At 62.4% G+C, this 112,563-nt stretch carries 108 protein-coding genes (2 of these 108 running past the window's edge); 65 read left to right on the forward strand and 43 right to left on the reverse strand.

All coding sequences use genetic code 11. From position 1 onward, the window contains the following. Positions 1-318: the beginning of an SGNH/GDSL hydrolase family protein gene (locus ACJO3T_RS17680; RefSeq protein ID WP_406979329.1), read on the reverse strand. Its footprint begins 435 nt before the window's first position; only the first 318 of its 753 coding nucleotides appear in the window; the start codon lies at positions 316-318; its stop codon lies beyond the left edge, outside the window. 103 nt (positions 319-421) lie between these two features. Continuing rightward, complete coding sequence (locus ACJO3T_RS17685; RefSeq protein WP_406965007.1) at positions 422-1,057, reverse strand: glutathione S-transferase family protein; 636 nt, start codon at positions 1,055-1,057, stop codon at positions 422-424. Between the two features lie 132 nt (positions 1,058-1,189). Between ACJO3T_RS17685 and ACJO3T_RS17690 the strand changes: the two genes are divergently transcribed. Continuing rightward, positions 1,190-2,143 carry a helix-turn-helix transcriptional regulator gene (locus ACJO3T_RS17690; protein ID WP_406979330.1) on the forward strand — a complete coding sequence of 318 codons (954 nt, stop codon included), beginning with the start codon at positions 1,190-1,192 and terminating at the stop codon, positions 2,141-2,143. A 62-nt stretch (positions 2,144-2,205) separates the two neighbouring features. On the opposite strand, the gene ACJO3T_RS17695 is transcribed toward ACJO3T_RS17690, so the two are convergent. After that, the gene (locus ACJO3T_RS17695) at positions 2,206-2,904 is read right to left on the reverse strand and encodes an FMN-dependent NADH-azoreductase (RefSeq protein WP_406965009.1); all 699 of its coding nucleotides are present in this window, start codon (positions 2,902-2,904) and stop codon (positions 2,206-2,208) included. A gap of 119 nt (positions 2,905-3,023) precedes the next feature. Between ACJO3T_RS17695 and ACJO3T_RS17700 the strand changes: the two genes are divergently transcribed. After that, on the forward strand, positions 3,024-3,929 hold the full coding sequence (locus tag ACJO3T_RS17700) for a LysR substrate-binding domain-containing protein (protein ID WP_406979332.1): 906 nt from the start codon (positions 3,024-3,026) through the stop codon (positions 3,927-3,929). Positions 3,930-3,949: 20 nt separating this feature from the next. Here ACJO3T_RS17700 and soxR read toward each other — a convergent pair whose 3' ends face one another. Further along, positions 3,950-4,402 carry a redox-sensitive transcriptional activator SoxR gene (gene soxR, locus ACJO3T_RS17705; RefSeq protein WP_406979333.1) on the reverse strand — a complete coding sequence of 151 codons (453 nt, stop codon included), beginning with the start codon at positions 4,400-4,402 and terminating at the stop codon, positions 3,950-3,952. Between the two features lie 170 nt (positions 4,403-4,572). On the opposite strand from soxR, the gene ACJO3T_RS17710 reads away from it, so the two are divergent. Further along, a complete protein-coding gene (locus tag ACJO3T_RS17710; RefSeq protein ID WP_406979334.1) occupies positions 4,573-5,208 on the forward strand; it encodes an MBL fold metallo-hydrolase in 636 nt (211 codons plus the stop codon). A gap of 38 nt (positions 5,209-5,246) precedes the next feature. Here ACJO3T_RS17710 and ACJO3T_RS17715 read toward each other — a convergent pair whose 3' ends face one another. Then, entirely contained in the window at positions 5,247-5,918 is a 672-nt protein-coding gene (locus tag ACJO3T_RS17715) for a class I SAM-dependent methyltransferase (RefSeq protein ID WP_406979335.1), read from the reverse strand. 147 nt (positions 5,919-6,065) lie between these two features. Between ACJO3T_RS17715 and ACJO3T_RS17720 the strand changes: the two genes are divergently transcribed. The 8 genes from ACJO3T_RS17720 to ACJO3T_RS17755 all read left to right on the forward strand — a co-directional run bounded on the left by ACJO3T_RS17720 (position 6,066) and on the right by ACJO3T_RS17755 (position 13,620). Then, on the forward strand, positions 6,066-7,955 hold the full coding sequence (locus ACJO3T_RS17720; protein ID WP_406979337.1) for a monovalent cation:proton antiporter-2 (CPA2) family protein: 1,890 nt from the start codon (positions 6,066-6,068) through the stop codon (positions 7,953-7,955). A gap of 3 nt (positions 7,956-7,958) precedes the next feature. Next, the gene (locus tag ACJO3T_RS17725) at positions 7,959-8,393 is read left to right on the forward strand and encodes a thiol-disulfide oxidoreductase DCC family protein (RefSeq protein WP_406965016.1); all 435 of its coding nucleotides are present in this window, start codon (positions 7,959-7,961) and stop codon (positions 8,391-8,393) included. Continuing rightward, positions 8,386-8,793 (forward strand): DoxX-like family protein, encoded by a 408-nt coding sequence (locus tag ACJO3T_RS17730; protein ID WP_406979338.1) that lies wholly within the window; start codon positions 8,386-8,388, stop codon positions 8,791-8,793. The genes ACJO3T_RS17725 and ACJO3T_RS17730 overlap by 8 nt, the downstream gene beginning before the upstream one ends. A gap of 78 nt (positions 8,794-8,871) precedes the next feature. Then, positions 8,872-9,675, forward strand: a complete 804-nt coding sequence (locus ACJO3T_RS17735; RefSeq protein ID WP_406979339.1) for an enoyl-CoA hydratase-related protein — start codon at positions 8,872-8,874, stop codon at positions 9,673-9,675. A 111-nt stretch (positions 9,676-9,786) separates the two neighbouring features. After that, the gene (locus tag ACJO3T_RS17740) at positions 9,787-10,602 is read left to right on the forward strand and encodes a hypothetical protein (RefSeq protein ID WP_406979340.1); all 816 of its coding nucleotides are present in this window, start codon (positions 9,787-9,789) and stop codon (positions 10,600-10,602) included. Between the two features lie 167 nt (positions 10,603-10,769). Continuing rightward, on the forward strand, positions 10,770-11,213 hold the full coding sequence (locus ACJO3T_RS17745; protein ID WP_406979342.1) for a hypothetical protein: 444 nt from the start codon (positions 10,770-10,772) through the stop codon (positions 11,211-11,213). A gap of 29 nt (positions 11,214-11,242) precedes the next feature. Beyond that, entirely contained in the window at positions 11,243-12,037 is a 795-nt protein-coding gene (locus ACJO3T_RS17750) for a hypothetical protein (protein ID WP_406979344.1), read from the forward strand. 191 nt (positions 12,038-12,228) lie between these two features. Further along, complete coding sequence (locus ACJO3T_RS17755) at positions 12,229-13,620, forward strand: metal-dependent hydrolase family protein (protein WP_406979346.1); 1,392 nt, start codon at positions 12,229-12,231, stop codon at positions 13,618-13,620. On the opposite strand, the gene ACJO3T_RS17760 is transcribed toward ACJO3T_RS17755, so the two are convergent. The 3 genes from ACJO3T_RS17760 to ACJO3T_RS17770 form a co-directional block, all read right to left on the reverse strand. Further along, positions 13,594-13,878 carry an ACT domain-containing protein gene (locus ACJO3T_RS17760; protein ID WP_406965023.1) on the reverse strand — a complete coding sequence of 95 codons (285 nt, stop codon included), beginning with the start codon at positions 13,876-13,878 and terminating at the stop codon, positions 13,594-13,596. The two genes, ACJO3T_RS17755 and ACJO3T_RS17760, sit on opposite strands and share 27 nt — an antisense overlap. After that, complete coding sequence (gene ilvG, locus ACJO3T_RS17765; protein WP_406979348.1) at positions 13,875-15,575, reverse strand: acetolactate synthase 2 catalytic subunit; 1,701 nt, start codon at positions 15,573-15,575, stop codon at positions 13,875-13,877. The genes ACJO3T_RS17760 and ilvG overlap by 4 nt, the downstream gene beginning before the upstream one ends. A 321-nt stretch (positions 15,576-15,896) precedes the next feature. Then, positions 15,897-16,508: a phosphoribosyltransferase gene (locus tag ACJO3T_RS17770; protein ID WP_406965026.1), complete on the reverse strand. Its 612-nt coding sequence runs from the start codon at positions 16,506-16,508 to the stop codon at positions 15,897-15,899. Positions 16,509-16,598: 90 nt separating this feature from the next. Here ACJO3T_RS17770 and ACJO3T_RS17775 point away from each other — a divergent pair, with 90 nt between their 5' ends. The 9 genes from ACJO3T_RS17775 to ACJO3T_RS17815 all read left to right on the forward strand — a co-directional run bounded on the left by ACJO3T_RS17775 (position 16,599) and on the right by ACJO3T_RS17815 (position 27,392). Continuing rightward, on the forward strand, positions 16,599-17,180 hold the full coding sequence (locus tag ACJO3T_RS17775) for a phosphoribosyltransferase (protein ID WP_406965027.1): 582 nt from the start codon (positions 16,599-16,601) through the stop codon (positions 17,178-17,180). A gap of 27 nt (positions 17,181-17,207) precedes the next feature. Continuing rightward, a complete protein-coding gene (gene hmuQ, locus ACJO3T_RS17780; RefSeq protein WP_406965028.1) occupies positions 17,208-17,510 on the forward strand; it encodes a heme-degrading protein HmuQ in 303 nt (100 codons plus the stop codon). Positions 17,511-17,636: 126 nt separating this feature from the next. Continuing rightward, positions 17,637-18,767: an efflux RND transporter periplasmic adaptor subunit gene (locus tag ACJO3T_RS17785; RefSeq protein WP_406979350.1), complete on the forward strand. Its 1,131-nt coding sequence runs from the start codon at positions 17,637-17,639 to the stop codon at positions 18,765-18,767. 7 nt (positions 18,768-18,774) lie between these two features. Beyond that, positions 18,775-21,891, forward strand: coding sequence for an efflux RND transporter permease subunit (locus tag ACJO3T_RS17790; protein WP_406979352.1), 3,117 nt, complete (start codon positions 18,775-18,777; stop codon positions 21,889-21,891). After that, positions 21,888-22,550 (forward strand): CerR family C-terminal domain-containing protein, encoded by a 663-nt coding sequence (locus ACJO3T_RS17795; protein ID WP_406965033.1) that lies wholly within the window; start codon positions 21,888-21,890, stop codon positions 22,548-22,550. Before ACJO3T_RS17790 ends, ACJO3T_RS17795 begins: the two co-directional genes overlap by 4 nt. 176 nt (positions 22,551-22,726) lie before the next feature. Then, complete coding sequence (locus ACJO3T_RS17800; protein WP_406965289.1) at positions 22,727-23,245, forward strand: PRC-barrel domain-containing protein; 519 nt, start codon at positions 22,727-22,729, stop codon at positions 23,243-23,245. A gap of 179 nt (positions 23,246-23,424) precedes the next feature. Then, the gene (locus ACJO3T_RS17805; protein ID WP_406965035.1) at positions 23,425-24,432 is read left to right on the forward strand and encodes a TAXI family TRAP transporter solute-binding subunit; all 1,008 of its coding nucleotides are present in this window, start codon (positions 23,425-23,427) and stop codon (positions 24,430-24,432) included. A 28-nt stretch (positions 24,433-24,460) separates the two neighbouring features. Continuing rightward, entirely contained in the window at positions 24,461-26,623 is a 2,163-nt protein-coding gene (locus ACJO3T_RS17810; RefSeq protein ID WP_406965037.1) for a TRAP transporter permease, read from the forward strand. A gap of 10 nt (positions 26,624-26,633) precedes the next feature. Then, the gene (locus tag ACJO3T_RS17815) at positions 26,634-27,392 is read left to right on the forward strand and encodes a sulfite exporter TauE/SafE family protein (protein WP_406965038.1); all 759 of its coding nucleotides are present in this window, start codon (positions 26,634-26,636) and stop codon (positions 27,390-27,392) included. 56 nt (positions 27,393-27,448) lie between these two features. Here the strand turns inward: ACJO3T_RS17815 and ACJO3T_RS17820 are convergent, their stop codons facing one another. Then, entirely contained in the window at positions 27,449-28,993 is a 1,545-nt protein-coding gene (locus tag ACJO3T_RS17820) for a peroxidase family protein (protein WP_406979354.1), read from the reverse strand. Between the two features lie 200 nt (positions 28,994-29,193). Between ACJO3T_RS17820 and ACJO3T_RS17825 the strand changes: the two genes are divergently transcribed. After that, complete coding sequence (locus ACJO3T_RS17825; protein ID WP_406979356.1) at positions 29,194-29,613, forward strand: hypothetical protein; 420 nt, start codon at positions 29,194-29,196, stop codon at positions 29,611-29,613. 38 nt (positions 29,614-29,651) lie between these two features. On the opposite strand, the gene ACJO3T_RS17830 is transcribed toward ACJO3T_RS17825, so the two are convergent. From ACJO3T_RS17830 to ACJO3T_RS17860, 7 genes are all read right to left on the reverse strand, one after another. Further along, positions 29,652-30,869 (reverse strand): BCCT family transporter, encoded by a 1,218-nt coding sequence (locus ACJO3T_RS17830; protein ID WP_406965043.1) that lies wholly within the window; start codon positions 30,867-30,869, stop codon positions 29,652-29,654. 193 nt (positions 30,870-31,062) lie between these two features. Next, complete coding sequence (betA, locus tag ACJO3T_RS17835; RefSeq protein ID WP_406979358.1) at positions 31,063-32,739, reverse strand: choline dehydrogenase; 1,677 nt, start codon at positions 32,737-32,739, stop codon at positions 31,063-31,065. A 99-nt stretch (positions 32,740-32,838) separates the two neighbouring features. Then, entirely contained in the window at positions 32,839-34,308 is a 1,470-nt protein-coding gene (betB, locus tag ACJO3T_RS17840) for a betaine-aldehyde dehydrogenase (protein WP_406979360.1), read from the reverse strand. Between the two features lie 14 nt (positions 34,309-34,322). Then, positions 34,323-34,931: a transcriptional regulator BetI gene (gene betI / locus ACJO3T_RS17845; protein WP_406965047.1), complete on the reverse strand. Its 609-nt coding sequence runs from the start codon at positions 34,929-34,931 to the stop codon at positions 34,323-34,325. Positions 34,932-35,052: 121 nt separating this feature from the next. Further along, positions 35,053-35,835, reverse strand: a complete 783-nt coding sequence (locus tag ACJO3T_RS17850) for a hypothetical protein (protein WP_406965048.1) — start codon at positions 35,833-35,835, stop codon at positions 35,053-35,055. 7 nt (positions 35,836-35,842) lie between these two features. Continuing rightward, positions 35,843-36,061: a hypothetical protein gene (locus ACJO3T_RS17855; protein WP_406965050.1), complete on the reverse strand. Its 219-nt coding sequence runs from the start codon at positions 36,059-36,061 to the stop codon at positions 35,843-35,845. Between the two features lie 117 nt (positions 36,062-36,178). Beyond that, positions 36,179-37,069 carry a radical SAM protein gene (locus tag ACJO3T_RS17860; RefSeq protein ID WP_406965052.1) on the reverse strand — a complete coding sequence of 297 codons (891 nt, stop codon included), beginning with the start codon at positions 37,067-37,069 and terminating at the stop codon, positions 36,179-36,181. A gap of 317 nt (positions 37,070-37,386) precedes the next feature. Between ACJO3T_RS17860 and ahpC the strand changes: the two genes are divergently transcribed. Together ahpC and ahpF are read left to right on the forward strand one after the other, a co-directional pair. After that, on the forward strand, positions 37,387-37,953 hold the full coding sequence (ahpC, locus tag ACJO3T_RS17865; protein ID WP_406965053.1) for an alkyl hydroperoxide reductase subunit C: 567 nt from the start codon (positions 37,387-37,389) through the stop codon (positions 37,951-37,953). A gap of 251 nt (positions 37,954-38,204) precedes the next feature. Then, entirely contained in the window at positions 38,205-39,794 is a 1,590-nt protein-coding gene (gene ahpF / locus ACJO3T_RS17870; RefSeq protein WP_406979362.1) for an alkyl hydroperoxide reductase subunit F, read from the forward strand. 67 nt (positions 39,795-39,861) lie between these two features. Here ahpF and ACJO3T_RS17875 read toward each other — a convergent pair whose 3' ends face one another. After that, positions 39,862-40,674: an OmpA family protein gene (locus ACJO3T_RS17875; RefSeq protein WP_406979364.1), complete on the reverse strand. Its 813-nt coding sequence runs from the start codon at positions 40,672-40,674 to the stop codon at positions 39,862-39,864. A gap of 41 nt (positions 40,675-40,715) precedes the next feature. Then, entirely contained in the window at positions 40,716-41,078 is a 363-nt protein-coding gene (locus ACJO3T_RS17880; protein WP_406965057.1) for a DUF4398 domain-containing protein, read from the reverse strand. Positions 41,079-41,306: 228 nt separating this feature from the next. On the opposite strand from ACJO3T_RS17880, the gene ACJO3T_RS17885 reads away from it, so the two are divergent. From ACJO3T_RS17885 to ACJO3T_RS17905, 5 genes are all read left to right on the forward strand, one after another. Next, on the forward strand, positions 41,307-41,921 hold the full coding sequence (locus tag ACJO3T_RS17885) for a YgjV family protein (protein WP_406979366.1): 615 nt from the start codon (positions 41,307-41,309) through the stop codon (positions 41,919-41,921). A gap of 84 nt (positions 41,922-42,005) precedes the next feature. Then, on the forward strand, positions 42,006-42,215 hold the full coding sequence (locus tag ACJO3T_RS17890; protein ID WP_406979368.1) for an acetyltransferase: 210 nt from the start codon (positions 42,006-42,008) through the stop codon (positions 42,213-42,215). Positions 42,216-42,363: 148 nt separating this feature from the next. Further along, positions 42,364-42,981 carry a LemA family protein gene (locus ACJO3T_RS17895; protein ID WP_406965061.1) on the forward strand — a complete coding sequence of 206 codons (618 nt, stop codon included), beginning with the start codon at positions 42,364-42,366 and terminating at the stop codon, positions 42,979-42,981. Then, complete coding sequence (locus tag ACJO3T_RS17900; protein WP_406965062.1) at positions 42,981-43,739, forward strand: TPM domain-containing protein; 759 nt, start codon at positions 42,981-42,983, stop codon at positions 43,737-43,739. Before ACJO3T_RS17895 ends, ACJO3T_RS17900 begins: the two co-directional genes overlap by 1 nt. Before the next feature lie 38 nt (positions 43,740-43,777). Next, entirely contained in the window at positions 43,778-44,395 is a 618-nt protein-coding gene (locus ACJO3T_RS17905; RefSeq protein ID WP_406965064.1) for a TPM domain-containing protein, read from the forward strand. A gap of 155 nt (positions 44,396-44,550) precedes the next feature. On the opposite strand, the gene ACJO3T_RS17910 is transcribed toward ACJO3T_RS17905, so the two are convergent. After that, positions 44,551-45,366 (reverse strand): PhzF family phenazine biosynthesis protein, encoded by an 816-nt coding sequence (locus ACJO3T_RS17910; protein WP_406979370.1) that lies wholly within the window; start codon positions 45,364-45,366, stop codon positions 44,551-44,553. Further along, positions 45,338-45,628: a hypothetical protein gene (locus ACJO3T_RS17915; RefSeq protein WP_406965067.1), complete on the reverse strand. Its 291-nt coding sequence runs from the start codon at positions 45,626-45,628 to the stop codon at positions 45,338-45,340. Before ACJO3T_RS17915 ends, ACJO3T_RS17910 begins: the two co-directional genes overlap by 29 nt. A 179-nt stretch (positions 45,629-45,807) precedes the next feature. Between ACJO3T_RS17915 and ACJO3T_RS17920 the strand changes: the two genes are divergently transcribed. Further along, positions 45,808-47,235, forward strand: a complete 1,428-nt coding sequence (locus ACJO3T_RS17920; protein WP_406965069.1) for an aminotransferase-like domain-containing protein — start codon at positions 45,808-45,810, stop codon at positions 47,233-47,235. Positions 47,236-47,294: 59 nt separating this feature from the next. Beyond that, positions 47,295-47,855 (forward strand): LOG family protein, encoded by a 561-nt coding sequence (locus tag ACJO3T_RS17925; RefSeq protein ID WP_406965071.1) that lies wholly within the window; start codon positions 47,295-47,297, stop codon positions 47,853-47,855. Positions 47,856-48,002: 147 nt separating this feature from the next. Here ACJO3T_RS17925 and ACJO3T_RS17930 read toward each other — a convergent pair whose 3' ends face one another. Next, the gene (locus ACJO3T_RS17930) at positions 48,003-48,539 is read right to left on the reverse strand and encodes a fasciclin domain-containing protein (protein WP_406965072.1); all 537 of its coding nucleotides are present in this window, start codon (positions 48,537-48,539) and stop codon (positions 48,003-48,005) included. Positions 48,540-48,811: 272 nt separating this feature from the next. Here ACJO3T_RS17930 and ACJO3T_RS17935 point away from each other — a divergent pair, with 272 nt between their 5' ends. The 3 genes from ACJO3T_RS17935 to ACJO3T_RS17945 all read left to right on the forward strand — a co-directional run bounded on the left by ACJO3T_RS17935 (position 48,812) and on the right by ACJO3T_RS17945 (position 52,441). Next, positions 48,812-49,750, forward strand: a complete 939-nt coding sequence (locus tag ACJO3T_RS17935) for a glutathione S-transferase family protein (protein WP_406979372.1) — start codon at positions 48,812-48,814, stop codon at positions 49,748-49,750. Positions 49,751-49,919: 169 nt separating this feature from the next. Beyond that, positions 49,920-50,558 carry a hypothetical protein gene (locus ACJO3T_RS17940; RefSeq protein ID WP_406979374.1) on the forward strand — a complete coding sequence of 213 codons (639 nt, stop codon included), beginning with the start codon at positions 49,920-49,922 and terminating at the stop codon, positions 50,556-50,558. Continuing rightward, a complete protein-coding gene (locus tag ACJO3T_RS17945; protein ID WP_406979375.1) occupies positions 50,555-52,441 on the forward strand; it encodes a DUF3857 domain-containing protein in 1,887 nt (628 codons plus the stop codon). The genes ACJO3T_RS17940 and ACJO3T_RS17945 overlap by 4 nt, the downstream gene beginning before the upstream one ends. Positions 52,442-52,466: 25 nt before the next feature. Here ACJO3T_RS17945 and ACJO3T_RS17950 read toward each other — a convergent pair whose 3' ends face one another. Then, positions 52,467-52,874, reverse strand: coding sequence for an NINE protein (locus ACJO3T_RS17950; protein ID WP_406965078.1), 408 nt, complete (start codon positions 52,872-52,874; stop codon positions 52,467-52,469). 109 nt (positions 52,875-52,983) lie between these two features. On the opposite strand from ACJO3T_RS17950, the gene ACJO3T_RS17955 reads away from it, so the two are divergent. The 5 genes from ACJO3T_RS17955 to ACJO3T_RS17975 all read left to right on the forward strand — a co-directional run bounded on the left by ACJO3T_RS17955 (position 52,984) and on the right by ACJO3T_RS17975 (position 57,789). Further along, entirely contained in the window at positions 52,984-55,209 is a 2,226-nt protein-coding gene (locus tag ACJO3T_RS17955) for an intermembrane phospholipid transport YdbH family protein (RefSeq protein WP_406979376.1), read from the forward strand. A gap of 63 nt (positions 55,210-55,272) precedes the next feature. Continuing rightward, the gene (locus tag ACJO3T_RS17960) at positions 55,273-55,470 is read left to right on the forward strand and encodes a YnbE family lipoprotein (protein WP_406965080.1); all 198 of its coding nucleotides are present in this window, start codon (positions 55,273-55,275) and stop codon (positions 55,468-55,470) included. A 29-nt stretch (positions 55,471-55,499) separates the two neighbouring features. Next, complete coding sequence (locus ACJO3T_RS17965; RefSeq protein ID WP_406965081.1) at positions 55,500-55,847, forward strand: YdbL family probable chaperone protein; 348 nt, start codon at positions 55,500-55,502, stop codon at positions 55,845-55,847. Positions 55,848-55,951: 104 nt separating this feature from the next. Further along, positions 55,952-56,482, forward strand: coding sequence for an Mpo1 family 2-hydroxy fatty acid dioxygenase (locus ACJO3T_RS17970; protein ID WP_406965082.1), 531 nt, complete (start codon positions 55,952-55,954; stop codon positions 56,480-56,482). 86 nt (positions 56,483-56,568) lie between these two features. Then, entirely contained in the window at positions 56,569-57,789 is a 1,221-nt protein-coding gene (locus tag ACJO3T_RS17975; RefSeq protein ID WP_406965083.1) for an MFS transporter, read from the forward strand. A 16-nt stretch (positions 57,790-57,805) separates the two neighbouring features. On the opposite strand, the gene ACJO3T_RS17980 is transcribed toward ACJO3T_RS17975, so the two are convergent. Further along, complete coding sequence (locus ACJO3T_RS17980) at positions 57,806-58,894, reverse strand: sensor domain-containing diguanylate cyclase (protein ID WP_406979377.1); 1,089 nt, start codon at positions 58,892-58,894, stop codon at positions 57,806-57,808. A gap of 212 nt (positions 58,895-59,106) precedes the next feature. Here ACJO3T_RS17980 and ACJO3T_RS17985 point away from each other — a divergent pair, with 212 nt between their 5' ends. From ACJO3T_RS17985 to ACJO3T_RS18005, 5 genes are all read left to right on the forward strand, one after another. Beyond that, a complete protein-coding gene (locus tag ACJO3T_RS17985; protein WP_406965085.1) occupies positions 59,107-60,321 on the forward strand; it encodes an RNA polymerase sigma factor in 1,215 nt (404 codons plus the stop codon). A 92-nt stretch (positions 60,322-60,413) separates the two neighbouring features. After that, entirely contained in the window at positions 60,414-61,256 is an 843-nt protein-coding gene (locus ACJO3T_RS17990; protein ID WP_406979378.1) for a YciI family protein, read from the forward strand. Further along, entirely contained in the window at positions 61,253-61,615 is a 363-nt protein-coding gene (locus ACJO3T_RS17995) for a YciI family protein (RefSeq protein WP_406965087.1), read from the forward strand. Before ACJO3T_RS17990 ends, ACJO3T_RS17995 begins: the two co-directional genes overlap by 4 nt. Positions 61,616-61,638: 23 nt before the next feature. Then, a complete protein-coding gene (locus ACJO3T_RS18000; protein ID WP_406965088.1) occupies positions 61,639-61,992 on the forward strand; it encodes a DUF1428 domain-containing protein in 354 nt (117 codons plus the stop codon). 152 nt (positions 61,993-62,144) lie between these two features. Further along, positions 62,145-62,486, forward strand: a complete 342-nt coding sequence (locus ACJO3T_RS18005) for a hypothetical protein (RefSeq protein ID WP_406979379.1) — start codon at positions 62,145-62,147, stop codon at positions 62,484-62,486. Positions 62,487-62,523: 37 nt separating this feature from the next. Here ACJO3T_RS18005 and ACJO3T_RS18010 read toward each other — a convergent pair whose 3' ends face one another. From ACJO3T_RS18010 to ACJO3T_RS18055, 10 genes are all read right to left on the reverse strand, one after another. Continuing rightward, on the reverse strand, positions 62,524-63,561 hold the full coding sequence (locus ACJO3T_RS18010) for a cyclase family protein (protein WP_406979380.1): 1,038 nt from the start codon (positions 63,559-63,561) through the stop codon (positions 62,524-62,526). 125 nt (positions 63,562-63,686) lie between these two features. Further along, on the reverse strand, positions 63,687-64,817 hold the full coding sequence (locus tag ACJO3T_RS18015; protein WP_406965091.1) for a zinc-dependent alcohol dehydrogenase family protein: 1,131 nt from the start codon (positions 64,815-64,817) through the stop codon (positions 63,687-63,689). A 25-nt stretch (positions 64,818-64,842) separates the two neighbouring features. Continuing rightward, a complete protein-coding gene (locus ACJO3T_RS18020) occupies positions 64,843-65,520 on the reverse strand; it encodes an ATP-binding cassette domain-containing protein (RefSeq protein ID WP_406979381.1) in 678 nt (225 codons plus the stop codon). A gap of 1 nt (position 65,521) precedes the next feature. Beyond that, on the reverse strand, positions 65,522-66,298 hold the full coding sequence (locus ACJO3T_RS18025) for an ABC transporter ATP-binding protein (RefSeq protein WP_406979382.1): 777 nt from the start codon (positions 66,296-66,298) through the stop codon (positions 65,522-65,524). Beyond that, positions 66,295-67,236: a branched-chain amino acid ABC transporter permease gene (locus tag ACJO3T_RS18030; protein WP_406979383.1), complete on the reverse strand. Its 942-nt coding sequence runs from the start codon at positions 67,234-67,236 to the stop codon at positions 66,295-66,297. Before ACJO3T_RS18030 ends, ACJO3T_RS18025 begins: the two co-directional genes overlap by 4 nt. Continuing rightward, positions 67,236-68,135 (reverse strand): branched-chain amino acid ABC transporter permease, encoded by a 900-nt coding sequence (locus ACJO3T_RS18035; RefSeq protein WP_406979385.1) that lies wholly within the window; start codon positions 68,133-68,135, stop codon positions 67,236-67,238. The genes ACJO3T_RS18030 and ACJO3T_RS18035 overlap by 1 nt, the downstream gene beginning before the upstream one ends. 68 nt (positions 68,136-68,203) lie before the next feature. Further along, complete coding sequence (locus ACJO3T_RS18040; protein WP_406979386.1) at positions 68,204-69,511, reverse strand: ABC transporter substrate-binding protein; 1,308 nt, start codon at positions 69,509-69,511, stop codon at positions 68,204-68,206. Positions 69,512-69,573: 62 nt separating this feature from the next. Continuing rightward, the gene (locus ACJO3T_RS18045; RefSeq protein ID WP_406979387.1) at positions 69,574-70,932 is read right to left on the reverse strand and encodes an ABC transporter substrate-binding protein; all 1,359 of its coding nucleotides are present in this window, start codon (positions 70,930-70,932) and stop codon (positions 69,574-69,576) included. Between the two features lie 203 nt (positions 70,933-71,135). Next, entirely contained in the window at positions 71,136-72,482 is a 1,347-nt protein-coding gene (locus tag ACJO3T_RS18050; RefSeq protein WP_406979388.1) for a sigma-54-dependent transcriptional regulator, read from the reverse strand. Beyond that, positions 72,457-74,220 carry a sensor histidine kinase gene (locus ACJO3T_RS18055; RefSeq protein ID WP_406979390.1) on the reverse strand — a complete coding sequence of 588 codons (1,764 nt, stop codon included), beginning with the start codon at positions 74,218-74,220 and terminating at the stop codon, positions 72,457-72,459. Before ACJO3T_RS18055 ends, ACJO3T_RS18050 begins: the two co-directional genes overlap by 26 nt. A 75-nt stretch (positions 74,221-74,295) precedes the next feature. Here ACJO3T_RS18055 and ACJO3T_RS18060 point away from each other — a divergent pair, with 75 nt between their 5' ends. From ACJO3T_RS18060 to ACJO3T_RS18085, 6 genes are all read left to right on the forward strand, one after another. Next, positions 74,296-75,099, forward strand: a complete 804-nt coding sequence (locus tag ACJO3T_RS18060) for an IclR family transcriptional regulator (protein ID WP_406965101.1) — start codon at positions 74,296-74,298, stop codon at positions 75,097-75,099. A 152-nt stretch (positions 75,100-75,251) separates the two neighbouring features. Beyond that, the gene (locus ACJO3T_RS18065; protein ID WP_406965102.1) at positions 75,252-76,394 is read left to right on the forward strand and encodes a TAXI family TRAP transporter solute-binding subunit; all 1,143 of its coding nucleotides are present in this window, start codon (positions 75,252-75,254) and stop codon (positions 76,392-76,394) included. A 68-nt stretch (positions 76,395-76,462) separates the two neighbouring features. Continuing rightward, complete coding sequence (locus ACJO3T_RS18070) at positions 76,463-78,409, forward strand: TRAP transporter permease (RefSeq protein WP_406979391.1); 1,947 nt, start codon at positions 76,463-76,465, stop codon at positions 78,407-78,409. A gap of 30 nt (positions 78,410-78,439) precedes the next feature. Then, on the forward strand, positions 78,440-79,123 hold the full coding sequence (locus ACJO3T_RS18075; RefSeq protein WP_406965104.1) for a 3-oxoacid CoA-transferase subunit A: 684 nt from the start codon (positions 78,440-78,442) through the stop codon (positions 79,121-79,123). Beyond that, on the forward strand, positions 79,110-79,754 hold the full coding sequence (locus ACJO3T_RS18080; RefSeq protein WP_406979393.1) for a 3-oxoacid CoA-transferase subunit B: 645 nt from the start codon (positions 79,110-79,112) through the stop codon (positions 79,752-79,754). The genes ACJO3T_RS18075 and ACJO3T_RS18080 overlap by 14 nt, the downstream gene beginning before the upstream one ends. Positions 79,755-79,826: 72 nt before the next feature. Continuing rightward, the gene (locus ACJO3T_RS18085) at positions 79,827-81,179 is read left to right on the forward strand and encodes a hypothetical protein (protein WP_406979394.1); all 1,353 of its coding nucleotides are present in this window, start codon (positions 79,827-79,829) and stop codon (positions 81,177-81,179) included. 89 nt (positions 81,180-81,268) lie between these two features. Here the strand turns inward: ACJO3T_RS18085 and proX are convergent, their stop codons facing one another. The 3 genes from proX to proV are packed head-to-tail and all read right to left on the reverse strand — an operon-like array spanning position 81,269 to position 84,620. Next, positions 81,269-82,279, reverse strand: coding sequence for a glycine betaine/L-proline ABC transporter substrate-binding protein ProX (gene proX / locus ACJO3T_RS18090; protein WP_406979395.1), 1,011 nt, complete (start codon positions 82,277-82,279; stop codon positions 81,269-81,271). Then, on the reverse strand, positions 82,276-83,430 hold the full coding sequence (gene proW, locus ACJO3T_RS18095; protein ID WP_406979397.1) for a glycine betaine/L-proline ABC transporter permease ProW: 1,155 nt from the start codon (positions 83,428-83,430) through the stop codon (positions 82,276-82,278). The genes proX and proW overlap by 4 nt, the downstream gene beginning before the upstream one ends. Further along, a complete protein-coding gene (gene proV / locus ACJO3T_RS18100) occupies positions 83,427-84,620 on the reverse strand; it encodes a glycine betaine/L-proline ABC transporter ATP-binding protein ProV (RefSeq protein WP_406965110.1) in 1,194 nt (397 codons plus the stop codon). Before proV ends, proW begins: the two co-directional genes overlap by 4 nt. A 331-nt stretch (positions 84,621-84,951) precedes the next feature. Between proV and ACJO3T_RS18105 the strand changes: the two genes are divergently transcribed. After that, a complete protein-coding gene (locus ACJO3T_RS18105; RefSeq protein ID WP_406979398.1) occupies positions 84,952-86,271 on the forward strand; it encodes a DEAD/DEAH box helicase in 1,320 nt (439 codons plus the stop codon). Between the two features lie 158 nt (positions 86,272-86,429). On the opposite strand, the gene ACJO3T_RS18110 is transcribed toward ACJO3T_RS18105, so the two are convergent. Both ACJO3T_RS18110 and ACJO3T_RS18115 read right to left on the reverse strand, forming a co-directional pair. Further along, positions 86,430-87,152: an OmpW/AlkL family protein gene (locus tag ACJO3T_RS18110; RefSeq protein ID WP_406965112.1), complete on the reverse strand. Its 723-nt coding sequence runs from the start codon at positions 87,150-87,152 to the stop codon at positions 86,430-86,432. A 165-nt stretch (positions 87,153-87,317) separates the two neighbouring features. Beyond that, a complete protein-coding gene (locus ACJO3T_RS18115) occupies positions 87,318-87,794 on the reverse strand; it encodes a winged helix-turn-helix transcriptional regulator (protein ID WP_406965114.1) in 477 nt (158 codons plus the stop codon). 258 nt (positions 87,795-88,052) lie between these two features. On the opposite strand from ACJO3T_RS18115, the gene ACJO3T_RS18120 reads away from it, so the two are divergent. Beyond that, positions 88,053-89,165 carry an NADH:flavin oxidoreductase gene (locus ACJO3T_RS18120; RefSeq protein ID WP_406965115.1) on the forward strand — a complete coding sequence of 371 codons (1,113 nt, stop codon included), beginning with the start codon at positions 88,053-88,055 and terminating at the stop codon, positions 89,163-89,165. A 67-nt stretch (positions 89,166-89,232) separates the two neighbouring features. Here ACJO3T_RS18120 and ACJO3T_RS18125 read toward each other — a convergent pair whose 3' ends face one another. Then, on the reverse strand, positions 89,233-90,681 hold the full coding sequence (locus ACJO3T_RS18125) for a catalase (RefSeq protein ID WP_406979399.1): 1,449 nt from the start codon (positions 90,679-90,681) through the stop codon (positions 89,233-89,235). A 403-nt stretch (positions 90,682-91,084) separates the two neighbouring features. Between ACJO3T_RS18125 and ACJO3T_RS18130 the strand changes: the two genes are divergently transcribed. The 4 genes from ACJO3T_RS18130 to ACJO3T_RS18145 all read left to right on the forward strand — a co-directional run bounded on the left by ACJO3T_RS18130 (position 91,085) and on the right by ACJO3T_RS18145 (position 96,277). After that, positions 91,085-92,215, forward strand: coding sequence for an efflux RND transporter periplasmic adaptor subunit (locus ACJO3T_RS18130; RefSeq protein WP_406979400.1), 1,131 nt, complete (start codon positions 91,085-91,087; stop codon positions 92,213-92,215). Positions 92,216-92,217: 2 nt separating this feature from the next. After that, positions 92,218-94,152: a MacB family efflux pump subunit gene (locus ACJO3T_RS18135; protein WP_406979401.1), complete on the forward strand. Its 1,935-nt coding sequence runs from the start codon at positions 92,218-92,220 to the stop codon at positions 94,150-94,152. Positions 94,153-94,160: 8 nt separating this feature from the next. Next, positions 94,161-95,597, forward strand: a complete 1,437-nt coding sequence (locus tag ACJO3T_RS18140) for an efflux transporter outer membrane subunit (protein WP_406965119.1) — start codon at positions 94,161-94,163, stop codon at positions 95,595-95,597. Positions 95,598-95,695: 98 nt separating this feature from the next. Beyond that, on the forward strand, positions 95,696-96,277 hold the full coding sequence (locus ACJO3T_RS18145) for an exopolysaccharide biosynthesis protein (RefSeq protein ID WP_406965120.1): 582 nt from the start codon (positions 95,696-95,698) through the stop codon (positions 96,275-96,277). Here ACJO3T_RS18145 and ACJO3T_RS18150 read toward each other — a convergent pair whose 3' ends face one another. Then, the gene (locus tag ACJO3T_RS18150) at positions 96,278-97,282 is read right to left on the reverse strand and encodes an alpha/beta fold hydrolase (RefSeq protein ID WP_406979402.1); all 1,005 of its coding nucleotides are present in this window, start codon (positions 97,280-97,282) and stop codon (positions 96,278-96,280) included. It lies immediately after the preceding gene. Between the two features lie 217 nt (positions 97,283-97,499). Between ACJO3T_RS18150 and ACJO3T_RS18155 the strand changes: the two genes are divergently transcribed. The 3 genes from ACJO3T_RS18155 (at position 97,500) to ACJO3T_RS18165 (ending at position 101,362) form a co-directional block, all read left to right on the forward strand. After that, positions 97,500-98,528 carry a sodium:calcium antiporter gene (locus tag ACJO3T_RS18155; RefSeq protein WP_406965122.1) on the forward strand — a complete coding sequence of 343 codons (1,029 nt, stop codon included), beginning with the start codon at positions 97,500-97,502 and terminating at the stop codon, positions 98,526-98,528. 65 nt (positions 98,529-98,593) lie between these two features. Beyond that, the gene (locus tag ACJO3T_RS18160; protein WP_406979403.1) at positions 98,594-99,814 is read left to right on the forward strand and encodes a multidrug effflux MFS transporter; all 1,221 of its coding nucleotides are present in this window, start codon (positions 98,594-98,596) and stop codon (positions 99,812-99,814) included. A 153-nt stretch (positions 99,815-99,967) separates the two neighbouring features. Then, entirely contained in the window at positions 99,968-101,362 is a 1,395-nt protein-coding gene (locus ACJO3T_RS18165) for a glycoside hydrolase family 43 protein (protein WP_406979404.1), read from the forward strand. Between the two features lie 25 nt (positions 101,363-101,387). On the opposite strand, the gene ACJO3T_RS18170 is transcribed toward ACJO3T_RS18165, so the two are convergent. Further along, on the reverse strand, positions 101,388-101,915 hold the full coding sequence (locus ACJO3T_RS18170; RefSeq protein WP_406979405.1) for a hypothetical protein: 528 nt from the start codon (positions 101,913-101,915) through the stop codon (positions 101,388-101,390). Between the two features lie 301 nt (positions 101,916-102,216). On the opposite strand from ACJO3T_RS18170, the gene dkgB reads away from it, so the two are divergent. Continuing rightward, positions 102,217-103,026, forward strand: coding sequence for a 2,5-didehydrogluconate reductase DkgB (gene dkgB, locus ACJO3T_RS18175; RefSeq protein WP_406979406.1), 810 nt, complete (start codon positions 102,217-102,219; stop codon positions 103,024-103,026). A gap of 12 nt (positions 103,027-103,038) precedes the next feature. Here the strand turns inward: dkgB and ACJO3T_RS18180 are convergent, their stop codons facing one another. Both ACJO3T_RS18180 and ACJO3T_RS18185 read right to left on the reverse strand, forming a co-directional pair. Continuing rightward, the gene (locus tag ACJO3T_RS18180; protein WP_406979407.1) at positions 103,039-103,539 is read right to left on the reverse strand and encodes a methylated-DNA--[protein]-cysteine S-methyltransferase; all 501 of its coding nucleotides are present in this window, start codon (positions 103,537-103,539) and stop codon (positions 103,039-103,041) included. A 26-nt stretch (positions 103,540-103,565) separates the two neighbouring features. Then, positions 103,566-104,483: a DNA-3-methyladenine glycosylase family protein gene (locus ACJO3T_RS18185; protein ID WP_406979408.1), complete on the reverse strand. Its 918-nt coding sequence runs from the start codon at positions 104,481-104,483 to the stop codon at positions 103,566-103,568. 158 nt (positions 104,484-104,641) lie between these two features. Between ACJO3T_RS18185 and ACJO3T_RS18190 the strand changes: the two genes are divergently transcribed. The 6 genes from ACJO3T_RS18190 to ACJO3T_RS18215 all read left to right on the forward strand — a co-directional run. Further along, positions 104,642-105,217 carry a gamma-glutamylcyclotransferase gene (locus tag ACJO3T_RS18190; RefSeq protein WP_406979410.1) on the forward strand — a complete coding sequence of 192 codons (576 nt, stop codon included), beginning with the start codon at positions 104,642-104,644 and terminating at the stop codon, positions 105,215-105,217. Positions 105,218-105,320: 103 nt separating this feature from the next. Further along, positions 105,321-105,821, forward strand: a complete 501-nt coding sequence (locus ACJO3T_RS18195; protein ID WP_406979411.1) for a PAAR domain-containing protein — start codon at positions 105,321-105,323, stop codon at positions 105,819-105,821. 65 nt (positions 105,822-105,886) lie between these two features. Further along, positions 105,887-106,612, forward strand: coding sequence for a DUF4123 domain-containing protein (locus ACJO3T_RS18200; RefSeq protein WP_406979412.1), 726 nt, complete (start codon positions 105,887-105,889; stop codon positions 106,610-106,612). Positions 106,613-106,642: 30 nt separating this feature from the next. Then, positions 106,643-110,092, forward strand: a complete 3,450-nt coding sequence (locus ACJO3T_RS18205) for a toxin VasX (protein WP_406979414.1) — start codon at positions 106,643-106,645, stop codon at positions 110,090-110,092. After that, on the forward strand, positions 110,089-111,213 hold the full coding sequence (locus ACJO3T_RS18210; protein ID WP_406979415.1) for a hypothetical protein: 1,125 nt from the start codon (positions 110,089-110,091) through the stop codon (positions 111,211-111,213). The genes ACJO3T_RS18205 and ACJO3T_RS18210 overlap by 4 nt, the downstream gene beginning before the upstream one ends. Before the next feature lie 175 nt (positions 111,214-111,388). Then, positions 111,389-112,563, forward strand: partial view of a hypothetical protein gene (locus ACJO3T_RS18215; RefSeq protein WP_406979416.1) — the 5' portion only. Its footprint extends 415 nt past the window's final position; the window shows 1,175 of its 1,590 coding nt (coding positions 1-1,175); its start codon is at positions 111,389-111,391; the stop codon falls past the right edge of the window.

The following is a 112,563-nucleotide window of genomic DNA, read 5'->3' on the forward strand; positions in this document are numbered from 1 at the left end:
GCAGGTGTGCCAGGCAACGGTCTCACCGCTGCGTTCATGGAGCAGCCGGGCAAGCTGACTCGCCAGGCCCTGGTCATGGCGTTGCACGCCAACGCCGGCAGCCGTGGACTCGCCTATCACCAGCACCCGTCGGTCCGGCGTTCCCTCACCGTACTGCCCGGAAGGATCGCCACCGGCCTCGGGAAGCCGGACGATGTTGCGACGGACGTTTCGGCCCTGATAGATCAGCAGGGGCGACAGGCCAGCAGTGGTCAGCCAGAAGGGCAGGTGCATGGGCTGGTCCCGTGAACAGGTTGAGGCGGTTTCCTGCCAGAGCATGCTATGGCTGCGGCGGCAGATCAAGTGAGGGTGGTCGGTTGGGATCTGGTCGGAGCCACACCATCCACGGACCGCTGGCGAACCGTGGATGGTGTGGTGGTGCTCAGGCAGTGGCGGTATTCATCCGCTCCACCAGCTCATCATCCAACTGATTGGCCCGCTTCGCGGCGGGCCGGCTATCCATGCGGTTGGTGTACTCCTGGAACACCTCGTTGGGCGGCAGGTTCTTCTGCATCATCTCCCACCACAGGTAGCTGCTGACAAGGATATCAGCGGCGGTGAACTGCTGCCCGCAGATGTAGGGGCCTTTCTGGAGGGCCTGTTCCAGCGTCTGGATAACGTCTTCCAGACGGCCACAGCCCACGGCCTGCACGTTGTCGTCATCGATGCGCCAGCCATACGCCGCAGCGCTGGTGGCCATCTCGTACGGTCCCGCCATGAAGAACAGCCAGCGATAGTAGGGTCCCCGTTCCCGGCTGTTGACCGGTGGTGCCAGGCCCTTGTCCGGGAACTGGTCGGCCAGGTAGGTGCAGATAGCGGCTACCTCGGTGACTACGGTGTCACCGTGTTTGATGGCGGGCACCTTGCCCATGGGGTTGATGGCCAGGTACTCGGGCGTCTTCATGGCCCCTTCAAAGTCCAGGATCTCGGTCTCATAGGGTATGGCCAGTTCTTCGAGCATCCAGCGTACGACCCGACCGCGGGACATGGGATTGGTGTAGAACGTGAGTTCTGACATGACGATTTCCTCTTCCTTGGTGTTGGCGTTTACTGCGTGCAGGAACAGATTAGGCTGGAATTAGGAGAGAATCGGTCCTAGATAAGTGGGATCATCAAAATTTCATCATTGGCCCGGAAAAGGATGGCAATTATGTCGGGACCCACGACGCGTGTACTGGCCGCCCTGGAGTTACTGCAATCCCACCGCCAGATCAGCGGCGCCGAGCTGGCGGAACGCCTGGAGGTGGACCGCCGCACCGTGCGCCGCTATATCGCGGTGCTGGAGGAACTGGGCATTCCCGTAACCACGGAGCAGGGGCGCTATGGCGGCTATAGCCTGGTGGCCGGCTTCAAGCTACCGCCGATGATGTTCACCGACGAGGAAACCCTGGCCATTGCCCTGGGTTTGCTGGCGGCCCGACAACTGGGGCTGGCGGCCTACGCCCCCGCCATTGCCGGGGTCGAGGCCAAGCTGGAGCGGGTAATGCCGGACAACCTCAAGCGCCGGGTGCGGGCGGTGCGCGACACCACCCGGGTGATCCTGCCCCGGGGCGAGCCCAGCCTGGATGACCACGCCCTGCTGACCCTGACCAGCGCGGCGGAGGATAGCCAGCGCGTGGCATTCCGCTACCACTCCCCGGACCGTGGCATGATCGACCGGATCATCGACCCCTATGGCGTGGTGTTCCGCCAGGGGCGCTGGTATGTGATCGGCTTCTGCCACCTGCGCCAGGCCATGCGTTCCTTCCGGCTGGACCGGATTGATCAGGTGCAGGCCTGCCCCGAGACCTTCCGCCGGCCAGCGGACTTCGATCCGGCGACCTTCCTGCAGGACAGTCTGTCCTCCTGGGGGCAGGACCACGAAGTATCCGTGTTGCTGCATACCGATCGCAGGACCCTGTCGGCCCTGGGTATCTTTATCCCGGAGTGTTCCGGCCAGTTCGAGGCCCATGAGGACGGGCTGCTGATGAACACCTACACCGACAGCCTGGAATGGTTTGCCTGGTGGCTGTCGCAACTGCCCGTCCGCTTCACCATCCTGGCGCCGGAAGGCTTAAAGGAGGCATTGCGCCGCCATGCACAGACATTGCTGGCGGCCTGCTGATCGTCCCTGGTGCGCTGGCCGCCATTGCCCGACACCCTGGTAGGTGTCGGCAGAGGTCTTCGTCATGCCGGCTCGGTGGTGGCTTCCTGAATGGTCGCCTGCAGGTTCGTCACCAACGCCGCCACCTGGCGCTCCGCTTTCGCCACCGATTCGGCCAACAACTCACCGCCGGCTTCCTGGTTCTCCACCGCGATGCGATGGATCCGGGTGATCCCGATAAACTCCAGCACCGTGGTCAGGCCCGGTTCCAGGTGGTTCAGGTGGGCCATTTCACCGCCGGGCTCGAAACCGACGCCTCCCCGGGAGGAGAGGATCACCGCGTGACGGGGCCGGTCCGCCAGCAGCGGGGTAAACGGGTCTTCCGGCCTGGTTTCGTCATACGCCACCGTGCGGTCCATGCGTACCACCAGGTCCACCCAGGCTTTGAGGGCGGCGGGCATGCCGAAGTTGTAGAGCGGTGCGCCGATCACCAGGATATCCGCGGCAATCAGTTCATCAATCAACTCGTCGCTTTCCGCCAGCACGTCGGCCATCCAGGGTTGCTGATGTTCCGTCGGGGTGAAGGCGGAGGCAATCCAGTCATGGCTGACAAAGGACGGTGGTGTCAGGCCAATGTCCCGGTGAGTCACCGTGTCCCCCGGGCGGCGGGCACGCCACCGGGTGACGAACTGGTGGGTGAGGGCGCGGCTGTGGGAGCCATGCTCGTCGATGCCGGCAAAGCCGGGGCGGGCGCTGGCGTCCAGTTGCAGGATATGGGTCATGTCAGGCTCCTTTGGTAATCTGAATTCATCTGTGATTGACAGCGAATTCAGCGTATCCCCATACTTGATAGGCCGACAAACGACGATTTTTTCGACCTATAGATGAGCTGGATTCATCCATGAGCACCCGACGATTACCCTCCCTCTCCGCCCTGCGGGCTTTTGAAGCCGCCGCCCGCCACGAGAGCGCGAAACAGGCGGCCCGGGAGCTGTCGGTGACCGCCACCGCCATCAGTCACCAGATCCGGGGCCTGGAGGACGCGTTGGGCATCTCCCTGTTCGTGCGCAAGCCCCGGCAACTGGAACTCACGGCCCAGGGTCGGGAGTTGCAACAGTCGCTGGAAGCCGCCTTCGATAACATCGCCGGCGTGGTGGAGCGACTGAAGGCCGCGCCCACCCGCCGGACGGTCACCCTGTCCACCACGCCGGCCATTGCCTCACGCTGGCTGCTGTCCTGGGTGTGCCTGTTGCGGGAGTCCCATCCGGACATCGATCTGCGCATCCACGCCAGCCATGAGGCCGTGCCCCTGGACGGGGTAACGGCGGACCTGGCCATCCGTTACGGCGACGGCCGCTGGCCCGGGCTGGTGGCGGAAAAACTGATGGATAACACCTTCGTGCCCGCCTGCAGCCCGTACCTGAACCTCACGGACGTGGCCGACCTGCCCAACCATCCGCTGATCCACTTCCACCCCCAGAACATCGTGGTTACCCCCATGGACTGGCCCAGTTGGCAGAAGCAGGCGAAGGTGCCGGGGCTGGATGTGAGCGCGGGGCTGGTGTTTTCCGACGAAACCCACGTCATCGCCGCCGCCATCGGTGCTCAGGGGGTGGCGCTGATCGGTCGCGAGCTTATTGAGGATGAGCTGAAGGAGGGCCGTCTGGTGCAGCCCTTTGGTCCGGAACTGCCGGGCAAGGCCTTCCACCTGGTCTACCCGGAAAACCGGCGGGACGACCCCACCATCCAGGCTGTCCGGGACTGGGTGATGACGGTGCCGGGTGGCCTGTGCCCCGAGACCCGGTAGTCACCGGGGCGTCCCGACGTTCATTCGTCTCCCTCCAGCAGGTGTGCACCCGGTCCCTCATCCCCCAGTTCGTCCATCGGGTTGCGCAGCCGGCAGGCCTCGATGGACAGGCACCCGCACCCGATGCAGTCACTGAGCTGGTCCCGCAGCCCCATCAACAGGTTGATCCGGTGGTCCAGCCGGGCCCGCCACTGCTCAGACAGTCGCTGCCAGTCGTCCGCGGTCACGGCACGTTCCGTGGGCAGGGAGGCCAGCGCCTCGCCGATCTCCGCCAGGGAGATACCCAGGCGCTGCGCGACCTTGATCACCGCAATCCGTCGCAGGACATCCCGGTGATAGCGACGCTGGTTGCCGGCGTTCCGCCAGCTTGTGATCAGCCCCTTCTGCTCATAGAAATGCAGGGTGGAGACCGCCACACCGCTGCGCCGGGCAGCCTCTCCCACACTGAGTTGACGGTTAAGTTGTCTGGCCACGATAGCCTTCCTCCTGTCATTGATGGCTGACTGATGTGTTCTCTGGCGCGGGTATAGCGACGGGCTATCTTTGCCATAGAAAAACACAAGCGCCGGAACGGTTTACCTCAAGTTTGGTTGAGGTTCCAGCATAGGTCCACCTTCACTGGCCAAACCATAAGGAGCCTGTCATGAAACAGATCTTTGCCGACCTCTGGGAAACCGATGTGGAAAGCCCATTCCCGGGCCTGACCACCCACGCCTACCTGTTGACCCGCGATAGCGGCAATGTGTTGTTCTACAACACGGGCCACGACCATGAACGGGATGCTATCGCCGAACTGGGCGGTGCTGACTGGCAGTTGCTGAGCCATCAGGATGAACTGGGCGCGTCCATCCTCAAGCTGCGTGACCGTTTCGGGACACAACTGGGCGGCCACGAAAGGGAGCGGGATGAATTCGCGAAGATCCGGACCCCGGACCGGCTGTTCGATCGCCGCGAAGTGCTGCTGGATAACATCGAGGTTATTCCGACACCTGGCCACACGCCAGGCAGCACCTGCTTCCTGGTGGCCTCGCCGACCGGAAAACGCTACCTGTTCACCGGGGACACCCTGTACCGGGGGGACGACGGCACCTGGAAGCCGGGCTACATCGACGGCATGAGCGACCGGGAGACCCTTGCCACCAGCCTGGCGCTGTTGAAGGGGCTGACGCCCGACGTGGTGATCGGCAGTGCCTTCGGTGGCCAGGCCGGGTATGAAGAGATGCGCCCGGAGGAGTGGTCAGGGAAGGTGGAATCGGCCCTGGTGCAGCTCAATACCTAGTGTCCGTTTGGTTAATCTGGCGGGCCGTCGTTCCGGGATCAGGACAGGGGGCTGGCGGCCAGTATCAGGGAAAGTGGCTGACGGGTATCCGGATGGAGTGGCTCGCGGATCCCCTCCGACCGGTATCCACTTTCCCGCAGCAGTTGCGTCCAGCTATCCAGCGAACGGTAGTACCAGGGCATGGCTTGCCAGTCACCCTCGAAGCCGCGGAAGTCCTCCTGTCGCCAGCCCTCCTGTTGTGGCTGCTCCACACCGCCGGGATGGACGGTCTGGATGATGAGTCGCCCCCGTGGCGTCAGCAGGACGCTGACCGCCCTGAGCAGCGGCGACAGGTGTTCCTGTAGCAGGGCGAAGTTGGCGACGATCACGTCAAAGGGGCCGGGGATCTGCCCGGGGTGTCGGGTCAGCTCTTCGTAACTTCCAAGGAAGAACTCACCGCCCCCGCTGGCCCTCGCGGCCTCAATCAATCCCGGGGAAGCGTCCACGCCGACCGCCTGGACACCCTGCGCCGCCAACGCCCGCACCAGCCAGCCCTCGCCACAGCCCAGGTCCAGCACACGGCCCGGATGGCAGCCCAGCACCGCGTCCACGATGGCGGCATTGGTGACCCGCTCACGGCTTTCGATGGAGCCGCTACGGACGGCCCGGGTCCAGGCGTCGGCGTTGGTGGTCCAGCTTTGGGGGATGGTGTTGTCGGCGAGATAAGCCATACGCTGTTGTTTCTGAGAGTGTTTGTAGCAATATAAACACAAAACCGAAGTTTCGGGCGTTTTGTGTTTATATTGCTACAAATAGGGTCAACGGGACACTAACGCTTCCGCTATGATCCAGTTTCAGCCGCAACTCCGGAGCCCACCATGACCGCCTATTTCATCCAGGCCTTTATCTACCTGATTGCCGCCGTAATTGCCGTACCGCTGGCCGCCCGTTTCGGGCTTGGGTCGGTATTGGGTTACCTGGTGGCTGGCGTGATCATCGGGCCGGTGACCGGTCTGGTGGGGCAGGAGACCACCACCATCCAGCATTTCGCCGAGTTTGGCGTGGTGATGATGCTGTTCCTGGTGGGCATGGAGCTGGACCCGAAGGCACTCTGGGCCGAGCGCAGCAAGTTGCTCGGGCTGGGTGGCCTGCAGGTGGGCCTGACCGCAGCCGCCGGCATGGGCATCGGCCTTTGGGCCGGGCTGGTGTGGCAGACGGCGCTGACCGTCGGGTTTATCTTTGCGCTGTCGTCCACGGCCATCGTGTTGCAGACCCTGAACGAGAAGGGGCTGGCGAAGTCCGAAGGTGGTCGCAGCGCCTTCTCGGTACTGTTGTTTCAGGACATCGCGGTGATTCCCATCCTGGCGCTGGTGCCGTTGCTGGCCCTGCCGGAACTGATGGGCAGTGGGCCAGCTGACGGTGGTGGGCATGGCAGTGGTCTGAGCCTGGTGGATCATCTGCCGGGCTGGGCTCATGCTCTGGTGGTGATTGGGGCGATTGCGGCGGTGATTGTCGGGGGTTACTACCTGAGCCGGCCGCTGTTCCGTTATGTCATCCAGGCGGGGTTGCGGGAAGTGTTCACCGCCACGGCGCTGATGCTGGTGATCGGTATTGCCGCACTGATGAGCCTGGTGAACCTGTCCCCGGCATTGGGCGCCTTCCTGGCCGGGCTGGTGCTGGCCAACAGCGAATTCCGCCATGAACTGGAAGCCAACATCGAGCCCTTCAAGGGACTGCTGCTGGGCCTGTTCTTTATCACTGTCGGGGCGGGGATCGACTTTGCCGTGCTGGCGGAGGAATGGGGGCTGGTCCTGTTGCTGGGGGCGGCGGTGATTGCCGTCAAGGCACTGGTACTGCTGGTGCTGGCGATGCTTTTCGGTATTCGCGGCAGCAACGGCTGGCTGTTCACCCTGGGGCTGGCCCAGGCCGGTGAGTTCGGCTTTGTGCTGCTGACCTACAGCGTGCAGAACTCGGTGGTGCCACCGGAGCTGGCCAAGATCCTGTCGCTGGTGGTGGCGTTGTCCATGTTCCTGACACCCCTGCTGTTCATCCTCTACGATCGGGTGGTGTTGCCCCGTTACCGCCGGGTGACCAATGAGGAACGCCAGGCGGACACCATCGATGAACAGGCCCCGGTGATTGTTGCCGGGGTGGGGCGGTTTGGTCAGATCGTCTGCCGTCTGTTGCGGGCCAATAATATTCCGGCGGTGGTGCTGGACCACGAGATCGAACAGATCGAGAACGTGCGGCGCATTGGCATCCGCAGTTATTTCGGCGACGCCAGCCGGTCCGACCTGCTGGAGACGGCCGGCATCGCCCAGGCAAGGCTGCTGGTAATCGCGATCGACGATCCGGACCGGGCTATCCGCATGGTGGAGCACGTCAAGCAGTTCTACCCCGGGGTCTGGGTGCTGGCCCGGGCCTTCGACCGGGGGCACAGCTACCGGCTGCGACAGGCCGGGGCCGACGATGTGATCAGTGAAACCTACCATTCCGCCCTTGAGATGGGTGGTCATGCCATGACGGCCCTGGGCGTGCACCCCTTGCGGTCAAGGCAGATGACCTGGGCCTTCCAGCAGAACGAGGAGGCCCATCAGGACGAACTCTATGAGGCCTGGAAGGAAATCGAGGAAGGCATCCATTTCAGTTCCCGCTATGGTGAACTGTTCATGAAACTGGAAGAAACCCTCAGCGGTATCATGCAGAGCGACTGGGACGAACCCAGCCGGGAGGATGTACCGGTATGGACACCACCAAAGGAAGACTGAGGTATGACGGATAGTGAGGTCCCGCCCGGTGTGGGCAGTGACGACCAGGTTGTGCTGTTCGACGGCGTCTGCAAGCTCTGCAACGGCTGGGCAAAGTTCCTGATCCGCCATGACCACCAGCGCCGGTTCCGCCTGGCATCGGTGCAGTCGCCCCAGGGGCAGGCGTTGCTGGAGTGGTGCGGTATGCCCACGGATCAGTATGAAACCCTGGTGCTGATCCGCAACGGGCGGGTCCATGTCCGCTCTGATGCCATCCTGTGTATCCTGGGGAGCTTACCCATGCCCTGGCGGCTGGGGGCGGTAGGCCGGGTTATCCCTGGCCCGATCCGCGACTGGCTCTATGACCGTATTGCCCGCAATCGCTACCGGCTGTTCGGTAGGTACGACACCTGCCTGGTACTAACCCCGGACCACAGGAGCCGCTTCCTGGATGAATAGCGCTACGCCTGTCCTGACGATCTGCCGGTGCTCGCTCGCCTTTATCTGGATCTACCAGGGGATCGTTCCGAAGTGGCTGGGGCCCCACGCCGACGAATTGAGCATGAACATGCTGGCGGGGTTCACGCCCGAACAGGCGCCGGTGATTTCCTACATCGCGGGCACCGTGGAGGTGCTCCTGGGCCTGGGCATCCTGCTGTTCCATCGACAGCGTTGGCCCTACGCCGTGTCCGCGGTGTTCATTGCGGGGCTGTACCTGTTCACGGTGGTGATGGCCAGCCAGTTCCTTGTCTCCGCTTTCAACGCCACCACGGTGAATCTGGCGGTGTTCGCGCTGTCGGTGATTGCCCTTGTGGAGTTGCGGCGGGTGGAGGCTGGGGCCAACGGCAGGAAAAGATAATCTCCGGCGGGTAGTTTATCCTTGTCCCATCATCAATCCCGGCACTCCCGGGTAAAAGCCTTCAACAAGGAGCCTTCCATGACCAACGTCCCCCAACTGACCGACGCCCTGCTGACCCTGGAAAACCGCGTCGCCACGCTTACCCTGAACCGGCACGACCTTCGTAATGCGCTGACTGGCTCCGCTCTGATCGACGATATTGTCACCACTGCCGACTGGGTGAACCACTGCGATGAGGTTTCCGTGCTGGTGATCACCGGGGCGGGATCCGCCTTCAGCGCCGGCGGCAATGTCCGAGACATGGCGGACCGGGGCGGCGATTTCGCCGGCGATGTGGCCGAGTGTGCAGAGCGCTACCGCAAGGGCATCCAGCGCATCCCCCTGGCCCTGCAGGAAGTGGAAGTGCCCATCATTGCCGCGGTCAACGGCCCGGCCATTGGTGCCGGCTTCGATCTGGCCAACATGGCCGACATCCGTATCGCCTCCGAGAAGGCGAAGTTCGGCGAGACCTTCCTCAACCTCGGCATCATCCCCGGCGATGGCGGTGCCTGGTTCATGCAGCGGCTGATTGGCTACCAGCGGGCCTTTGAACTGACCCTCAGTGGCCGCGTGGTGGAAGCCACCGAAGCGAAGGAACTGGGTATCGTTATGGAAGTGGTCCCGGCAGACGAGCTGCTGCCCAACACCCTGAAACTGGCCACCCGCATCGCCGCCCAGCCCCCGAAAGCCACCCGCCTCACCAAACGCCTGATGAAGATGGCCCAGCGCATGGAACTGAAGGAATTCCTGGATGTCTGCGCCGTATTCCAGGGCATGTGCCACAACGAGCCGGAACACCTGGAGGCGGTGAACCGGATGTTGGAGTCCATGGCGAAAAAATGAAACATGGGATTCGTTCACCTTCAGAGGAGTGACTCAGGGATGAGGCTCAGCCAGTACCAACTACCTCCTTTCTTGGCTTCAACCCTTTTCGTAATCGCCGGAATGGCTTCCATGCAGGTTGCGACAGCTGGGCAGAAAAGTCGATTGGAAGTCAGTATTCCGGAAGAGAGTGAACTTACATACGACCGGAAAGAAGCCAATCCGGATTTCATCGATTTCAGTGGTGAGGTGGAGCAAACCGGGTTGCTCCTGGCTTATTGGGAACTCCTCTATATGGAGACCGGGCCGCTGGAGGACAGTGAGCCGGTGCGCAACCTGAAGTTCAGGTTCTACCCGGGACCCGCCAGCGAGCAAGCACTGCCGTCGGTGGCTTTCAGAGGCGACAGTCAGAAGTCACCATTGGACCGTATCTTTATCTACCGTTCCCGTTCCGAGGACAGCCTACTGGATGAGTTTGTCAGCGAGTTTGATCAGTCCGATTCGAAGGCCAGACAGTTGCTTGAGCTCTTTGAGGAATTGCCACCGGGCTTTCTGGATAATCGCGAGGGGAAAGCGGTGCAGCCAGTGGCAATCACACTGTCAGGTCTTGCCTCATTTGTCGAAGGCGGGCATCTCTTCACGTTTGGTCAGGTGACATCCGCGGAACCGCTGTCGATGGAGGACTACGCATTGGAGCTGATTCAGGATGCGCAGCCGGATAATTATCTCGCCCGCCCATGGGACTACCGCTTACGGGCACCGGATGCAACGGCGCTCTATCAGGAGCCCGAAGGTGCCAGGCTGGCTGGCATCCCGGCTGGTACGCATACACTCACTCGCCTGGAGCCGGTCCAGGATGGTTGGGTGAAGGTTCGGTACCAGAATGAGCAATCCGGAAAGGAACTGATTGGCTACATCAATGCCCGCGAGGTGCAGCCAGTCAATTGATCCTGAGTACCTGGAAGCGCTAAACCCGACGCTGGAGTTTATGCCGGGTCCATACGTTGGTGGATTTTCGGGAATTGCCGTGAATTAATAGGTTTCCTAAAGTGCCTTTGATACGCTCCGATCATTGATTCAGTGATCTTAATTCAGGATACGGAAGTCATACGGACATGAAAAAAGTTATATACGGCAGCATAGCCGTCCTGGTAGTTGCTTTTGCACTTTTCTTTACGCTGGGACCAACCTTCACCTTCAGTTCTTACACGGTTGAGTTTTCCCCAGACTCTCCGGCAAGGGACGCACTGGAAACGTTTTCCATTCCGGAGTCATACCATCGGTCCGGTGATATCGAGGTTACCGGTCCGGAAGGAACCCTGCCTGAAATCGCGACTCTGCGCTTCTCTGTCTCTGATGAAAGCGACCTGCCTGACATAAAATCCCACTATCAGCGCCTGTGTGAGCGCAACAACTTCCAGTTCCCTGACGACAGCCTCCAGTCCATGGATCCTGAGCTGCTGTGTGTGAAGCAGGATGAGCGTCGATATTCGGTGATCTTCTCGCCGAGTTGTACCGACTCGGGTTGTGAAGTGCAGTTGTCTGTCAGGGCTATCTAACCCACCGTGTTCAGAAAAGGACTTTCAGAATGACCGATCGAGCCGATATAGAACCAACACAGCCGACCGGCTGGCGACGATTAAGTTATACCTATCACTGTGGATGGGTTGACTGGGGCCATGCACTGCCGGATGGGGCCCTTGGGTTATTGAACAAGTTGAAGGGGCAGACTGCAGACAACGGGTTGCTCAACTCGGTAGACGTGACCTTGAATGGCAAGCCGGCTTTCGTCATTGGATATGGTCAGGAAATGGGGGCTTTGGGAATTCGGGTTTCCGCCCGGCGTCACTGGGTTATCCAGAAGGGGCTCTCCCAGGCCGAACTGGAAAGTGTTGGTCTTGCCATTTATCTGAGCGCCTCTTTTGATTTCGAAAAACTCCAGGGCACTTTTCCTTTTTCCCTGGTTTCTGGCGGTAGCAGTTTTAGTACCGAGGATCTGGTCTCCAATGTGATTGGTTTCTACAGTGCTGCACGGGCTATTTCGCAGGATAGGATGAGGCGGCTGTGTGGTGAGGTGCCGGTGGACGAAAGCTATCGGATCTGGGACGAGCACACGCCAGATGGATTTTCCGGTTATCAGAACCGGACGACGACCCCAATCCTGTTTCCGACTCAATATGTTCCCGCCGGAGCAGAGAATCCCGTATTTCCTTCCGCTCTCAGTTCCATAAAGCTCGCCAAGCAGGGAGAAACCTGGGCGAGGCTTAAGAGCCGATTCCTGGATCCCGGCTTTGTGAATGGGAGGGTGCCGATAGAGGTTTTGCCGGACGGCTCGGTAAGGGTAAGAAACGGCACGGCCAGACCATCGAGAGTGACGCCTTAGGCTGGTGTTGTCCGGCTGAGCTTCGCCGGGCATCGATTAACACGGGCCCGGTGAATCAGGTCAGACTGGGCTGATCGATACAATACCGATAGCGGAATTCTGGACTACCATGGAAAGGAGCCGGGCTGTGGTGATGCAGGAATTTCACCCAAACAGCCCTTTCCATTGCCGGACCTCAGGGAACCCTGGTCATGAATAAGCTCTCCTTTTCCTTTCGATTCATCCTGGCTTTCGCCATCACCCTGATTGCCATTGCCGCCCGGGCGGAGCCCGGAGATTCCTCCTCTCCGAAGGCCATACTGTTCCAGAACGTGTATGTTTTTGATGGTAAATCCGCAGAACGGCGACCGGAGCTGGTCAATGTGCTCGTAAACCAGGGACAGATCCAGCGCATATCGGAGGAAGAGGTTGCGCCAGCGGACGATATCCCTGTTCAGGTGATTGATGGTGATGGTCGAACGCTGATGCCTGGACTGATTGATGCCCACTGGCACTCGACACTGGTCAAGCCCACCTCTATGGAGGCACTCACATCGGACATTGCCTACATCCATCTGGTGGCCAGTAACGTGGCCGAGGCCACGCTGATGCGGGGGTTTACTTCGATACGTGATATGGGCGGTCCGTCGTTCGGGCTGCGCAGGGTCATTGAGGAAGGGTTGGTGCCGGGTCCAAGGATCTTTCCGTCCGGCGCCATGATCTCGCAGACGGGAGGTCACGGGGATTTCCGGCTGCCCCACGAAGTACCCGAACCCAATAACGCTGGCCTGAACTATGCGGATCGGGTGGGCGTTACGGCCATCGCTGACGGGGCCGATGCTGTGCTCAAGCGGGTCCGGGAACAACTGATGCAGGGGGCAACCCAGATCAAACTGATGGCCGGCGGCGGTGTATCGTCCATGTATGATCCGATCGACGTCAGCCAGTATACGCCGGATGAGCTGCGGGCCGCGGTGATGGCAGCGGAGAACTGGGGTACCTATGTGGCAGTGCATGCCTATACCTCAAGGGCCGTGCAGATGGCCCTTGAGGCCGGTGTGAAGAGTATCGAACATGGTCAACTGGTGGACGAGGAAACGGTCAGGATGATGGCCCGGAAGAACGTCTGGTGGAGCCTTCAGCCCTTTATCGAAAACGAACTCGCCAACCCCCAGACCGGGCCGTCCCGGCTCAAGCAGATCATGGTGCACCAGGGCACGGACAGGGCCTTTGAGTTGGCGAAGAAGCACAAGGTGCAGGTGGCCTTCGGCACCGATATGCTGGGTACGGGTGACTATGGCGACAATCAGAATGCTCTGCTGGTGACCATGGAGCGGTGGTACACCCCGGGCGAAGCGCTGCAGATTGCCACCGGCAATAACGGTCGGCTGATCGGCCTGTCGGGGCCCCGCTATCCGTTGCCGGGACCCATTGGCGTGATCGAGGAAGGCGCTGTTGCCGACCTGTTGCTGGTGGATGGTGACCCGACCGAGGATCTGTCGCTGATCGCGGAGCCGGAGGCCAATTTCAGGATCATCATGAAAGGCGGGGTGATCTACAAGAACACCCTGGGCCCTTCAGATAGCGCCACTGACGGAGACTAGGTCCGGGCTCACAGTTCGCCATTCGACCCTGGCCACCGTCTGCAGCTTCTCCAACTGACTCTGCAACATGCCGATGGGCCGCGTGCCCTCCAGGGTGAGGGCGATATCCAGGGCGTCGCCGCTGCTTTCCATGGCCATTTTCGAGATCCGGAAGCCCCGGATACGCACTACCTGACACAGCCGTTCCAGGGCGGCGGCTTCGGGGTTCATCCGGCAGTGGATCTGGTAACTGGGTATCTCCTGTTCATGGGCGTTCATGCCACGTGCTCCTTGTTGGGTGTCCGGTTGCGATGGGGTTCGTCGATGATGTCGGTGTTGCTGGCGCCGGGTCTGACGATGGGCCAGACATTCTCCTCCCGGGCGATGGCTACGTGCAGCAGCATCGGACCCTGGTAGGCCAGCAGGGTTTCGATGCCCCGGCGGATCTGGTCGGTGCGGTTGATGTGCAGGGCGTGGATGTCGAACGCCTTGGCCATGGTGAGGAAGTCCGGGTTGTCGTCCAGGTTGATCTGGCTTTCCCGGTTGTCGTAGAACAACTCCTGCTGCTGGCGGACCATGCCCAGGCACTGGTTATCCAGGATGATCAGTTTTACCGGCAGGTTGTAGCGGCGGATGGTGGCCAGTTCCTGGGCGTTCATCATGAAGGAGCCGTCGCCGGTGACATTGATAACTGTGCTGTCGCGGTCCGCGAACTGGGCGCCGATGGCCGCCGGCAGGCCGAAGCCCATGGTGCCCAGGCCGCCGCTGGTGAGGTGGTGGCGGGGGCTGGCAAAGCGGTAGTGCTGGGCCACCCACATCTGGTGCTGGCCTACATCGCAGGCAATCACCGTATCGCCCGGGGTGATCCGGGACAACTGGCGGATAAACGCGGGGCCGTTGATCGGCGCATAGGGATCCTCGTTGTCCGCCGCATGGAAACCACCGGTGGTGTGCCAGGTGCGGCACAGGGTTTGCCACTCCCCGATCGCCAGGGGATGTTTCCGCAGGTCGTCGGTAAGGTCATCCAGGATGGTGCCCAGCTCTCCCCTCAACGCTATGTCCGCCGGGCGCAGCTTGTTCAGTTCCGCCGCGTCGGCGTCGATATGGATCATGCGGGCATTGGGGGCGAAGCCGTCCAGCCTGCCGGTGGCGCGGTCGTCCAGGCGGGCGCCGATGACCAGCAGCAGGTCACACTCCTCCACCGCCCGGTTGGCGGCCCGGGAGCCGTGCATGCCGAGCATGCCCAGATCCGCCGGGTGGTTGTGCCCGGTGTTGCCGAGACCCTTGAGGGTAGTGACGGCGGGCATGCCGGAGGCTTCTGCAAAGGCCCGGAAGGCACTCTCCGCGTTGGCCAGGGAGACGCCACCGCCACTGTAGATCAGGGGCTTGCGGGCGCTTCGCAGCATGGTCAGGGCATCGCCGAGGTCCACCGGTGATTCCGGCACCGGCACTGGCTCCGCAATGGCCGGCGCATTGATGTCGGCCAACTGGATATCCTTGGGGATGTCGATCCATACCGGGCCGGGCCGTCCGCTTTGGGCCAGTTCGAAGGCCTCTTCCATGATGCCCGGCAGATCCCCCGCCCGTTCCACCAGGTAGCTGTGTTTGACGATACCCAGCGTCATGCCGAGCATGTCGGTCTCCTGGAAGGCGTCGGTGCCGATCAGGGCGGTGGGCACCTGGCCGGTGATGACCAGCATGGGTACGGAGTCCCGGTGGGCATTGGCCACGCCGGTGATCAGGTTGGTGGCGCCGGGGCCAGAGGTGGCGATGCAGACGCCAACCTTGCCGCTGGCCCGGGCATAGCCGTCGGCGGCCAGGGCACAGGCCTGTTCATGGCGGCACAGCACATGCTCCACACCCACGTCGTCCACCAGGGCATCGTAGAGCGGCATGATGCAGCCGCCGGGGTAGCCGAATACGGTGTCGGTGTGGTGGCGGCGGAACGCCTCCAGGATGTGTTGTGCGCCGGTCATGGTGTTCTTCCTTTGATTTTCCTGGTGCAAAAAAAAAGCCCCCGGGACCTTTCGGTGCCGGGGGCTTCTGGTGTCTCTTCGGTCTGTCAGTCAGTCAACCGTCTGTCCACGCAAAAGCCCCCGGATGGCACCACGACCACCAGGACTAGCTTCACGATGACAATAACGGCGTTCAGGTTCATTGCGCTCGGATTCGTTGGCTGACTGAAAATTCTGGTTAAACAGTAACCCGATTGCCGACAATCGCGCAACCGTCGATATCGGGTTTTTTTGAACGATGGTCCGTTTTATCTGGATTTGGACCCGTGTGAGACCACCGGATCAGGTCTTGACGCTGTCCAGTATCGGGCCCAGGTAGGGCTTGTGAGTATCGATTTCCTCTCGCGTCAGTCCATTGATTTCATAGGGAAAGACCAGCCAGTCCCCGGTCTGGTGCAGGCTGTAGTCCGGGGCAATGCCGGCCTTGGCGGCCCCGGGACGTTGATAGAGGGTGGCGACACGGGTGTCGGCGGGCATGTTGCGCTTGAGCTGGCGGTTCAACCGGTTGAGCACCGCGGCAACGCTGTAGCCGGTGCTGAAGACGTCGTCCACGATCAGCAACCGGTCGTCGTGATTGAGGTTGTCCAGCAGGTAGTGGGTGCCGTGCACGCGTATGTTCTGTTCCGGGGCCGACACCATTTCATCGTAGGCCTGCATGCCCCGGTAGGAGGTACGCAGGGCGATGTGGTCCGTGGCCACGCCCAGGGTTTGCAGGCATTCCTGCACGTAGATGCCGATGGCACTGCCGCCCCGCCATAGCCCAACGATGAAATTGGGCCGGAACCCGCTCTCGTAGACCTGGACGCCGAGGCGGAAGGCGTCCTCGATCAGGGCCTCTTCGTCAAGGAAGCGGCGGGAACGGCTGGCTTTGGGGGGGACGGAACTGATTTTCATCGGGATCTGCCTGTAACCCGGAGTGCGGTATTTGAGACTGTCCGGGGATGGTGGGATGATGACCGCTTACCCCCAGACATTAAGAGACTCATGGCTGCGAAACAATACCTTACTGCCCAGGGCCTGCTGGAAGACGCCTTCAGGCTGGGGGCGCAGATCCTCAATTCCGGGTTTCGCCCCACGTTCATGATCGCGGTCTGGCGGGGCGGTGCCCCGGTCGGCATCGCGGTGCAGGAGTTCCTCGACTACCACGGCCTGCATACGGATCACATCGCCGTGCGCACCTCGTCCTATGGGGCGGGCATTGACCAGCAGAGCAGGGAAGTTCGGGTACACGGCCTGAACTACCTGGTCAAACACGTCACCCATGAGGATTCGTTGCTGATCGTGGACGATGTGTTTGACACGGGGCGTTCGGTGCAGGCCATCATTGATGAACTGGGCAAGCGGGCCCGCCTCAATACCCCGGAGGACATCCGCGTGGCGGTGCCCTACTACAAACCGGGCCGTAACGAGGTGGGCTGGGCGCCGCAGTACTATATCCATGAGACGGAAGCCTGGCTCAAGTACCCACATTCCCTGGAGGGGCTGACCGCCGGGGAGATCCGGGACAACCGACCGGCACTGTATGAGATCCTGGCGCCCCATCTTCCGGATACCCGAAACCCCTGAACATTCGACAGACACAGAAGGACTGCCATGTACATTGCCATGAACCGATTCCGCATCGCCCCCGGCAAGGAAGAGGACTTCATCGAGATCTGGCGTAACCGCGACTCCCACCTGGAGGGCGTATCCGGATTCCGGGAATTCCACCTTCTGCAGGGCCCCAGTCACGAGGACCACACCCTGTTCACCTCCCACAGCGTGTGGGATTCCGAGGAAGCCTTCGTCAACTGGACGAAATCCGAGGCCTTCCGGAAGGCCCATGCCAACGCCAGTCCCTCGAAGGACATCTATCTGGGGCCACCCCAGTTCGAGGGATTCAAGGCGGTGCTCTGACATTCCCATAGACGCCACTGAAAAGGCCTGAGTGACCACACAGGCCTTTTTTATCCTTGTAAGTTAATCAAATGATTAATATGATTTTGATCAAATGATTAATCGGGTGAAAGGATAGCTATGATCATGCAGTCAGCTTCGCGGGACCGGAACGTCCTGATAGCGATGATGGTGTTTCTGGCGGGAGCACTGACCGGGTGCCTGCCGTCGGAACCACCAGTCACGCAGTCGAAGACGTCACGAGTGGTGGACACGGCCCGGGTGATCCCCGCCAACGGCCCGGAGCAGGTCACCCTGTCAGGTCAGGTGAAGGCCAGTGAGCACACCCGGTTGAGTTTCGAGGTGAGTGGCGAGGTCCGGTCCGTATCGGTGGATGTGGGTGACACCGTGGCCGCCGGGGAGGTGCTGGCCACCCTGGACAGGGCCCGCTACCAGCTTGCCCACGACCAGACCCTGGCATCGGAGCGGGAGGCTGCGGCTGCCCTGCAGGAAGCACGGCTGGACCACCGGCGGCAGTCGGACCTGGCGGACCGGGGCTTTGGTAGTGCGTCCCAGCTGGACAGTGCCCGGGCCGCACTGGAAACCGCCCGTTATCGCCATGAGGCAGCAGTGGCCTCCCGGCGTATTGCCGAGCGGGACCTGGCGCAGACGCAACTGAAGGCACCCTTCGAGGGCACTGTGGGTCAGCGCATGGTGGAGCCGGCGGAGCGGGTATCCGCCGGCCAGGCGGTGCTGGCGGTGATTTCCGACCGGGAAGGTTATGAGGTGGACACTAGCGTGCCGGAGACCCTGGTCAGCCGGCTGTCGGCCCGCTCCGAGCAGGCGGTGAGTATCCCCGCCCTGGGCGTGGAGCGGATGCCGGCCCGCGTCCACCAGATCGGTTCAGAACCCCGTTCCGCCAACAACTACCCGGTGACCCTGACCCTGGGAGACACCCTGCCGGGGCTGCGCTCCGGTATGACTGCCCAGGTGCACCTGTCCATGGATCAGGTCGATGGCGGGCACGCCCTGGACACGTTCCGGCTTCCCCTGACCAGTCTGGTCCACGATGGCCCCCAACAGGCCCATGTGCTGCGGATCGGCCCCGAGGAGCGGTTGCAGCGGGTGGATGTGCTGGTCATCGACACGGCGGGCAACCAGGCCGTGGTGACCGGGCCGCTGGCCAGTGGCGAGAGGATTGTCGCCCGGGGACCGGAATTCGTAACCGAGGGGCAGCAGGTGAGCCTGCTGGGCGATGGCCCCGAGCGGTTCCACTGAGGTGTCCATGAACCTGTCCCAGTTTGCCTTCCGCTACCGTCCCGTTGTCCTGCTGACCACCATCCTGGCCCTGGCCTACGGGGCTTTCAGCTACTTCTCGCTGCCCACCCGGGAGGATCCGGAGATCCTGGTGCGGGAGGCGGTGCTCACCACCGAATATCCGGGGCTGTCCGCCGAGGAGGTGGAGGAGACCATCACCAAGCCCCTGGAGGCCAGTGTGCGCAAGGTGGGGGAGGTGGAAGAGATCCGCTCCACCTCCATGCGGGGCCGCTCCATCATCCATGTGGTGATCCACGACCGTTACTTCGACCTGGACCAGATCTGGGACGAGGTGCGGGAGCGCGTCGACGCGGCCCGTCCGGAATTACCCGAGGGGGCCGGCGAACCCAACCTGAACGATGATTTCGGCGATGTGGCGGTGGTCACCGCCGCGCTGACCTCCCGTGACTTCTCCCAGGCTAAACAGCTCCAGATGGCGGAGCACATCCGGGCCGAGCTGTACGGCATCGAGGGCATCCGCAAGGTCGAGCTGATCGGTGTGCAGCCGGAGCGCATCTTCGTGGAGCTGCCGGTGGAGCGCATGGCCGAGCTGGGACTGTCTCCTCAGGCCCTGGCGGACCAGTTGGAGAAGCAGAACATCCTGCCCCCGGGCGGTGTGATCGAATCCGGTGAACAGCGGTTCGCGTTGCAGGTCAGCGGTGGCTTCCACAGCCTGGAGGCCCTGCGCCAGGCGGAAATCCAGTTGCCGGAAGGCGGTACCCTGCGGTTGCAGGACCTGGGGGAGGTGAGCCATGGCTACGTGGACCCGGTGCAGCGGCCGGCCTACTTCAATGGTGAGCGGGCCATCGTGCTGGCGGTGTCCATGCTGGAGGGCCACAGCGTGCTGGACTTTGGTCACGCAGTGAAGGACGCCATCGAAGCCATCCGGCCCACCCTGCCGGCGGGCTATAACCTGGACATCATGACCTTCCAGGCGGAGCAGGTGGCCAATGCGGTCTACGGTGTCACCGCCAGTATGCTGCAGACCCTGGCCATCGTGCTGGCCGTGGTGGTGCTGTTCCTGGGGGTGCGAACCGGCCTGATCGTAGGGTCGATTATTCCCGGGGTCATGCTGGTCACCCTGGCGGTGATGGGCCTGACGGAGATGACCCTGGAGCGCATGAGCCTGGCCACCCTGGTCATTGCCCTGGGGCTGCTGGTGGACAACGCCATCGTGGTGGCGGAAGACTTCAAGACCCGCCTGGAGGCCGGCGCCAGCCGCAACCAGGCGTTGCAGCAGACCGGTAGTGAGCTGGCCATGCCGCTGCTGTCCTCCAGCCTGACCACCATCCTGGTGTTCCTGCCGCTGATGCTGGCGGAGCATGTGGCCGGTGAGTACACCCGGTCCATCTCCATTGTGGTGGCCATTACCCTGCTGGCGTCCTGGCTGCTGTCCATGACGGTGACGCCGATCCTGTGTCATCGCTTCCTGAAAGCGCCGGTGCGTTCTGCGGGCGAGACCGGGGACACACCGCCGGAAGCCACCCTGTCGGACCGACTGTTTGGTCGCATGGCTGCCGTTTATGAGCGGCTCCTGCGGACGATCCTGCACTACCGCAAGACCTTCCTGCTGCTGATGGTGGTGGCCTTCGCCGCCGGCGTGGGACTGATGCAGGTCGTGCCGAAAAAGTTCTTCCCGGATTCCGACCGCAGTCAGGTGCTGGTGTACGTGGATTTTCCCTCCGATATTGCGCCCAGCCTGGCGGACGACGGGATTCGACGGATCAGCGACCTGTTGTCCGGGGATGACAATCCCCATGTGGAAAGCGTCGCCGCCTACCTGGGCTTTGGCGGACCCCGTTTCGTGCTGTCGCTGACCCCCATCGATCCGGCGCCCAACAAGGGCTTCCTGGTCCTGAACGTGAGCGACGCCAGGCACATGGACGGCGTGCTGGACAACACCCGCAGGCTGCTGGCCACCCGCCATCCGTCCGTGTCCGCCCAGGTCACCCGCATGTTCCTGGGCCCTTCGGACAGCAACCTGCTGGAGGTCCAGGTGACAGGGCCGGACCGGGAGATGCTGTTCGAGTCGGCGGCGAAGGTGGAACGCATCCTCGCGGACCTGCCCGGTACGCGGGATGTGCGCCAGAGCTGGGAGGCGCGGATCCCGTCGCTGCATATCGAGGTGGACCAGGCCCGGGCCCGCCGTGCCGGGGTCAGCTCCGCCGATATTGCCCGTTCGCTGCAAGGTGCCATCGACGGTTACCGCATCACCGATTTCCGGGAGGGGGACCGCCATATCCCGGTGATGCTCCGTTACCAGGAGGAAGGCCGGGAAAGCCTGGAACGGCTGCGTTCCCTGACGGTCTATCCGCTGGAAACGCCAGGGGCGGGCGTGACCCTGAACCAGGTGGCGGATATCTCCCTGGGCAACGGTTACTATCGTATCGACCGGGTGGACCTGAAACGGTCGATTACGGTGGAAGCCCGTAACAGCGGCTATACAGCGGAGGAGATGGTGCCCCGGGTGGAACCGGCCCTGAGGGAGCTGGAGGCCGGTCTGCCACCGGGTTACGTGGTGGCGTTTGACGGTGTGGTGAAGCAGTCCGCCGAGGGGCGCGCCGCGTTGCAGGCCAACCTGCCCCTGTGCCTGGGTATCGTGATGGTGCTGCTGGTGGCCCAGTTCAATTCCTTCAAACGGCCCCTGCTGATCGTGGCGACGATTCCCCTGGTGATCCTGGGCGTGGCCGTGGGCCTGCTGGTGCTGCGGGCCAACTTCGGGTTCATGGTGTTGCTGGGCCTGTACAGCCTGGCGGGGATCATCATCAATAACGCCATCGTGCTGATTGACCGCATTGACCTGAACCGGCAGGAAGAGCCGGCGCTGCCGATAACCGAGGCGGTGGTGGCGGCCTCCGTGCGCCGGCTGCGGCCCATATTGATGGCCACCATCACCACTATCCTCGGGTTCCTGCCGTTGATCGTGGGCCATGACCCGCTATTCTACGGCATGGCCAGTGCCATGGCCTTTGGGCTGGCCCTGGGTACGGTGATGAGTCTGGGCGTGGTGCCGGTGCTGTACACGTATTTCTTCGGCCGGGAATCCGGCACACTGGAGCCCGCCAGCGTTGACGGAAAGGAGTGAGTGGATTGAACAGTCCGGTGAATGCCGATAACCAGACGGCGGAAAACCTGATCCTGGCGGGTATCGACCTGTTTGGTGAACATGGCTTCAGCGGTACCACCACCCGCATGATTGCCACGGCAGCGGGCGCCAACATTGGCTCCATTGCCTACTACTTCGGCAACAAGCATGGGCTTTACCTGGCCGCGGCCCGTCACATCTCCACCCGGTTGCGGGAAGACCTGCAACTGGGGGAAATGGGTATTACCTACGACCACGCCCAGACCCTGGGGGAGGACAGTGCCCGTCGGCTGCTGGAACAACTGATGGGGCGCATGGTGCACCTGTTCATGGAGAGGCCGGAGGCCCGCCGCTGGCTGATGCTGGTGATGCGGGAGCAGGCCAACCCCTCCGAAGCCTTCGATATCCTTTACCGGGATGCCTTCGAGAAGGCCCATGTCGCTGTCACTACCCTGGTGAGCGTGCTGATGAAACGCCCGGCTAGTGATCAGCAGGTCATCCTGGAGGCGCACACCCTGGTCGGTCAGGTGGTGTTCTTTCTGGTAGGGCGCACTCCATTGCTGAGACGGCTTGGCGCCGGCGAGCAATTTGACCCGGAAACCATCGCCCTGGCGGAGGCGGTGGTGGTGTCCCATGTGCGGCGCATGACCCGTACATAGGCTCTATTGCCAGACTGTCACTTGGTGCCCCGTCACCCACCTGTTAGCGTTAACTGTAACGTGATCTGTGTCACATCACGTCCGGCAATGTCCGCCGCTTCGGCCCGCGGACATGCACGCAGGAGTCAACGGAATACAGGAGTTCAATCATGATGCACACACGTTTGGTTCGGGCAATGGGGCTTTCCCTGGTCGCTGGTTCCTTGGCTTTCAGCCTCTCGGCGCACGCCGCCCAGGGACTATACTCTGCGGATGATCTGATGGACGCGGAGGTTTATGACAGCAGTGGCGAAGAAGTCGGTGAGGTTGAGGATATCCTCATGGACGACGGTATGTCGGTCCATGCGCTGGTGATCAAGACCGGCGATGTACTGGGGCTGGGTGGCCGTGACGTTGTTGCCGAGCGCGGTACCTTCACCGTGAGCATGGAACCGGACAACGACGGCGACGAGTTTGATGACAAGGACTACAGGGTTCAGCTGGAAGGAACCCAGGATGATATCAAGGCGCTGCCAGCCTATGACGCAAGCTGGTGGAACCAGACCAGCCAGGGGCTGCAGCAGGCCTGGGAGAACACCAAGGACATCAGCGAAAGTGCCTGGGAGAATACCAAGCAGGCCACCTCCTCCGCCTGGTACAACATCAAGGAAGGGGCCAGGAACGTCGGCGACGAGATCGAGGACGCCACCAACTGATCCCCCAGTCAGGAAGCGCCCCCACGAGGCGCTTCCTGCTGTTCTCACCCCATGTTTTCACATTGATACCCGCCTAAAGTCTAAGGGCGTTGGGTAGCTGTCCGGCGTTGGCTGGTCTAGATTTATCGGGATAACAACACCCGAACGTCACCGACCAGACCAACAATAAGGACATTCCCATGCGAAAGCGCTCATTCCTGAAGCTTACCTCCAGCCTGCTCCTTTCGGCGTCTCTTGGCGTCTCGATGACGGCCCATGCCGAAGGTCAGTACATCATGGGTACGGCCACCACCGGCGGCACCTATTATCCGGTAGGGGTCGCCATCTCGACCCTGATCAAGGTAAAACTCGAACCCACCGAGAACATCTCCGTCTCCGCCATCAGCTCCGCCGGCTCCGGCGAAAACCTCAAGCTGATGGACGAGGACCAGGCCCAGTTCGGCATCCTGCAGGGGCTGTACGGCGCCTGGGCGTGGGATGGCAGCGGCCCGGTGCCCAAGGCCTACAAGAACATGCGCTCGGTCTCCATGCTGTGGCAGAACGTGGAGCATTTCGTGATCCGCAGTGAAATGGCCGATTCCGGCACCATTTCCGACATGGAAAACCTCTACGGCGAAACCTTCTCCATTGGTGCCCGCAACTCCGGCACCGAGGGTTCCGGCCGGTTCATCCTCGGCAATGTGGGCATCGACCTGGAACAGATGGAGATGGCCTACATGGGCTATGGTCCCAGCGCCGATGCCCTGCAGAACGGCAATATCGACGGCATGAACATTCCCGCCGGTGTGCCGGCCTCGGCGGTGACCCGGGCCTACGCCAACATGGGGGATGACATTGTCACCCTCAATTTCACCGAGGAGCAGCTGGCGGAAGTGAACAGCAACTTCGATCTCTGGTCCGCCTACGAGATCCCCGCCGGTACCTATCCCAACCAGGACGAAGTGATCAATACCATTGCCCAGCCCAACATCCTGGCGGTGCGGGACGATGTGTCCGAAGAGGACGTCTACCAGATCACCAAGACCATCTACGAGAACCTGCCGTTCCTCAATAACATCCATGCCGCCACCAAGGCCATGGCCCTGGAGAAAGCGATTGTGGGTCTGCCCATGCCGCTGCATCCGGGCGCCCAGCGCTACTACGAGGAGCAGGGTATCGAGATCCCGGACCGCCTGAAGGCCGAATAAGCCTGCGGGCCGTGACAGGACATCGTGTGTGACAGAACCGCGTAGTGACGACGCCGGGGTCGATGCCCGGCTGGAAAAGATCCGCGAGGAAAGCCCGAAAGAGGCCCCGGAACGCCTGGAACACCCGGTCATTGGCCGGGTGATCTTTGTGCTGGCCATCGGTATTGCCCTGGTCCACCTGTGGTTCAATACCTTCTCCACCCTGTCGGAGCTGTGGACTTCGGCGCTGCACTTCGGCCTGTTTGGCCTGCTCTGTGCCCTGGCCATGCCGCTGATCCGCAGTGAGCGGGCCGGTGTCCAGCGGGCCGTGTTCTGGGTGGACCTGGTGCTCGGGCTGGCTGCCCTTGGCTGCGCCCTGTACCTGATGGGTTTCGAGGATGCCCTCTATGACCGGGGTGTGGTGTTCTCCACTGCGGACTGGGTGGTCTCTATCGTCGCGGTGGTCCTGGTGCTGGAGTTTGCCCGGCGCACCACCGGCTGGTTCATTCCCTGCCTGTGCATTGTTGCACTCACCTATGTGGCCTGGTGGGGGCAGTACGTGGAAGGCATTTTCAATTTCCCGGGGCTGACCTGGGAAACGGTGCTCTACCGTTCGTACATCGGCGGGCAGGGCATGCTGGGCTCCATCGCCCGCATCTCCTGGACCTACGTGTTCATGTTCATCCTGTTCGGTGCCTTCCTGGTGAAGTCCGGCGCCGGGGATTTTATTATCGACCTGGCCCGCTGCGCCGCTGGCCGCTTCGTGGGCGGGCCCGGGTTCGTGGCGGTGTTCTCCTCCGGGCTGATGGGGTCGGTGTCCGGCTCCAGCGTGGCCAATACCGTGTCCACCGGCGTCATTACCATCCCGCTGATGCGCAAGGCCGGGTTCCCGGCACGCTTCGCTGGCGGCGTGGAGGCAGCTGCTTCCACCGGAGGCCAGTTGATGCCTCCGGTGATGGGGGCAGGGGCCTTTATCATGGCCTCCTATACCCAGGTGTCCTACCTCACCATCATTGGCGTTGCCGCCCTGCCGGCGCTGCTTTATTTCCTCTCCGTCGCCATGTTCGTGCGCATTGAGGCCAAGCGCAGCCATGCCGTCAAACTCGAGGACGAAGAGGCGGAGACTTTCGGTCAGGTACTCAAGGGCGGCTGGCACTACCTGCTGCCGCTGGTGGTGCTGGTGGCATCGCTGATCTACGGCTTTACGCCCACCTATGCGGCGGGCATTGCCATTGTATCCGTGGTGGTGGCGTCCTGGATTGCCCGCAAGCCGATGACCTTACGGGATATCCTCGACGCCCTGGCCCAGGGCACCCGCAATATCATGACCACGGCGATCCTGCTGATTACCGTTGGCCTGATTGTGATGGTGATCTCCACCACCGGTATCGGCAATACTTTCTCGCTGATGATCACCGAATGGGCCGGGGGCAGCCTGCTGGTAACCATTGTGCTGGTGGCGCTGGCGTCCCTGATCCTGGGCATGGGGCTGCCGGTTACCGCCGCGTACATTGTGCTGGCGACCCTGTCCGCCCCCGCCATCTACCAGTTGATTGCCCAGGCCCAACTCATTGACCTGATGGCCAGCGGTAACCTGCCGGAGCAGGCCCGGGCGATCTTCATGCTGACCTCGCCGGAGGCGACGGAATTGCTCAGCGCCCCCATGGAACGGGCCCAGGCAGTGGCTATGCTGGCGGAGGTGCCGGAGAACTTCACCAGCCAGTTACTGGAACAGGCGCTGTCCCCCCATGCCCTGACCATGGCGCTGGTGGCGGCCCATATGATCATCTTCTGGCTGTCCCAGGATTCCAACGTCACCCCGCCGGTGTGCCTGACTGCCTTCGCCGCGGCGGCCATTGCCGGTACGCCCGCCATGCGCACGGGCCTCACTGCCTGGAAGGTGGCCAAGGGCCTGTACATTGTGCCGCTGCTGTTTGCCTATTCGCCGCTGATTTCCGGTACTCCCCTGGAAATGCTCAAGGTGTTCACGTTTGCCCTGTTTGGTATCTATGCCATTATTGCGGGCCTGGAAGGATATCTGGAACATCCCCTGCGGTGGTGGCTGCGGGTGCTGATGTTCCCTGTCGGAGCACTGATGCTATGGCCCCACGGCATGATCTGGATCGACCTGGCTGGACTGGTGGTGTTTGTCGCCCTGCTGGCGTGGAGTGTCCGCCGTTCCCACGGTACCGGTGTGACCGCGACCGCCTGAGGCCAGCCCTGTGACCTTCTCCCTGTCCCTGTGGGAGATCCTGGCCCTGGTGGCCATCGGCGGCGTGGCCGGCTTTATCAATGTGCTCTCCGCCGGTGGGTCGATGCTCACCCTGCCGCTGCTGATATTCCTGGGCCTGCCGGCACAGGTGGCCAACGGCACCAACCGGGTGGCCATCACCCTGCAGAGCATCACCGCCGTGGGCAGTTTCTTCCGGGCGGGGCACAGCAACCTGGCGGTGAGCATCCGCCTGGCTATCCCCGCCGTCGCCGGCTCCCTGCTGGGGGCCTGGACCGCCACCTGGATTCCCCAGGCCATCTTCGAGTCCATACTGATCGCCGCCATGATCGGTGCCTCGGCGTTCATGCTGTTGCCTCAGCCGAAGCTGGATACCCGCCCGCTGACCCCGGACCGGCTGGGTCCCATGGAATACCTTGCGCTGTTCCTGATCGGGCTCTATGGGGGGTTCATCCAGGTCGGGGTGGGTGCCCTGTTCATCGTGGTGCTCTACCGGATGCTGAAAATCGACCTGCCCCAGGTGAACGTCATCAAGGTGTTCATTATCCTGATCTACACCCTGCCGGCCCTGGCCATCTTCGCCGCCAAGGGACAGGTGCTCTGGATGACTGGTCTCGTGCTGGCGGCGGGCAATATGGCCGGGGCCATGATGGCGGTGCGGGTCAACATGGGCCCCCAGGGCGCCCGCTGGATCAAGTGGCTGACCCTGGCCATGGTGGCGGCCATCCTGGTGCGGCTGATCCTGTACTGAGCGGAGATGCCGACTGACGGCGCGGCACCGGTGCCGGTGCCGCGCACGGGGCAGGTTTAATCCCCGAGGGGGTTGAGTTCATTCACGAAGGTCAGCAGGTCGGCCATGGTGAACCGTCCCGGTTCCTTCGAGGGCAGGAAGGGCTTCCAGTCCTTGCCCTCCTGCCAGAGGTAGGATTGGTGGTCGCCGTGAACCAGCCCCACGAATACCTCGGAGATAATCGTCGCGCCCACCGGCCCCAGCCGTTCGCCGTTGTGGGTAACTTCCGCTTCCTTGAGGAGGTAGTACCACAGGGGTGTGGCCTCGTGCAGTCCTTGATCACGGGCCACCTGGCCATCCGGGCCGCTGGCGATCTGATCACCGGTGAGTGGTGTCAGGCCCATCTCGCGGGCCACATCCTGTCCGGAGGGCAGGCCCAGGCTGACGCCGCGCTTGAGGTTACGCTCTGCGAGGTTGCCTCCACCCCCGGGCAGTTCGTGTAGTTCCCTTGCCAGCAGGGCGTCAATTTTCTTCGACGCATTGAAGGCGATCCCGTCCGGACGATCCAGTTCATAGAAGCGTCGCCAGTCGATGATCCAGTTGCTGGGCAGGTGGGAGACCGGCACCGGCCCGGTGGGGGGATCTGGGGCCAGCAGCCCGGTGATGCCGCCGGAAAGGCCGGTAAAGTCGAACAGGAAATCGAACCCGGTATCCGGGAACACCCGGTTGTAGCTGTAGCGCTGCCGTACCATGCTATGGCCGATGCGGTAGGCGGCCACCGAGAACTCCACCGGCATATACGGCGTATGCTTGAACCGGTAATACTTGCGGCCTTCGTTCAGGATGTGATCCGTGGTGCCTTCACCGCACAGTCGTTCCATCCAGTCGTGGAGCACCAGCCACTGATAGTGATGGGTGACGGTTCGCCGGGCCCGGTCGAAGAGTTCGGCATCCGGTACGCCTTCGCTTGTCAGGTGGTCGCAGACAGCGTTGTGGAACTTGATGAACGCCAACTGGGTCTGGGCGACCACCAGGTTTTCGTCATTGCGGGGGTCGCCGATCAGGGCCATACCCTCGGGGCTGCGGGGCAGGTCGTTGTGGAATTCACCGGTAATGCCACCGAAGTCCACATTGATGTTGCGGCCGACCACCAGTTTCGGGCCGCGCTGCCTGGGGTCGTCCGGACTACGGGCATACAGGTGAGGCGAGCCGTCCGGGCCCAGGCCGTAGACGTTGTCCAGATCCAGGGCAGGCGTGCGGAAGTTCTCCAGGCCCAGGGGATCCCGCTTCTTGTCGGACAGTGAGCTCAGGTCCAGCGTAATATCGTGGTCCACGAACTGGCCGAAGTAAGTGTAGCCACCGGGTATGGTCGGGTTACTGCGGTCGTCGCCATCCGGTTCCGGATCCAGCATGGCTTCAGCCAGCGCCTTCAGCTTGTGGTCGGGCACATCGAGTGGGCTCAGGTTCGGAAACATGCGCCCGAACATGCCCGGGTCATCATGTCCCGACAGTCGGCCCAGTCCCTCCCGGGTAGGGTGACGTCCGCCCATTCCGTGGCCGGGGCAGAGGTTGGCCTTGCCGTGGTCCTGGGAGTCCGGGATCTGGTTGTCCTTGATGTTCATGACTCTCTCCATCTTGTCCTTGTCATTGGTCTCGGGAGCTTCAACTCCCTGCATTCACTACCAGGTGTGACCGGAAGCCTTGGCTTCCGGGACGGGAATCGAGCATCCTGCGTGCCATTTGGTCAAAAAACTGTAAACGCGCTGTAATATCAGTGGCCTGGCGTGCCCCGGCAGCTAGCGGAAGCGCCTGGGGCCGGCGTTTGCCGGGAGAAGCCCTGCCGGCTGTAAAACTTCTCGACTGTTTTGCGTTACTGGCCGCGTTAAAGTTTTGTGTTTTTATTGAATTTCATGAACATTCGGAGACGTTCTCGTCAATTTTGATCAGTTATGTATTCCTGACATTGACAGCGGTTTCGAAGGCCACGACGACGCTATTGCCACGTCATTCAGCGGGATTGGCGGGGATGCCGGTCTGGCTGGGGAGGGTAAGTGTTTCTTTGCCGGGCGGTTTCAGGCATATGGTGGAGCGCCCGCCAAAGAGACTGTCGTTTTTCGATGGATGTTGGCCGGCCTTACAGTTATGCGAGCCGGACAGTCTTAACGACGGCGAAAGCGGCAAAGTGGCGGTCCTGTTGGCACCGGGCCACGTCATGGAAGACGTGGCCCGCTGGCCACAGTGATCGACTGCCCCACCATGCCTGGCAGGTGCCTCTCGCGATCAGTTGGTGGTTTCTATCCGGTGGAAGTCCAGCACGTTCTCCCGGGGTGAGCTGTCGATACCGAACACCTCCGCGCGCTTTTTCGCCAGGATATAGCCAAAGCAACCGAAGTACAGGGCGATGACCAGTGCACCCACCCACTGGATACGCAGGAAGTCCAGCTGGAACAGCAGGGTCAGCCCCACCATGGCCACCAGGTTGCCGAAGAAATAGGGCAGTCGACCGAACCGTTTCACGGTCAGGTTCAGGTTGTCGGTGTACAGCCGGATCAGGGAATCCAGGGAATTGATCACCATCAGGATGCCTACGGTAATCATGGCCAGGTTGATGACCGTGGCAATGGACAGCTCCTGAGCGTGATAGTGATAGAGCACGGTGAACCAGGTGCCGATGGCGATGGATGGCACGAACAGCATCGCCAGGAACAGTTGCCAGGTGCGGATGCCACTGACAAACCGGGCGGTGAACTGGCCGATCATGATGCTCCAGGAGAACCACCAGAACAGGTAGAATTCGTGGTAGTCGTTAATCGGCAGGGCAAAGCGGTGGATGTTGCCAAAGTACTCGCCCAGCAGGCTGGCGGTGACGAAGAAGTCCCAGGGGCTGCCCTGGCCGCCCAGGAAGGCCTGGCCCCACATGACGGCGATCAGCGCGATAAACAGCCAGCTCGAGCCCAGGCTGAGGATACGCACGTACTTGATCTTGCTGCTGGAATACACCGCCAGGGCGATGGCCGCAAACACGATCAGGTAGAAGGTGGGCACCACCGTTTCGCCATCGCCCAGTTGCGGCAGGTACCAGGGCAGGTTCACCAGCAGCAGGTAGGCGGTGAAGGCGCAGGTACCGATGATCACCACGTTGTTGATGACCTTCACCAGGGGGATCTCGAAGAACTTCACCCGTGGTTCGATCATGCAGAAGTAGAAGCAGGTGAGGAAGTAGAAGCCCCAGATCAGGAACGCCCAGAACCCGAACTCAATGGCCAGGGGGTTGGCGAAGCCGTACTCCGGGTTGGTTCCCACGTCACCATAGCCGCCGAACTCGGTGAGGGGGAACATGATCAGCCCCACGTCCAGGCCGGAGGTGAACAGGATGGCGATAAAGGTGAAGGTACGCACCGGTGTGACGCCGATGCACTGCACGTCCCACCACTTGTAGATAATCAGCACAATGGCGACGAAGGTGAAGATCAGGCCTGTGGATAACCAGAGTGTCATACGCCTGCCCTCCGGTTGTACTGTCTCATCAGGGTCGATGTCATGGGTGTTGTCTCCTCTGTTGATTCGAGTTGTCTACCCAGGACTTGCCTATCCGGCGCCCGAAAACGACAAGGTCGTCGCGCTGATAGGGAAATCCTGAAAGCCGGGCGATGCCAGAGCGGGTGTGCTCCGGCATCGTCTGGTACTGGCGCTAGCGCCGTGCCTGCCCCGGGCGTTGGCGCGCCTGCCACTGATCGTCCGTGACCACGGGCGCATCCGAAGGTTGCAGGGGTTCTCTGCCCCGGATCAGGTCGGCGGCCCGTTCCGCCACCATGATGGTGGGGGCGTTCAGGTTGCCGTTGGGGATGGTGGGGAAGATGGACGAGTCCACCACCCGCAGCCGGTCAATGCCATGAACCCGCGTATTAGGGTCAACCACCGCCTGCCCGTCGGTGCCCATCTTGCAGGTGCACGATGGGTGATAGGCGCTTTCCACTGCCTGGCGAACGAAGGCGTCGATGTCCTCGTCGCTCTGGATATGTTCCCCGGGCTGGATCTCTGCGCCCCGGTACTCATCCATGGCCGGCTGGTTGATGATCTCCCGGGTCAGCTTCACGCAATCCCGGAAGCCTTCCCGGTCCGCCTCGTGTTGCAGGTAGTTGAAGCGGATGCGGGGCGCCTGTTTCGGATCGGCGGACTGGACGTGCACGAAGCCCCGGCTTTTCGGCTTGTTGTGACCGATGTGGAGCTGGAAGCCATCGCCGTCGAAGGCCTCCTTGCCGTCGTAGCGCATGGCCGCCGGCAGGAAGTGATACTGCAGGTCCGGCCATTCCACACCGGCCTTCGAGCGGATAAAGCCGCAGGACTCGAAGTGGTTGGTGGCACCCAGGCCATCCTTCTTTAGGATCCAGCGCACGCCGATCTTCAGCTTGTTCCACCAGTCCAGCTTGCCGTTGAGGGACACCGGCTGCTTGCAGCGGAACTGGAAGTAGAACTCCAGATGGTCCTGCAGGTTCTCGCCCACCCCGGGCAGTTCATGGTTCACCTTGATACCGGCCTGCTCCAGCACCTCGCGGTTGCCGATGCCGGACAGCTGCAGCAGGTGGGGGGAACCAATGGATCCGGCGGACAGGATGACCTCTTCCCGGGCCCCCACGTCATGCACCTTGCCGCGTTGTTCATAGCGCACGCCGGTGGCCGTGTTGCCCTCCAGCAGTACCCGGTGCACCAGGGCGTGGGTGACCACGGTCAGGTTGGGTCGGTCCATGGCCGGGCGCAGGTAGGCGTTGGCGGTGGACCAGCGACGACCGTTCTTGACGGTCATGTGCATGGCGCCGAAACCTTCCTGGCGGGCGCCGTTGTAGTCGTCGGTTTCCAGGTAACCCGCGTCGACACCGGCCCGGATAAAGGCCCTGTACAGCGGGTTCTGCATGTTGTTGCCGTTGTTGACGCCTAGCGGGCCGGTATCGCCCCGGTAGTCGTCACCACCGAAGGCCCAGGTTTCGGCCTTCTTGAAGTAAGGCAGCACGTTGCGGTAGTGCCAGCCGTCGGCGCCTTCGGCGTCCCATTCATCGAAGTCCCGGGCGTGGCCGCGTACATAGACCATGCCGTTGATGGACGAGGAACCGCCCAGCACCTTGCCCCGGGGGCAATGCATGCGGCGGTTGTCCAGGTAGGGCTCCGGCTCGGTCTCGAACTGCCAGGCGTACTTTTGGGTGTTCATGGGAATGGACAGGGCCGTGGGCATCTGGATGAAGATGCTCTTGTCGCTGCCGCCGGTTTCCAGCAGCAGTACCTTGTGCTGGCCATCCTCGGTGAGGCGGTTGGCCAGCACGCAGCCGGCGGAACCCGCACCCACAATGATGTAGTCGAACTGGTTGTCGGTCATAACAATCCTCACTCTTCACGGAGTGGTGGCACACAGGCGTTCGTCCAGCGCAGGGCCGTGCCTGCGCCGTCGGGACCGGGCCTGTCGAAACGGTCGAGTTCAGAAAGGGGCGTCGATATCTTCCATGCCCACATACACCGCTTTCAGCTGGGTGTAGTGGGCCAGGGTTTCGCGCCCGTTCTCACGGCCAATGCCGGAGAGTTTGTAACCGCCAACCGGCATTTCCGCCGGTGACGCGCCAAAGCTGTTGATCCAGCAGATACCGGCCTGGATGCGGTGGATGACCCGGTGGGCCCGGCGGATGTTGTTGGTGAACACCCCGGCGGCCAGGCCGGTGTCGGTGCTGTTGGCCCGGCGGATGACTTCCTCTTCGTCGGAGAACGTCAGTACCGACATCACCGGCCCGAAGATTTCCTCCTTCACGATGGTCATGTCGTCGGTGCAGTCGGTGAAAATAGTGGGCTGCACGAAATAGCCCCCCCGGGAATCCTCGGGCTCGAACGCTTCACCGCCGTGGGCCAGGGTGGCGCCTTCTTCCCGGCCTTTGCCGATGTAGTGCAGCACCAGTTCCTGGTGTTTCCTGGAGATCAGCGCGCCGTAGTTGGTGGCCGGGTCCATGGGATCGCCGGGCACGATGTTGTTGCGGGTGCGCTCCAGTAGCCGGTCCATGAAGCGGGGGTAGATGTCCTGGTGCACGAACACCCGGGTGCCGTTGGTGCAGATCTCGCCCTGGGTGTAGAAGTTGCCCACCATGGCGGCAGAGACAGCGTTCTCCAGGTCGGCGTCGTCGAAGATGATCAGCGGCGACTTGCCCCCCAGCTCCATGGTGACGTCCTTGAGGGTAGTGGCCGCGGCGGCCATCACCTTCCTGCCCGTACCCACCTCGCCAGTGAAGGACACCTTGGCAATATCGGGGTGGTGGGTCAGCCACTGGCCTACCTCGGCGGCACCGTGGACCACGTTGAACACGCCAGCCGGTACCCCGGCTTCGGTGAAGATTTCCGCCAGTCGCATGGCGCCCATGGGGGTTTCTTCGGAAGGCTTGAAGATCATGGCGTTGCCGGTGGCCAGGGCGGGGGCGGACTTCCAGCAGGCAATCTGGATCGGGTAATTCCAGGCACCGATACCGGCGCAGATGCCCAGGGGCTCGCGGCGGGTGTAGTAGAAATCGCCCCCCAGGTCCTGCTGGTTACCTTCCATGGAGGGCACGATGCCGGCGAAGAACTCAATGGCATCGGCACCGGTGGCCACGTCCACCGCTTCCGCCTCCTGCCAGGGTTTGCCGGTGTCCAGTACTTCGGTGCGGGCCAGGTCGTCATTTCGCTCCCGCAGCAGGGCCACAGCCCGCAGCAGGATGCGGCTGCGTTCCACCGCGGGCATGGCGGACCAGTCGGCGAAGCCCGAACGGGCGCTTTCGATGGCGGCCCGCTGGATGGATTCGTCCGCTACCTCGACCTCATAGATCACCTTGCCGGTGGCCGGATTCACCACCGGGAAGGTTTCCCCGCTGGTGTTGGGCAGGAAACGACCATGGACGTAGTTCTGGTAGACAGGAAGCTGGTTGGACATGGTGACCGATAACCTCAATTCAATGAATGCATCGCCCCGGCGCCGGCCAGGGTTTGTTCGATAAACTGTTTGATCAGCCGCTCGCCGGCCTCGAAGCTCTCCATCGGGTCGAGGCTGAGGGCACTTCGCAGCCAGAAACCGTCGATCATGGCGGCGGTCTGGCGGGCCGCCTCGGTGGCTTCCCGCGCTGGCAGAACCTGGGCAAAGGAAAAGCGCAGGTTGCTGTACAGCCGGGCATTGTTGATCTGCTGCAGGCGCTTGAGGCCAGGCTCGTGCATGGACCGGGCCCAGAAGCTGAGCCAGGTCTTGGCGGCCAGGGCCGAGCGCTGGAACTCCGAGAAATTGGCCTCGACAATGCACGCCAGGCGTTGCTCCGGAGAGCCGTCGGTTCTGGCCATGCGCTCCCGCAGTTCCTGGCCCAACTGCTCCAGCAGGTGACGCAGGGCCGCCTCGATCAGACCCTGCTTGCCGCCGAAGTAGTGGCTGATGATCCCCGACGACATGCCTGCCCGTTTGCTGATGCTGACGATGGTGGTGTTCTGCATCCCCAGCTCGGCAATGGAGGCCATGGTGGCCTCGATAAGTTGCTGTTTCCTTGTGTCTTTCACGCCAACAATCGGCATCGTATTCCTCGGTAATCTTTTTTAATTGAACGTTCAATTAACAAAAGGCTACCGAAAGGATGACGGTCTTGCAAGGTTTGTGGGCAAAAAGTGATCAGTCAGGCCGGGAAGGGGCCAAGGCTCAGAGGCGGGACCCGGCGACGCCCATCGAGGGGGCTGGCGGTCGGGTGAAGGTAAAGATCTCGTAGGTTTCCTGATCGAACATGGCGATGTGGCTGATGTGCTCCACCGGTATCACCACCCTGAAGTGTTCCAGGTCCAGGCGTCCGGTGTGATCCCCTTTCATACCCATGAACCGGTAGTAAGCCTCGTAGTCCTGGGTATCCACCAGTTGCAGGTCGGACTCCCGGCGATAGCCGCTTTTCATGGGCAGCAGTGCGAAAGTGCGCACGCCGCCGGTCTCAGGGGTGAAATCCACCACCTTGCCGGCGTACCACTTGCGGGACTTGAGGGTGACCGAAACCGACATGTTGAACACGGTGGCATCCAGCAGCAGCTTCTCCAGATGGTGGCCGCTGCACTCGGATGCCAGCCTGGACACCCGGAATACCTTGTTGCGGGCCCGGATATGGCTGTAGAAGGCGAACAGCACCGCACCGACCAATGCGAAAACGGCGACGGAAAGCTGGTGGGAGGTGACTTCTTCCAGACCAAAATTCAGCCAGGCCTGCTGCACCTGCGAGAGGGGATAGCCGGCCAGATCGAACAGATGTGTGGGCAGGTTCAGGGTATCCAGCAGGATGGTGACAAGAAAACCGAAGACCACGCACCAGAAGCCCAGCAGGCCAATGCGGAAATAATAGTCCCAACCGGTGGAGCGGCCCTGGCGGAACCGGGTGGGCAGGTGGTAGTTGGCGACAATAAAGCCGCAGACCAGGATAAAGAAGATGTAGAGAAACCCCACGGCGCCGCTACTCCGCTACGGCTTTGGGGGACTCCTCCATTGGTTCGCCAAGGTCATCGGCGTTCTCGGCATACAGTGAGCGGCAGAAGCTTTCGCTGTTCAGGTCGACGCTGACAGCACCGTTGTCATCAATACGGAAATGGTCCCCATGCTCCTCCACGGCCTTGCGAAGGCGCGCCTGGTAGGCCGATTCCTCATTGTTGGAAAACAGTCTGAATACCTTCATGTTCCTCTGATCTCCCGGCAGTTCGTCCGTGACCCGGTATGGGCTGACTGAAACAGGTTGATACCTGCACTCTATAACACAACTGGTGGTTTTTCGACCGGACACGATGCGAAAGGTTCACAGCCCCCGCATCCACTCAGGGCGCAGGCGGGCGCGTTCCGGTGTGTTGATGGCAGTGCGTACCTGCTCCAGCATTCGTTCCTTGTCCCGGCCCAGGGTGCCCTTGAGCACCAGGTAGTTGGAGGCGTGGTCGCTGCGGAATACCGTCTGCTCCAGCTCCAGGTTGTCCAGCAGCTTTTTCGCCTCCAGGAACAGCTCGTGCTGGTCCAGGGGCTCGAAATCCGGGAACTGTTCCCGGTAGCGGTCCATGCCCTGGGGGAAGCTGACCACCAGAGTGGACAGGAATTCCGGCTGGGTGTCGTTCATCAGGCGGGCCGAATTGAGGGCGTGCTGGTCGCTCAGACTCTTGCCGCCCAGTCCGTTGAGGATCATGACCGAGCGCTTGATGCCGGCCTCGCCGATCTTCAGCAGGGCGTCCTTGGTGGACTCGTAGGACTCGCCCTTGTTGACCCGACGGAGCACCTCGTCGTCACCGGATTCGGCACCGATATAGAGCATGTGCAGCCCGGCATCGTGCAATTCCTTCAGTTCCGCCACCGACTTGCGCTTCAGGTTCCGGGGCAGGCAGTAGGAGGTAACCCTGTGAACATCCGGCAGATGTTCGCGGATCGCCTCCAGGATCTTCAGCAGGCGATGAGTAGGCAGGATCATTGCATCACCATCGGCAAGGAATACCCGCTGGACGATCATGCGTTCGCCGCACTTGCGGATTTCCTCCAGTACTTCCTCTTCCGGGCGGGCCCGGAATTTCTTCTGGGGGTCGGTATACATCTCGCAGAAGGTGCACTTGTTCCAGGAACAGCCGTTGGTCACCGGCAGGATCAGCGAGTTGGCTTCACTGGGTGGGCGGAAGACCGGCTCAACGTATTGGATGGGGAACGAATGCATTGTGGGGCGACTCCGAGCGAGTGTATCGAAACGGTCACACAGGTTAGCGAATATGGAGGCAACAGTGAATCCGTGGGCCGGCTTCAGGTCACCTGACACCTAACAGCTTGTTAACTCAAGCGTATTGAATTCTGCTGTTAGCTGCCCAATGTATAGGGTGCAGTAAACCTCTTCGGGAGCCGGACGCCATGGCGGCATGCTCCGGATCAAATGCTTTATAGATACGCTCTATTGGTCAATTAAAGCCAATCAATTTGAGGAATCAAGGTAGACCGTTTACCTTAAGCACCTCAATCAACTTGAAGGAGAGTAACTCAATGACGACTCTGGTAAACACCGAGATCAAACCGTTCAACGCCACCGCGTTCAAGCAGGGCGAGTTCGTTGAAATTTCCGACGCCGACGTGAAGGGCAAGTGGGCCGTTTTCTTCTTCTACCCGGCTGACTTCACCTTCGTCTGCCCGACCGAGCTGGGCGACGTTGCCGACAAGTACGACGAGCTGCAGAAGCTGGGCGTTGAGGTGTTCTCTGTGTCCACCGACACCCACTTCACCCACAAGGCGTGGCACGACAGCTCCGAGACCATCGGCAAGATCCAGTACTACATGGTAGGCGACCAGACCGGCACCATCACCAACAACTTCGGTGTGATGCGTGAAGGTCAGGGTCTGGCCGACCGCGCTACCTTCCTGGTGGATCCGGATGGCGTTATCCAGGCCATGGAAATCACTGCCGAAGGCATCGGCCGTGACGCCGACGACCTGCTGCGCAAGGTCAAGGCTGCCCAGTACGTTCGCAACCACCCGGGCGAAGTATGCCCGGCCAAGTGGAAGGAAGGCGAAGAGACCCTGTCTCCGTCCCTGGACCTGGTTGGCAAGATCTAAGCAGCCAGTCTGCTGGTTGGGGACCTGTTCAGGCAGGCCCCATGTTTTCCGCAAGCCCCGGCCTGGCCGGGGTTTGTTGTATCTGGCGGTCCGTTCTTCCGGGTTTGACGTCATCTATAGCAATCTCCTATTGATCGCTTAAGGTCAATTAATTTGAGCATTCGAGGCCCGGGCCTTATTGTTATCACCATCTTATTCCTTGGAACGCGATTTTCAGTTCAGTCATTCTGTTTTTGAAGGGGAAACACTCTATGTTGGATGCCAATCTCAAGGACCAGCTTAAGGCCTATCTGGAAAACGTCAGGGAGCCTATCGAGCTGGTGGCCGCCTATGACGACAGCAAGAAATCCCAGGAGCTGAAGGAGCTGCTGGAAGAAATTGAGCCGTTGTCCGACAGGATCGCCTTGCGCACCGAGGACGACCCGGATGTTCGCCGTCCGTCGTTCGCCATCAATCGGGTCAACTCCGATATCGGCGTGCGCTTTGCCGGTATTCCCATGGGGCACGAGTTCACCTCCCTGGTGCTGGCCCTGCTGCAGGTGGGTGGCCATCCTTCGAAGGCATCCCAGGAGGTGATCGAGCAGATCCAGTCACTGGACGGTGACTTCGAGTTCGAGACCTTCTTCTCCCTGTCCTGCCAGAACTGTCCGGACGTGGTGCAGGCCCTGAACCTGCTGAGTATTCTCAACCCGAAGATCAAGCACACCTCCATTGACGGTGCCCTTTTCCAGGATGAGGTTGAGCGCAAGGAAATCATGGCCGTACCGGCGGTGTTCCTGAACGGAGAACCCTGGGGCCAGGGCCGCATGACACTGGAAGAGATCGTGGCCAAGCTGGACAGCAATGCCGGTGCCAAAGAGGCCGAGAAGATCAACCAGAAGGACCCGTTCGAGGTGCTGGTGATCGGTGGTGGCCCGGCCGGTTCCTCTGCCGCCATCTACGCCGCCCGTAAGGGTATCCGCACCGGTATCGCCGCCGAGCGCTTTGGTGGCCAGGTAGCGGACACCATGGGCATCGAGAACCTGATTTCCGTGCCCTACACCGAAGGCCCCAAGCTGGTGGCGGCCATGGAACAGCACGTCAAGGAATACGACGTGGATATCATGAACATGCAGCGGGCCGAGAAGCTGATCCCGGCCTCACAGACTGGTGGCTATCACGAGATTCGCCTGGAGAACGGCGCCTCCCTGAAGGCCCGCAGCCTGGTGCTGTCCACCGGTGCCCGCTGGCGTCAACTGGGTGTTCCCGGCGAGGAGGAGTACCGCAACAAGGGCGTGGCCTACTGCCCCCACTGTGACGGTCCGCTGTTCAAGGGCAAGCGCGTGGCGGTCATCGGCGGCGGTAACTCCGGTGTCGAGGCGGCTATCGACCTGGCCGGCATTGTCGGCCACGTGACCCTGTTGGAATTCGCCGATGACATGAAGGCGGACGACGTGCTGCAGAAGAAGCTTCGCAGCCTGAAGAACGTGGAGATCCTGACGTCCGCCCAGACCACCGAGGTTACCGGCGAGGGTGGCAAGGTCAACGGCCTGACCTACAAGGACCGGAACACCGGCGAGAACCACCACGTGGCCCTGGAAGGTGTCTTCGTGCAGATCGGCCTGGTGCCGAACACCGAGTGGCTCAAGGGCGACATCGAACTGAGTCAGCATGGCGAGATCATTGTCGATGAGCGTGGCGAAACGTCCATTCCGGGCGTGTTCGCGGCGGGTGATGCCACCACCGTGCCCTACAAGCAGATCGTCATCTCCATGGGTGAGGGGTCCAAGGCGGCACTGAGCGCCTTCGATTTCCTGATCCGCAACGAGGTGCCGGAAGGCGAAGAAGAAGCCGCGGCCTGATCCGACGGCTCCTGATGAGAGAACCCCGCGCCCAAAAGGGTAGCGGGGTTTTTTATGTTGAACCGGATCAGCGGGAACCGATATTGCCGTCCCGGTCGGAGATGACGATTTCCACCCGGCGATTTTCCTGGCGCCCGGCGGCGGTCTGGTTGGAGGCCTTGGGGTACTGCTCGCCCAGTCCTTCCACCTCGACCCGATCGGCGGCGATACCATCCGCCAGCAGCTCATCGCGGACTGACTCCGCACGCCGCAGCGACAGGGCCTGGTTGTAGTCGGTCTCACCAATGCTGTCGGTATACCCTTCAACGCGGACGCGGTAGTTGCCGAACTCCTGCATGAAGTCGGACAGCTTCTGCACCGTCTGCTCGCCAGCGGGCTTGAGTTCCGCTTCGTCGATATCGAACAGCACATCCCCCAGGGTCATCACCATGCCTCGCTCGGTGTGCTCGGCATGCAAGCGATCCATCTGTTCCCGCAGCATCCGTGCTTCCATTTCCGCTATCTGGGCCCGTCGTTCGCCGATGCGGATACGCAGGTCATCCCGCTGTCGCTGTGCTTCCGCCAGTTTCTCTTCCAGTCCGGCCCGCAGGGCGTTCTCCCGGGCAATGTCGATATGGCGGCTGGCCAGGTACACCTGGTGGTCGATGGCCCCGGTGTCGGCGCCTTCACGGAGTAGTTCCTCGGCCCGGTCCAGGGCCTGGTCCGCATCCCTCAGGTGTGACAGGCCATTGCGGGCGACCTGTTCGTTGTCCACGGCGCTGTCGTAGGCGGCCCGCGCCTCCACCAGCCCCGGATGTGGCTCCGGCGTGCCGGCGCAGGCGGATAATAGAAGCCCCGCCAACGTTATCATCGAGCCTGCGGTAAGACATCGCTTGTTCATGTTGTCTCCCTGTGAGTCTGAACGGTACACATGGCGGCGGGTTACTGCTGGTTTTCCAGGTTGCGGCGCAGCGAATCGATGCTGGCCTGCAGGTCGCCCAGGGCGTTTCTCACCTGTTGGGTATCGGCACGGGCTTCCGCGAGCTGGGCGTCCAGCGCCGCCTGTTCCAGCAAGTGGCGGGCTTCTGTATTGCGCTGTTCTTCTATCAGTGTTCCAGCGGCCTCCAGTTTGTCCCGGGCTTCGGTCATCAAGGCGGGTTCCACATCCCGGGCACCGGCACTGTCAGCGGACTCAATGGCGCTATGAGCCGCTTCCATTTCCTGTTCCGGTTTGGGGCCGGGGTCCGTGGCGCAACCGGCGAGGAGGGCACCGAAAAGCAGAAGGGAAATAACACGGGAACACATGCACGGTCTCCTTGTGTTGGGGGTTGCCGGCAATAGTGGCGGCGCGGGCATCCAAACGCTGCCAGACTGGCGGAAAGCGTAGCAGTAAACGACTCGAAATCGTCCTGCCAGACCATGACGGTTGTGCAATGATCACAGGGTCATCGACGGATCTGGTAATGTTCACGAACGATCTGGCCGGAAGGCGATCCGGGGCCTTCAGCCCATACATTCAACATGGGGAGCGTCATGCCCGACCTGGAAAGCCTGTCCCCCGCCATCCTGGCCGGTCAGTTCTTCGGGCTGGTGGCCCTGGCCATCTGCCTGGTTGCCTTCTCCAGCAAGAACGATGACCGCCTGCTGGTGCTGCTGATATCCGCCAACGTTGCCTTCGCGCTCCAGTTCGTCTTCTTCAGTAGCTGGACTGCCGCCGCGCTGACGGTGCTGGTGATCGTGCGCATCGTGCTGGCCCGGCGATTCACCGGCAGCCAGTGGGTCATGTGGGCGGTACTGGCGGCCAACCTGGTGGCAGCGGCCCTGACCTGGCGCAGTTGGGTTGATGTGTTTCCGCTGACCGCCGCGACCCTGGGCACGGTGGCCATGTTCCTGTTGCGGGGCATTGCCATGCGTGTCGTCCTGGGGCTGGCGGCGTTCGCCTGGATGCTCAATAACCTGATCATTGGCTCCATCGGGGGCAGCCTTGCCGAGGGGCTGATCTTTGTTACCAACATCGTCACCATCATCCGCATGGCCCGGGCCAGGAAACGCTACCCGGAGGTGCCGGTGGACAAGGTCGGTCCGAGCACGACCGCTGACTCATCCCCTTCCGCTAACATTTCCGATTGCCGGGATTACGGCGGCTGATCAGCGGGTTGCAGAATCGGTGCTTCGGAACCAGAGTGATAGGAACACCACTCGCTATCCCGCCTCTTACAGAGGAGAACCTGTATGCTCCTGGCAGAGAAATCCACCGGTCATCTGGTGGAAATCAGTGATATCAAGATCCTTTTCGACCCCAATGAGCCCGAAGTCACCGGTAGCGTGCACTACGGTGAAGAGGCCCAGGATCCCGAGCCCATCGCCAAGACTGCACTGGTCTTTCCCTCCGGCGAACCCTTGCCCCAATGCTGGAGGGATCCGGATTATCGACGGAAGTAATCCTGGTGTCCCATCTGATGAATTTTCTGATTTAACAAGTGGTTCGCGACCCGGCGGATGTGAGGTGTTATGGTAAGAAACCCTCACGGTATATCAGGCTGGCCTGAGCCGGCCTGTGCCTTTCGCTATGAACAGGATGCGCTGAACCATGACAAACCTGAAAAGACGGTCCGGTTCATGGACCTTCTGGCAACTGACATCGCTGCTGGCCCTTGTGTCGCTGCTGACCGGTTGCGGGATCAATAACATTCCCACCTACGATGAACAGGTAAAGTCCGCGTGGTCCCAGGTGGAAAACCAGTACCAGCGTCGTGCCGACCTGGTGCCGAATCTGGTGGAAACCGTCAAGGGATTTGCCGCCCAGGAACAGGAGACTCTCACGGCCGTGATTGAGGCCCGGTCAAAGGCCACCTCCATTCAGGTGGATGAGAGCATCCTCAACAACCCCGAGAAACTCCAGCAGTTCCAGCAGGCCCAGGGCGAGCTAAGCAGTGCCCTGAGCCGGTTGATGGCGGTTTCCGAACGCTATCCTGACCTGAAATCCAACCAGAATTTCCTGGCGCTGCAGTCGCAGCTTGAAGGCACCGAGAACCGTATTGCCGTTGCCCGGCGTGACTTTATCCAGTCGGTCGAGCGGTACAATACGGAAATCCGAACCTTCCCCGGAAAAATCTGGCACAGCCTGCTCTACGGCGACATGGAGCTGCGGGAGAACTTTGAGGCAACCACCGAAAACGCCGAAGACGCGCCACAGGTTGAGTTCTGATGAAGGTATTGCTGCGCCCCTGCATTGCGTTTATTGCGCTGTTGCTGCTCCAGGCCCCGGCCTGGGCACAGTCCACGCCGGATTTTCCGGAACTGAGTGGGCGAGTCGTGGATCAGGCCGGGATGCTGTCCCAGGACGCTGAGTCCAGACTGACCAGCATGCTGGCAGCCCACGAGGAAGCTACTACCAATCAGGTGGTTGTGGTTACCCTGCCGGAACTGCAGGGCTATCCCATTGAAGATTTCGGGTACCAGCTCGGTCGCCACTGGGGTATCGGCCAGGAGGGCGAAGATAATGGTGCACTGCTGATTGTCGCCGAAGAAGAACGTGCTATCCGCATCGAAGTGGGTTACGGCCTTGAAGGTCAGCTAACCGATGCCGCTTCGTCCACCATCATCAACCGGATCATCACCCCGGCCTTTCGCCAGGGGGAGTTCTCCCAGGGCATTATTGCGGGTGCCGAAGCCATGATCCAGGTGCTGGGGGGCGAGCCACTGGCCGTGCCAGAAGGTCAGACAGGACGGGATCCTGCTGAAAAGCCGAACCTGCTGGCGGTGGTTTTCTTCTTTGTCATCATCGTCTCGTTCATCTCCCTCGTCGGTGGAGGCGGCGGCCGTGGCGGTCGCGGCCGGGGCGCACTGATTGCCGGGGCGCTGCTGGGATCCGGTATGGGAGGTCGCGGTGGCGGCTTTGGTGGCGGTGGTTTCGGCGGCGGTGGTGGTGGCTTTGGCGGCGGCGGCGCCTCCGGCGGCTGGTAACCTGTGTTGACACATTATCTTGAGAGCAAGAGCGATCTATGACGTTATTAACCAGGACTGAACAGGACCAGGTGGCGGCCGCCATCAACGCGGTCGAACGGGAAACCGATGCCGAACTGGTCACCGTGTTGGCCCGCCAGGCTGATAATTACGCCTATATCCCGCTGGTATGGGCAGGGATCGTGGCGTTGCTGGTGCCCGGGCTGGTCAACTACTTCACCGAGTGGTTTGGCGTCCACACGCTGCTACTGGTGCAGTGGGGTGTCTTTCTGGTGCTGGGTGCCCTGTTCCGCATCCCGAAGATCAACACCATGCTGATCCCGCGTCATGTCCGGTACTGGCGCGCCTCCAATCTCGCCCGTCGCCATTTCCTGGAGCAGAACCTGCACCATACGAAGGATAGCACCGGTGTGCTGATTTTCGTTTCAGAGGCAGAGCGCTATGTGGAAATCCTGGTAGACCAGGGTATTTCGGCCAAGGTGGACAATAAGGTCTGGGAAGGCATCGTGGAGAACTTTACCCGGCAGGTCCGCCAGGGAAACACCTGCCAGGGCTTCCTGGACTGCATCGAAGCCTGTGGTACGCACCTGAAAGCACAGGTCCCGGCCACCCACGAACGCAATCAGCTACCCAACCATCTGGTGGTTTTGCCCTGAGTTCATCAGGTAGAACCCCCGGTTGAAGCCCTAAGCCGGCGTTTGAAGAAGTGCCACGCCCATCCACTCACGACCTGGCATTCGCTGACTCCCTGGAGGAGTCAGCGAAACAGGGCGTCTACTTCGAGAAAGCGGGTTCCCCATGGACGAGTGATTTACCGGCTTGGTAAATGAACCGTTCCTTCCATATAGAACGCCGCCTGCCCGGCAATCTTCACCCGGTCGCCGGCCAGTTCACAGCGTAACTCCCCACCCCGGGCGGATAGCTGGCGGGCCAGCAATTTCTGCTTGCCCAGGCGTTCCGACCAGTAGGGCGTCAGTACGCTGTGGATGGAGCCGGTGACCGGGTCCTCGTCGATGCCTATGCCCGGGGCGAAATAGCGGCTGACGAAATCACAGTCATCGCCCGGCGCCGTGACGATGAGCCCCTGGTCGCCCAGCTTTTTGAGGATGGACAGGTCCGGGGTGGTGTTACGCACGGCGTTGGCATCCTCCAGAATCACCAGCAGGTTGGTGTCCCGGGGCACCTCATAGACCGGTTCAGGCACTCCCGGCAGTGCGCGGCTGAGGATATCCGGCGTGGGCACCGACTGGTATTCCAGGACCGGGAAATCCAGCTCCAGCCAGTTTCCCGGTTTGCGGGATACCGACAGCGGCCCGGTTAGTGAGTGGAAGCGGATCTTCTCCCGGGGCCAATCCAGGCGGTTGAACAGCACCCTGGCGCTGGCCAGGGTGGCATGGCCGCACAGGGGGACCTCGGCGCCGGGAGTGAACCAGCGGATGTGGAAGTCCGCTTCGCTGCCTTCCGGTTCCGGCACCAGGAAGGCGGTTTCCGACAGGTGGTTCTCCAGCGCCAGGGCCTGCAGGGTATCCTCGGGCAGCCATTGCTCCAGCGGCATCACCGCCGCGGGGTTGCCCCGGAAGACCTGGTCGGTAAAGGCATCAACCTGATAGAGGGGTAGTTCTGTCATGGTGCTGTCTCCAGTTCAGCCATTGGTGATAGTGGTTTGCCTTGCCGAGCAGGAAACGCCCCAGCTCGATCCGGCTGTAGAAGTGCAGCTCCGGCAACGGGGAGGAACCGGTCACGGTCCAGTGCCCGTCGGGGCGCCGTGACACCCGGAAGCCCATCCGTTCCAGCCTGGCCTCCGGATCGGCGGGCACAACACTGGGGCCGGACTGTACCTGTAGCAGGTCCCCGCGATGGGGGCGGGATGCTTTTGGTGATGGTCTCATGGGACAGCTTCCTTTCCTGTGGTCTGGGTACCCAGTGTCCCGCTATCGAGCCTGCCATAACAGAATCAGCTAAACTGATATTGAACCGGTACAGAGCAATCGGTCATCCGAACTGTACCGGTTGTTCCGGCCAGTAACTGTACTGCGTCTTTGCTCCCGGACTGTGGAAGGATAGTGCCATGGATACTCTCTATCATCAGGTGGCGGACCAGGTGGAAAACCTGATCCGCGACGGCGTCTATCGGGATGGCGAGCGCTTGCCGGGTGTGCGTGTGCTCAGCCGGCAGCTTGGCGTCAGCATTGCCACGGTACTGCAGGCTCACCAGACCCTGGAGGGGCGGGGCCTGCTGGAACCCCGGGAGCGCAGCGGCTACTTCGTGCGGGTGCCCCCGGTGGATGCGCCGGAGCCGGCCATGTCCAGCCATGACGCCGGGCCTTCGCCCGTCAGTGCCCGGGAGATGACCATGGACCTGTGCTCCGACGAGGAGCGGCGCCTGGTGCCCCTGGCCACGGCGGTGCCGCACCCGGACTACCTGCCCATCCGCCAGATTCAGCAGGCGTCCATCTGGGCAGCGCGCCATGGCCTGGACACCCTGGACTACGCTTTCCCCGGCAAGAGTGCTTTCCGCCGGCAGGTGGCCCAGCGCATGGTGGCCCTGGGCGTGGCGGTATCGCCGGACGAGATCCTGGCCACCAACGGCGCCCAGGAAGCCATTATCCTGGCCCTGCGGGCAGTGACCGAGCCGGGGGATATCGTGGCCGTGGAGTCGCCGTCGTTCCCTGGTATCCTCCAGGCCCTCGAGATCGTGGGCCTGAAGGTGATCGAGATTCCCGCCCATCCCTCCGAGGGCCTCAGCCTGGAAGGCCTGCAACTGGCCATGGAGCAGTGGCCCATCAAGGCCTGCGTCGCGGTGACCAACCATAGTAATCCCATGGGCATGCGCCTGTCCGACGATCACAAGCGCAAGCTGGTGGCGTTGCTGGCTGATGCCGGTGTCCCCCTGATCGAGGACGATATCTACGGTGACCTGGCCCATTCCGGTGAACGGCCTCGGCCGGCCAGGAGTTTCGACCGTAGTGGCAATGTCATCTATTGCAGTTCCTTCTCCAAGACCATCTCCCCGGGCCTGCGCCTGGGCTGGATTGCGCCGGGCCGGTATTTTTCGGCGGTGCGTCAGCAGAAGTACTTTACCAACCTGGCCACCGCCAGCCTGCCGCAGATGGCCGTGGCTCACTTCCTGGAACAGGGCGGCTACGACCGCCACCTGAGGGGGGTACGCCGGGTCTACCGGGACGCCACGGCACGGCTGCGCTCGGCAGTGGCCCGGTATTTCCCCGAGGGTACCGCCGTGACCCGCCCCAGTGGTGGCTTCGTGGTCTGGGTGCAATTGCCGGACGGCTGTTCCGGTACCACCGTCTATCGCCTGGCGCGGGAGCGGGGCATCAACGTGGCGCCCGGCATCATGTTCTCCACCACCGGCAAGTTCGAGAACTGCCTGCGGCTGAACGCTGCCAATCCCTGGACACCACGGATCGAGGAGGCCATTCGCACCCTGGGCCAACTGGCGACGGAAACCCGGCGGGAGGGTGCCACCGCCCGATTGTGAAGGCTCCGGAGCCGTGGCAGTATGGCCGCTTATCGCTTTCAGCCTTCGGAGTCGCCACCATGAAAATTGCAGTGTTTTGCGGATCAAGCCACGGTAACCACGAGCGCTTCGCCCACAGTGCCCGGGAACTTGGCAGCTACATGGCCGGCCAGGGTATTGACCTGGTGTTTGGCGGCGGCAAGGTCGGCCTGATGGGGGAGGTGGCCGATGCGGTACTGGCTGGTGGTGGCAGGGTCTATGGGGTGATCCCGGAATCGCTGAAGAACCGGGAACTGGCCCACCCCGGGCTGACGGATCTGCAGGTGGTCTCCGGCATGCACGAACGCAAGGCGAAGATGGCCGAACTGGCGGATGCCTTTGTGGCCATGCCCGGCGGCCCCGGCACCATGGATGAACTGTTCGAGGCCTGGACCTGGGCGCAACTGGGCTACCACGACAAACCCTGTGCCCTCTACAACGCCTTTGGTTACTACGACCAGTTGCTGTCGTTCCTGAACACCATGGCGGATTCCGGCTTCCTCAAACCCCATCATCGCCAGATGCTGGTGGTGGAGGATCAACCCGAGCCGCTGCTGCAGGCGCTGATGCGTTACCAGCCACCGGAATGGAAGTGGACCTGATCCGGTTATCCGGTCTGGCCATCAATGCGTTCTATTGAGAGACTGCCATGATTGCATGTCAATTGGCTTGATGCGTGAAGTGAACCGCCCCACTGCTTGGGTGGGGCGGGGTGATAGTAGGTGATTGCTTTTCCAATAACCTGGTGATCAGGGCATCAGGACGTGATCGATAACGTGCACGACGCCGTTACTGGCCTTCAGGTCCGCTTTGATCACGCTTGTCTTGTTACCCTCAGCATCCTCAAGCGTGACACTGCCATCGCTCTCCTTGTTGATGAACAGTTGTTCTCCGTTCAGCATGGTCACAGAGCCACGGGTGTCGCCAGCCTCAATGAGCATCAGGATCATTGAGCCAGGGATCAACTGGCCTTCCACAACGTGATAGCCAACGATGGATTCGAGCTTGTCACTGTTTTCCGACATAAGCAGAGAATCCAGGGTTCCCTCCGGCAATGCGTCAAACGCTTCGTCGGTCGGTGCAAGCAGGGTGAACGGGCCTTTACCGTTCAGTTTTGCCGACAACCCGGATTCCTCAATCGCGGTTTCCAGCACGGTGTGCTCATCGGATGTTGCCACAAGTTCAGCAACGGTTTTCTTGTCGTCCATTCCATGGTTATCAGCATACGCAGGGATGGAAAACACAGTACAAGCAATAACTGTTGCAGACAGTCCTCGAATGTTCATGTTTACTCCTTTCTCCATTTAGTACGGCATTTACCCTGATCATTGAATTACGCATGTTTCACGTTATTCACATTATCCATGCTAGGAGATATACGGCGGATCGCCAGAATGAGATGCCTAACATTGACAAACTGTAATGGCGGTTGGTCTATCAGTTGTCGGAACGGAGATGGCCCCGATCCGGTCACCTGGTCTGGTTGTTAACGCTTTATCCCGCTAAAGTGGTTGCATAACGCAACCGGCCAGTGTGCCAATGTCAACCAGGAGCCCCCATGAGCGATATCATCCTGCACCACTACGACGCTTCCCCCTTTGCCGAGAAGGCCCGCATGATGCTGGGCTTCAAAGGTCTTGCCTGGCGGTCGGTGGAGATCCCGAGAATCATGCCGAAACCGGACCTGATGGCCCTGACCGGTGGCTACCGCAGGACCCCGGTGATGCAGGTGGGGGCGGATATCTATTGCGATACCGCCATGATTGCCCGCCAACTGGACCGCATCCAGCCATTACCGGCCCTGTATCCGGAAGGTAAGGAGGCCGTGGCGGCCAGCACCGCGCATTTTGCCGACCAGGTCATGTTTCAGCACGGGGTGGCACTGAATTTCCAGCCCCACGCCGTGGCCGAACGTTTCAAGGGGGCGCCGGATGACGTGAAGAAAGCGTTCCAGGCGGACCGCAAGAAGCTGTTTGAGGGCGGCAGTGCCACCCCGTTGCATCCCGCCCAGGCCCTGTCCCAATGGCCGACGCTGCTGGGCCGGCTGGAGCAGCAACTGGCGGACAGCGGCACTTTCCTGCTGGGCGAGGAGCCCTGCGTTGCTGATTTCGCCTACTACCACGCCCTGTGGTTTGTCCGGGGCAACCGGGCCATCGCGGAGTTGCTGGACCCCTATCCCCAGGTGCTGTCCTGGATGGACGCGGTGGCCGCCTGTGGCCATGGCGAGGCCTCCGCGCTGGATGCGGCCGACGCCGTCGAGATTGCCCGCAACACCGATCCCGAACCGTTGTCGGAGACCGGCTTCGAAGACCTGGCCGGTGCGAAGGTGGGGGCGTCAGTCACGGTCTCAGCGGTGGATTACGGTGTGGATCCGGTAGCTGGAATCCTGGTGTATCAGGACGCGGAGGAGATTGTTATCCGTCGCGAGGATGAGCGGGCCGGTGAGGTCCATGTGCATTTCCCCCGATACGGGTTCCGCATCAGCCCTGAAAAATAACCCGGAGTGCGGGAGAACTGTGAACCGGATCATGATCCAGGCCTTGATGGCGGGAAATTGATCCGGTTTTTGATATTTTTCGCTGACGCATGGATGCGATGATGACAAACAGGTAACCTTCCAGGGGCCCTGTTTGCCGCTTATCACCAGCCACGGAAGGAAACCGCCGATGCAAGCCGACGTCCGGGATACCGAGCCCCTGGATATGGATCTGGATCTCCCCGGCCCACCGAAGCCCCGGGCCAGTTACTGGGTGGTCGGGTGGATCATTCTGCTGGTACTGGTTGCCCTGATTGTGTGGGTTCTCCACAGCACCGATATCGAGCTCCCGACGGTGGACAGCCTGGAGACCCTGGACCCGGGTACCACCTTCACCGGTGATCATGGTGAGGTCCGCTTCCCCGTGGCCGGGGAAGGCTGGGAGCGGATCCAGCCCGGTGTCTTCGGTGACGAGGATACGGCCTATGAATTCCGCGGTCCCCATGAATCCGCCCATATCGTCATCAACGACTTTCCCGACAACACGCTGGACGAGGTGGTGGCCTGGCGCAAGTCCATGGCCCATGACGACATGCACCAGAGTGCCTGCGAGGAACATCGGACCCTGGCGGGGCGGGCGCTGTCCGTGGTGTCCCATTACACCTGCTGGGGCCGGAGTGCCGGGGAGCCGGCGGTGTGGGCCGGGACGGTGGTGGAAACCGGCCAGGGTGTCCATGAAATGCTCGGCTACCTGAATACCCCCGAAGGCTCCTTCGGGCGGCTGGAGCCGGAAATGCGGGTGATGGTAGGAGGCTTCGAAGCACCATGAAGCAATGGATGATCCTGGGGATCCTGCTGCTGGCCAGTGTGTCGGCCAGTGGCAATGTTCAGTGGGGGGAGCCGGATACCACCATACTCGGCTGGTACGCGGAGAATGTCCAGGCCCGGGAGCGCCTGCCGGATCAGCTCACCCTGCTGGTACAGGATGTGCGGATCCATGTCAGTGAAGATGAGGTCCGCAAGCGTGTCCGGGAAGTGTGGTTCTATTCGGACACGGCGGATGCCCATGACTATGGTACCGATACCATAACCTTCAACCAGCACTCCGACACCCTCACCATCCATACGGCGGCGTCCATTGACCGCTATGGTGAGCTGCGGGAGATGGACCCCGACACGGTGCGGGTGACCAACGTGCAGCAGGACAATATCTTTACCGATTCCCGGCAGGCGGTGCTGACCATTCCCGGCATTGGCGCCGGGTCCGTGACGCTGCTGGAGTATGAACTGGTGGAAGACCGCCGGGCCCAGGAAATGCCCTGGCTGGAAACCTGGTACCCGCAGTGGTTCCGACCCCTGGAGCACTTCCGCCTGTCGGTAAGCTGGGAAGGGGAGGAGGCGCCGGAATGGACCAACTCCAGCGATCTGGTGAGCTGCCGGGAGACCCCCGGAAAGCTGACCTGCAAGGGGCGGAACCTGCCATCGGCGGTGTGGGAGGACGGCATGTCGATCGCCGACACTCTGGACCGGATCGTGCTCGCCGCTCCCATGACCTGGTCGGATGTGGTCAGCCGCGCCCGCACGGAGTTTGCCAGGGCCACCGACGACGTGACCGGGGCCGATGCGCTGCTGGCCCGGCTGGTACCGGAGGGTGCGTCGGCGGCCGAGGGCCTGTCCCGGGTCCATGATTTCGTGGCCAGGGACATTCGCTACGTCTCGCTGTCCGAGCATGGCAACACCATTACCCCCCATAGCGTTGCGGACGTGCTCAGGTCCCGGTACGGCGACTGCAAGGACAAGTCCGCCCTGCTGACCTATCTGCTGACTGAACTGGGCTATGATCCCTATCCGGTGCTGGTGGCCACCGATCAGGGCGATCCGGAGACGCTGGGGGTGCCCTCCATGGGGTATTTTGACCACATGGTGATCTGCCTGGACCTGTTGGATGGCACCACCTGCATGGACGCCACCGATGCCTATACGGATGCCGGCAGCACGCCGGCCTGGATCCAGGGCCGGGTGGCTCTGCCGCTGCGTCCCAACGAGACGCCGACGATTATCCCCCGTGACGACTACCGCTGGACCCTGGATGTCAGCACCGAACTGACCTTCCTGCCGAACGGCGGCCAGGCGGAGAAACAGGTCCGTTCCTATCACGGCGCCTACGCGGGCTCCATGCGCTCAATGCTGGCGGGCCGGACCTCCGGTGAACGGCTGGAATGGGCACGGGAGCAGTATGCCTCGGTGATCAGTGACCTGGCTGTGCCGGAGTTTGATTTCGGCCAGGTCAACGCCCTGTCCCCGGAACTGACCGTATCGTCCAGTGTGGACTACCCGTCGTTCCTGCCAGTGGATACCGACCTGGAGTACGTCGAATACGATGCCTGGCTAAAGGCGGAGCTGGAAAGCATGTATCCGACCAATGAGAGGTATGGGGCAGAGTTCGCGGGTCTCCGGGTGACCAGCCGTTTCGATGTGGACCTGGGCGACGTATGGACCCTGCAGGACCCGCCGGCGGAACTGGATTTCCAGCACCGCTTCGGCCGCCTGTCGCGGACGGTGGAAACGGTTGGCAGTGGCCGTTTCCGGGTCACCAGTGTGCTGGATGTCCCCCGCCAGGACGTGCCCCCGGAGAAACAGCCGGAACTGCGGGAGCTGCTGGAACTGATGGCGCGGGAGGCGAAGCTGGACTTTACCGGCACCCTTCGATAGCGCCACGGTGTCGAAGGGGCGTTGACTACCACCTCTCGCGGTTCTTGAGGGTGACCTGCTCGTTCAGGGTCCAGAAGTCATACAGCACCCCGATAAAGAAGAGGCCACCTGTGAACAGGTAGATAATCCCGGTGATCCACTTACCCATGTACATGCGATGGACACCGAACACCCCCAGGAACGTCAGCAGGATCCAGCTGACGTTATAGCTGGTCTCGCCACCCTGGTAACGCAGGTCCGCTTCCCGGTCCATGCCGGGAATCAGGAACAGGTCGATAATCCAGCCGATAAATAACAGCCCCAGGGTAAAGAACCAGATGGTGCCGGTCACCGGCTTGCCGTAATAGAAACGGTGGGAGCCGAGAAATCCGAAGATCCAGAGCAGGTAGCCGATCACAACACTGTGGGTATTGCCGGTACGTTGTATATCCATGGGAGCTCCTGATGCGTCCGGAAGTTCGGCTCATCATAATCATTTTCAGGGCGATACCGCTATCGCTATGCTGGTAGGATGCTGTTTTGTGTGAGGGAGGCTCCTTGACTTGACCATCCGTCGCAGCCTGCGCGTCCTGCTGATTATCCTGCTTGTGCTGGCCGGTATTGCCTGGGGTAGCTGGTCGTTGGTCCAGGCCCGGCTGGCGGACCTGGGCATCGAGCGCATCGAATTTTCCGGCACCGACCTTGGCTGGAACCGGATTGCCTTCCGCTCCGTGGAGCTGGTCTGGTCCGGCAATGGCCGCTCGTTGTCCCTGGAAGCCGCCGATCCCCGCCTCACGCTGGATTGGCTGGACTGGCAACTGGACACCCTGGTGACCGGCCCTACCCGTATCACCCAGGCGGGCAGTCTCCAGCCGCCATCATCGTCCTCTCCGTCTCCAGCCCCGACCTCGCCCACCGGTCGCGGCGCCAACGCCCTGGAACTGACCCTGCCGGATACCATGCCCTTCTGGCTGCCCCGTCACCTGGAGATCGAGTCGTTGCAGGCGTCCTTTCCCTGCCAGGGATCGCGGTGTCGTTTCCAGGGGCAGCTTGAGTTCCACCGGGAAGATGAACGGGCCCGGGCGCAGGTGGATGCCACCCTGGCCCGGGACGATCATACCCTGGCTATCCAGGGGGATGTCCGCCTCGGATCCGGGGCACGGGCGGGCACCATCACCGGTGGTGAGGTGCGGATCAGCGGTATCCGGCCATGGCTGCCCGGATCCATGGCAGCGGAACTGGAGCGGCTGGTGCCCGCCAGCGCCACCCTGCGGTTTTCCCCCGGGGGAGAGCCGACCCCCGGCCAGTGGCCGATGAACGTGGCGCTTACGTCCGAGGGCGGGGCAGGGCCTGCATTCGAGGGTGAGGTGGTGCTGCATACCGGAGACCCCTGGCGCCTGGACATTACCCGGGGGCGGCTGACGGCCGCCCTGGAACGCTGGACGCAGTCTGGATGGCTGTTGAAGGACCTGCGGGCGGACCTGCCGGTAACCGGTGTGGTCGCTCCATCCGACGCCCGGCTGACCCTGGCTTCCGGCGCCACGGTCCGGGTACGCCATATGGACGCCTTCGGCTGGGACACGCTGATGTGGCTGGACGGAGTGGCCCTCTCGGCCGGGGGCCTGGTGGTCAGGCTCGATGATGGCCAGTTCAGCGCCGAGGGTCCCCTGGCGCTCTCGGCGGAAGAACTGCGTTATCCGGGACTGGTTACCCAGGCCTGGGAGATGGTGGCGAACGTGCGCTGGCGGCAGGCGCTGATCGCCGACGGCGAACTGGGCAATGCCGCCGGGGCTGTCATGCCCTTCCAGGTGGAGCGAGACGCCGGCGGGGCACTGGAGGCGGACCTGTCCATGGTCCTCACGCCGGACGACGAGGCCAACCACCTGGCACAGACGCTTGCCGCCTGGCCGGAATCCCTGACCCTGGATAAGGGCCGCGTTGACGTTGCCGCAAACCTGGCCATGCCACCGCAGGGGAGTCCCGATATCTCCGGTGAGATCCTGTTCGACCAGGCATCGGGCCTGCACCGGACGATGGCCTGGCAGGAGCTGTCCGGCCAGGTTCGGGGCCGGTGGCAGGGGGACCGTCTGTCGGTAAGCACGGAATCGCTCGAACTGGCGAGCCTCAATCCGGGTGTGCCCATCGGTCCCATTCGCCTTGGGGGCGACTACGAGGCGGACACCGGCGCACCGGGCCAGGGCCGCCTGACCCTGACCGAGGCGTCGGCCGGTTTTGCCGGTGGCAGCCTGAGTATCCCGGAAACCACCACCTGGAACCTGGGGGAAATGCCCCTGCGGGTGCCAGTGGATGTGCGGGGTATGCAGTTGTCTGCCCTGATGAACCTCTACCCCACCGAGGGCCTGGCCGGCGAGGGCACCCTGGAAGGCCGGCTGCCGGTAGTGGTGGGGCCGGAGGGTGTGCGTATCGACGATGGCCGGATTACCGCCCTGCCGCCGGGCGGGCGCCTGCAACTGCCGGCGGACAAGCTCCGGGGCATGGTGCAGGGGAACGCCGCCATGGCGCTGGTGGCCCGGGCCATGGAGAACTTTCACTACCGGTTGCTGGAAAGTGGCATCAACTATGGTGAGGATGGCACGCTGCTGCTGGACCTGAAACTCAGGGGATCCAGCCCGGAGGTGGACAGCGACCGTCCGGTCGTGCTCAATATCAACCTGCAGGAGGACATACCGGCACTGATGACCAGCTTGCAACTGAGCGGTCGAGTCAACGAGGCGGTGAAGGAGCGGGTTCGTGAACGGTTGATGCAGGAAGGTGTCGAAACCCAGTGAGCCTCTGAATAGCGAACAAGTTGCCCGGCCATGTCGGGCCAAACCCCACAAGGAGATGTTTCTATGGTCAGATCGTGCGCGGGAGCGATGATGGTCACGGTGGTGCTGACCGCCCTGATGACAGCCTGTACCCCAACCGTCCAGATGGCGGCTCCCAAGGAGCCGATCACGGTAAATCTGAACGTTAAGATCCAGCATGAGATCTACGTCAAGGTGGACCGGGAAGTGGATGAACTCTTCACTGACCAGGGCCTGTTCTGAGTCTGATTCGAATGGTTTCAAGGAGCTGCATGATGACACTGCTGAAAGTCGCAACCACACTGGTCATGACCCTGTTTCTGGCCCTGCCCGCCATGGCGATGTCACTGGATGAGGCCAAGGGTCGCCTGACTGAAGCCAAGAGCCAGGGCCTGGTGGGGGAAATGCCCACCGGTTATCTGGGGGTGGTCTCACCGGGGGGCGATGCCGCCGAAATCGTGAAGGCCATCAACGATGCACGCCGGATGGAATACGCCCGTATTGCGGAGAAACATGGTATTGCCGTCAGTGAGGTGGAAGCAGTCGCCGGCAAGAAGGCGATCGAGAAGACGCCCAGCGGCGAATACATCCAGGTGGATGGTAGCTGGGTACGCAAATAGCATCGGCGCGGGGGCTGGTATTTATTCCTGTAGGCAGCTATCTTGATCAATGGCTGCGCCGGTCGGAAAGGTTCCGGCCGGTCCCCTGATCAGGAGTGCCCCCAATGAAAACAATAACCGACCAGTTGGCCAACTATGCCAGCTATCATCGCGACCGTCGCAACATCATCACCCATTTCATCGGAATCCCCATGATCGTGGTGGCTATCGCCATCCTGTTGGCCCGTCCGGCCTTCGAGGTGGCGGGCATCACCATGGCGCCCATCTGGTTCATTGCCCTGGCCAGCGTGGTCTACTACCTGGTGCTGGACCTCCGGTTCGGCCTGGTGATGGCCGTGCTCATGGCCCTGGCGGTCTGGGCCGGCATGCAGGTAGCGGCGCTGTCCACCACCGCATGGCTGGCCTGGGGTATCGGCCTGTTCGTGGTGGGCTGGGTTGCACAGTTTATCGGGCACTACTACGAGGGCCGCAAACCCGCGTTTGTGGATGACCTCGTGGGCCTGTTGATCGGCCCGCTGTTTGTGGTGGCCGAGGCGGCCTTCGGGTTCGGCCTGTGCAAATCCCTGCAACAGGAGATCGACCGCCGCGCCGGCCCGGTGCATAACGGTCACGACCGGACGGCTGCCAGCCACTAGCGATCGTTCGGCACCATTGCTGATCCACCACGCCCCGTCACCATGATGGCGGGGCGTCTTCCACCCTTTTGCCGACGGAAGTCCCGATGTCTCCAAACCCGGAACGCCCCCACCTGCTGATCATGGTGGTCTGCGGCCTGCTGACCAGCCTCGTGGTGATTGCCTTTGCCCGCATGGCCTATGGCCTGATACTGCCGCCGATGCAAGCGGACCTGGGCCTGAGCTACCAGCAGGCCGGCATCCTCGGCACCATTACCGCCCTGGGCTACCTGGCGTTCGTGCTGGCGGGCGGGATAGCCGCCGCCCGGTTCGGGGCCAGGCTCACCATCGTCTTCGGCCTGGTCTCCGTTGCCGTGGGTTTTGCGGGGCTGACGGTGGCCTCCCACTATGGCTGGCTGCTGGCGCTGATGGCCCTGCTGGGGTTCGGCACCGCCTTCAGCTTCGCCCCCATGGTGTCACTGCTGGCCACCTGGTTCCCGGAAAAGCGGGGCCTGGTGATCGGCCTGATGACCAGCGGCGTGGGTCTGGGCATGCTGCTGGTCGGGGCCCTGGTGCCACTGATGACCGACTGGTTCGGAAATAATGGCTGGCGGGTAAGCTGGGGCATTTTCGGCGTTGTGGCCCTGATCGTGGCGGTACTGGTCACCGTGTTTGCCAAGGACCCGCCACGGCTGGCCACCGCCGGGGCCGGGTCTCCCCCCTCCGCCGACAAGTGGCTGATCTACCGTAATGGTCGTGTGATCACGGTGGCCACGGTGTACGGCATCATCGGGGTGACCTACATCGTGCAGGCCATTTTCATGGTCAGTTTCATGGTGTCGGAAGGGCACAGTGAGGCCACGGCCGGCGCCTTCATGGCCATGACGGGCCTGCTGTCCATTGCGGCGGGTCCGTTGTGGGGCTGGCTGTCGGACTATTGGGGGCGGGGCAATGCGCTCACCAGCTCCCTGGCCCTGGTCACCCTGGCCATGGGGCTGCCGCTGGTGGACCAGTCCCTGGTGACCTTCTTCCTGCACTTCCTGGTCATGGGGCTGTCCGTGAATGGCATGTTCGCCCTGATACAGGCCAGTGCCACGGACCAGGTGGCGCCCCGCTATATTCCCATTGCCTTCAGTTTCGTCACGGTGTTTTTCGCCACCGGGCAGTTGATCGGCCCGGCGGTCTCCGGCTGGCTGATCGAGGAGGGCGGCGGCTTCCGGGTGGCCTTCGGGTTTACCTTCCTGGTGTTGTTACTGGGGGTTTTCCTGACCCTGAGGATCCGGCGTTTTCCCAAACAGTGGGCGGTGGGTGAATCGCCCGGGGACTGATCAGGCTCACGGGTCTTCAGGCCGTCTGGGTTTCATCGGTCAGGGGCGCCTGGCTGACTACCCGGTTGCGGCCTGTTTCCTTGGCCTGGTAGAGGGCCTGGTCCGCCAGGTGGATCAGTTCTTCCGGCGCGATCTCCCGGTAACTGCAGGCGACCCCTGCCGACAGCGTTACCGACAGGGTGGCGCCGTCCACCGGTACCGGGGTACTCTCAAACACGCGCCGATACTCTTCGGCCCGGGCCTCGGCGGCCTCCAGCCCGGTCCCCGGCAATACCACCAGGAACTCCTCGCCACCGAAACGGCAGACAATGTCGCTGGCCCGGGACAGGGTGGTCAACGCCAGGGCCAACTGGCTGATCACCAGGTCCCCGGCGTTGTGGCCATGGTCATCATTGACCGCCTTGAAGTGATCCAGGTCGATAAGCACCAGGCTGAGCGGATCCCCCTGACGCAGGCAGCGGCTGATCTCCCGCTGCAGGCTGTCGTCCAGGTAACGGCGGTTGTAGAGGCCGGTCAGCGGGTCCCGGTTGGCCTGGTCCTGGAGTTTTTCCTGGAGCTGGCGGTTTTCCGCGATCTGCTGCTTGAGCTCCCGTTCCGTCAGGCGTTGCTGTTCCCGGGAGTGATAAAGCACCTGGTTGCGGCTGAAGGACACATAACCCACCAGCAACAGATACAGGGAAATACTGGTTACGGCCAGCACGGTGGTGAACCAGTGAGTATCCGGCAGGAACCGGAAACCGGCATAGAGGCCGCCGAACAGGACCCCGCCCGCCAGTCCGGCGAGGGCGTGTAACACCCCCGGTGGCCCCCGGAACACCATCAGGTTTATGGTGGTGCTGATGGCAAGGATGAACGTGATCCACAGCGGGAAACCCAGGCCGGCGATCCACAGTCCGAAGATGACGGAATCGATGACCAGGTTATTGATCTCCGAATGCATGGAGTTCTCCGCCTGACGGGCCCGCAGGTAGGCCAGCTGGGGCCACAGGAGAAAACTCAGGGCCAGTGCCGGGTAGAGCCACGGGGACAGCTGCTGTAGCCAGACATGACTGGCCAGCGTCAGGAAGACGGCGACAAATGACCAGCTCCGGTTGCGCCGGTTCATGTGGACGACCCAGTGGGGTTGCGGCGTGGGTCTGGAAGGAGAGACGGACATGAGTTTTCTGGCCTGATTCCTTTACAATCCCGGTAATAACCGGGTTCCGTGGATGCCTGTACTGAAGTCCTACAGTATAGGGCAACACTGATGATTTTGTGAGCAAAAATATCCATGCCGGGACACCAGGAGCCATTGAGAGCGGGCGAGGGAAAGGGATCATGGAACTGGAACACCTGTACCAGCAGCACTCGCGACAGGTCCTGGCCAGCCTGATACGGCTGACCGGTGACTTCGAGCTGGCCGAGGAGTGCCTGCAGGAAGCCTTTGCCGCCGCGCTCCACCAGTGGCCACAACAGGCGGTGCCGGACAACCCGGTGGCCTGGCTGGTGCGCACCGGGCATCACAAGGCCATCGACCAGATCCGCCGACGCCAGACCGCTCGCGACTACAGCCACCAACTGGCCTGGCAATCCGAAGGATCAGTGCCGGCGGAGGTTGATGTCTACGAGGACGATCTCCTTCGCCTGATCTTCACCTGCTGTCACCCTGTGCTGCCACCGGAGTCGCAACTGGCCCTGACCCTGCGGGAGATGTGTGGTCTCACCACCGAGCAGGTGGCCAGTGCCCTGCTGCAGAAACCCGCCACCGTGGCCCAGCGGATCGTGCGGGCCAAGCGCAGTATCCGCGAGGCGGGTATCCCCTACGAGGTCCCGGAGCAGCGGGAACTGCCGGAGCGCCTGGCACCGGTGCTCCGGGTGGTGTACCTGATGTTTAATGAAGGCTACAGCGCCAGCGATGGACAGGCCATGGTGGACGTCAGCCTGTCGAGCGAGGCCATCCGGCTGGCGGCGCTATTGTCGCGGCTGCTGCCCCAGCCGGAAGTATACGGGCTGCTGGCGCTGATGCTGCTGCATGATGCCCGCCGGGAGGCCCGTCAGGACGCCGAAGGCAACCTGGTCCCCCTGGACGAGCAGGACCGGAGCCGCTGGGACCAGGGCCAGATTGAACAGGGGCGGCAATGGCTGTTGAGGGCCATGGCCCATCCCGGACCGGGGCCCTACACACTGCAGGCGGCCATCGCCGCGGCCCATGCGGAACCCGCCGACCCGGCGGCGACGGACTGGGACGACATTGCCGCCCTCTATGGCCTGCTTTACCAGCAGTGGCCCACCCCGGTGGTGGCCCTCAACCGTGCGGTTGCCATCGCCATGCGGGATTCGCCCGCCCGGGGGCTGGAACTGCTGGACGAGCTTGCGGGCGAAAAGGCCCTGCAGGGTTATCACCTGTACCACGCCGCCCGGGCCGATCTCCTGCGTCGCAATGGCGACACCAGCCAGGCCAGGATCGCCTACCAGCAGGCGCTGACCCTGGCCCGGCAGGAGCCGGAGCGACGTTTCCTGCAAAAACGCCTGGAGGAACTGCCCGAGGCCTGAAAAAAGTTTCCGGTGGTGTCGAATGTGTCTGCCGCTATCCGACCTTGATGTGGAACCCGATTAATCACAGTCCATAACAGGGAGGATGCATTATGAAATTCATGCTGATACGGCGTGCAGACGAGGATACCGAACAGGGCGTCATGCCATCCGACGCCATGCTGGAAGAAATGGCCCGCTACAACGAGCGGATGACCCAGGCGGGGGTATTCGTGTCCGGCGAGGGGCTCTGGCCCAGCCGTGAAGGCTACCGCATCAACTTTCACGATGGTGAGCCGGACATCGTCAAGGGTCCCCTGGCCGAACCGGACGCCCTGATCGCCGGATTCTCGGTGCTGGAGGTGGATTCAGTGGAGGAGGCCCTGGACTGGGCCCGGCAATGGCCCACCATGGACCGGGACGGCAACACCCGCCTGGAACTGCGCCGCTTCTACGAACTGGAGGATTTCGATCCTGGCGAGGGCCTGGACCGGCACCGCCGGTTGCAGACGCAACTGGCCAGGCAGCCACAACAGGTTAATACTCATCTGGTATTCAACGGCCAGTGCCGGGAAGCCATGACCTTCTACGCCGATCTGCTGGGTGGAGAAATCGAGGCCATGATTGCGTTCTCTGACACCCCGGTGGCCACCGAGGTACCGGAGGATTCCCGGGACCGGATCGCCCACAGTGTGGTCAATATCCGGGATCGCCGGCTCATGGGGTGTGATATGAACGCGGAGTGCTACACCCCGCCTGCCGGGGCCTGCGTGCAGCTCGAGTACGGGGATGTCGAGGGGGCGGAGCAGGTGTTCCGGCAGCTCTCCGACGGCGGCACGATCCAGATGCCGTTCGAGGAAACCTTCTGGGCGGTACGCTTTGGTGTGGTGGTGGACCGCTATGGTATTGGCTGGATGATCAATGTTGGCAAGCCGGAAATGGAGATGAACCCATGAAATATGTCGCCCTGGTCTACTACCAGGAGAGCATCGTCAACGATATGACGGAACAGGCCTGGCACGACCTGAACCAGGAGTGCCTGGGGTGTGTCGAGAAACTCACCGAAGGTGATCATTTCCTGGCGGGCCAGGCGCTGGAGCCGGTGGCAAGCGCCACCACCCTGAAGGTTCGCGACGGCGAGGTGATGTTGTCCGATGGCCCCTTTGCCGAGACCAAGGAACAACTGGCCGGCTTTTACCTGCTGGAAGCCAGGGACCTGAACGAGGCCCTGCAACTGGCCAGCCATATCCCCCCGGCCCGTCTGGGCAGCATCGAGGTCCGCCCCGTGCGGGAGCTGCCCCCCAAAGACGAATAGCCGAGTCATAAGGAGAAAGAGCCATGAGCTATATCGATGGATTTGTGGCGGCGGTACCCACCGCCAATCGTGAAAAGTACGTCCAGCATGCCAGTGATGCCGGGGTGGTGTTCCGGGACTATGGCGCCACGGAGTTCGTGGAATGCTGGGGCGATGACGTGCCGGAGGGGGAGGTGACGTCCTTCCCCATGGCGGTGAAATGTCAGCCGGATGAAACCGTGGTGTTCTCCTGGATCGTGTGGCCCGACAAGGTTACCCGGGACCGGGGCATGCAACAGGTGATGGAGGACCCGCGCCTGCAGCCGGATGTGAACCCCATGCCGTTCGATGGCAAGCGGCTGATCTATGGCGGCTTTGAGGTGGTGGTCCGTAACTGACCGGACACTGACCCTGTCGAATCGGTAATTGTACGGCCTTTATAACCCGTCCGCCCGGCGCCATATAGTGCTATAAAGGTTTGTCCGGGCAGGCGGGCTGAATGTCCCAATTTACCTGCCTGGCTCCGTTTCTGACAGCATAAGGAGGAGCCATGAACAAGTCACTATCCGCTGCCATTACCACCATGCTCCTGGTGACCTCGGCGGCCTGGGCGACGCCGGAAAGTCAGGGCATCCGGCCCATGGGCGACAACCAGCCGGATCCGTCACCCACGGAACAGGCCGACAAGACGAGGGAACGACACCAGGGCGGGCCGCACCGTGGCGAGGAAATGCGAAACCATGGTGATGAGATGCGACAGCAGGGCGATGAAATGAGGGAACGGCATGGCCAGGGCAAGGATCCTCATGGTGAGGAGCGCTGGAAGGAACGCGACGACAGGGGTAACGGGAACCCCGGGTCACCCGGCAACGGTAACCGGGGCGACAACTGACCGGTAGTGCCCCGGCCGGAGCCGGGACACCCGGTGATTACTTGATGGCCACCGGGTTCACCGGTGAGCCGGTGCCCTGTTCCACCTTCAGTGGTGCTGCTACCAGCAGGAAGCTGTACTGACCGTCGTCGGCGCTGTCCGCCGCCAGATCATCCAGCCACCAGATCTCCGACAGCACCACGCCCATGTCCCGCATCAGCGCACCGTGCAACGGGATGATGTAGGTTTCACCGTCGATTTCCTGTACCACCTTTTCCACGGCGATATTGTCGGTGGCGATCATCGGCGTTTCCATCTGGTCGAGCCAGCTCAGGAACTCCTGGCTGTGGCACAGGCCGGGTTCGTTCATGGCGTTCCATTCCTCGTCCGGTTCCTCCTCCCAGAAACGGGCGATGGAGCCGGTGCGGATCACCAGGATATCCCGCTTGTTGATGGTGGTGCCCTGGGCCTCGGCGGTGGCCTGAAGGTCGTCCAGGTTGATGCAGGTGTTGGTGGGCAGACGGTGCAGGTCATCGCTGCCCATATGGCGCCCGACGTCCAGCAGTACCGCCCGTCCGACGATGCCTTTTTCCCCGATCTCGCCCACATCCGCGTGGGTGTGGCCATGTACTGAGGTGGCCTCACTCTTGCCACCGTAGATCTGGTCGCCGTACCAGGCATGGGCCAGGCCATCCACATGGGTAGTGCCCTGCAGGTACATGAAGGCCACATCATCGGAGTACTTCATGCCGCCCGCCGCCGGTTCGGCCTTGCCGGCCATGTACACGCCGGCGTCGGTGGCCATGAAGTGCTGCGTCGGCACCCGTCCCGGGAACACCGGCCCGGAGCCGGAGGTCATGGGAATCTGAAGAGTGAAGGTCTTGCCGCTCTGGATAGCGGCAGCGCCGTTCTGGACCTCCGTCTGTCCAAGGTAATTGAGGGCGCCTACCTGGTCGTCCTCACCCCACTTGCCCCAGTTGGTGGGGGCATCGCTCTGCAATGTCTCCATGGGGGTTTGCTGGGCCATGGCCATGGTGGACAGGCCAGCAATCAGGGACCCGGTACAAAGGGCCAGGATGGATGGTTTCAAGGGCATGGTTGTTCTCCTTGTTTGCATTGATTGTTGTTGTGTTTGATCACCGGCGGCGCTCGGGCGCGACGCCGGTGAGGTGGTGCAAGGGAGAAAAATCTGGTCTAAGTGTAGTCTTCAATTACAAATATTCAGTCAAATAGAATCACCTGTCGCACCGCCTTGCCGGCGGCCAGTTTCTCGAAGCCTTCGTTGATCTGGTCCAGGGTCAGAGTGTCGGTGAGCAGTTTATCCACCGGCAGTTTGCCCTGGCGGAACAGGCTGACATAGCGGGCTACATCCCGCACCGGCACGCAGCTTCCCACATAGCTGCCCTTGAGGGTGCGTTCCTCCGCCACGATGCTTACCTGCTGGATGGCCACCTTTTTCTCCGGATGGGCCAGGCCGCCGGTCACCGTGGTGCCACCGCGGCGGGTGATCTGGTAGGCGAACTCCAGGGCTTTCTCGGAACCGGCCATCTCGATGGCGCAGTGCACGCCGCCGTTGGTCAGTGCCTTGATCTTTTCGACACAGCCTTCCTCGGCGGAATTGAAGGTATGGGTGGCCCCCAGTTCCTTCGCCAGGGCCAGTTTGCCCTCGTCCAGGTCGACGGCGATCACCTCGCCGGCGCCGGCCACCAGGGCTCCCAGCACACTGTTGAGGCCCACGCCCCCCAGGCCGATCACCGCCACGGTCTGGCCGGGTCTGATATCGGCGGAATTGATGGAGGCGCCGACCCCGGTCAGTACCGCGCAGCCGAACAGGGCGGCGTGGTGCAGGGGCAGTTCCGGGTCCACCTTTACCAGGGAGTCCCGGGCCACCACGGCATGGTCAGCAAAGGCGGACACGCCCAGGTGGTGGTTGACGGCGGTGCCGTCGGCCCGGTGCAGGCGATGCTCGCCGCACACCAGGGTGCCGGCGTTGTTGGTTTTCGCAGCGGGCTCACACAGGGCGGGACGGCCTTCGGCGCAGGGTTCACAGTGGCCGCAACTGGGTACGAACACCGCCACCACATGGTCACCCGGTTTGAGATCGCGAACGCCGTTGCCCACTTCCTTCACGATACCGGCGGCCTCGTGGCCCAGGGCCATGGGCACCGGGCGCGGGCGGTTGCCGTCGATCACCGACAGGTCGGAATGGCACAGGCCGGCGGCCTTGATCTCCACCAGCACTTCGTTGTCCCCGGGCGGGTCCAGTTCCAGTTCCTCGATCACCAGCGGTCGGGTCTCGTTAAAAGGCCGTTCGGCGCCAATGGCCTGTAATACGGCGGCTCTGATTTTCATGGTGAGTCTCCTTGTTGCAGATCGATCAGTCATCGGATGATTCTGAACGATCCCGGCGCCCCTGTGAAACTTCCCCCCGCTCGATCTGCCAGGTGCTGTCCACCAGATCGGCGGAATGGGCGTCGTCGGATTCGGCGATCAGTACCGTCAGGCCTTCGCCCCGCAGGTCGCCGATCACGGACGACAGGCGCTTTGCCAGCACCGGGGCAACACCTTCAAAGGGCTCGTCCAGCAGGATCATCTCGCGGCCCGGAATCAGTGCCCGGCCCAGGGCCACCAGCTTCTGCTGGCCGCCGGACAGTTGCAGGGCCTTGCGCTCGCCAAAGTCAGCGATTTCCGGCATCAGCTCGTACACCCATTTCAGGCGCTGCTCGCCATCGCGGATCTTGTTGGCCCAGGCCGGCATCAGCATGTTTTCGGTCACCGTCAGTTCCGGAATCAGCCGGCGGTCCTCGGGCATGTAGCTGATGCGCATGTCCGCCCGGCGGTAGGCGGGCTGGCGGGTGATGTCTTCACCCTTGAAGCCGATGGTGCCCCGGTCCGACGGCAGCAGTCCCATCACGGCCCGGATCAGGGTGGTCTTGCCAGCGCCGTTGAGGCCGATCAGCCCGGCCATTTCCCCGGTGGGAATGGTCAGGTTCACGTCCCTGAGGATGCCGATGCCCTCGATCGAGACGTCCAGGTTGGCGATTTCCAGGCTCATGTCAGGTGTCTCCCTCTTTCTCTGATGTCCTGTGTTGCTTGCCGGTGACCAGCTCCTGCACCCTGGCATCGGCCAGCACCTCGTCCACCGGACCGTCCTTGATCACGACACCGCTGGCAAAGGCCAGCACCCGGGTCACGTAACGCTGGACGATCTCCATATCGTGCTCCACGAAAAGTACGGTGAGCCCCCGTTGGCGCACGGCGTCCATCACCGTGTCCATCAGGGTGTATTTCTCCTCCATGCTGACGCCGCTGGTGGGCTCGTCCAGCAGCAGCATGCGGGGGTTGCCCAGCATGGCGATGGCGATATCCAACAGTTTGCGGGCGCCCTGTGGCATGGCGGTGACCATCTCGTCCCGATAACGGGTGATGTTCATCTGCTCCAGGATGTCACTCGCCGCTTTCAGGCGCTCCGGTGTGCGCACCGGTCGAATCATCTGGAACTGGCGCTCCTCGGCGGAGGCCAGGGCGATGGCCAGGTTATCGATCACCGGCAGTTCCAGGAACAGCTGGGGAATCTGGAACGAGCGGGTCAGGCCCTTGCGCATCAGCTTGCGGGGGCCCAGCTTCCTGATGGGCGCCCCGTCGAAGGCAATGGTGCCGCTGGAGGGGGGCAGGTAACCGGTGACCATGTTGATAAAGGTGGTCTTGCCGGCACCGTTGGAGCCGATCACCCCAACGATTTCCCCTTCGGAAATGGTTACGTTGATGTCTTCGGCGGCCGTCACCGCCCCGAAATAGCGGGACAGCCCTTCGGTCCTGAGTATCTCGGTCATTGGGCGGCCCCTTTCTTGCGGGTGAACAGACTCCAGATGCCCTTGGGCAGGAACAGGATAATGAGCAACAACACGATGCCCAGAATCATCTGCCAGGCATTGGGGGCCAGTTCCACGGCGTAGGTGCGCACCAGGGTGAAGATCAGCGCGGCAATGAATGGTGCCGCCACATGGCCGGTGCCGCCGAGGATGGCGATAAACACGAACTCCCCGGACATGGTCCAGTAGGCCATGGTGGGGTCCACATGGCCGGCGGCCAGGGCGGTCATGGAGCCGCCCACCGAGCCCACGGCGGCGGCCAGCACGTAGTTGATATACAGCACCTTGCGGTGGGAGATGCCCATGTATTCCACCCGCACTTCGTTCTCCCGGATGGCCTCGCAGGCCAGGCCGATGCTGGAGCGGAAGTAGCGGTTGAGGAACAGGGCAATGGCCAGCGCCAGCACAATGGCCAGCATCAGCGCGGTGATGCTGGTCTGGCCCTCACCCGGCGTCATACCCAGCAGGGTCCAGTCCACCACGCCGAAGCCGTCGGTACTGCCCAGGCCATGGCTTTTCACCAGAATGCCGTAGAGGATCATGGAAAACGCCAGCGACAGCATGGCGAAGAAGATTTCCCGGTAGCGGGTCATCAGCAGCCCCAGGATCATGGCGACCCCCACGGTGACCAGCACACCCAGGCCGATCAGCACCAGGGCATCGGTAATGCCCAGGAAACGACCGCCCAGACCCACGGCATAGCCGCCCAGGCAGAAGAACAGGCCCTGGCCGAAGGACACCAGCCCGGCCCGCATCAGCATGACCACGCCCATCACCACCAGCGCGGTGGAAATGGCCAGGGTCAGGGTGAACACCAGCCAGTTGGGACTGAACTGGGCCAGCACAGCCACGGCAATGGCAACGCCGATCAGTGACAGTTCGGTTCTTTCCGGCTTCATCAGATTTTCCTCGCAACAGCCTGGCCGAAGAGGCCATGGGGACGGAAGACCAGCACCGCGGCCATCACCGCGTAGATGATGAACAGCTCCAGCTCGGGCATGGTGTGGATGGAGGTGGCCCGGGCCAGCCCCACGATCACCGCACCGACAGCGGCCCCGGTAATGCTGCCCAGGCCGCCGGTGACCACCACCGCGAAGGCCAGCACGATCACCTCGATACCGATACCGGGCACCACGGAGATGATCGGGGCGGTGGCACCGCCGGCGATGGCCCCGAGGGTGGCGCCGATCATGAAGGTGATGGTGAACATGCGGCGGACGTTCACGCCCATGGCCTCGGAGACTTCCCGGTCATGGATGATGGAGCGCAGGATCTTGCCCATGTGGGTACGCTCGAGCCAGAACCAGAGCCCCAGGCCGATGACCACCGACACCCCCATCAGAGAGATGTCGTACAGGGAGACGGTGAGCACATCAATGCTGATGCGTCCCATGGCGGCGTAGGGCTGGTAGGCAAAGTAGGGTGTGGTGCCCCAGACCAGTTTCATCACGTCCTCGAGAATGAGCAGCACCGCGAACGTGATAATCAGCATCAGGATTTCGTCGCGACCGTACATCAGTCGCAGCAGGCCCCGCTCGATAACCAGCCCGGTGACCGCACCGATCAGGATGGCCGAGACGGCAATAATCGCGAAGGCCATCCACAACTGGTCGCCACCGTCGGCGTAGTACCAGCCCAGGGCCGAGGCCGCCGCGTAGGCGCCCAGGGCATAGAGGCTGCCGTGGGCCATGTTGAGGATTCGCATGACGCCGTAGATGACGGTCAGTCCCGCCGCCACCAGGAACAGCCAGGAGGCGTAGATAAAACCGTCAATCAGGATCGCCCAGACCGTTAACATCGGTTACTTCTCCCAGGTTGGAACGCGCCGGCGACGCAGGGCCGCCGGCGGTCAGGTCGGTGGATGGATCAGTCGCAGTCGGCGCCGGGGAAGCCTTCCTTGATCCATTCCTGGGCGTTGTAGCCATCCGGGGCGGAGACGCACTCACCCGGGTAGGAGCGGACATTGCGCAGTTCCGCCTGGCCGTCCTCGTAGTGATATTCGCCGTAGTACATGGGTTGTACCGCCTGGTGACCACCAGCCAGTCCCATGTGGACGGTGCCGGAGACCGAGGGGAACTCGGCACCCTTGAGGGCGGCAGCCAGCTGTTCAGGGCTGGGCACCCCGTCGGCCCCGGAATTGTCCGCCGCGTATTTCAGCGCCAGGATGGCCTGGGCGGCCTTGGAGGCCGGGTAGCTGGGCGGGGTGCCGTGCTCTTCCTCGTAGGCCTCGCGGAACCAGTCGCTCAGCTCGTTCTCCGGCATGAAGCCGCCGAAGGGCCCACGGCCGCCAAGGATGGTGCCGTTCGGTGCCTGTCCTTCAAAGCGATGCAGGCCGGATTCGCCGGTGGTCAGCAGGGCCGTGGCCTGGGCCAGCAAACCCCGTGCGTTCGCCTGGGCCACGAAGGATTCCATGTCACCGCCCCACATGGAGGAGTGGATGACATCCGGGCGACGGGTCTGCAGGGCCGAGATCTCGGTGCCGTAGCTGCCCTGGAAAATCTGCGGGGTCTGGTTATTGACGATCTCCGCCTCCGGCATCAGCTGTTCCATGGCCAGGGTGAAGTCCTGCCAGGAATCCTGGCCCCAGGCATAGTTCTGCTGGATGCCGGCAATGCGGCTGGCATTAGGGTGGGTCTCCGCCAGGTAGCGGGCCGCACCCACGTTGTCGGCTACGGCATCCAGGCCGGTACGGAACAGGTAGGACGGGTTCTCCACTTCCTGGAACAGGCGGGGCGTGCCGCAGTCGAAGGCGATGGTGAACATCTCCATTTCCTCCGCCACCGGGCCGATCGCCAGGCAATCACCGGAGGATATGTAGCCGATGACGGCGTTTACGTCCTGACGCTGTACCAGGTTGCGATACTCCTCCACCTGCTTGGTGGGGCCGCCGGCCTCGTCCACCACCACGGATTCCAGTGTCAGGCCGTTGACGCCCCTGGTGTTATAGGGGGCGGGCAGGGTGCCCTCGTTGATGGCCTTGATCACGATTTCCGCGCCCTGGGCCGCGGGTACGCCGAAGGGCCCGGAGGCACCGCCGGAGAGGAAGGTGACAAAGCCCACCTTGAAGGTATCGTCCTGGGCGCTGGCGCTACCGGCCAGGCCCATCAGACCGACGGAGGCCAGGGCCACCGACAGCAGGGTTCTTTTCAGTGCTTGTGGTTGTTGGGTTGTCATGGCGTGCTCCTTGTTTGTTGTTGTGCTCGGTTAGGATGCTGCATGGATTGACAGGGTGGCGGTCAGCCACCGGTTTCACCGCGTCGCTCCCGGATCAGGGCGGCGGACGGCTTGAGGGATTCGGCATCGTAGATCCGCCAGTTGCCCAGCAGAATCCTGGCGGGCGGAAAGCGATCACTGGCCACCGGCGTGCCAATGGCCTGGGCCTGGACGATCTGGTGGGTGTCCGGGTCGATATAGGAGGTAAAGCCGTAGGGGTCCTTGGGCAGGCGGATCTCCAGGCCTTCCAGGGCATGAATCATGGCCGGGGTGTTGGTGACATCACCGGCCTTGCGGATGGCGTTGGCAACGGCCAGCACACCGGCATAGGCACCCTGGGCGGAATAGCTCGGGTAACGGCCGGACAGCTCGTGGAAGCGTTCCACGAACGACCGGTTGGCTGTCGTATCCGGCCAGTTCACATGGTGGCGGGCGGACAGGATCAGGCCCGGCGGCGGGTTGTCACCCAGGGCCACCAGGGTCTCGTAGTCACCACCGGTGTCGAAGTTGGCCACCCGCATCTGGTCGAACAGCCGTGTGGTGCGGGCCTGCTCCAGGAAGGCGGTGAAGTCGCCACCCCACAGGGCCACCACCAGCACATCCGGTGGTGATTCCAGCAGCGACTGGATATAGAGGGAGTAGTCCGGCTCGTACAGGCGGGGCCAGTAGGTGCCGGTCTGCTCGAAGCTGACGTCGTTCTGCGCCAGGGCCTGCTTCAGGTCGCGCCAGGCCACACGGCCATATTCGTAGTCCGGCCCCAGGAAGGCCAGCTTCCGCCAGCCGGTGTCGGCCTGCAGGTCCTTAAGGTAGCGGGCGCCGGCGGCGTGGGAGGTCCAGGTGTCGCTGGACACGCGGAAATAGTAATCATGGCCTTCTTCCAGGGTGGCCCGGGACGAGGCGTGGTCGGTGCCTACCATGATCACCTGCCGTTCCCGGGCCAGCCGGCTCACCGCCATGCCCACGCCGGAGCTGACCATGCCACAGAGGATATTGGCGTTGTCCTGGCTGATGAAGTCCTCGGCCATGCGCACCGCGAAGGAGGCCTTGGAGCGGGAATCATCCACGATCACCCGCAGACTGGGGGCATCCGGGGTTGCCGCCAGTTCCTCCAGTGCCAGGCGAATACCCACGATACTGTCGCGGCCATAGCTGGCGGACCGTCCGGTCATGGGGTACATGCAGGCGATGGTGGCGTCGGCTTCGCCCTCGGCGGCACCCAGTTCCACCCGACCCACCGGAGGCGGGGTGTCGGGCAGGGCATGCAGTAGCGGAACCACGCAGAGATACAGCAGGACGACGGACAGTTGCCGGAACCGGCGACCGGAACGGGTCCGTGGCTGTGTGGCATGTGGCTGGCGATGACGGCTTCGGTATTTCCGCACGTCGGTCTCCTGATCGGGTCAGGTGGTTATTGTTGTTTCGCTGGGAGACTGTAGCAAAACCGGGACCAACGCGCCGATGATCGCCTGTTACCGGCGTTTCGCAGGTGGCGACGGGTTATCGGTATCCGCAGGGGGCTCAGAATGAGCGGAATCCGCTCAACATGGCGATGAATTATGGGCGGAAATCGCTCATTCCGGGAGCGTCAGGAGAGCCCCAGTCGTTGCAGGCGGCGCTTGAAGGCGTGGCGGGACATGCCGAGCTGTTCCGCGGCCCGGCCCTTGTGGCCATCGGTCTGCTCCAGGGCTTGCTGGATCATCTCCCGCTCCGTGTCCTGGAGCTGTGCTTCCAGGGAAGTGCCCCGGGGTGACGGGGCGGCATCGGTGGCCGGCTGGAACTCGGTGGGAAGCTGGCCCGGGCGGATGCGCTGGCCCGGGTGCAGGATGGTCAGCCGTTCCACCAGGTTGCGCAGCTCGCGCACATTGCCGGGCCAGTTATAGGCGGACAGGCGTTCCAGGGTTTCCGGGGGCACGGCGATGGGGCGGCAGCCTTCCTCCCGGGCCTGGGCCTCGATGAAGACATCCAGTAGCTCCCCCAGGTCTTCCCCCCGTTCCCGCAGGGGCGGAATGGTCAGCTCGATCACGTTGAGGCGGAAGAACAGGTCCTCCCGGAAGCGGCCCGCCCGGACCTCCTCCTCCAGGGAGCGGTTGGTGGCCGCCACCACCCGCACATCCGAGGTCTGGCTGGTGGTGGCGCCCACCGGGCGGTAGTCGCCGTTCTCCAGGAAGTGCAGGAACTTGGCCTGCAGGGCCAGGGGCAGCTCGCCGATCTCGTCCAGGAACAGGGTGCCGCCGTGGGCGAGGCTCACCAGGCCGGTCCGCTTCTGGTGGGCGCCGGTGTAGGCTCCTTTTTCCGCACCGAACAGTTCGGCCTCGATCAACTGCTCCGGCAGGGCGGCGCAGTTGATCTCCACGAAGGCCCGCTCGGCCCGGGAGCTCTGCTGGTGGATGGCCCGGGCCACCACCGCCTTGCCGGTGCCGGATTCCCCCAGCAGCAGGATGCGCCCGGTACTGCTGGCCGCCACCCGCTGCACGGTGTCCCACAGCCGTTTCATGGCGGAGCTGGACCCCACCAGACCGGAGGCATTGGCGCTGCGGCTGCGATGATAGATGAGCTCGTCCTGCATCTGCCGGCGTTCGGTGATGGACCGGATCAGGTGCAGCAGTTCATCCAGGGCGAAGGGCTTGGTGAGATAGTCGGTGGCCCCGGCCTTCACCGCCTGCACCGCCGCCCGGGTATCGCCGTGGGCGGAGATCATCACCACCGGCAGCTCCGGGTGCAGGCGTACGGATTCCGCCAGCACGTCCATGCCATCCATACCCGGCAGGCGCAGGTCCAGCAGCATCAGGTCCGGGGTGTGTTCCGCCAGCAGCGTCAGGGCCTCTTCACCGGTATGGGCATTGAGGGTGCGGAAGCCGGCCTCGCTGAGGGCAAAGCCCATGGAGCGGACAAAGCTCTTCTCGTCGTCAACGATCAGGATCTGTGAGCGCATGATTGTCTGTAGGCGATTGTTCTTGTGGTGATGAATCTAGGTTATCACTGTTTGCGGCGGGAAGGGTGACCGAAACCGTCGTACCCTCGCCACGGACGCTGTGGATGTGCAGGTCGCCGCCATTGAGTTCGATAAGCTGGCGGGTAATACTCAGGCCCAGGCCGGTGCCTTCCTGGCGGGTGGTGAAGAAGGGCTCGGTGACCTGTCTCAGGGTATCCGGGTCCATGCCGCAGCCGTTGTCGGTGATGTCCACGTGGATACGGTCGCCATTGCGGAAGGCCCTCAGGTGCACCGTGCCGCCTGCATCGCAGGCCTCGATGGCATTGGCCAGCAGGTTCACCAGGCACTGGATCACCTGGTCGGGGCTGGCCACGATGGCCAGGCGGGAATCGCCGGTGGCGGACACGGTGACCTGCCGTTGTTCCGCCAGGCCGGAAGTCAGCACCGTGGCATGGCGGAAGATTCGCCGGATCTCTACCCGCTGGGGCTCGCCGGGCACGGGCCGGCCGTAGTCCAGCAGGTCCCCCACCACCCGGTTCAGGCGGTCGATTTCCGACTCCACGGACACCAGTAATTCACGCCGCTCGTCATCCGGTTCACCTTTCTCCAGCGCCTGTACCGTGAGCTTGATGGTGGCCAGGGGATTGCGGACCTCATGGGCCACGCCGGTGGCGAACTCCCCCAGCACCGCCATCTTCTCCGCCTGCACGGTACGACCGATCAGTTCCTGCAGGCGATCGGCCATGGCGTTGAAGGCATGGGCCAGCACGTCGATCTCGTCCTTGTCGTTCTTCGGTGCCTGCAGCCGGAAGTTCAGGTCACCGCTGGCCAGGGTTTCCGCCCCCTGCACCAGCCGTGTCACCCGGCGGCGCAGACTGCGGGCCAGGGCCCAGAACAGGGTTACTGTGCCCAGGGCCATGACCCCGGCCAGGGCGTAGAGGCCGAGTTGGGCGCTGCGCAACGGGCTGAGGATGTCGCCGGCGGCCACCTGGTAGTCGATGCGCCATCCCGGCAGCACCTCCGGGCCGGTCCGCAGTTGGTCGGGAATGGTCTCCAGGCGGTTGCCAGTAGGTTCCAGCAGTTCTCCCGCCGGCGTCCTCAGGTAGGGCCGCAGCACCCCGGCCAGGTTCTCGGTGCGCATGAGTTCGGTGAGGGAAGCCAGTCGCACATGCAGGGCAATGGACCCGGACACCGGCTGTTCCCCCGTGTCCCGCAGCGGCTGGCGGATCAGCAGCCAGCCGGGGCTGGCACCATCGCCGATGCGGGGGCCGATCACCTCGCTGTTGGCCATCATCACCAGCGGCAGACCCCGGATACCCCAGCCGCGGCGGCCCCAGTATGGCTGTCCGGAGGCCGCCTGGCCCGGCACCACTTCGGTCAGTTCGTTGTCGTCGTTGAAGAACAGGATGCCGTAGAGGTCCGGGGAATCCGCCTCCACCCGCACCAGTTCCCGTACCCCTTCCGGCACCGCATCGGTGTAGTTCAGGTACAGGGGCATGGAGGGGTGGGTGGACAGGGTTTCCAGTTGATAGATGCGATTCTCGATAAAGTTGGTCAGCCGGTTGGCGGTGCCGGCGACCTGAGCCTCCAGGCGTTCCCCCGCCAGGCGCTCGGTGACGGAATCCGCCACGGTGGCGTAGAGGCTGCTGAGCACGGCCACGGCACCGACGATCAGGGTCAACGACAGCAGTGAGTATCGTCCTACTAGGCTGAAGCGGGGTTTAAGGGGAGGGTTCATGGAATGGTCTCGTCGTTATTTTTATTGAAATACGATAAAATTTTCCTACATTCTGAGAATTCTAAGGAAGCATCCATGGCCAACCCAGGAGATACCCCGGCGTCATCCCGTAAATCCCCCGGTGGCAGTACCACACTCACCAAGGCCTGCACCCTGCTGCGGGCTGTTGCCACCGTCTTCCCCACCGGTGGCAGCCTGTCCCATATCGCCCGTGAAGTGGGCATGAATACCGCCACTGCACACCGTCTGCTGACCGGGTTGGCCAGCGAGGGGCTGCTCACCTTTGATCCCTATGCCAAGACCTACCATGTGGGTTTCGACCTGCTGCGCATGGCGGAATCGGCCCAGGAGGTGGCGCCGGATCTCCAGTTGCGGCACGCCCTGCAGCCGGTGCTGGGGCGTATCGCTGTCCGTACTGAAGATTACACCTACCTGAGTATCCGTGCGAACCGTGACGCCGTCTGTATCGACGTTGCCGAGGGGACTTACCCGGTGACCGCCAACACCCTGGTGGCCGGCGCCCGCCGTCCGCTGGGTATTGGCGCTGCCGCCATGGCCCTGCTGGCGGCGCTGCCGGAGCCGGAGGCCCGGCGCATGGTGGACCTGAATGCGCCCCGCTATCCCCGCTATTCCGGTATCACCCGCGACGAGGTGGAACAGTGGCTGGAGCAGGCCCGGGAACATGGCTATTCCGTGAACGAGGGTCGCATCGTACCGGAAGTTTCTGCGGTGGGAATCGCCTTCCGGGTGCCCGGTTCCAGTGAGCATGCCGCCATCAGCGTGGCCTCGGTGGCGTCGCGGATGAACGAGGAGCGGCGCCGGAAGGTGCTGGAGATTGTCCGGGATGAGGTCGGGCGCTGGTCCCTGGAGCAGGCCTGATAGGGGGCATTTTATCAATATACGAGAAAAGCTTTCAGCATAATGAAAAAAATTTGACGAAGAATTCGCCTCGGGCTACTTTGTTCGCCGGATCTGAAATGTGAACTATGTTTGAAATCTAACCAAACAATAAGAAGCGATTGGAGATTCCCATGCCCTACGCCAGCAATATCCTGACCAGAACCCTGTCTGCCACTGCCATTAGCACGGCCCTGCTGTTTGCCGGGTCCGCGACCGCCCAGGAACTGCCCGATACCATGACCTGGTCGTCCTACGATGTCGGTTCGGCCGGTTACGCCGAGGCCTCGGCCATCGCCGACGCCTTCGGCAAGCAATACGGTACCCGCATCCGTATCCAGCCGTCCGGTTCAGCCATCGGTCGTCTGCAGCCGCTGCTCAGTGGCCGTGCCGATTACGCCTTCCTGGCCACCGAAACCTTCTTCGCGGCGGAAGGCATCCACGACTTCTCCACCCGTCGCTGGGGGCCGCAGGACCTGCGTGCCGTAGCCGGTCGCCCGTCCTCGTTCGGTATCTTCACGGCGGCGGACGCCAACATCAAAACCCTGGAAGACCTGAAGGGATCCCGTTTCGCCTACGTGGCCGGCAACCCGTCCATCAACGTGAAGTGTGATGCCTTCCTGGCGTTTGTCGGGCTGACCCGCGATGACGTTGACGCCATCATGTTTCCCACCTACGCCAATACCATGAGTTCCCTGGCCCGGGGCGAGGCGGATGCCTCCTGTACCACCACCACCCCAAGCCACGTCTATGAACTGGCGGAATCCCCACGCGGCATCCGCTGGCTCGATGTGCCCCAGGACGACGCGGAAGGCTGGGAGCGCCTGCGGGAAGTGGCGCCCTTCTTCCAGCCCTACACCGAAACCCAGGGGGCGGGCATCAGCGAGGAAAATCCGGTGGACATCTTCGCCTATCGCTATCCGGTGCTGACGGTGCGCGCGGATATGGATGAAGACGCGGTCTATAACTACATCAAGGCCCTGGACGAGACCTACGGCATGTACAAGGATGCCACCGCCGTTATGGATCGCTGGGACCTGGAAGAGGCGGGTACGCCGGCCATCGATGTGCCGTTCCATCCCGGTGCGATCCGTTACCTGGAGGAGAAGGGCATCTGGACCGAAGAGCATCAGGCCTGGAACGACCAGCGTCTTGCCCGCCTGAATGCCCTGCGTGAGGCCTGGAAGGAAGCCACGGCTGAAGGCGAAGGCAAGAGTGACGAGGAATTCGCGGAGATCTGGGAAGCCCACCGCACCCAGGCCCTGGAATCCCTCTGATATCCAAGACCCCCGTGATGACAGGCGCCTGACCGGGCGTCTGTCGATCTTTTCGGAGTAACCACGTCATGAGTGCTTCCTCGTCCGCCGATCAGGCGGCACCCGCCGCTGAACCGACATCCGGTCGTCTGCGGGGTGTCGGCTACTGGGCGATTATCCTGCTCGGTACCCTGGGCCTGCTGATGGCCATCAACCAGACTTTCAACCTGAAGTTGCTGGGCTTTGAGCCTCTGGGTAATGCCTATCTCTACTACCTGATCGGTATCTTCCTGGCGGCGGCCTACATTGCCTTTCCGGCCTGGAAAGGGGCGTCGGGCAAGGTTTCCTGGTACGACTGGCCACTGGCGGCGACGGCGCTGGTATGCGCCGGTTACCTGGGCTACCACGGCCTGACCATGATCAATATGGGCTGGGAGTACCAGGCGCCCACCGAGGCCACCGTACTGTCCGGCATCCTGCTGGTGCTGATCCTCGAGGGTGTGCGCCGCTGTGGTGGCTGGCCGTTGCTGTTCGTGGCACTGTTCTTCGGCACCTATCCGCTGTACGCGGATTCCATGCCCGGTTTCCTGTGGGGCAACCAGTACACCCTGCCGGAGATTATCCGTGCCCATGTCATCGGTGTGGAAAGCGTCATCGGCATTCCCATGCAGGTGGTGGCGCAACTGGTCATCGGTTTCGTGGTGTTCGGCGCGGCGCTCACTGCCACCGGTGGTGGCGAGTTCTTCATGCAGTTCGCCACCTCCCTGATGGGCAGGAGCCGGGGCGGTCCGGCCAAGGTATCGGTGCTGTCCAGCGGTATCATGGGCAGTCTTTCCGGCAGTGTGATCTCCAATATCCTGACCACCGGCCCCATTACCATTCCCACCATGAAGAAGACCGGCTACCCGGCCCATTACGCCGGTGCGGTGGAAGCCTGTGCGTCTACCGGCGGCACGTTGATGCCACCGGTCATGGGGGCGGTGGCCTTCATCATGGCGTCCTTCCTGGGCGTGCCCTACGCGGAGATCATGATCGCCGCGTTCCTGCCGGCGCTGCTGTTCTACCTGGCGCTGATTTTCCAGGTGGACATCTATGCCGCGCGCCGGGGCCTGAAAGGCCTGCCGGAATCGGAGATCCCGAACCTGTGGGAGACCCTCAAGGACGGCTGGCCCTATCTGCTGGCGCTGTTCATGCTGATCTACATGTTGCTGGTGATGCGCCTGGAAGCTTACGCGCCCTACTACGCCACGGTGGTCCTGCTGGGCATCTCGATGTTCAAGCGCAACCATCGCCTGAACCTTAAGCGGGCCCTGGCTTTCATGCAGGACCTGACCACCAGCGTCGCCAACCTGGTGGCCATCCTGGCGGGTATTGGCCTGGTGGTGGGGGGGCTGTCCTATACCGGTGTGGCCGGTGCCTTCTCCCGTGAGCTGCTGCTCTACGCCGACGGCAGCATTCCGCTGATGCTGGCGGCTGGGGCGATCACCAGCTTTGTGCTGGGTATGGGCATGACTGTGAGCGCCTGCTACATCTTCCTGTCGATCCTGCTGGCGCCGGCGCTGGTGAATGCGGGCCTTAACCCGCTGGCCAGTCACCTGTTCATCCTCTACTGGGGCATGCTTTCGTACATCACGCCGCCCGTGTCCCTGGCTGCCATCACCGCTGCTGGTGTAGCCGGCGCCAAGGCCGGGCGAACCGGTGTCTACGCCATGCGCCTGGGGGGCATCCTGTTCATCCTGCCGTTCCTGTTCGTGATCAACCCCTCACTGATCCTGCAGGGGGATATCCTCAAGATCCTGTCGTCGGCCTTTACCGCCATTACCGCGATCTGGCTGTTGTCCTCCGCCATGGAGGGCTACCTGTACCGCATCGGCGTGCTGGCCTGGCCGGCGCGGATCCTGGTGCTGGTGGCCGGCGGTGTGCTGATCTATCCCGAACTGGTGACGGACCTGATCGGCTTTGGCCTGGTGGCCGCCATCTACCTGAGCAGCCGGTTCCTGAACTTTCCGGCGGTAACCGTCGGTGGCGCCCGTTAAACCCGTTTCAACGCAGTTGGTGAATGCATCGTGATCAACAAAGTCTGTAATTCCATGGCGGAGGCTGTCTCCGTGATCAAGGATGGCGATGTCGTGATGATCGGCGGCTTCGGCAGTTCCGGTATTCCGCTGGAGCTGATCGAGGCCCTGCGTCGTCATGCGCCGAAGGATCTGACCATTATTTCCAACAATGCCGGTGTGGCGGAGGAGGGCATTGCCTCCCTGTTGCGGGACAACCTGGTGCGCAAGGTAGTGTGTTCCTTCCCCCGCTCGAAGGGCTCCGTGTGGCTGCAGAAGCGCTACAAGGAAGGCTCCATCGATTTCGAACTGGTGCCCCAGGGCACCCTGGGCGAGCGGATCCGCGCTGCCGGCGCCGGCCTGGCGGCGTTCTATACCCCCACGGCCTACGGCACGCTGCTGGCCGAGGGCAAGGAGACCCGCGAGTTCGACGGCAAGGGCTATGTGCTGGAAACCGCCCTGCACGCTGACGTGGCGCTGATCCGTGGCGAGAAGGGCGATGCCTGGGGCAACCTGACCTACAACACCGCCGGCCGTAATTTCAATCCGTCCATGGCCATGGCGGCGAAGACTACCATCGCCGAGGTGAAGCAGATCGTCCCGGTGGGCGACCTGGACCCGGAAGCCGTGGTGACACCGGGTATTTTCGTGGATTCCGTGGTACTGCAGGAGGGGCTGCTCGATGCAATCGCTTAGTAAAGAGGATATGGCCCGTCGTGTCGCCCGGGATATTCCCGATGGCGCCTACGTGAACCTGGGCATCGGTATGCCGACGCAGGTAGCAAACTATGTATCTGACGACCGGCATGTGATATACCATAGCGAGAACGGCATCCTCGGCGTGGGGCCGGCACCGGCGCCCGGTGAAGAGAACCCGGACCTGATCAATGCCGGCAAGCAGTTCGTGACCCTGCTGCCCGGAGGCTGCTACTTCGACAACGCGGATTCCTTCGCCATGATGCGGGGCGGCCATCTCGACATCGCGGTGCTTGGGGCCTTCCAGGTATCGGCTACCGGCGACCTGGCAAGCTGGGCCACCAATGACCTCAGTGAGCCGCCCGCCGTGGGTGGTGCCATGGACCTGGCGGTGGGCGCCCGTAAGCTCTACGTGCTGATGAAGCATTGCACCCGTGACGGCGAACCCAAGATCCTGCCGGCGTGTGAGTACCCGCTCACCGGCAAGGGCGTGGTGGACCGGATCTATACCGACCTGGTGGTGCTCGATGTCACCGACGAGGGCCTGCGGGTAGTGGAGCTTGTGGGCGACAACACCCTGGAAGAGGTCCAGGCGGTGACTGGCGCACGGCTGCTGCCCCCGGAATCCTGACCGTACCAACATCGTGAGCCGGGCTGTCGCCGCTGTGGGCGAGCGGTTGCCCCGGCCTCCAAAGAGCCTTCGATGACACAGACACCTTCCACCGGCCCGCTGGCCCTGACGCGGTCGGCGCTGGCGTACCTGGCGTTGCTATGTGGTGTGCTTTCCCTGGTTCCCGGCATGGCCGTGGTGGGCGCTTCCGCCATTGTCCTCGCCATCCTGCTCGGGTGGCGGGACCTGCGCCTGGTGGCCAGGATTATCTTCGGCCTGCTGGTGGCCATGTCGCTGCTGGCGCTGGTGGATGAGCCTTCCGCCCTGATGGACGGAGCCGTGAACATGACCCGGCTGACGGCGCTGATCCTCACGGTCATGTTGCTGTCCTCCCTGCTGGGCCGCTCCAGCGACCTGGAGCGGATTTCCGCCACCCTGTTCGCGGGCCGTCCGGCCGTGCGCTACCTCAGTGTTACCTTTGGCACCACGGTTCTGTCGGTCCCCCTGAACTTCGGTTCGGTGGGGGTGGTCTCGTCGATGATCGCCGGGCAGGTGCGCCGGCACGGGGATTCCGCCATGGCCCGCAATGCTTCCCGTGGCACCCTGCGGGGCTTTGGCGCCTCACCCACCTGTTCCCCGCTGTCGATTTCGGTGGTCATGACAGTAACCTTCCTGCCGGGACTGCACAGTTGGCAACTGATTGCCTTCAGCCTGCCGCTGGCCGTGGTGTACCTGCTCAGCGGCCTGTTGTTCACGGAACGGGAAACCGAGGCACTGGCCCAGGGCGATGCGGTTGATACCGGCCTGCGCAAGTATCTGCCGTGGCTCCGGTTCATGGCCATCATCGGGGCCATCTGTGTGGGCGCATTCGTACTCAGTGGCCCTGGCGGGCTCAGCTACTCCAAGGCGGTGACCCTCAGTTGCCTGGGTGCCGTGGCCGTCCTGTTCGTACACGGGCTGGTCAGCTCACCCCGGGACAAAGGTAATCCACTGCCCTCCATGGCCCCGGTCAGCAATGAACTGGTGATCGTCGGTGGTTCCGCCTTCCTCGGTGCGCTGATCAGCAGCTTTGCCCTGAAATGGCTGGGGGCTGGCTTCAGCCTGCCTGGGTGGGGCTATCCGGTGGTGGCCGCGCTGGTGCCATGGGTGTTCTTCGCCGGTGGCATGATAGGGCTCAATCCCATTGTTATCGGTACCCTGACGGGCGGGGTGCTGGGGCCGATCTGGCCGCCTGAAGCGGTGCTGGGGCTGGGTATCGGTATAGTATCCGGGTGGGGCATTACCACCGGCGGTACACCCTATTCCGCCAACTCGCTGCTGATGGAACGGATTACCGGCTATTCCGCCAGGGTGGCGGCGTATCGCTGGAACCTGGTGCATTCGGTGGTCAGCCTGTTGGCTGGGGGAATGCTGGCGGCAGCGCTGACCTGGTATCTCGCCAGTTAATGGAAGGGGAGGGGTAAGGGCAGGCCCTGCTACGGCTGAGCAGGACCTGCCAGGAGTCTGCGCGGTGGTAAGTCGCAGACTCCTGACGCTTACTCTGCCGCTGCGCGGGCTTCTTCCAGCCAGCCGTCGAAGGTGTCGCGATTGGCTTCGATCCACAGGTCGGTGTGACGTGCGATGTCTTCCTCGCTGTCTTCACCGTCACGCATCGCCAGGTTCTGGGCGCTGATATCGTTGGCCGACAGCTCCATGATGGAGAACAGCTTCGCTGCGGCCGGGTTGTTGTCGGCAAACTCCTGGTTGGCAATGATGCGCTGGTCGTTGGGCATGAAACCGTAGTTGGTACCATCGTCCAGCGCCGTATCCACGCCTTTCCGGTCACCCGGCAGGGAAGAGAACGGCACTTCCAGCCACACCACGTCTTCGCCGGGTACCATCACACCGCTGACCCAGTACGGGGTCCAGGTGTAGTAGAACACCGGGTCGCCCTGTTCAAAGCGGGCAATGGTGTCGGCGATGATGGCGGAGTAGGAGCCCTGGTTGTGGGTGATGCTGTCCCGTAGCTCGTAGGCGTCCAGGTGATGCTCGATCACTTCCTCGCAGCCCCAGCCCGGGGTGCAGCCGGTGAGGTCGGCCTTGCCGTCATCGTTGGTGTCGAACAGGGCCGCGATTTCCGGGTCCTTGAACTGTTCGATGTTGGTGATGTCGTGCTCTTCGGCGGTTTCCTTGTCAATCAGGTAACCCTGCAGGGCGCCGGAGGAATAGACACCCTCACGGTAGATTTTCTCCTCACCGCCGGCACGGTTGAAGAAGTTGGTGTGCAGTGGGTCCCAGTGGTCCGCCATGAAGGTGCCGTCACCGTTGGCGATGGCCACGTGACCGGCTGCGTACTCGATTTCCTTGATGTCCTTCACCTCATAGCCCAGTTCTTCCAGGGCACGGGACACCAGCAGGGTCTGGAAGGTTTCTTCGGCGATGGAGCTCTTCAGGGGTTGTACCTCAACACCCTCGCCGGGCATTTCCTGGGCGTGCAGTGCAAAGCTCGCGGTCAGGGTGGTGGCAGCGATAGCCGTTGCCAGTCGTTTTGTCAGGGAGGTTTTCATTGTGACTCTCTCCTTTTGGGGATGATTTTCCGGATAAGTGCGGCGGGCCCGTGGTCATACCAGCGCCGGGTTCCGCGACTGCGTGAATCCTGGCCCAGTGACTGGGTAAGCCGGTCAAGGATAATGGCCAGCAGGACAATACCCAGCCCGCCGATGGTGGCCAGACCCATGTCCAGGCGTCCGATGCCCCGCAGGACCATCTGACCCAGACCGCCCACGGCGATCATGGAGGCGATGACCACCATGGACAGGGCCAGCATCAGGGTCTGGTTGACCCCGGCCATGATGGTCGGCATGGCCAGGGGGAGTTGTACCTTGAACAGTAACTGGCGGGGGCTGGCGCCGAAGGAGCGCGAGGCCTCCACCAGGTCGGAGGGAACCTGCCGTATGCCCAGGTTAGTCAGGCGTATCAGTGGTGGCAGGGCAAAGATGATGGTGACCACCACACCCGGCACGTTACCGATACCGAACAGCATCACAATGGGTACCAGGTAGACAAAGGCCGGGGTGGTCTGCATGGCGTCCAGCACCGGACGCATGGTGGAGGCCACACGGTCGTTGCGGGCCAGCCAGACCCCCGTGGGCAGGCCGATCAGTACGCAGAAGAAGACCGACGTCAGCACCAGGGCCAGGGTGACCATGGCTTCCTGCCAGGCGCCAATGGCGCCCACGACCATCAGTGAGATCACTGTACCGATGGCCAGCTTGCGGCTGGCCACCTGCCAGGCAACCAGTCCGAATATCACGATGATCAGGATCGACGGGATCGCCAGCAGGGCGGATTCCATGCCGGTCAGTACCGCGTCCACCGGCCAGCGGATGGCCTGGAACATGGGGCGAAAATTGCCGACCAGCCAGTCCAGACCGTTCTCCACCCAGTCACCCAGGGGGAACCAGGCATCAGCGAACGGGTGCAATATATCAAAGCTCTCCTCGGGCAGCGGTTCACCGCTCTGCAGCCAGCTACTGCCGCCGCCTTCGGCCGAGTCGGAGGAACCGCCGCCCCACGGGTTGCTGCCGGAGCCTTCCTGCGTGCCGGCATTGCCCGAATCACTGGAGTTGCTCCAGGGATTGGAGCTTTCGCTGGTGCCGGCGTCGCTCTCCTCGGCGTTGGAGCCGTTGTCGGCCCACGGGTTGGAAGCATCCGTCATGCGGCCTCCTGGTCTTTGTCGATTGCGTTGAGGAGGATTGCACGGGAGATCACACCGAGATAATGGCCGTCGTCATCCACCACGGGCAAATAGAAGCCCGATGCGGCCACCTGGCCGATCAGTTCACTGAGCGGCGTGTTGCCGTTCAGGGGCGTCGCATCGATAAAGGCATCACTGATACCACCGCCCTGTTTCTCGGTCTCGATCAGGGATTCCATGGACACCACGCCCCGGAAGTGCTGATCGGAGGTGACCACATAGCCATGGTCCTGGTCGTTGCCACGCAGGCGCTCCAGGGCGGATGCCACGCCGGCGCCTTCCCGCTCGATCACGGTCACCGTCTTCTTGCGGGCGATATCGCCGGCGGTGAGGATGGTGGTGACATCCACATTGCGGAAGAAGGACTTCACATAGTCATTGGCCGGGTTCTTGAGGATCTCATCCGGGGCACCCACCTGGACCACCTTACCCCCTTCCATGATGGCAATGCGATCACCGATGCGCATGGCCTCGTCCAGGTCGTGGGAGATGAACACCACGGTGCGCTTGGCTTCCGCCTGCAGCTTGAGCAGTTCATCCTGCATCTCGGTGCGGATCAGCGGATCCAGGGCAGAGAAGGCTTCGTCCATCAGCATCACTTCCGGGTCATTGGCCAGGGCGCGGGCCAGACCAACCCGCTGCTGCATGCCGCCGGACAGTTCATCCGGATAGCTGTTGGCCACATGCTCCAGACCGACCTGGGCCAGGGCGGCACGGGCACGCTGTTCACGGTCGGCTTCTTCCAGGCCGGCGAGCTCCAGCCCGAAGGCCGCGTTCTGCATGACCGTCATGTGGGGCATCAGGGCAAAGGACTGGAATACCATACTGATCTGTTTACGCCGTACCTCCCGCAAGTCCTCGTCGGACATACGGGCGATATCCTTGCCGTTGAACAGGATCTGGCCGGAGGTGGGTTCGATCAGGCGGTTGAGCAGGCGCACCATGGTGGACTTGCCGGAGCCGGACAGGCCCATGATCACGAAGATCTCGCCCTCATGGATGTCGAACGAGGCATCGTGTACCCCGATGGTCTGGCCGGTTTTCTCGAATATTTCGTCCTTGCCACAGCCTTTCTCGAGGAAGCGAAAGGCATCTTCCGGGTAGTCCCCGAATATCTTGAATACGTTCTTGATCGACAGTTTTGGCGTCATGCATGGATCTCAATGGCTTTGAAGCGCTTTTTCAGGCTCCCTATTTCAGGTATATATGTCAAACCCGTAATATTCCAGCGGCCATGGTAATCACTTATGGCTATTTCGCAGGTGCTCTGTTATCTTGCCTGCATCCTGCCTCTAAGGATCCGCAGTTTTCGGCCATCAGGGCCATCATGCGAATACTTCATACGACCCGCCAGAGGACGTCCTCCCGATACCGGTGAGCGACTGTAGTCGTCATTATTTCCATGCACGGCATGGACTCTGCCCGCTTTCGCTGATGTTTTTCCGGCGTTCGTGGAGGCAGACCAATCAAGAGTTATTATCTATGAGTTTTTCCTCCCTCGGCCTTTCCGAGCAACTGGTGCGTGCCACTTCCGACCAGGGTTATGAAACCCCGTCCCCCATCCAGGCCCAGGCCATTCCTGCGGTCCTGTCCGGCAGGGACGTCATGGCGGCGGCACAGACCGGTACCGGCAAGACCGCCGGTTTCACCTTGCCCCTGCTGCAGCGCCTTAGCGCTGGCAAACGCACCGGCAAGGGCCCCCGCGCCCTGATCCTGGCGCCCACCCGGGAGCTGGCGGCGCAGGTTCATGACAGTGTCAATCTCTACAGCAAGTACGTGCCCACCAAGGCAGCGGTTGTGTTTGGTGGTGTAAAGATCAATCCCCAGATGCAGAAACTCGCCAGGGGTCTGGACGTTCTGGTGGCAACGCCGGGCCGGCTGCTGGACCTGTACCAGCAGGGTGCGGTGAAGTTCAACGAAATCGAGATTCTGGTGCTGGACGAAGCCGACCGCATGCTGGACATGGGCTTTATCCGCGACATCCGCAAGATCCTGGCGCTGCTGCCGGAGAAGCGTCAGAACCTGCTGTTCTCCGCCACCTTCTCCAATGAGATCCGCAAGCTGACCCAGGGCCTGCTGGACAACCCGGTACTGGTGGAAGTGGCCGCGCGCAACAAGACTGCTGAGCGGGTGGAACAGACCGTCTACCCGGTGGACCAGAGCCGCAAGACCGCCCTGCTGAGCAAGCTGGTGCGGGACAACGACTGGGACCAGGTGCTGGTATTCACCCGCACCAAGCACGGTGCCAATCGCCTGACCAAGAAGCTGGAAGGTGACGGCATTACCGCCGCTGCCATCCATGGCAACAAGTCGCAGGGTGCCCGCACCCGGGCGCTGGCCGAGTTCAAGCAGGGTGATATCCGGGTGCTGGTGGCTACCGACATCGCCGCCCGTGGCCTGGACATCAAGCAACTGCCCCAGGTGGTGAATTTCGAACTGCCGCAGGTGGCGGAAGACTACGTGCACCGTATCGGTCGTACCGGTCGTGCCGGTGAAAGCGGCCATGCCCTCTCGCTGGTCAGTGCTGATGAAGGCAAGTTGCTGGTGGGTATCGAGAAGCTGATCAAGAAGCAGCTGCCCCGGCAGGAAGTGGAAGGCTTCGAGCCAACCAACAACCTGCCGCTGAAGCCGAAGGCCAAGGCTGATCCGAGCCGTGCCAGGGGCCGCAATGGCAGCGGTGGTAATGGTGGTGGCGCTCGCAACGGCGGCGGTCGTCCTGGTGGCCGGAATCAGGCCAGCCCCGGCGGCGGTCGCGGACGTGGGCGCGGGCAGGGTCGTTCAGGGCAGCGCCAGTCTGCCTGATGTGATCCGTCGGACACAGCAGCAGTAAAAGAACCGCTTCCGGGTTTCCCGGTGGCGGTTTTTTGTTGTGGGCCGGACAAAAAGCGGGGCCCGAGAGGGCCCCGCAAGGGAGGGTGCGCCCCCACACCGCCCGTCCGGGGTGCCGGGGCGCGGCCAGATCAGAAGTTGTAGGTGAAGCCCACCATGTAGACCATGGGGTCGATTTCCACATCCACCCTGGCAGTGCCCAGTTTGTTGCCGGCGGCATCGTAGGCATTGATGTCCGCGGTGGTGTCGATGTCGGCCCACCAGACGCCAGCGTTGATGCCGAAGCGATCGTCCAGGCGGATATCCACGCCGATTTCAGCGGCGACACCGAAGCTGTCATCCAGATCCATATCCGTCGAGTTGACCACACCACCACCCAGGTAGTTATCCACGGCCCCGGTCAGTGTGTCGCTGGTCTTTTCCTCGAAAAAGGTCGTGTAGTTCACACCCACGCCAAGGTAGGGCTGGACCATGGAGTTGTTGTGCAGTGGGTAATACTGCAAGGTGAGCGTGGGAGGCAAGTGTTTGGTGCTGCCCAGGTCGGCAGCCCTGGGGAGGCTGCCCGCGCCGTAGAGGTCATGCTGGAAAGGGGTGGCAGCCAGCAGGCTGAGCCCGAAGTGATTCGTTATCATCCAGGTGCCGGACAGGCCCAGTTGGGTATCGGAATCGACGCCGACTTCCCAGCCTTCATTAGCCAGGCTGGTGCCGGCGAGGCCGACATGGCCGCTGGACTCGTTCGGGTCCACGGTCACCGCACCGGCCCGGATGATGATATCACCCGCCTGGTAGGCCTGGGCGGAGGTCGCCGCCATGACACCGATTGCCAGTACACCCAGTTTGAATTTCAAGGACATAGATCAGAACTCCTAACCACACGTTGTTGATGGCTCAAGGCTACAACGGTAGTGGCCTGGGGAATTGATCCATGACAAGGGTGCTTAGCCAGCGGCGACGGGGTGACCGCAGGATTGATTCAGCTCAAAAGGTTCAATACCGACCGATCAGGGGCTGACGGCCAGTCAGGCCCGTTGCTCGTCGGTCGTGGCTTCGTCGTCAGACTCTTCCGGCACGAACACATCCCGCACGGATAGGGCATTGCCCTCGGCATCCTGGACTTCCAGTTGACGGATGGGGCGCCCGGTGCGACGGTCCCGCAGATCCAGGGGGGGCTGGTCGGGGCAGGGGTTGTAGCGGTCGCCCCACTGGCGCAGGGCAATGACCACCGGGAACAGGTCACGGCCCTTGTCGGTCAGGCGATACTCATGACGGGGACCATGTTCACCCACATCCACCTTGCGCAGCACGTCGTTTTCCACCAGGCGACACAGGCGGTCCCCCAGGATATTGCGGGCGATGCCCAGCTCCTGCTGGAAGTCGACAAAGCGACGGGTGCCGTACATGGCCTGGAGCACGATCAGCAACGACCACCAGTCCCCGACTTCGTTCAGGGCCCGGGCAACGGAACAGCTTGAATCATCGAAACGTTTTCTGGCCATGGTCAAAGTGTACCCAACGTGGGCCTCCGAAGGAAACGCGAATGCCGGAACCGGGACACTGGTGGTGGTTTCCGGGCCATCCCCCTCTCCCCCCCCCCAAAATAGAGCAAATGCTCATTCTTCCCTTGCATCCCCAAAAGCGATCCAATAAAGTTTCGTAACGAAACCAGATTAAGGCAAGCGAAGTGTTACCCCCAACCCTGCGGCACGGCCTGTCGCGGCGCTCGCCGAACCCATCATTACGCAGGAGAGCCCCGGATGACCATGAACCTTGGCCCCATCTTTGAACCCTTTGAACTGAAATCCCTCAAGCTCGCCAACCGTGTTGCCATGGCGCCGATGACCCGCAACTTCTCGCCGGGCAATGTGCCCAACGAGGACGTGGTGGCCTACTACAAGCGCCGGGCGGAAGGCGGTGTCGGTCTGCTGATTACCGAGGGCACCACGGTGAACCACCCGGCGGCCAACGGCTACGAGAACGTGCCCTTCTTCCACGGTGAGGAGGCGCTGGCGGGCTGGAAGAAGGTAGTGGATGCGGTGCATGAGGCGGGTGGAAAGATCTTCCCGCAGCTCTGGCACGTGGGTGCGGTTCGCAAGGAAGGCATGGAGCCGGACCCGAGTGTACCGGGTTATGCCCCGTCCGGCATGAACAGGCCGGGCAAGGTAGTCTGTCATGTGATGACAAAGCAGGACATCCAGGACGTGGTCAAGTCCTTCGCCGATGCTGCTGCGGACGCCAAGGCCATCGGCTTTGACGGGGTTGAGGTACACGGTGCCCACGGCTACCTGATCGACCAGTTCTTCTGGGAAGGCACCAACCAGCGGGACGACGAGTACGGCGGCAGCATGGCCAACCGCCAGCGCTTCGCCATCGAGATCATCCAGGCCATCCGCGAGCGGGTGGGGCCGGACTTCCCCATTATGCTGCGTTTCTCCCAGTGGAAGATGCAGGACTACGACGCCAAACTCTGCCAGACCCCGGAAGAGCTGGACGCCTTCCTCAAGCCCCTGGCGGACGCCGGGGTGGACATCTTCCACGCCTCCACCCGCCGTTTCTGGGAGCCGGAGTTTGAGGGTTCCAGTCTGAACCTGGCGGGCTGGGTGAAGAAGCTGACAGGCATGCCCACCATGTCCGTGGGCAGTGTCGGCCTGACCGAGGACTTCATCAGCGGCACCTTCGCCAGCAAGCAGGAAGCCGTTGACCAGTCCGGCATCGATGAGCTGGTGGAGCGCATGAACAACGACGAGTTCGACTTCATCGCCGTGGGTCGCGCCCTGCTGCAGGATCCGGAATGGCTGGTGAAGGTGAAGGAGGGTCGCACCGGCGAATTCCAGCCCTTCGCCAAGGCCTCTCTCAAAGAACTCTATTGATCCCTTGGGGGTGATCTGAAAAGGCCGGCTGTCAGACGACGGCCGGCCTTTTGCTTTCTATCACCGGTCAGCCTTCCCTGACGCCTTTTTCGATGCGCTCGCCGATGGTCTGGTCGATGTTCTTCCAGTACTCGAACACCCGGGACAGCACCGGTTCCTTCACGCCCCCTTTTACGTGGCCAACCACATTGTTGACCAGCCGGTCACGGGCGGCATCGTCCATGACCTTGTTGATCAGGTCATTGGCCTGTCCATAATCGTCGTCATCCTTGCGCAGCGTGTAAGCGGCACGAACCATGTCGCCGCTGGTCTCCCAGGTGGAATCGGTGGGGTAGCGTTCGCCATCGGCACTGGGGCCACCCTTGGAATTGGGGGCATAGACCGGGTCGGACACGTTCTGCACCCGCATGGCGCCGTCCTTGCTGTAGCTGTGGACCGGTGCCTTGGGTGAATTGACGGGTATCTGCTTGTAGTTCACCCCCAGCCGCGCACGGTGGGCGTCGGCGTAAGCGAACACCCGGCCGATCAGCATCTTATCGGGACTGATACCGATGCCCGGCACCAGGTTGTTGGGTTCGAAGGCGGCCTGTTCGATCTCGGTGTGGAAATCGGTGGGATTCCGGTTCAGGGTCAACTTGCCCACCTTGATCAGCGGATAGTCGCCGTGGGGCCACACCTTGGTCAGGTCAAAGGGGTTCAGCCGGTAGGTTTCCGCTTCCTTGAACGGCATGATCTGCATGTAAAGCGTCCAGCTTGGGTAGTCCCCCTTCCCGATTGCGTCGAACAGATCCCGGCGGTGGTAGTCCACATCCGTGCCGGCGATCTGGTCCGACTCCTCCTGGGTCAGGTAGTCGATGCCCTGGTCGGTCTTGAAGTGGTACTTCACCCAGAACTTCTCTCCCTGCGCGTTCACCCACAGGTAGGTGTGGCTGGAGTAGCCATTCATATGGCGCCAGGACTTGGGAATACCCCGGTCCCCCATCAGCCAGGTGACCTGGTGGGCGGACTCCGGCGACAGGGTCCAGAAGTCCCACTGCATGTCATGGTCCCGCAGGTCGTTGTCGGCCCGGCGTTTCTGGGAACGGATAAAGTGCTGGAACTTCATAGGGTCGCGGACAAAGAACACCGGGGTATTGTTGCCCACCATGTCGTAGTTGCCCTCGCTGGTATAGAACTTCAGGGCAAACCCCCGTGGGTCGCGCCAGGTATCCGGGCTGCCCCGTTCCCCGGCCACGGTGGAGAAACGGATCACCACGTCCGTCTTCGTGCCCTTCTGGAACACGGCAGCCTTGGTGTAGGGGCTCATGTCCTCGGTGGTTTCAAAGTGCCCGAAGGCGCCGCCGCCCTTGGCATGGGGCTGGCGTTCCGGGATGCGTTCCCGGTTGAACTGGGCCATCTGTTCAATCAGGTAGTGGTCGTGCAGCAGCAGGGGGCCGTCGGGCCCGACTGACAGGGAGTGTTCGTCACTGGCGACGGGAATACCGGCGTCCGTTGTGGTCGGCTTGTCGTTAGCCATGGTCTGGTCTCCTCATTTGAAGAGGGCGTTCAATCAGGATTACCGGGGGCGCCCTGCGTTTGTTCCGGGAGGCTGGAATGGAGGCGCGGTACACGGGCATGCTCCAGTGCCTGTCCCAAGCTATAGGAGATCGTCGGGTATCTGGCCAGGGCCGTGCCGGGGAATTCCCTCTTGGTGGAGAGATGGTAATTTCGCTTCCTGATCTATAGCCGGGGTAGTCCCCGTGGATGTCTCTGTAAGGGGGTGTAAAACCTGTGTAAACACGATAGACAGGCCTATCGCGGAAAAGGGGCATTACCGATAATCCACCTCCAGTGATCGACCGGGTTGATGATCCGGGGTGGACGTAACACGCAATGAGGTTTACATGGTGTCCCAGGGAAAAAGGTCTGCCGTCAGGCGAATGGGTTGGATTCTGGTACCGGTGGTTATACTGGCGGCTCTGTCGGTGGGCTGGTGGACACAAAGCCAGGGCGACACCCGACCCGACCTGCTGACCACCACGGTGCAGCGGGACGATCTTGAGGACCTGGTGACCGCTACCGGCTCCTTGCAGCCACGGGACTACGTGGATGTGGGCGCCCAGGTATCCGGCCAGCTGGATGTGATCCATGTTCAAACCGGCGATGAGGTCAAAGCCGGCGATCTGCTGGCGGAGATCGACCCTACCGTCTATGTCGCCCGGGTGGACGCCACCCGGGCCCAGCTACGCAACCAGAAAGCCCAGTTGATGGAGCGGGAGGCCCAGCTCACCCTGGCGGAGATCCAGCACCGGCGTCAGCAGAACCTGCTGGCGGAGGAGGCCACCAGCCGCGAGTCCGCCCAGGTGGCGGAGGCCAGCCTGCGCTCCGCCCGGGCCCAGATAGAGGCCATCAGCGCCCAGATCCAGCAGACCGAGTCCACCCTGCGGGCGGAAGAGGCCAACCTGGAATACGCGAAGATTTACGCCCCCATGGATGGCACCGTGGTGTCCATCGACGCCCGCCAGGGCCAGACCCTGAACACCAACCAGCAGGCGCCGGTGCTGATGCGCATCGCCGACCTGTCCACCATGACCGTGGAGGCCCAGGTGTCCGAGGCGGACATCGGCAAGCTGAGCCATGGCATGCCCGTGTACTTCACTACCCTGGGCAATCAGAGTCGTCGCTGGGAAAGCACCCTGGACCGGCTGGAGCCAACCCCGGTGGTGGAGAACAATGTGGTGCTCTACAACGCTGTTTTCGAAGTGCCCAACCCGGAAGGCCGGCTGATGACCCAGATGACCGCCCAGGTGTTCTTCATCAACGCCGAGGCCCGGGATGCGCTGCTGGTGCCCGTGACCGCATTGCAGAGGAAGGGCGACACCACCACCGTTCAGTTGATGGACAGCAATGGCCAGCCGCATACCCGGGAAGTGACCGTGGGCGTCAGCAACCGGGTTCAGGCGGAGATCATCGAAGGGCTCGAGGAGGGAGATCGAATCGTCAGCAGCCCAGCCCGCGCCGGTGAGCCAGGCGAGGGCGGTCGTCGTCCGATGGTGGGCATGAGATTCTGACCATGACCCCGCCACTGATCGAACTGCGGGATATTACCCGCACCTACCACAACGGCGAGCTGTCCGTGCCCGTGCTGCGGGGCATCGACCTGACCATCCACCGGGGTGAGTTCGTGGCCATCATGGGCGCCTCAGGGTCCGGCAAGTCCACCCTGATGAACATCCTCGGTTGCCTGGACCGGCCCAGTACCGGCGAATACCGGTTTGACGGCCAGGATGTGTCCCGTTTCGACAGCGACAGCCTGGCCCGCCTGCGCCGGGAATCCTTCGGGTTCGTGTTCCAGAGCTACAACCTGCTGCCCGGCATCTCCGCCCGCGAGAACGTGGAAATGCCCGCCAGCTACGCCAGCCTGAAGGCCCGCGAGCGTCAGCGGCGGGCCCGTGACCTGCTGGGTCGGCTGGGCCTGGAGGAGCGCATGGACCATCGCCCCGGGCAGCTCTCCGGCGGCCAGCAACAACGGGTGTCCATTGCCCGGGCGTTGATGAACGGTGGTGAGATTATCCTGGCGGACGAACCCACCGGGGCCCTGGACAGCCACAGCGGCCGTGAGGTGATGAAGCTGCTGCAGGCGCTGTCGGAGGAAGGCTACACCATCATCCTGATCACTCACGATGCCACGGTGGCGGAGCACGCTCACCGGCAGATCGAGATCGCCGATGGCCGGATCGTCAGCGATCCGGGGCCGTCGATGCCGGAAAGTCCCGGCGCACTGGAGCGGCAGCCGCTCACCCATACGCTGTCGGTGTTCCGGGAGTTGTTCCAGGGCTGGCGCACGGCGCTGCGGTCGATGACCGGCAACCTGTTCCGCACCGCCCTCACGCTGCTGGGCATCGTGATCGGCGTGGCCTCGGTGATCACCATGCTGGCCATCGGCGATGGTGCCCGGGAGGCGGTGGTGGATCGCATCAGCGCCATGGGCAGCAACCTTCTGCTGGTACGTCCGGGAGTGCCGGGACAGGGCCGGGGTGGCTGGAACATCACCACCCTGGTGCCGGAGGACGTGGCGGCCATCAACACCCTGCCCAATATCACCGCCGCCATACCGGAGCTGACCGGCAGCCAGACCCTGCGTTATGACAACGCCGATCATCAGGCCGACATCAATGCCACCTCCTGGCAGTTTCCCCTGGCCAGGCAATGGCCGGTGGAGCAGGGCAGTTTCTTTACCGAGGCAGACGAAGGCCAGTATGCCCCAGTGGCGGTGTTGGGCCAGACCGTCAGGGATTCACTGTTCGCCGACCAGGACCCTGTCGGCGAGTACATCCTGATGAACAATGTGCTGTTCCAGGTCATCGGCGTGATGAGCGAGCGGGGTGCCTCGCCCATGGGGCAGGACCAGGACGATGTGGTGCTGGTGCCCTACACCACCGGCAGCATGCGCCTGTTCGGTCAGCAACACCTGCGTAACGTGACCATCGCCGTGGACGACACCAGCCTGATGGACGGGGTGCAGGACCAGGTTCACAAGCTCCTGTTGCAGCGCCATGGGGTAGAGGACTTCCGCATCCATAACATGGCGTCGCTGATCGATACCGTGTCGTCTACCCAGGACACCTTTACCTGGCTGCTGGGCTCGGTGGCGGCCATTTCCCTGCTGGTGGGGGGCATCGGCGTGATGAACATCATGCTGGTGAGTGTCACCGAGCGCACCCGTGAGATCGGCATCCGCATGGCCACCGGCGCCCGCACACGCCACATCCTGCAGCAGTTCCTGCTGGAAGCGGTGGCGGTGTCCGCCCTGGGAGGGCTGATTGGTGTTGGTCTGGGCCTTGGTGCTGCTGCTCTGGTGGGCTACCTGGGCACGCCGGTGAGCTATTCCCTGCTACCGGTGCTGCTGGCCTTTGGCTGCGCCTTCGGCACCGGTCTGCTGTTTGGTTTCCTGCCTGCCCGCAAGGCCGCAGGGCTGGATCCGGTTGTGGCCCTGGCCACGGAATAGGAGAGAGCATGTCATCCTGTATTCATAACGCCATGAAGGCGCTGCTGATGTTATCGAGCCTGCTGTGGCTGGCCGGCTGCGCCACCACCACACCGGTGGAGCGCCCCGAGGTACCGGAACAGGCGGGCTGGAATGCGCCGGTGGCGGTTGCTGACCAGGCCACCCCGCCGGACCCGGAATGGTGGCAACAGTTCGACTCCCCGGTACTGGATGACCTGATCCGACGGGCCTTTGCCGGTAGCCCGGACCTGGCGGCCACCGCTGAGCGGGTGTTCCAGGCAGAGCAGCAGGTGCGGGTGGCGGGCAGCAGCCTGTTGCCGTCGCTGGGCCTGGGTGCCAGCACGGGTCAGCGGACCACGGACAGTGGTTCCGGCAGCCAGCAAAGTGATTCCAGTTCAGCTACCCTGAACGTCAGTTACGAGGTGGACCTGTGGGGCAACCTGGCCGCCGCGCGGGACGAGGCCGAGGCGGGCTACCGGGCCACAGTGTTCGACTACGACAGCGCCCGACTGACCCTGGCAAGCAGTGTGGCCACCACCTGGTTCCAGCTACTGGCCCTTGAGGAACAGTTGCGGGTGGCCCGGGAAAACCTGCGGATTGCCGAGCGCACCGAGGAGATTGTCGACGCCCGCTACCGCAACGGTGCCGCCAGCCGGGCGGAGCTGCTGCGCCAGCAGACCGAGGTACTGAACCAGCAGGCCGGCCTGGTGCCCATCCAGTTGGAATACCGCCAGACCCGGGCCGCCCTGGCGGTACTGGTGGGCGAATCGCCCCTGGGTTTTCAGGTGGAGGGCTTCGAGGTGGAGCCGGACAGCCTGTTGGCCATCACCCTGCCGACTATTGATGCCGGAGTGCCGGCGGACCTGCTGGCCCGCCGCCCGGACCTGGCCCGGGAGGAAGCCCGCCTGCGGGCGGCGGATGCCAATGTGGAGCAGGCCCGTACCGCCTTCCTGCCGACGGTGTCCCTGGGCCTGAGCGCCGGCGCCAGCAGCACCAGCCTGCTGAGCCTGGCGGACCCGGTGGAAACCGCCGGCTGGACCCTGTCCCTGGCCCAGACGCTGTTTGACGGCGGCCGCCGGGATGCCCAGCAGGCCATCAGCGAATCGCAGCGGGTGGAGCTGGTGGAGGGCTATCGTGGCGCCGTACTCACCGCCCTGCAGGAAACCGACGATGCCCTGGACCGGGTGCAGACCACCCGTCACCGGGAGTCCCTTCAGCAGACGGTGAAGGACCGGGCCGAGCGCACCCTGGAGCTGACCGAACTGCGTTACCGGGAAGGCAGCGACGACCTGCTCACCCTGCTGGATGCCCAGCGCACCCTGTTTCAGACCCGGGACCAGCTCGTCAGCCTGCGGTTGCAACGGCTACTGGCTACGGTGGATCTGTACAAGGCCCTGGGCGGGGGCTGGCAGGCACCGGAAGCGCCGGTGGCAGATGACCAATGATTCACTGTTCACCGTTCGGACCGTATCGGTATCGTAAGCTTAAGGAGTTATTCAGAGACTCCTTAAATAACTGTTCGGATTTTTGAAGTATCAGTCCCATGAGTGATCCCGCCAACCTGCAACAGGTGCTGGACCGTATCAGCCAGACCGCACTCAGACATCGTCGGGTGACCTTTGGTGACATCGTCGACACCGTGGGCAGCCGATCGTTCGGGCCCATCCTGATGATTGTCGGTATCCTGCTGTTGTCTCCCCTCAGCGGCATTCCCGGCGTGCCCACCCTCAGTGGCCTGCTGATCCTGTTCATTGCCGTGCAGATCCTGGTCCGCGACGAGGGCTTCTGGCTGCCCGCCTGGATCATGGATCGCCACCTGCCCAGCGACAAGCTGCTCAGGGGTATCCGCTTCCTGGAACCCGCAGCCGACTTCATCGATGCCCGCCTGCACCCCCGGCTGGTGCTTGTGGTACGAGGGCCCGGCAGCTACCTGGTGGGCGGCGTCTGCGTGATCATTGCCTGCGCCATGCCGCTGATGGAGATCATCCCCTTCTCGGCCACCGCCGCCGGCTTCGCGCTGGCGGTGTTCGGGTTGGCCATGGTGTCACTGGACGGGTTGCTGGCATTGCTGGGCCTGCTGTTCACCGTCGCCATTGCGACCCTGATTGGCGTCAACCTGCTTTAGTCACTGGAAGATGGCCTCGTTGGCCCGCGGATCCGTTTCTGAAAGGAAGCCGACAATGGCGTCGTTGACGGCGTCTGGCGCTTCCTGCTGAATCCAGTGGCCGTAACCCTCCAGGAGCCTGATGCTGAGCCGCGGTATCCTTGGTGTCATCATGGCGTCCAGCTCACCATGACCGGCCCGGGCCAGGACATTGTCCCGCGTGCCGGCGATGAACAGGGTCGGACAGTCGATTGACCGGTCGGCGAAGGGCGCCATCAGTTCCCAGTTCCGGTCGATATTGCGATAGTAGTTCAGGCCGCCTTCAAAGCCGCTGTGTCGGTAGGCCTGCTCGACATAGTCCAGGTCAGCGTCGGTCAGCCAGCCCGGCTGTTCCCGGGGTTTGCCCAGCCGGTCCAGCCAGCCGCCGCCTTCCAGGGTCTTGCCGAGGCGGGGCTCCTCACGGGGCGTATCCGGAGAACAGAAGAGTTTCTCCAGGATCTCACGGGGATTTTCGTCGAAGGCTACTTCTGCCTTACCCGGCGCCTGGAAGTAAAGCTGGTAGAAGAAGCGTTCACCGAAGTGGCGTTTATAGGCTTCGGTCGGCGGAACCTTGGTCGGCGGGCGCAACGGGACACTGAGGATCACCAGCCGCGCAACGGCATCCGGGTACTGCAACGCAAAGTTCCAGGTGTTGGTGGCGCCCCAGTCGTGGGCAATGATTGTGGCCGGAGTACCGCCAAAACGATTGCACAGTGCCAGCAGGAACTGGCCGATGCGTCCCGCGTTGTAGTCTTCCATGGCCGGTAGCGGGTCGGTTTCGCCGAAACCGGGCATGTCCGGGGCGACGGCCTGGTAGCCGGCCTCCGCCAGGGCGACCATTTGCCGGCGCCAGGAGTACCAGCATTCCGGCCAGCCGTGGATCAGCAGTACGGCCGGGCCGGCACCCAGTGTCGCTACCCGCGTGGTGACACCGTCAATGTCGACGTGCTCCAGTTGAATATCGTTGGAATGATAGTGTGTGGCCATAGGTGGTCCTTCCGGCTTTTGGTGGCGGTATGGTCGTTTGATTCATCCCGATGTGGTACCTGCCGGACAGTCTAACCGGAACGTCGTCCAGGAAAGAATGTCCTGGTTCCCGACAACGGTTCGTTGGCGGAACCCGTCGTCGTGCGTGATCGGTTGCCAGAAAGAGGGTGGCGTTGCAGGATGTGAGGTCCTTTCACCCAGGTAAGGGAGTGCGTTTGTGTTGGATCCGGCCACCTGGGGCCTGACCCAGGCCCTGATTGCCTTCGGCCTCTGTGCTGCCGTGATCGCTGCGGCGGGCACCCGCATCACCCGTGTGGTGGACCAGCTCGCGGACCGTACCGGTCTTGGTGAGGCCGCTGCCGGAGCCGTCCTTCTGGGGGCGGCCACATCCCTTGGTGGCTCGGTATTGTCGGTGACCGCCGCCTGGAACAACCACCCGGAACTGGCCGTCAGTAACGCCCTGGGCGGCATTGCGGTGCAGACCTTCTTCCTGGCGGTGGCGGATATGGTCTACCGGCGGGCCAACCTGGAACACGCCGCCGCCTCGGTACCCAACCTGATGCAGAACGGCCTGCTGATCTGCCTGCTGGCAGTGATCATGCTGGCGCCGATGCTGCCTGACGTGACCGTTCTGGGGGTGCATCCGGTAACCCCGATGCTGTTCGGTTTCTATATCTATGGCATTTACCTGGTCCGACTGACCTCGGAATCCCCCATGTGGCGGCCTTTCCAGACCCGCGAGACCCGTGAGGATGTGCCGGACGATACCACTGCCATGCCATCGCTCACCCGGCTCTGGACCGAATTCCTGAGTCTGATGGCCATCCTGGGGCTGGCAGGCTGGGCGCTGGAACCGTCGGCCACCACCATCGCGAAGGAAACCGGCCTTGGCCTGACGGTGGTGGGGGTGCTGCTGACGGCGATCAGTACGTCGATCCCGGAACTGGTGACCTCGGTGGCGGCGGTGCGCCGTGGTGCCCTGACCCTGGCGGTGGGCGGCATTATCGGCGGCAATGCCTTCGACACCCTGTTCACTGGCGCATCGGACATCGCCTACCGCAAGGGGTCCATCTACCATGCCATGAGTGACGATTCCCGGTTCTGGGTGGCGCTGACGCTGCTGATGTCCGGCATCCTCATCATGGGCCTGATCCGCCGCGAGCGGGAAGGCATTGGACGGATCGGTGCCGAAAGCATGGCAATACTGGTGTTGTACATCGTCGGGGTATTACTGATGTTCTACTAAGGGGACAGGAGGTATAGTTAGCTAGCAAAATAGTTAACCCTTCCCCGTCACACCCAGGAGGTCTCTTGCCCCAGTTCCAGCTCGCCCTGCTTCTTGGTATGACAGTCGCCCTGGGGCCCCTGGCGCTGGATGCCTACCTGCCCGCCTTTCCCGGTATCTCCGGTGACCTTGGCGTGCCCCACGGGGATGTGGGGCTGACCCTCAGCGTTTACGTGGGTGCCCTGGGGCTGGCCCAACTGGTGGGCGGGCCCCTGTCGGACCGCTATGGCCGGCAACTGATCCTGCTGAGCGGTCTCGCGGTGTTTGCCGTTGCCGCCCTGATGGTGGGGCAATCAGGCAGTCTTGAGGAAATGCTGGCCTGGCGGGTGGTGCAGGGCATTGGCGGGGCTTTCTGCGCAGTGTCGGTGCCGGCCATCGTCCGCGACCAGTTCCGGGGCGCCGAAGCCGCCCGGCTGTTCGGTCTGATCGGCCTGATCATGTTCGTGGCACCGGCGGCGGCGCCGTCCATCGGCACCCTGTTCCTGGCCGTCAGTGACTGGCCGGCGATCTTTGTTTTCCTCGGTGGCTATGCGGTGCTGGTGGGCATTCTGCTGCATACTTTCCTGTTCCGTCGCCTGCCACCCAGATCCCGGGCGAAAACGCCGCTATCCACCCTGCTGACCAACTACGGCACGGTGTTGCGTCACCCGGTGGCCATGCGCTTCATCGGTCTGCAGACGCTGGCCTTCAGTGCCATGCTGGTGTTTATCACCCACGCTTCGTTTATCTATCAGGACTGGTTCGGGCTGTCCTCCACGACATTTTCCCTGCTGTTTGCTGCCAACGTGGCGGTGATGGCCATTGTCAATCTGGCGAACCGGAAGCTGCTGTTAAGCTACCCCTCCGCTGTGCTGCTGCGTATAGCGGTGATGGTCCAGGCCGTTGCCATCGCCGCCCTGGTGGCCTGTGCCCTGATGGGTGCGCCGGTGTGGGCGGTGGCGGCCTGTATCATCATCGGGGTGGGGTGCATGGGGGCGATTGCACCCAACAACATCGCCAATACCCTGGAGTTCTTTCCCACCCTGGGTGGTACGGCGGCGGCCCTGCTGGGGGCTGCCCAGTTCACTATCTCCGGGGTGGTCAGCGCCCTGTCGACGCTGATCAGCGACCACACCCTGACGCCGATCGTGCTGGTGATGGCGGCCTGTTCGGCACTGGCAGTGGTGCTGGTGCAGGGCGCGCCGGCGGCCATGCGTCGTGAACTGGCCCGCGAGGCGGAGACTGTGGCCGCGGATCGACCGTCCTGAGGGGAGCTCAGGGGCAGGGCGTGTCGTGAAAACGGGCCCATGTCAGACACCTGTAAAGGGAGTTTTACGCCTGTGATGTGATTGTCTGAAAATTGTTCAGCCGATACCTTGCCAGAGCCAACAATAACGATGCATCGCAAGGAGCGTAGAACAATGACATCCATCCTGAAATCAGGGGCGATTCCCCTGATGCTATTTGCTCTCGGCACGTCCACGCCCACCCTGGGCGACATCCTGTTTGAGCAGGGCTTCTCCAGTGGCACTGGCAGTTTCAGCGCTTCCGGTCGTGTCAGCACCGGTTACACGGGGGCCGTGCTCCGTGGAGGATCCAGTCCGGGGTCCCTGGTGTCACCGGAGATCGACGTGGCGGGGGGCAGCAACCTGGAACTGGGTGTCACTCGCCAGACCAGCCGTCTGGACGCAGGCGAATCCGGTCGTATCGAGGTGGCCATCAATGGTGGCCCGTTCCAGACCCTGGAGGCGTCCGATAACGTCTCCGGGAATGCGGTCTTCCCCCTGGACGCGGGTGCCGAGCGGCTGGTGATCCGCTTTTCCACGGACGCCAACAGCTACTTTGAGTCGTACACCATTGCCGATGTCCGGGTGGAGGGGGACAACAAAGACCCGTCCCCGGAGCCGCCCGATCCGGACCCGAACCCCGGTCCAGGTAACGGTGAGAGCGAGTTCTGGGAACTGTCCGGCAACCTGGGTACCCACGACCCCACCATCGCCGAGGAGAACGGCATCTGGTACGAGTTCCAGACCGGCCCAGGCATTTACCGCAAGATCTCCTACGACGGCGGCCGCTTCTGGGAGCCCCTGCCATCCGTGTTCGGTTCCGGCCTCTGGTGGTGGCGCAACTATGTGCCCGGCCAGCAGGGCACCGATGTGTGGGCCCCGGATGTGAAGGCGTACAACGGTCGGGTCTGGATGTACTATGCCGTGTCCACCTTCGGCTCCAACCGTTCGGTGATCGGCCTGGCCTCGTCACCCAGCCTGGCGGCGGACAACTGGCGGGATGACGGCGCCGTGCTCAGTTCCACCATCTCCGACAACTTTAACGCCCTTGATCCGGACCTGGTGATCGACGCCAACAACGAACCCTGGCTGGCGTTCGGCTCCTTCTGGTCGGGCATCAAGCTGGTGAAGCTCAACCCGTCCACCATGAAGCCCACCGGGCGGCACTATTCCCTGGCCAACCGGTCCGGTGGCATCGAGGCCCCGACCATTGTCCATCGCAATGGCTACTACTACCTGTTTGTTTCGGTGGGTAAGTGTTGCGAAGGGGTAAACAGTACCTACCGGATCCTCTATGGTCGTTCCCGCTATGTGACCGGCCCCTACCTGGATCACAGTGGTCGCGACATGATGAACGGCGGTGGCAGTCTGCTGGACGGTGGCAACCAGCGCTGGGTTGGGCCGGGTGGCCAGGATATCGCCGGTACCGGGGTCATTGCCCGCCATGCCTACGACGCCAGTGACAACGGCAATGCCAAGCTGTTGATCAACAATCTGGTCTGGACCGACGACGGCTGGCCGTCCTACTGACGGGCGGGGCTCCTGTGAAAGGAGCTCAGTCTCCGGCGGCGGGTGCGGTGTCGTCCTGTTCCGGGACGGGATGGTGTAGCTCGGCAATGCGGCTGACGGCGTTGCCGTTGCAGGTGATGGTCCGGCTCTGGCCCCGGGTTTCCAGGGTAATGCCGATTTCCTCCAGGGTCTCCGGCCGGCTTTCATCCAGGTAGTGGAAGGCCCTGTAGCGGATACCCATGTGCTGCCAGGCGAGGGTGTTCTCGATCACCTGGTAATGCTGGCTGTAATCCACCCTGAAGGTCTGGCCGAGGGTGCCGGTGAGGCGGAAGGCATCAATGCCGGGGGTTTGCCATAGCACCCGTAGCTGGTCCTGGTCGCGGCAGATCTTCACGTCGGTGGGGTCCGCTGGACAGTGGAAGACCACATCACAGGCGATGGCGGTGTCCGCCTCCTTGCCGGTGGCGTCAGCCTTTGCCTTCTCCTCGTCTTCGCTGGTGGCGCAGCCCTGTGCGGCCAGGGCGAGGGCACAGGCCATCACGGTAGGGATCAGTCCGGATTTCATGTCTGTCATCATTACCTGCTGAGGGTTCCGTTGTTCTGAATACCACGTTGCCGGCTGGATTGTCGTGACACCCTGCCGAATCCGTGCAATCTGTCCTGCCTGGTGCGATGATACATGGATCTGCTGTTTGTTCCTGCAGTCTTGCCCAATAACCCTGTTCAACGGATCTTCCGGGATTGCCGACGTGTCCTGACAGGCTGGCCTTGCAGAACCGTTCTGCCAGCCCCATCGTAGGTTTCGAGGGTTTCAGTCGTCCAGCGGTTCTGCAGGAGCCTTTGGAATCCACTGGTTTCAGCGACAGGAGAACATCATGGCTTTTGATGCATTACCCCCCATCGGTATGGGCACGTTTCGCCTGAAGGGTGATGATGCCCGGGAAGCGGTTCGCAGCGCCCTGTCCCTGGGATATCGCCACGTCGACACGGCGCAGATCTACCAGAACGAGGCGGCCGTTGGCGACGGCATCACCACCAGCGGCATCCCCCGCCGTGAGATTTTCATCACCACCAAGGTCTGGTTCGATCGGTTCCATCGCAGTAACCTGATCAACAGCCTCCAGACCAGCGTACAGCAGCTCAAGACCGACCACGTGGACCTGGCACTGATCCACTGGCCGTCGCCAGGGGACGAGGTGCCCATGGAAGAGTACCTGACCGCGCTGAGGGACGCACAGCGGGAAGGGCTGACCGACCACATCGGCCTGTCCAACTTTACCTGCGCGCAGATGGATCAGGCGAAAGAGATCCTGGGGGATACCCCGATCTTCACCAACCAGGTGGAGGTGCATCCGTTCCTGGCCAACCGCAAGGTGGTGGACCACGCCCAGAAGCTGGGCATCCCCGTGACCGGCTACATGCCATTGGCGGTGGGTAAGGTGATGGAGGATGATATCCTGAGGGAGATCGCAAAGTCCCATCACGCCACTCCGGCCCAGATCGCGATTGCGTGGTGCCTGTCCCGGGGCGTGGTACCCATTCCCTCGTCCACCCGGCCCAAGCACCAGACCCAGAACCTGGATGCCCTGAAGATCAAGCTGTCCGCCGACGAGATCCGGGCCATCGACGCCCTGGACCGGAACGAGCGTATCGCCAACCCGGACTTCGCGCCGGAGTGGGACTAAGTCACCCCTTGGTTACCGGCCCATATGCGCCTGCTCATGGGCCAGTAACCACTGCTTACGCTGGATACCGCCGGCGTATCCGGTGAGCGACCCGTTCGCCCCGATCACCCGGTGACAGGGCACGATAATGCCAATGGGGTTGCGGCCATTGGCCAGACCCACCGCCCGGGATGCATTGCGGTTGCCGATACGACTGGCCAGTTGGCCATAGGTTGTCGTTTCTCCGTAGGGGATTTCCCGCAAGGCCTTCCAGACGGTTTTCTGGAAATCGGTTCCGGCGCCCGCCAGCGGCAGCTCGAACCGGTGCAGCCGCCCTTCAAAATACGCCGCCAGTTGTTCACGGGCGTCCCGGAAACGCTGGTCGTCCCGGCGCCAGTGCTCGTCCATGGCCGGCCGCGATGCCTGCCGCTCCATATGCAATCCGGTAATGGCGTCGCCGTCGCCGGTGATCAGCAGGGTGCCGATGGGGGATTCCAGCTCGGTGTAGTAGACGGTGGCTTTTTGTGATGGCATGGCAAATGTCCTCCCGATAGCTCCGATTATCCGCCCTGGCCCAGGCTGTGCCAGAGGTGGAAGGCAGCGTAGGCGCGCCAGGGGCGCCAGTGTTGTGAGCGGGCTTCCAGATCCGCCGGCTTGGCGACACCGGCACCCTTGAGCAATCCCAGGTCCGACGGTGGAAATGCATCCGGGTCACCCAGGGCGCGCATGGCGATGTATTCCGTGGTCCACGGGCCGATGCCCGGCAGGGCCAATAGTTGTTGCCGGGCGGCCTGCGGGTCCGCCGAGGCATCGAGGCGCAGTGAGTGGTCACGGACCTCCCGGGCCAGGGCCAGCAGGGTGTCCGCCCGCCGGCGGGTGAGCCCGCAGGGCAGCAGGTCCTCCCGCTCCAGGCTGGCAATACGCTCGGCTGTGGGTGGTAACCGGTCCAGCCCCTCGAACGGTGTTTCCACCGGCTCCCCGAACCGCTCCACCATCCGCCGGAACAGCGTAGTGGCCGCCTTGACCGAAATCTGCTGACCCAGCACGGCCCGCATTGCCAGTTCGAACCCGTCCAGGGTGCCCGGTAGCCGTAGGCCCGGGGTCTGTTGACTCAATGGGGCCAGTTGCCCGTCGGATTCCAGGCAGGTGGCAATGGCCACCGGGTCCGCATCCAGATCGAACAGCCGACGCAGTGGTTGCTGGAGGGTCGGCAGGCAATGGAGCAGGGAAGGGGCCAGTTGCACCTGTAGCACATTGGCCGCCACCGGTCGCGCCGCCAGCCAGCCAGTGACGTCGCCCACCCGCAGGGTGCGAACATAGTGGCCATCCACCAGGCCCTGACTGTGGCTATCGGAGCGGGACACCAGGAATTCCGTCAGGGCGTCCCAGGCCAGTGGGGGCCGGAAGCCCAGCCGCAGACTCGGCGGTGTCGGGCCATAGACCTGACGGAACTGGCCTTGGTCATCTGAGAGTGTCATGGCAAAAGCATAACGCCGTCCGATGGCCATGTCTGGTCATTTTCGGACATCAACCTGCTGGACGGATGGGGCCATGGCAAAGAGAATGAACGGGAGACCAATAGGCAGCGACTAGGCATTACGACTTCCAGGATCCGACACCGGACACTCCAGACACCATGGCACTCGATACCACCGCACTGAACCGACAGAACCACCGGCTGGACCACCTCGATGACGTCTGGCTGTTCGGCTATGGCTCGCTGATCTACAAGGTGGACTTCCCCTACCTGGAACGCCGGGCGGCCAGCATCCAGGGCTGGGCCCGCCGCTTCTGGCAGGGCTCCCACGACCACCGGGGCACCCCGGCATCCCCCGGCCGCGTCGCCACCCTGGTGGAAGCCCCGGGGGAAACCTGCCTGGGCATGGCCTACCGGGTATCACCGGACACTTTCGAGCACCTGGACCACCGGGAAAAGAACGGCTACCTGCGCTTCTTCACCCCCATGACCTTCACCGACGGCGGCCACGCCGAAGGCCTAGTCTACGTCGCAGGCCCCGACAACGCCGCCTTCCTGGGCCCGGCACCGCTGGAGGAAATGGCAGAGCATATCGCCCGCTCCCATGGGCCCAGCGGGGCCAATGCGGAGTACCTGTTGCACCTGGCCAAGGCCCTGGAGGATCTGGGGGCCGTGGATGAACATGTGTCCGGGTTGGCTCGGCGGGTGGAGGCGATCATGGCAACCGTGGCCTGAGGCGACGGTATTGCCAACTGGATCATTGGACGGACCGGCGTTGGTGGGTATACTGCTGGCGTAATGGAATCAAACCAAGGACGTTTCACGGAGGAAACCCAGGATGGGACAGCCTGCTGCTACCCTCAATTGCTACCACACCTGCCCCGATAAAACCGGCAAGAAAGACCATGTTGGCGGTCCTATCGTAGCCGGATCCTCAAACGTCATGGTTGGCGCCCTGCCAGCGGCGAGAGTTGGGGATAAACTGGTATGTCGCGGCCCGGCGGATGCCATCGCCAAGGGCTCCTCGTCGGTCTCCATCAACGGTATATCCGCTGCCCGGGTGAATGACATGACTGCCCACGGTGGCAAGATCGTGGTAGGCAATCCGACCGTGGTCATCGGCGATGCGGGGGTGTCGGTAACGCCTGACTCCGGTGGTGGAGGTGTTGCCAAACTGGATATGGGCAAGGGCTCCGGTGCTGGCACCAGTGGTCGATCTTCCGCCGTCTCTGGTGAAGGCTCGGCGCCCTACTCACCAATGGTCAACCTGGATTCCCAACGCGCTGCCATCCTCAAGGGCACCGCAAGCTGCCCGGTCTGTGAGGCGGTGAAGGCATGACTCCCGGGCAGTACCCACTGAGCCACAGCCCGTTCGATTACATTGCCTGGCCCGAAGATACTAGCGTGGTACTGGTGCTGGACCCCTGTATTATCCGCGACCTGGGCCGGGCAATATTTGATTGGTCAACATATATCTCCCACGTGGATTGTCTTTACGTCAACACACCATGGGAGCCCATCCAGGACGTTTCCCCCTGGGTAGTTTGGCTGTCTGGCCCTGACGACCCGGTACTTCGGCACTTCGTGGAGAATGAAGCGGAGAAAGAGGCCGGATACCTCCTGTTTACCCCCTTAAACTACCCGGATTTCGGGCGTTGGATGCGCCAGCGCATCCAGATAGAGCGGGCTCCCGAGGCCATTGAACTGGTCAGAATCAGCCACCCGGCTCTGGCCCGGGATATTGTTGGTGACAACCTGATCCGCACCAACCCCGAGGGTGCCATCCAGCAGATGATCCTGCCGGATCGGACCATCGGACAGTGGCGGCATATGGCACCTGAAAGCCAGAAACTGCCGCCTCAGCGTGGTGATGACGTCACCCTTTTGCCCGAGCTGTTTGAAGCGTTTACGCGATTCAATATACGCAGGGCGAATTTGATGATTTGGGACAAGCTCGATAAGCAGGACCGTAAAGCACTCGGAGGCCCGGCACTACCAAGTGCCTGGCCAGAGCTGACCCGATTATCAGACGAAGCGACACAACAGGGGCGAACTGGTATCCGAAGCCGGGTTCAGTACATTTCCAGCCGTTGTTCCGAGCCGCGCCTGGAAGAACAGGATATGTCGTAACTCTTCAAGTCAGATATTCAAGGATGAATCATGCCACTTAAGACCAGACCCGCCGATGACCGTGACTCCGGGGATCTGAAAGCCTGGGAGTTGCCGGATACCGAGGCGGAGCAGGCAACTACCTGCCCTCTGATCGAAAAAATCACGCTGTTGCCCCTGAGATATGGTCGTGTAGAAACACCCCCAACAGGTGCCGGGGCCGGTATGCCCTATACCCTGAAATCTCGCCCCCTGGGCTACCGTATGCTCCGAGACGGTTTTATCTACATCTATGACGAAGATGCTGGCGAACTGAAGGAGTACGAATACCAGAAGAACGAACTCAGCGGTGGTCCGATGGAGTACCCCGTGGGGCATTTACTCCACGTCTATTTCTCCGATGTCCAGTGGACGGAGAAAAAGAAAGCTCAGATCACCGATAGCGCGGAGGAGCGGGCGTGGTGGATGCAGCGTGTTCAGTTGTCCAGCGGCGGGGGCTCTCATCTCCTTACCGTTGAACAGGCAAGCGAGTGTGTTGCGGAGTTTGCCGAGGACTACCAGCCCGAACCCATAGAAGACGGCTACCCGGAGGAAACCATCCCCTACGACTGGGAGAACGTGCCCTATTACCACAAGACCCGGGTGGGCAAACTGCTGAAACAGCAGAACGTGGACGACCCCGACGACTGCCTGTGCCTGGTGATGCGGGACGATGTTGGTGTGATGCTTGATCTTGCCGGGCACCAGGACACGGTGGTCGGCTGGCTGGACCAGTGGGCCAATGAGGACAACAACGAACGGAACTACGTCCTGGGCGCCCTCATTGAGTCGATGACGGTGTTGACTGAGGAAACCCTTGGGGCCCTCCTGGAAAGTAACCAGAGCCCCGCCGTCCGTGCCGTCCGGGAAGACCTGGATGCGATGGGCCCGGAGACCCGCGCCGAAACCGAAGCGAGACTATTGGACGCCCTCAATGAAGTTGATGACGAGTCGGTACCCTCGGTCAATGATCCCTCCCTGCCCCGTGAGCTCAAGGAAGAGTTGAAGGCCATTCGAGCGAGGGCTCACCCACAGAATTACGGGGCGGTGGCCGGCCCCATGGAGGCGGCTGTCGGCAAGTGGTACCTGCGGGAAGTGCTTGAGGGCGCGGATCCGGATTTTGTCGAGCGTAACATTGATGGCCTCTATGAACTGGAGCAACAGAAGCGCTCCGCCTTGAGAAAGACCCTTGAGGGCGATGGCTTCGGAGATCGTGGTATCAATGACCTGATTGACCGGGATACCATGGACCAGTTCATGGCAGACCAGCGCGTCCGGCTGGCCCGCTGGCAGCCGCAACTGGACGTGATCACGGAAGACCGTGTCGACATGCTGTGCAGCAACCGCCTGCATCGGGCCACCTGGTACTTTGACGCCGATGACGAGGAGCAGGTCGAGACGGCGCTTGATCTGCAATACGCCTGCCTGAAGGACATCTGCCGTTCCGACGAGGCGAGCGCCGATATCCTGGCCTGGATGGAGCGCCACCCCCAGTACACCCACCCGCTCTTCCAGACCCTGACGATCGACGATCAGTCGCCGGATGGGGAACTGCTCAAGACCTATGCTTCGGTTACCAAGGCAGGGTACAGCGTGGCGACCGAGGCGAAGCAGTGGATCGAAAAGCTGCGTAGCGCCGAGGCCGGCAGACTGCCGGATCTGGAGAAACTGTCAGAGGATATCCAGCTGAAGGCGGACGCCATTGGCGATGTGCTCTCCCCCGCCGTGTCCATGGGCATGGCCCGCTCCCTCCAGAAACTGTACGACGGCATCGGTCGCCAGTCTATGCCGGACCTGGATGAACTGTTCCGGGACCTTCCGTTCTTCTTCAAGAAGCGCATGCTGGCGGTGATTGAAGCCGGCGAAGCCGAATTCCGGTTCGCCTCGGAAGCGGAACTGGCAGCGTTCCGGGAGGATGTCGCCCGGATGCTGGCGTTGAGGGAGCGGCTGTCCGGCATTCGCCATGAATATAAACTGGCCAAGCAACATCATGGACATACATCCGCTGAGGCCGCCGCCAAGCGGGCCGAGTTCAGTGAGGTCCGCAAGGAACACCGTGCCATAGGCGAGCGGGTAGCCGGCGCGCTGAGCCCGGTTGACGAGACGTCCCACGCTATTCAGGTCGAGGAGGGCGCCCCCGGGCGGGCGAGGCTGTCAATTGTCGCACCGGCAGCAGCCCAGGAAGAAGTCGGGCGGCTGGTAAAGCATTTCCGCAAGGGGTTGGCGACCGCGCCCAAGATTAATCTGGTTGGGGATGGTCTTGGATATGTGGTGTTTGCGGCGCAGGCTGTGAACCTGTGGCAGGTTGGAAGTGAGTTTTTCGGCGAAGAATCAGGGAAACGATCATCACTATCCGATGTCGCTGAAAGCTTCGTTGCAACTCTTGGCGCAGGCTTACTGGCGTCCCAGGGTCTTATGGACACCGCCTATAGTGCCAGGGCGAAGGCCTTGACGGCTGTCTGGCAACAAAGTGCCCTGCAGACCGTGCATATCCGCATGGGTAAGCTGCATGTGGGGTTGGGAATCTTTGCCTATGCCGCAGGTGCCGTCAGTTCCTCCATGGCCTTTATGGGGCATCAGTCCAAATGGCAGGAAGCCGTGCGACGGGGAAACACCGGGGCGCAGGCGGGGGCCGTTATGGGTATGGCGGGTTCTGGCGGGCTGGCGGTGTCACAGGGTTATGGTTTCTACCGGACCCTGGGCATGGGGGTTCAGGTGCTCAGGGCCCAGGGTGAGGTGGCCAGGGGGGCCGCCTGGGCCACGGCCGGCACCCGCCTGGCCACGCTCTTTGGACGACTGAACATGCTGGGGCTGGCGTTCACGGTGTTCGAGCTGGCGGGCACCTGGCTGTACAACCGGTACAACCTGGACAAACGGGACAAGTGGCTGCTGACGGTGCCCTGGTCCACGGAGCCCGAACACATCCACAACGGCACTCTGGAAGAGTACGAAGAGGCCCTGGCCAGGGTGTCCAGCAGCGTCGACCTGGTCCATGAAAGCGGGGAGAACGGACGTAAACGGCTGACCCTGAACTGCCACTCACTACCCGCCAATGCCTTGGCCGAGCGGCTTGGGGCGGAAGCGCCCTACCGCATCGCCATCGCCGCCTGGCGTATCCAGCCCGGCTGGCGATCCAAATACCAGGGCGCGCCGGAAACCTGGGTATCCTGCACAGACGCCGTGCTGGCGAGCCTGGAGTTGGTGGAAGGGGCAGACCGCCTGCAACTGGCCTTCACCGAGCCGGAACACAAACGGACCCAATACTTGAGGAAAACCCGGGACCTGGCCCTGATGGTCAAGGTAGGCTCCCGCACCGGGGAGGACCAGTTTACGGAAGATGTGTACATGCTGAAGCTGTCCTGGGGCAGCGACAACCCGGTGACACCGACGGACGAAACGCCAAAAGGGGACGTCCAGTGGCGGAACGTGCCGGACCCATTGATGAGCCTGGATAACCCATGAGTAAGCACAATGATGCAAAGGAAATCCCGCCCCGGGCGGGCCGGACGGAACCGTTTCCCAGCGGGAAGCTGACGTTTCTGTCGCCAAAGCCCTTGCCCACCGGGTTACCCCCCGTGGATCATGCCCACGCCATCGGCGAGGTGAACGATGCCTACCTGGAATTTGGTACCGGGGTGCCGTCGGCTTTTAGTTGGCAGGCGACGCTTGGTGGGCCGTTTGGCGTGTTCATAATGTTGGCATTTATTACCCCCTTGGGTATTGCAGGTATAGGCCTGCTCCAGGGGGTCGGTATGGTTCGGGCGATTGAGGCCTTTTGGCAACTATTCGACTATATGTGGTGGATCGCTGTTGCTGGTGGGCTTGGAGCATTATTTCTAGCGTACCTGCCTCGCTGGCAAGCCCATGGCCACCTGATGTACAAGGTGCCTACCCGCTTCCACCGACAGCGCCGGGAAGCCTGCTTTGTGCCCAAGGGGGAGAAGGCGCCCATCGTGGTGCCCTGGGAAGACCTGGTGGCCTGGGTCACCGAGGCCCGTGGCGTGACGGAATACGGTGTGCAGCGCCAGTATGGCTTTGGCTTCGGGTTCTACCACCCGGACACCGGCGAGAAGTACACCCTGGAGTACGAGACCTACGGCCTGGCCCAGGCCATCAGCAACTGGGAGGCGATCCGGGCCTACATGGAATACGAGGTGCACACCCTCAAGGAAATACAGGACCCGCTGGACCTCCAGGGCCCCGATGACCCGCCCTGGGAAGGCGTCCACGTGTTCCGCAACGCCCGGAAGCGATTGCACCAGCAGTACCGTGACGGCGAGGCCGGCATCTTCTATTTCGCCGGCTGGTATCTGTACCACGTGATGACTTTCTGGACCATACCCAACCGGCTGGTGGAATGGGAGGCCAACAAGATCAAGACCCTGACCCACCGTGCCGTGCCTGAGCAGATGGCGGAATGGTCCGAAGCGCTACCGGAAAGTGATTGGTCAAAGCCCAGTGATGAACTCACGCGCCTGAGCCGGAAGGTTCGCGAGAAACAACAGGCCCAGCCATCGCGCTTGCCCCAAGAGGTGTTTGCGGAGGTCTACGCCGGGGAAGGGAATGAGGTGATATCGGCGTGAAGCGTGTGATAACAAAGGTCCACTCCCCATACGTTGGTGGGAAGACTGCCAACCTTGCAGTGGTCAACTAATCCCGGATGGTGGATCAAGGAAGCAACTGAAATGGCGCTTCATCAGCTCGTAAAACACAGAGCGCTACCACGATAAATATTCATGGATGATAAGAGGAAAGACAATGGACGTCGCCACCCCATATACCCCCGAAGAGTTCCGGTCAGCCGTTCTCCGCAACGATGAACGCGGTCTGTTAAAGAAGTGGAGTGACCACCCCTTCTACACCCTATTCGTCCGGGAGAAGTCCGGCGGTGAAATTCCTGCGTTGATGGATGTTGGCCGGCAAAAGGCCTACGCGTCCTCAACGGAGCAAGACGAAATCGCCGCGTTTGTGGATACAGCTACCGTACCTGAAAGCGATGGTGAGCTGTTCGTCAAAGCTGTCCCGTTGGCTGAACTGGCACGCAATGCCGTCGTCCAGGGTTTTGCGATCTTTTGGGTTGGTCCGGGGAAGATGATTGAAGGTACGACGCTTCACTTGCTGGCCGACACCGCAGTCCTGCATGACCAGGAAGGACAGGAGATCGCTTACCGTTCCGACCCTCTGTTCTTCGAGGCGAGTGTGGACCAGCCCGCTCCCTATAAGGGCGCGGTGCAGCGCTGGGAAAAGGTGACGCTCGGCAACAATGACAGTGCCGGGAGAACGCCAACGCTCTATGTCTATGATGATGGTTTCGACTGGCGGGGTAACCCATATCTGCCGGAGCTGCCGGAGTCTGCCTTACCCGTAAGTTCGCTATCGGCCAGTGCCCAGGCCTTTTTCCGGCGCTGGGAAACGCCCCTGCTTGGTACGCAAGAGGACGCACCTCCACCTGAACCGCCCGAACAGGACAAGGGTACGGAAACCCTGGTGCCGCAGGAGTGGCTGGCGGGATTCGGTAAAGTGCGGGAGCTTGTGGACAAATACCTGGTGCCGCCTGCAAGCGAGCTATTCCTGGTGGTTACCCTATACGAGCCAACCGACGACAGTGACATGGACGAGACGTTCTGGGAGGTGGACCTGAATGTCCCGGATCGGTTCGGGAGTCTGATGCCATACGGGGGAATGCTGGTGTCTGCTTCCAGTTTCAGGGCGAACCCCGGTCTACCGGATGAGCCCGGGAAGCACGCCGTTTCAGGGGCCTTTCGGGAAAGGCTGGTCAGGCAGCTGTCCTGGCGGATATTCGAGAATGGTCGAAGACTGGGCGAAAGGTTCTATCTGGACAACGAGCAGTTTGAGCGGTCCTTTCCATTCAGGCCCGACAACGCAGATCTCATCTTCCAGCCGGACTATGAGGATCCACGCTTTCCCTGTCT

Source organism: Marinobacter shunpengi (assembly GCF_045449715.1).
Lineage (GTDB): Bacteria > Pseudomonadota > Gammaproteobacteria > Pseudomonadales > Oleiphilaceae > Marinobacter.

What these genes read in the sequence shown, in the direction of transcription:
- ACJO3T_RS17985 (WP_406965085.1), top strand. Translation starts at nt 59,107, where the DNA reads ATGGAACTGGAACACCTGTACCAGCAGCACTCGCGACAGGTCCTGGCC.
- ACJO3T_RS17895 (WP_406965061.1), top strand. Translation starts at nt 42,364, where the DNA reads ATGACAAACCTGAAAAGACGGTCCGGTTCATGGACCTTCTGGCAACTG.
- ACJO3T_RS18020 (WP_406979381.1), bottom strand. Translation starts at nt 65,520, where the DNA reads ATGAGCCTGGAAATCGCCAACCTGGACGTCTCGATCGAGGGCATCGGC.
- ACJO3T_RS18105 (WP_406979398.1), top strand. Translation starts at nt 84,952, where the DNA reads ATGAGTTTTTCCTCCCTCGGCCTTTCCGAGCAACTGGTGCGTGCCACT.
- ACJO3T_RS17770 (WP_406965026.1), bottom strand. Translation starts at nt 16,508, where the DNA reads ATGAAAATCAGTTCCGTCCCCCCCAAAGCCAGCCGTTCCCGCCGCTTC.
- ACJO3T_RS17975 (WP_406965083.1), top strand. Translation starts at nt 56,569, where the DNA reads ATGTCTCCAAACCCGGAACGCCCCCACCTGCTGATCATGGTGGTCTGC.
- ilvG (WP_406979348.1), bottom strand. Translation starts at nt 15,575, where the DNA reads ATGACCGGCGCACAACACATCCTGGAGGCGTTCCGCCGCCACCACACC.
- ACJO3T_RS18170 (WP_406979405.1), bottom strand. Translation starts at nt 101,915, where the DNA reads ATGACAGACATGAAATCCGGACTGATCCCTACCGTGATGGCCTGTGCC.
- ACJO3T_RS17930 (WP_406965072.1), bottom strand. Translation starts at nt 48,539, where the DNA reads ATGAACATTCGAGGACTGTCTGCAACAGTTATTGCTTGTACTGTGTTT.
- ACJO3T_RS18205 (WP_406979414.1), top strand. Translation starts at nt 106,643, where the DNA reads ATGCCACTTAAGACCAGACCCGCCGATGACCGTGACTCCGGGGATCTG.
- ACJO3T_RS17875 (WP_406979364.1), bottom strand. Translation starts at nt 40,674, where the DNA reads ATGAACAAGCGATGTCTTACCGCAGGCTCGATGATAACGTTGGCGGGG.
- ACJO3T_RS18150 (WP_406979402.1), bottom strand. Translation starts at nt 97,282, where the DNA reads ATGGCCACACACTATCATTCCAACGATATTCAACTGGAGCACGTCGAC.
- ACJO3T_RS17790 (WP_406979352.1), top strand. Translation starts at nt 18,775, where the DNA reads ATGAACCTGTCCCAGTTTGCCTTCCGCTACCGTCCCGTTGTCCTGCTG.
- proX (WP_406979395.1), bottom strand. Translation starts at nt 82,279, where the DNA reads ATGAAAACCTCCCTGACAAAACGACTGGCAACGGCTATCGCTGCCACC.
- ACJO3T_RS18110 (WP_406965112.1), bottom strand. Translation starts at nt 87,152, where the DNA reads ATGTCCTTGAAATTCAAACTGGGTGTACTGGCAATCGGTGTCATGGCG.
- ACJO3T_RS18165 (WP_406979404.1), top strand. Translation starts at nt 99,968, where the DNA reads ATGACATCCATCCTGAAATCAGGGGCGATTCCCCTGATGCTATTTGCT.
- ACJO3T_RS17855 (WP_406965050.1), bottom strand. Translation starts at nt 36,061, where the DNA reads ATGAAGGTATTCAGACTGTTTTCCAACAATGAGGAATCGGCCTACCAG.
- ahpF (WP_406979362.1), top strand. Translation starts at nt 38,205, where the DNA reads ATGTTGGATGCCAATCTCAAGGACCAGCTTAAGGCCTATCTGGAAAAC.
- proV (WP_406965110.1), bottom strand. Translation starts at nt 84,620, where the DNA reads ATGACGCCAAAACTGTCGATCAAGAACGTATTCAAGATATTCGGGGAC.
- ACJO3T_RS18140 (WP_406965119.1), top strand. Translation starts at nt 94,161, where the DNA reads ATGTCATCCTGTATTCATAACGCCATGAAGGCGCTGCTGATGTTATCG.
- ACJO3T_RS17950 (WP_406965078.1), bottom strand. Translation starts at nt 52,874, where the DNA reads ATGGATATACAACGTACCGGCAATACCCACAGTGTTGTGATCGGCTAC.
- ACJO3T_RS17940 (WP_406979374.1), top strand. Translation starts at nt 49,920, where the DNA reads ATGCAAGCCGACGTCCGGGATACCGAGCCCCTGGATATGGATCTGGAT.
- ACJO3T_RS18080 (WP_406979393.1), top strand. Translation starts at nt 79,110, where the DNA reads ATGCAATCGCTTAGTAAAGAGGATATGGCCCGTCGTGTCGCCCGGGAT.
- ACJO3T_RS17700 (WP_406979332.1), top strand. Translation starts at nt 3,024, where the DNA reads ATGAGCACCCGACGATTACCCTCCCTCTCCGCCCTGCGGGCTTTTGAA.
- ACJO3T_RS17830 (WP_406965043.1), bottom strand. Translation starts at nt 30,869, where the DNA reads ATGACACTCTGGTTATCCACAGGCCTGATCTTCACCTTCGTCGCCATT.
- ACJO3T_RS18195 (WP_406979411.1), top strand. Translation starts at nt 105,321, where the DNA reads ATGGGACAGCCTGCTGCTACCCTCAATTGCTACCACACCTGCCCCGAT.
- ACJO3T_RS18015 (WP_406965091.1), bottom strand. Translation starts at nt 64,817, where the DNA reads ATGAAAATCAGAGCCGCCGTATTACAGGCCATTGGCGCCGAACGGCCT.
- ACJO3T_RS18190 (WP_406979410.1), top strand. Translation starts at nt 104,642, where the DNA reads ATGGCACTCGATACCACCGCACTGAACCGACAGAACCACCGGCTGGAC.
- ACJO3T_RS17995 (WP_406965087.1), top strand. Translation starts at nt 61,253, where the DNA reads ATGAAATATGTCGCCCTGGTCTACTACCAGGAGAGCATCGTCAACGAT.
- ACJO3T_RS17990 (WP_406979378.1), top strand. Translation starts at nt 60,414, where the DNA reads ATGAAATTCATGCTGATACGGCGTGCAGACGAGGATACCGAACAGGGC.
- ACJO3T_RS17880 (WP_406965057.1), bottom strand. Translation starts at nt 41,078, where the DNA reads ATGTGTTCCCGTGTTATTTCCCTTCTGCTTTTCGGTGCCCTCCTCGCC.
- ACJO3T_RS18030 (WP_406979383.1), bottom strand. Translation starts at nt 67,236, where the DNA reads ATGAAGCCGGAAAGAACCGAACTGTCACTGATCGGCGTTGCCATTGCC.
- ACJO3T_RS17710 (WP_406979334.1), top strand. Translation starts at nt 4,573, where the DNA reads ATGAAACAGATCTTTGCCGACCTCTGGGAAACCGATGTGGAAAGCCCA.
- betA (WP_406979358.1), bottom strand. Translation starts at nt 32,739, where the DNA reads ATGACCGACAACCAGTTCGACTACATCATTGTGGGTGCGGGTTCCGCC.
- ACJO3T_RS18055 (WP_406979390.1), bottom strand. Translation starts at nt 74,220, where the DNA reads ATGAACCCTCCCCTTAAACCCCGCTTCAGCCTAGTAGGACGATACTCA.
- ACJO3T_RS17980 (WP_406979377.1), bottom strand. Translation starts at nt 58,894, where the DNA reads ATGAACCGGCGCAACCGGAGCTGGTCATTTGTCGCCGTCTTCCTGACG.
- ACJO3T_RS17920 (WP_406965069.1), top strand. Translation starts at nt 45,808, where the DNA reads ATGGATACTCTCTATCATCAGGTGGCGGACCAGGTGGAAAACCTGATC.
- ACJO3T_RS17730 (WP_406979338.1), top strand. Translation starts at nt 8,386, where the DNA reads ATGAATAGCGCTACGCCTGTCCTGACGATCTGCCGGTGCTCGCTCGCC.
- ACJO3T_RS17750 (WP_406979344.1), top strand. Translation starts at nt 11,243, where the DNA reads ATGACCGATCGAGCCGATATAGAACCAACACAGCCGACCGGCTGGCGA.
- ACJO3T_RS17760 (WP_406965023.1), bottom strand. Translation starts at nt 13,878, where the DNA reads ATGAACGCCCATGAACAGGAGATACCCAGTTACCAGATCCACTGCCGG.
- ACJO3T_RS18130 (WP_406979400.1), top strand. Translation starts at nt 91,085, where the DNA reads ATGGGTTGGATTCTGGTACCGGTGGTTATACTGGCGGCTCTGTCGGTG.
- ACJO3T_RS17690 (WP_406979330.1), top strand. Translation starts at nt 1,190, where the DNA reads ATGTCGGGACCCACGACGCGTGTACTGGCCGCCCTGGAGTTACTGCAA.
- ACJO3T_RS18210 (WP_406979415.1), top strand. Translation starts at nt 110,089, where the DNA reads ATGAGTAAGCACAATGATGCAAAGGAAATCCCGCCCCGGGCGGGCCGG.
- ACJO3T_RS18145 (WP_406965120.1), top strand. Translation starts at nt 95,696, where the DNA reads ATGAGTGATCCCGCCAACCTGCAACAGGTGCTGGACCGTATCAGCCAG.
- ACJO3T_RS17695 (WP_406965009.1), bottom strand. Translation starts at nt 2,904, where the DNA reads ATGACCCATATCCTGCAACTGGACGCCAGCGCCCGCCCCGGCTTTGCC.
- dkgB (WP_406979406.1), top strand. Translation starts at nt 102,217, where the DNA reads ATGGCTTTTGATGCATTACCCCCCATCGGTATGGGCACGTTTCGCCTG.
- ACJO3T_RS18135 (WP_406979401.1), top strand. Translation starts at nt 92,218, where the DNA reads ATGACCCCGCCACTGATCGAACTGCGGGATATTACCCGCACCTACCAC.
- ACJO3T_RS17890 (WP_406979368.1), top strand. Translation starts at nt 42,006, where the DNA reads ATGCTCCTGGCAGAGAAATCCACCGGTCATCTGGTGGAAATCAGTGAT.
- ACJO3T_RS18185 (WP_406979408.1), bottom strand. Translation starts at nt 104,483, where the DNA reads ATGACACTCTCAGATGACCAAGGCCAGTTCCGTCAGGTCTATGGCCCG.
- ACJO3T_RS17800 (WP_406965289.1), top strand. Translation starts at nt 22,727, where the DNA reads ATGGGGCTTTCCCTGGTCGCTGGTTCCTTGGCTTTCAGCCTCTCGGCG.
- ACJO3T_RS17970 (WP_406965082.1), top strand. Translation starts at nt 55,952, where the DNA reads ATGAAAACAATAACCGACCAGTTGGCCAACTATGCCAGCTATCATCGC.
- ACJO3T_RS17820 (WP_406979354.1), bottom strand. Translation starts at nt 28,993, where the DNA reads ATGAACATCAAGGACAACCAGATCCCGGACTCCCAGGACCACGGCAAG.
- ACJO3T_RS17965 (WP_406965081.1), top strand. Translation starts at nt 55,500, where the DNA reads ATGATGACACTGCTGAAAGTCGCAACCACACTGGTCATGACCCTGTTT.
- ACJO3T_RS17745 (WP_406979342.1), top strand. Translation starts at nt 10,770, where the DNA reads ATGAAAAAAGTTATATACGGCAGCATAGCCGTCCTGGTAGTTGCTTTT.
- ACJO3T_RS17905 (WP_406965064.1), top strand. Translation starts at nt 43,778, where the DNA reads ATGACGTTATTAACCAGGACTGAACAGGACCAGGTGGCGGCCGCCATC.
- ACJO3T_RS17725 (WP_406965016.1), top strand. Translation starts at nt 7,959, where the DNA reads ATGACGGATAGTGAGGTCCCGCCCGGTGTGGGCAGTGACGACCAGGTT.
- ACJO3T_RS17755 (WP_406979346.1), top strand. Translation starts at nt 12,229, where the DNA reads ATGAATAAGCTCTCCTTTTCCTTTCGATTCATCCTGGCTTTCGCCATC.
- ACJO3T_RS18085 (WP_406979394.1), top strand. Translation starts at nt 79,827, where the DNA reads ATGACACAGACACCTTCCACCGGCCCGCTGGCCCTGACGCGGTCGGCG.
- ACJO3T_RS17960 (WP_406965080.1), top strand. Translation starts at nt 55,273, where the DNA reads ATGGTCAGATCGTGCGCGGGAGCGATGATGGTCACGGTGGTGCTGACC.
- ACJO3T_RS18125 (WP_406979399.1), bottom strand. Translation starts at nt 90,681, where the DNA reads ATGGCTAACGACAAGCCGACCACAACGGACGCCGGTATTCCCGTCGCC.
- ACJO3T_RS18000 (WP_406965088.1), top strand. Translation starts at nt 61,639, where the DNA reads ATGAGCTATATCGATGGATTTGTGGCGGCGGTACCCACCGCCAATCGT.
- ACJO3T_RS18025 (WP_406979382.1), bottom strand. Translation starts at nt 66,298, where the DNA reads ATGACCGAGATACTCAGGACCGAAGGGCTGTCCCGCTATTTCGGGGCG.
- ACJO3T_RS18040 (WP_406979386.1), bottom strand. Translation starts at nt 69,511, where the DNA reads ATGACAACCCAACAACCACAAGCACTGAAAAGAACCCTGCTGTCGGTG.
- ACJO3T_RS17915 (WP_406965067.1), bottom strand. Translation starts at nt 45,628, where the DNA reads ATGAGACCATCACCAAAAGCATCCCGCCCCCATCGCGGGGACCTGCTA.
- ACJO3T_RS17720 (WP_406979337.1), top strand. Translation starts at nt 6,066, where the DNA reads ATGACCGCCTATTTCATCCAGGCCTTTATCTACCTGATTGCCGCCGTA.
- ACJO3T_RS18115 (WP_406965114.1), bottom strand. Translation starts at nt 87,794, where the DNA reads ATGGCCAGAAAACGTTTCGATGATTCAAGCTGTTCCGTTGCCCGGGCC.
- betB (WP_406979360.1), bottom strand. Translation starts at nt 34,308, where the DNA reads ATGTCCAACCAGCTTCCTGTCTACCAGAACTACGTCCATGGTCGTTTC.
- ACJO3T_RS17785 (WP_406979350.1), top strand. Translation starts at nt 17,637, where the DNA reads ATGCAGTCAGCTTCGCGGGACCGGAACGTCCTGATAGCGATGATGGTG.
- ACJO3T_RS18070 (WP_406979391.1), top strand. Translation starts at nt 76,463, where the DNA reads ATGAGTGCTTCCTCGTCCGCCGATCAGGCGGCACCCGCCGCTGAACCG.
- ACJO3T_RS18050 (WP_406979388.1), bottom strand. Translation starts at nt 72,482, where the DNA reads ATGCGCTCACAGATCCTGATCGTTGACGACGAGAAGAGCTTTGTCCGC.
- ACJO3T_RS17900 (WP_406965062.1), top strand. Translation starts at nt 42,981, where the DNA reads ATGAAGGTATTGCTGCGCCCCTGCATTGCGTTTATTGCGCTGTTGCTG.
- ACJO3T_RS17885 (WP_406979366.1), top strand. Translation starts at nt 41,307, where the DNA reads ATGCCCGACCTGGAAAGCCTGTCCCCCGCCATCCTGGCCGGTCAGTTC.
- ACJO3T_RS17935 (WP_406979372.1), top strand. Translation starts at nt 48,812, where the DNA reads ATGAGCGATATCATCCTGCACCACTACGACGCTTCCCCCTTTGCCGAG.
- ahpC (WP_406965053.1), top strand. Translation starts at nt 37,387, where the DNA reads ATGACGACTCTGGTAAACACCGAGATCAAACCGTTCAACGCCACCGCG.
- ACJO3T_RS17805 (WP_406965035.1), top strand. Translation starts at nt 23,425, where the DNA reads ATGCGAAAGCGCTCATTCCTGAAGCTTACCTCCAGCCTGCTCCTTTCG.
- ACJO3T_RS18035 (WP_406979385.1), bottom strand. Translation starts at nt 68,135, where the DNA reads ATGTTAACGGTCTGGGCGATCCTGATTGACGGTTTTATCTACGCCTCC.
- ACJO3T_RS17775 (WP_406965027.1), top strand. Translation starts at nt 16,599, where the DNA reads ATGGCTGCGAAACAATACCTTACTGCCCAGGGCCTGCTGGAAGACGCC.
- ACJO3T_RS17715 (WP_406979335.1), bottom strand. Translation starts at nt 5,918, where the DNA reads ATGGCTTATCTCGCCGACAACACCATCCCCCAAAGCTGGACCACCAAC.
- ACJO3T_RS17735 (WP_406979339.1), top strand. Translation starts at nt 8,872, where the DNA reads ATGACCAACGTCCCCCAACTGACCGACGCCCTGCTGACCCTGGAAAAC.
- ACJO3T_RS17860 (WP_406965052.1), bottom strand. Translation starts at nt 37,069, where the DNA reads ATGCATTCGTTCCCCATCCAATACGTTGAGCCGGTCTTCCGCCCACCC.
- hmuQ (WP_406965028.1), top strand. Translation starts at nt 17,208, where the DNA reads ATGTACATTGCCATGAACCGATTCCGCATCGCCCCCGGCAAGGAAGAG.
- proW (WP_406979397.1), bottom strand. Translation starts at nt 83,430, where the DNA reads ATGACGGATGCTTCCAACCCGTGGGCCGACAACGGCTCCAACGCCGAG.
- ACJO3T_RS18180 (WP_406979407.1), bottom strand. Translation starts at nt 103,539, where the DNA reads ATGCCATCACAAAAAGCCACCGTCTACTACACCGAGCTGGAATCCCCC.
- ACJO3T_RS17740 (WP_406979340.1), top strand. Translation starts at nt 9,787, where the DNA reads ATGCAGGTTGCGACAGCTGGGCAGAAAAGTCGATTGGAAGTCAGTATT.
- ACJO3T_RS17945 (WP_406979375.1), top strand. Translation starts at nt 50,555, where the DNA reads ATGAAGCAATGGATGATCCTGGGGATCCTGCTGCTGGCCAGTGTGTCG.
- ACJO3T_RS17925 (WP_406965071.1), top strand. Translation starts at nt 47,295, where the DNA reads ATGAAAATTGCAGTGTTTTGCGGATCAAGCCACGGTAACCACGAGCGC.
- ACJO3T_RS17685 (WP_406965007.1), bottom strand. Translation starts at nt 1,057, where the DNA reads ATGTCAGAACTCACGTTCTACACCAATCCCATGTCCCGCGGTCGGGTC.
- ACJO3T_RS18060 (WP_406965101.1), top strand. Translation starts at nt 74,296, where the DNA reads ATGGCCAACCCAGGAGATACCCCGGCGTCATCCCGTAAATCCCCCGGT.
- ACJO3T_RS18120 (WP_406965115.1), top strand. Translation starts at nt 88,053, where the DNA reads ATGACCATGAACCTTGGCCCCATCTTTGAACCCTTTGAACTGAAATCC.
- ACJO3T_RS18010 (WP_406979380.1), bottom strand. Translation starts at nt 63,561, where the DNA reads ATGCCCTTGAAACCATCCATCCTGGCCCTTTGTACCGGGTCCCTGATT.
- betI (WP_406965047.1), bottom strand. Translation starts at nt 34,931, where the DNA reads ATGCCGATTGTTGGCGTGAAAGACACAAGGAAACAGCAACTTATCGAG.
- ACJO3T_RS17910 (WP_406979370.1), bottom strand. Translation starts at nt 45,366, where the DNA reads ATGACAGAACTACCCCTCTATCAGGTTGATGCCTTTACCGACCAGGTC.
- ACJO3T_RS18005 (WP_406979379.1), top strand. Translation starts at nt 62,145, where the DNA reads ATGAACAAGTCACTATCCGCTGCCATTACCACCATGCTCCTGGTGACC.
- ACJO3T_RS18065 (WP_406965102.1), top strand. Translation starts at nt 75,252, where the DNA reads ATGCCCTACGCCAGCAATATCCTGACCAGAACCCTGTCTGCCACTGCC.